The following is a 109103-nucleotide window of genomic DNA, read 5'->3' as shown; positions in this document are numbered from 1 at the left end:
GGTGCAGGGGACGGTGACGGTGACCGTCGCGGTCCTGGCCGTCCTGTCGATCGCGTCGACGCGCAGCGACATGCCGGTGTTGAGCGGCACCGTCTCGCCCGCGAGGGCGAACTCGTTCCCGTTCGATCCGTCGCCGGGTCGCTGCAGGAGCTCGGGGCTGCCGCCGGTGCTGCGCAGGATCTGCACGCCCGAGACCTCGCGCGGGGTCTGCCACGGGCTGACGTAGCTGCCCCCGTCGACTGACGGATCCGCCGCGTCGTTGTACTGCGCCCAGTAGCGGATGCCCGCATCCTGCGGATCCGTCCAGGTGAGCGCGCGCGGTGCTCCGGGGCCCGCCCCGAGCGTGTCGAGGACGGCGGTCCGCGGGGCTCCGCAGACCGGCTGGCGCGTGCCGGTGAGGAGGCCGAGCTGCGCGAGCGTCGGAGCCGAGAGCGGGGTGAAGTACCAGGAGTCGCCCATCAGGTCGGTCTTGTTGCCGTACTCCTCGCGCGCGCAGGACGCTCCGGCCGGGACGTCCCAGGTGGTGTCGCACGAGACGCTCGCCGCGTGGCGGAGCGAGAGGGTGTGGCCCAGCTCGTGGGCCAGGAGGATCGCGTCGGGGCCGCCCTGGAAGGTGCGGCCGCCGTCGTCCGGGTCGCCGGGCTGCTCGCCGTTGGCCCAGATCGGGCACGGGTCTCCCGGCGGCACCATCGCGACCAGGTGGCGCGCGGGTCCGGGCTGCCAGCCGGTCTTCCGGGCGATCCAGTCGTGCAGTCCGCCCGTGTTGCTGCAGCCGATGGGCTCGTCCACGACCTGCCAGTCGATCAGGCGCTCGAGCTCGAAGCGCACCGCGCCTCCCGTCTCGCGGTCGTAGAAGCGGTCGACCAGCTCCAGCGAGCGGCGCGCCTCCTCCGCGGCGAAGGACGGGGTCGTGCCCTGCGGTGCGACGAGGGCGATGGTCACCTGGTGCACGACGATGTCGGCGCGCGAGGGGATGTCCACGTCGGTGAAGTCCGCGGCCGCCGCGCTCAGGGTCCGCAGCGACGCGGAGGGAGCGGAGGTCGAGGCGGCGGCGGAGGTGTCGACGGAGGCGACGGGATCGGCGAGCGGAGCGGCCTCCGTCTCGACTCCGCCGTCGCGGGCCGGTGGCGACGAGGACACCGGGGCGGTGCTCGGCGCGGCCGAGGCCGGTGGAGCGGTGGCGACGGATCCTGTCGCCAGGAGCAGTCCGCAGAGGACTGCGGAGAGGACGGTCGAGCGGCGCATGGTTCTCCTCAGGTGACGAGGCCGGAAGCGGCCCAGCGGAGCGGCCGGGAGCGGCCGTTCCGATGTTCACGGGCGGGGTCGTGCTGGTACTCGTCCGGAGGATGTTCACGTCACCATCACCTGCCGGAAGGACTCCGCGGAGCCCCCCGTCCGGGTCGGGCGGAGACGTCCCCCCGGTGGCGGCTCCCGCGCCCCACCCGACGGGGCGCGGAAGCCGACGGCCGTCCCTTCGACCCGAACGAAGGGCGTGGCCGTGTCCCGGCCGGTCTCGACGGGCAGGTCGATCGGCGCGGGCGCCCGCGCTGCGCCCGTCGTGGTCCTCGCAGCTCAGGAAGCGGCGACCGTGGCGGATCCAGCACAGTGAGCAAGGTCCGAAACCGGTTTTTGTTAACGCGAACAATTGCTGTACTGATGACAGTAAACAGGTCGAGGAGACGCTGTCAACGACGCTCGGGGGAGACGATGCACCTTGCTCACATCGCGGCCGAAGCGGGTCCTCCGGACGTCGCCGACGGCTCGCCGAGGGGCAGCGCGTGACCGCCGTGCTCGTCGTCGACGACGAGGCGCTCGTGCGCTCCGGCCTCTCGCTGATCCTCGACGCCGACCCCGAGCTCGAGGTCGTCGGCGCGGTCGACGGCGTCCAGGCGCTCGACGCGGCGAGGGAGAGCCGTCCCGATCTCGTCCTGCTGGAGGTGCGCCTGCGCCGCGCCGACGGGCTGCGACTGCTCCGCGCCCTCCAGGAGCTGCCCGCCCCTCCGCGCGTCGCGATCCTCACGGACCAGGACGGCGACGACCTCGTCGAGGCCGCGCTGCGGACGGGCGCCGCCGGCTTCCTCCTCAAGAACACCAGCCCGACGGCTCTGCGCCGGATGGTGCACGCGCTGGCCCTCGGAGCGATGGTCCTCGCGCCGGAGGTGGCTCGGCGCCGGCGGCCGTCCTGGCCGATCGAGGACGCGGCCCGCGCGCAGGTGCAGGCGCTCGACCCGCGCGGTCGGGCGGTGCTCCGGCTCGTCGCCCAGGGGGCGACCAACGCGCAGATCGCGCTGACGCTGGACATCACCCTCGGCACCGCGAAGGAGGCGGTCAGCGCCGTCCTCGACGCCCTCGGCGTGCGCAACCGCGTCCTCGCGGCCCTCGTGGCCGCGCGCGCCGGCCTCGTGACCTGAGCGCGGCCGCCCCGGTGGCGCCGCAGCACCTCCGGGGCGTCCGCGTCGCTCAGCGGGTGAGCGTGATGCTGTCGAGCTCCGCGAAGCCGGAGCCGCCGGCGAAGAAGGGGGACCCCTTCGCGAGGCGGATCACGTTGAAGCCGGCCTTCAGATCCACCTGGCGCGAGACGGAGGAGCCGAAGGCGCCCCAGCCCCCGGTCGGCGGGTAGGAGACGGTGCTGAAGGCGCTGCCGTTCACGGCGAAGCCCTGGGTCGACGTGGTCGCACCGCCGTTGGCGTAGCGGATCCCGAGGGCGTAGCTGCCGGCCGTCGGCACCTCGACGACGAAGTCGACGAAGCTGTCCGAGCGGGCGTCGGTCGAGCCGTCGATCCGGCCGACGTAGCCGCCGTTCGACGCCGAGCCGGAGGAGAGCAGCTGGGCGTTCACGACCGTCGCGTTCTCCGCCTCGTAGACCTGCTGGTAGCTGGTCGTCGGCCCCGCGGCCGGGGTGACGACGAGCTGGTAGGCGCCCAGGTAGTCCTGGCTCGCGACGGGCACGGTGATCGTGCCGTTCGTGATCGGGAGGGTCTGGGTCGAGACGCGGGTCGGAGCGTCGACGTTCGTCATGCGGCCCGAGCGCGGCGTGTAGTTGAGGACCACCTGGGCCGAGGTGCCGAAGCCCGTGAGGCCCTTCACCTGCACCTGGTTGTCGCCGAAGGTCCCGCCGAAGGCCGCGTTCACGATCTTGCGGCTCGCATCGTAGGAGGCGAAGCCGTCGAGATCGCCGGAGGGCGTGACCGCCAGCATGTTGCCGGCCATCTCGCCGTACCACTTGTACAGCCAGTACGAGCCGGTCGGGCGGTTGTTCCAGACCAGGCCGCCGACGGTGCCGGACTCGTACCAGTAGGCGCGCTCGGCGTCGTGGATCCCGGTGCGCTCGAACTGGGCGATGTAGTGCGCCGCCACGCTGGGCGTGTCGATCTGGCTGGGGGAGCCGTACTCGTTGATGGAGATCGGCCGCGGGCTGATGCCGAGGGAGCGCTCGATCGAGCGGTAGTCGGCGACGTGCTCGTCGATGCTGTTGTAGGTCTCGTCCTCGAGCTCGTGCCAGACGACGACGTCCGGCAGGGTGCCGTCGGCCTTCGCGCGGGCCATGAAGTCGCGCATCAGGTCGGGGTAGTACCGGCTGTAGCTGGGCCCGACGATCGGCGTGACGGTGTCCTGCAGCTTCACCTGGCGGTAGGTGCGCGTCCAGCCGTCGAGGAAGGGCCCGGCCTTCGCCGTGTCCCAGGTGCCGTCCGGCTCGTTCCAGAGCTCCCAGCCGTTGATGTTGGTCGTGTTCGTGGCGTCGAGTCGCGCCTTGACCATCGTGTCGATCTTCTGCGTCCAGTCCTCCCAGCTGATCCAGCGGTACGGGAAGTCCGGGTAGACGTCGGGCATCCGCGCGTACGACTGCGCTCCGTCTCGGGTGAACGTGTCCGCCACCTTCAGGACGTCGCCGGTCGGCGTCGTCGCGCCGTTGCCGAGCTGACCGACGCCGGGGGCCGGCTGGGTGTGCGGCTTGAGCCGCAGCGGGGTCAGCAGACCGGGCGCGGGGTCGGTGGGCGTCGCCAGCGCGTAGAGACCGCCGGCGCCGACCCGGGTGACGGGGCGGATGGTCGACGAGGCGTCGATCACGAGGGTGTTGCCCGCGGCGACGGCGGGCAGGGAGGGGGCGAGGATCGACGCCGCCAGAGCGGCGGCCGCCACGAGACCGAAAACTTTACGGGATGAACTCACAGAAGGCTCCTTTGCGATGTGAATCGAGCCGAGAGGCCCCGGAAATGCCGGGACTTCTCGGGCGAGATCGACCGTAGCGAGCGAGGAGCGTTAATGAAAGTAGTTTCGGTGTTTCGGTCCGAGCGGGGCCAGGGCGAGCTCTGCCGAGCACGGCTGACATGGCAGTCGGCGTGCCGGGATGGCGGACCGTGTGAGCCGAACGTCAGGATTCCGGGCCCGAGGCCATGGATGCGGTGAGAATGACCGCACGCTCCTGCCCACCCGGCGCCCACGCCGCCGGCGGTCCGGCGCGTGCGGCCTCCGCAGACCCCGACACTCCTGACGAACGGACCCCGATGTCGACGACGACGAAGATCCCCAGCAGCCTCCGCCGCTCCCTCTCCAACACGCTGAAGGGCTCGGCGGGCAATCTCGTCGAGTGGTACGACGTGTACGTCTACTCCGTCTTCGCCTTCGCCTTCGAATCGCAGTTCTTCGCGGCGGGCGAGAAGAACTCGACGCTCTACATCTGGGCGATCTTCGCGGTCACCTTCCTCATGCGCCCGATCGGCTCCTGGTTCTTCGGCCGCTTCGCCGACCGGCACGGCCGCCGCCTCGCGCTGACCGTCTCCGTCTCGCTGATGGCCGCCTGCTCCCTGATCGTGGCGTTCGCGCCGACGGCCGAGTCGATCGGCGGGGGAGCGGTGGTGATCCTCGTGCTCGCGCGCCTGCTGCAGGGCTTCGCGACCGGCGGGGAGTACGGAACGAGCGCCACCTACATGTCGGAGGCGGCCCTCCCCGGCCGGCGCGGCTTCCTGTCGTCCTTCCACTACGTCACCCTCGTCGGCGGACACGTCCTCGCCCAGCTGACGCTGCTCGTCATGGTGGTCACTCTGCCCGACGAGGCGATCTCCGCCTGGGGCTGGCGGGTGGCCTTCGGCATCGGAGGCGTCGCCGCGGTCGTCGTGTTCTGGCTCCGCCGCACGATGGACGAGTCGCTCGAGACCACGCAGATCCAGGCCGTCACAGCGGGGGAGTCGCGCCGGAGCGGCTCGATGCGCGAGCTCCTCGTCCACCAGTGGCGGCCCCTGCTCCTGTGCTTCGCGGTGACGATGGGCGGCACGGTCGCCTTCTACACCTACTCGGTGACCGGGCCGAACATCATCAAGAGCGCCTTCGCCGGCGACGACGTCGTCACGGGCATCGTCATCAACCTGATCGCCCTGCTGACGCTGATGCTCCTGCAGCCGCTCGGCGGCTGGCTCTCGGACATCATCGGCCGGAAGACCCTGCTGGTGTTCTTCGGCGTCGGGGGAGTGCTCTACACCTGGTTCCTGCTCACCGCGCTCCCCGAGCAGACCGATCCACTCGCCGCCTTCGCCATCCTCGCCGTCGGCTTCGTGATCCTCACCGGCTACACCTCGATCAACGCCGTGGTGAAGGCGCAGCTGTTCCCGACCCACATCCGCGCCCTCGGGCTCGGCTTCGGCTACGCGCTCGCGAACTCGGTCTTCGGCGGCACCGCGCCGCTGCTCTACGCCGGTGCCCTCGGCGCCGACCAGGTGCCGGTCTTCATCGGCTACGTCACCGCCGTGATCGTCGCCTCCCTCGTGGTCTACGTCGTCCTCCTCCGCAACACCGGCCCGAACTGGCTCGACGACGAGCCCGCCATGCGCCTGCGCGAGGAGTCCCGGCGGGGCCGGCCATCGCGCTGAGGAGCCATACCCCCCCCTCCCTGCTGGTCACGAGGAAGCGCGCCCCCTCCCTGCTGGTCACGAGGAAGCGCGCCCCCCTCCCTGCCGGTCGAGTAGCGCGCAGCGCGTATCGAGACCGACGCTGAACGCGGCCGCCCGCCTCCGACCCGAAGGATCCGAGGGCACCCCTACTCCTGCTGCCGGACTTGTCAACACCTCGCAGCCTGAGGAGACACTCAGATACAGTCCGGAGGAGCCGATCGGGAGCCGCCCGACGGCTCGGCGAGGAATCCGATGACGACGCTCCTGCACCTCCGCCCGCCCGCCGATCGACGCAGCACCGGCGGACCGCGATGACCACGGCCTGCACGGACGGGGCCCGCACCCCTCTGCGCGAGAGCGCGCACGAGCTGGTGCTGACCGCCTGCCGCGCCGGCGACGCCGCCCGGGAGTCCCGGATCGACGCCCTCTGGGCGGCCAAGACCGACCCCGACGAGATGCGCCGGCTGCTCGCCCGTCACCGGCGCGAGGTCGACGCCGCGCGCCGCCTCCTCGCCGCGGCCGGCGACCCCGGCTGGTGGCACCAGGCGACCGCGGAGCAGATCGCGGACTGCTGCACGGCCGCGAGGATCTGGGCGGAGGGCGACCCGGTCTGCGCCGACCTCGAGCACGCCTTCGCCTCCCGCCTGAAGAGCGCCCTCGGCGTCGACCTGACGCGCCTCCCGCGAGCCTCCTGAGACAGACCCACGCACTGCACGACGGTGGATCTCGATACGCCCGCTCCGCGGGCTACTCGATCACCATGAGCCGCTTCATGCTGGTCGAGTAGCGCGCAGCGCGTATCGAGACCCACGCTGCCGATGCGTCACCGACGGGCGGCGACCGGGAGGCCCGGCCGAGGCCCGAGGGATCACGGCACCCTCAGCTCATGCAGCGGATCCCTGCTCGCGGCCCTCTGCGCGGGGAGCAGCGCGGCGAGAACGGCGACCACGATCGCGAGGGTCCCCGTGGCGACCAGGAACTCGACGCTCGGGAGCGGATCGCCACCGATCACCAGGAGCACCGCGGACCCCACCGTGCCGAGAAGAGCGCCGATCGTCGCGACGAGGAGGACCTGGCACACGACGAGCAGGACGATCAGGCCGCGCGTGGCACCGAGAGCCCGTCGACGTCCGAAGTCCTTCCGTCGCATCTGGACGAGACCGTACTGCGTGGCGCCGACCAGGATCGCGCCCGCGCCGGCGATGAGGATCACGAGCCCGCGCCCGAACCCGCCGAGAGTGCCCTCGAGAACCGCGCGCAGGTCCGCGTACCGAGCGCTCCTGGTCACGGTGATCCCCTCGGGATCCGTCGGAGCCAGAAGCGGCCCGATCGATCGCGTCAGCGGACGGACGGTCTCGGGTTCCGAGGCGATGACGATCACGTACCCGACACTCCCGATCGTCGACGGAGGCATCGGGACCAGCACCGACTCGCCGATGACGGAGAGGTACTCGGACGACGCGGAGGTGCCGACGACATCGACCTCCGCCCCACCGTCCGTCGAGACCGAACCGGTTCCGCCCGGGAGGCCGAGGGACGCCAGAGCGCCCTCGGACGCCCACGCCGACCCGGCCGGGAACCGCGCCGCGTCGATTCCCAGCTCTCCGAGATCCGACGACCACACTGATCGAAGAGCCACCTTCTCGCCGTCCGCGATCCGGGAGTTGTCGACGTCACTGGCATCCGAGAACGCTGCCGCCCACTGCACCCCGGACAGTCGGGAGATCCTCTCCAGCACGTCCGACGTCAGGCCCGCCTGCGCCTCTGCCCGGACCACGACAGAACGCGTCCCGACCGAATCCACCGTCGCGAGGACACTCTGCTCCGTCCCCACGGTCCGCCCCGTCGTCAGGACGACCCCGGCGCACATCGCCACCACCATCACCAGGGTGAGGAGGGAGGCCACCGGCTGCGCGAGCGAGGAGGCGAGCGCTTCCCGGATCACGGGGACGACGAATCTCCGCTTCACAGGCTGATCCTCCGATCGCACGCCTCGACGACCCTGTCGTCGTGGGTGACCACGATCACGGACGACCCCGATCGCGCGCGCTCCCGCAGTGCGTCGACGACCACCGCCGCGGAGTCCGGATCGAGGTTCCCCGTCGGCTCGTCCGCGAGGACGATCGTCGGATCGTTCATGAGCGCCCGGCACAGCGCTATCCGCTGCGCCTGGCCCCCGGAGACCTGATGGGGTCTCGCCGAGGCGCGCAGGGCGACCCCGAAGCGCTCCATCAGGCCGTGCGCCGCCAGGTCCACCGCCCTGCTCCTGCGCCCTCGATACAGGGAGGTCTCGACGATGTTCTCGAGGACTGTTCTCGTGGGATCCAGAGCGGCGTCCTGGAAGACGAACCCGATGTTCTCCGCTCGGAACTCCGCCCGCCACCGATCGCTCATGCCGCTGACGTCGACACCGTCGATCCGGACCCGTCCCGATCGCGGCCTCGCGATGAGGCCCAGGATGTAGAGGAGGGTGGACTTGCCCCTCCCCGACGCGCCGGTCATCGCGACCATCTCGGAGGGCATCACGGCCGCACTGACGCCGGACAGCACCCGGGGACCGCGGCGATAGCTGAAGTCGATGCTCTCGGCGGTGATCATCGAGTCGCATCCTCGTCGCCGTGCACGCGCACGTCCGCTCCCTCGACGAGGCCGGTCACGACCGAGACGCCCTTCGCCGCAGCGACGACGTCGACGCGATGTCGCCCGCCGGCCGAGTCGGTCACGACGAGGTCTCCGTTCACGTCGGTCTGGATGCTCGCGGTCGGAACGGTCAGCCCCGTCGTCTCGGGAGTCGTCGTGAGGACGACGGGGAGAAGGGTGTCCTGCGTCACGTCGAGATCGGCGCACTCCTCGCCGCAGACGGATCCGCCGTCCACGCCGGTGAGCGCTATCGACACACCGACCTCGGGCTCCACCCGCTGAACCGCCGTGACCGCCCGCCAGGGTCCGTGCGGTCCGGTGATCTCCGCGGCGACTCCCACGCCGACCTGAGCGGCTTGTGCCGCGGTCGCCGTGACGGAGAAGGTCGGCTGGTCCGGGAGCGTCCTGGCGACGACCTCGCCGCCGGAGACGACTGCTCCTCGACTGATGAGGGCCTCGTCGACGACCAGTCGGGTCGGCACCTCGGGCACGAAGATCAGGTCGCCGCGCCGGACGACGCCGTCCGCCGGGAATCCGGCAGCCTCCTGCCACTCCTTGATCGCGGCCGCGGTGCGCGGTCCCGGCGCACCGTCCGCGGCACCGCGGTAGAACCCGAGGTCGCCCAGCAGCTCCTGGAGCTGCGCCGCGTCCTCGCCCTCACTCGTCGCGTCGATGTCGCGGAACGCGGGGATCACGCCGCGCGCGAGGACCACGGGACGCAGGTCCACGGTGTACAGCTCCGCGCCCTGATCGGCGGGCTCCCCGGGCGCGTGATTCACCGTCGTCACCGTGCCGCTGGCCGAGTTGGTTCCCGCAGGGGACTGGGTCCAGTGGGCGGTCGCCACCAGGTTCACCGACGCGCTGACAGCACCGGCGCGAACGACCGCGGTCGTGTAGTCGGACGCCGGCACGGCCTGCTCCGCGGGCCTGAAGATGACCGCTCCGGCCCAGAGACCCGCTGCACCGGCTGCCACCACCAGGCAGAAGGCGAGCGCCGCGACAGGGGAGAGGCGTCTCCGAGACGATCGATCTGCCTTCACCAGCACAGTCCTTTCCTACGGAGATCGGTCGGAGGGCGGCTGTCGCCCTCCGACCGACCGCCCCTGATCAGCCGTAGCTGATCGAGAAGGAGACTTCTCCTACTGGTGACAGCTCGCGGTCGAGCTGTCCAATCTCGCCGTGCCGTTCGTTCCCACACTCCAGCTCGACACGCCGCGGAAGCCCGACTGGGAGAACGTTCTGTGCGCGCCGGAATCGTTCTTGGAGGCACTGAAATCCTGGCCGTACGTCCGGCCGTCGGTCGCTACGTACCCGTGCAGGATTCCACCGTCCCCGTCGTTCGACGTCGAATAGACCGCCGTGATACTGACCGTCCGGATGCCGCCGCACGAGTAGGACGCAGCGTTCGCCGACGTCGGGACCATCAGCGCTGCCGCGATTCCTCCCACCAGAGCCAGTGCTGCTGCTGGAAGTGATTTCTTCATTGTCTTCTCCATCTTTTCGGGTCACGAGATTCGCGACGGGGGTGGAGGCGGTCGCAGTGATGAGGCATGTGGGGCGGCGAGGCGCTCATCACTCGCCGAAATAGCCCGGCGGCGTCTGAGGGCAGTCCGTGTTCACGGTGAGCCACTGCGACATCCCGGTGGGTTCGTAAGTGAGGTAGGGACTCCATGCCTCTCGCGAATTGATGGTGTCGCGGAAGGTCTCATAGGTGGGCGCCTCCGGCACGTCGATGCCGTGACTCTCCAGGCACTCGGTGAGGTCGTGCGCGAAGTAGTGGTACTTGTACTCGTACTGCGCCTCGGTCGGTGCCGTGTCGAACTTCGGATCCAACGGATACTGCGATTCGCAGACGAACAGGCTGATGTCGTGGGTCTGCGTCTGCTCCGTGGGGAAGGTGCCGTAGTCGAGGCCGCCGTCCGGAGTCGCCCTGGTGTCCGGGAAGCCGGCGGACACCATGCAGGCCGCCATCGCTGACGTCGACTCCACCGGGTTCACGGTGCGGATCACGTCGACGTCGGGTCGGACCGCGTTCGGATACATGGTCGCCAGCCGGGCCCACTCGGCGTCCTGCTTCTCGGCCAGGGCGCGCTCGGCCTCAGCGGCCGGTACCGCCGGCAGAGTGGGCTTCGGCGGCGGGGCGTCTCCCGCTGAGCAGCCGGAGAGCGAACCGGCGATGACGACGAGCGAGACGACGGCGAGGGCCCTCGTCGTCGACGGCCGCAGCGACTCTGCACGATGGATGCCCATGATCTACCTCCGCCGAAGACCATACGCGTATGCTTTCACCTGCGCCCGTTTGGCGCGAGACGAAGCCGCCCTCATCGCGGCATGCTGGTCAAGTAGCGCGCAGCGCGTACCGAGCCCACGCTCGGCACGACGGCGGATCTCGATACGCCCGCTGCGCGGCCTACTCGATCACCATGAGCCGCTCCATGCTGGTCGAGCAGCGCGCAGCGAGACCGACCGCTACGGGGACGTCGTGCTCGGGAAGAAGTGGCGCTCGGTGGGCGCGCCCTGCGCGTGGGCCAGCGCTGCGGCGCGGATCTCGCGGTCGCGGCCGGTGAGACGCTGGGTCTCCTGCCGCGTGAACTCGCCCCAGGACGGCACCAGGAACGTCTCGAGCTGCACGTCGGCCTCCTCGCCGCTGCGGTAGAGGGCCCACCTCGTGGCGCCGGTCCGGCGGCGCGAGCTCCCCACGAGGCGCATCGCGCTCCGGAACGCGCCGAGGGAGTCGGCGTCGACCGTGTACGAGATCTGCACGAGCACCGGCCCGTCCGCGGGCTGCGGCTCGAACACGAGCGTGGGTGTCGGCCATGACATCGAGATGCTGCGATCGACGGTGCCCGTTCCCGGGAGCAGGGGGAGCACCCGCACACTGGCCGCCACGACGAGCAGCAGGACGGCCGCCACCGCGTAGGCGAGCGGGACGCCGAGCGCCTGCGCCGCCAGACCCCAGCCGATCGAGCCGAGGGCCATCACCCCCATGAAGACGAAGATGTAGATCGAGGCTCCGCGGGAGCGCACCCACTGCGGCAGGGTGAGCTGCAGTGCCGCGTTCAGCACGGTGAGGGTGCCGATCCAGGCCAGCCCCGCGAGCACGAGCAGCAGCAGCGTCGGCGCGAAGGGGAGGAACGCCGCCGCGAGCGAGCCCGCCGCGAAGAGCACCGAGCTCGTCGCGATGACGAGGTCGTCGGAGAACCGCCGCCGAGCGAGCGGCAGAGCGAAGACGCCCAGCACGGCCCCGGCGCCGAGCGCACCGAGGAGCACTCCGTATCCGCTCGAGTCGAGCTGGAGTCGCTTCGCGGTGAGGGGCAGGAGAGCCCAGAGAGCACTGGCCGGCAGCGCGAAGAGCGCGGCTCGGAGCAGGATCCGGCGGACGAGGTGCGCCGAGGCGACGTACCGGATCCCCGCCCTCAGCGCCGCTCCGAACTGCTCGCGATCGTCGAGGCCGGTCTGCGCGGGCCGCTTCCACCACAGGAGGGCCGCCACGGCCCCGACGAAGCTCAGCGCGTTGATGCCGAAGACGACGGGAGCCCCGAAGACCGAGAGGACGACTCCCGCCAGCGCGGGGCCCACCGCTCGGGCGCCGTTCACCGTCACGCCGCCGAGGGCGGAGGACGCGGCGATCAGGTCGCGGGGCACGAGCTCCGGCTGGATCGCCTGCCAGGCCGGCGAGGTCAGGGTGGCCGTGATGCCGAGCAGGAAGGTGAAGGCCAGGATCGTCCACGGGGTCAGCGCGCCGACGGCCGCCACGACGGTCAGGACGGCCGCCAGCAGCGCGCTGGCCGAGGACCCCCAGATGAGCAGCCGGCGTCGGTCTAGGGAGTCGGCCAGCACTCCCGCGGGCAGGGCGACCAGGATCGAGGGCGCCAGGCTCGCCGTCTGCACGAGGGTGATCACCGCCGCACCCGCCGCGGCCTCGACCAGGTACCACTGTGCTCCGACGGTCTGCATCCACGTGCCGATGTTGCTGCCGAGCTGGGCGAACCACAGCACCCTGAACGCGGTGATCGCCAGGGGCGCCCAGGCCGAGGTCTGCACGGGCGGAGGCGCCAACGGCTTCACGGGCGCAGGCCCCGGCGGTCCCGACGGTCCCGACTTCCCCGACGGCACCTGCCCGCTCGGCACCGCGTCGTCAGTCACCGGGCGGTCCCTGCCGCACCGAGAAGAGGTTGCCGAACGGATCCAGCAGCTGGCAGAGCCGCTCCCCGGTGAACACCGTCTTCGGACCGCGGTGCGCCGTGGCACCGTGCGCGAACGTGTCGCCGATCCTGGCGAACTCCGCCGTCGTCATGCTCGGACCAGCTCGTCGGACACGGGGACCCCTCTCAGAGGAACTGGCGGAAGTTGGTGGCGGCCAGGTCGAGCAGCTCGTCTCCGCGCCCGCTCACCACGGTGCGGATGGCCCAGAGCGTGAAGCCCTTCGCCTGCTCCAGCGTCACGTTCGGCGGCATCGAGAGCTCCTGCCGATCCGAGCGCACGGAGATCAGGGCCGGGCCGTCGTGCGCGAGTGCCTTCGCCATCGCCTCCTCGAGCTCATCGGAGTCGTCCACCCGGAACCCGGCGATTCCGATCGCCTCGGCGACCGCCGCGAAATCGGGGTTCTTCAGCTCGGTGCCGAAGTTGACGAATCCGGCTGCCTTCATCTCCAGCTCGACGAAGTTCAGCGACGAGTTGTCGAACACCACGATCTTCACCGGCAGGTCGTTCTGCACGATGGTGATCAGCTCGCCGAGCAGCATGGCCAGGCCGCCGTCGCCGGCCATCGCGATGACCTGCCGGTCGGGGAAGGCCGTCTGGGCGCCGATGGCGTGCGAGACCGCGTTCGCCATGGATCCGTGGACGAAGGACCCGATCACGCGCCGCTTCCCGTTCGTCCTGATGTAGCGCGCCGCCCAGATCACGGGGGAGCCGACATCGGGGATGAAGACGGCGTCCTCGGCGGCGAGACGATCGAGCACCCGGGCGATGTACTGCGGGTGCAGGGGCTTCCCGTGCCCGGCCGGCACGGCCAGGTCGTCCAGCTTCTCGCGGGTCCTCGCGTAGTGCTTGCGCGCCTCGTCGAGGTGGTGGCTGTGCCGTGAGCCGGTCAGGAGGGGGAGGAGGGCGAGGGCCGTGTCTCTCACGGTGCCGACCAGTCCGATGTCGACCGGGTGCCGCTTGCCGAGCTGCTCGCCGCGGATGTCCACCTGGATGTGCTTCGTCCCCTCGGGATAGAACTGCTCGTAGGGGAAGTCCGTCCCGAGCATGAGGACGACGTCCGCGTCCTCCATCGCCCGATAGCCGGAGGTGAAACCGAGGAGCCCGGTCATGCCGACGTCGTACGGGTTGTCCCACTCGATGTGCTCCTTGCCGCGGAGAGCGTGCACGATCGGCGCCTGCAGACGTTCGGCGAGGGCGATCACCTCGTCGTGGGCTCCCTGCACGCCGGCGCCCGCGAGGATCGTCACCCTGCTCGCCCGGTCGAGCATGTCCGCGGTGCGCCGGAGCTCCTCGTCCGACGGGATGACGCGCGGCCTGGCCTGCTCGATCCGGATCGCGCGGTGGTGCCAGGCCTCGGCGACCAGGACGTCGCCCGGGACGACGAGCACCGCGACACCGCGCTTCTCCACCGCCGCCCGCATCGCGATCTCGAGCATCCGCGGCATCTGCTTCGCGTCGGCGACGTACTCGACGTAGACGGAGCACTCGCGGAAGATCTCCTGCGGGTGGGTCTCCTGGAAGTAGCCGGTGCCGATCTCCTTGGTCGGGATGTGAGCGGCGATGGCGAGGACCGGGACGCGCGACCTGTTCGCGTCGTAGAGGCCGTTGATGAGATGCAGGTTGCCCGGGCCGCAGCTTCCCGCGCACACGGCCAGGTCGCCGGTGAGCTCGGCGGCGGCGGACGCGGCGAAGGCGGCGGCCTCCTCGTGACGGACGTGCACCCAGCCGATGGTGCCGTCCTTCCGCAGGGCATCGGTGAACCCGTTCAAGGTGTCACCGGGGAGACCGTAGATCCGCTGGATCCCGTTCTCGCGAAGAGTGGCGACGATGACGTCGGCGACGGTCGGCATAGGAGAGCGTGTCCTTTCCTCGCAGCATGACGGTCTCGTCACCGCCTGCTCGCCATGGTGCTCCGGACGGCGACGGAGACGTTCAGACGAATGTTGGAACTCACCCGCTCGGGGGAGTGGACCTGCGTTCCGCACGACGGTGGATCTCGATGCGCCCGCTGCGCGGGCTGCTCGATCACCATGAGGCGCAGGCGCAGGACCGCAGGCGGAAGGCAGCGCGCTCCATGCTGGTCGAGTAGCGCGCAGCGCGTATCGAGACCCACGCTGCACGACGGTGGATCTCGATACGCCCCTGACGACCGTGACGGCCGGACGACGTCGCGCCGCTACTCCAGCCCGAGAGCCTCCGCGAGCGCGTCGATGATCGCGGTTCCGCGGGTGTCCCCGAGCCCGTCCATCCGGTTGGTGAGGAACGCGAAGCCGACGCCCGCTTCCGGGTCGGCGAACGCCACCTGGCCGCCCGCGCCGTCGTGGCCGAACCCCGACGGCGTGAGATAGCGCCGCACCTCCGTGCCGAGCTGGAACCCCATGCCCCACGCAGGCCACGGGCCGGGGACGTCCCACACCGGCGCCCCGCTGCTCTGCGGCACGGTCGCCGCGGCGATCGTCTCGTCGCGGAGGAGCCGCACCCCGTCGGTCTCGACGACCGCGGCCGACCAGATCGCGGCGAGCGCGCGGGCGGAGGCGACGCCTCCCGCACCCGGGATCTCGGCCTCGCGGACGGCCGGGTCGTTGAAGCCGGTGCCGGAGCCGACGAGCTCGTGCGGCAGCGCGCCGCCGAGGGTCATCGCCTGCTCGGCCCAGTCGGTCGCGCCCGCTGTGCGGGCGCGCGCCTGCGCCGCGGTCAGCTCCGCGAGCGACGGGCCGACGCGCATCCTGGCGACGCGGTGCTGCTCGTTCGCGGGCAGGCCGATCCACGCCTCGGCGCCGAGCGGGCCGGCGATGAGGCGTCGGAAGCACTCGCCGACGCTCTGCCCGGTGATCCGGCGGATCACCTCGCCGATCAGCCAGCCGTGCGTGATCGCGTGGTACGCGTGCCCGGTCCCCGGCTCCCAGAGCGGCTCCTGCGCGGCGAGCCTGGCGATCACGGTCTCCCAGTCGCGGATGTCGTCGGTCGTCAGCGGCTCACGCGGGGCCGAGACTCCCGAGCGGTGCGCGAGCAGGTCCGAGACGAGGGTGCGCTCCTTGCCTGCGACGGCGAACTCGGGCCAGTAGCGGCCGACGGGCGCGTCGTAGTCGAGCAGCCCGTCCTGCACGAGGCGGGCGGCGACGAGCGACACGAGACCCTTCGTGCACGAGAAGATCACGCTGAGCGTGTCCTCGCTCCAGGCCGTGCCGTCGGAAGCGTCGCCGCCCCAGAGGTCGACGACCGGCCGGCCGTCGACGCGGATCGCGAGCGAGGCTCCCATCGCCGGGTCCCCCTCGAAGGCCGAGGCGAACGCCGAGCGGACGCCTTCGAAGCCGTCGGCGGCGACTCCGTGCACGGTGACGGTCATGACACTCCTGTCGTGCCGCGGTGATCGCGGCGGTTCGTCGTCTGATGCTGCGCACGCAGCGGTGGACCGCGGCGGCGCCTCCCCTGCGAGGTCACCGCCGCGGAACCGGTGTCGCGGTCAGCCCTTGACCGCGCCCTGCAGCAGCGCCTGGATGAACTGCCGCTGGAAGATCACGAAGACGAGGATCGTCGGGATGATGATCAGCAGCGCTCCGGCGTTGAGCAGCGGGATCGAGTTGCTGTACTGCCCCTGGAAGAAGGTCAGCGCTCCGGCGACCGTGCGGTTCAGCGGGTCGGAGACGAGCACCACCGGCAGCAGGAACTGGTTCCACGTCCAGAGGAACAGCAGGATCGCGAGCGCCGAGAGAGCGGGCCGCGCGAGCGGGATCTGGATGCGGCGGAACTCCTGCCACGTCGTCGCGCCGTCCACGCGCGCCGCCTCCGAGAGCTCGGCCGGGATCCGCACGAAGTGGGCGCGCATCCAGACCACGCTGAAGGGCATGTAGAGGCCGATGAGCGGGAGGATGATCGCCCACTGGGTGTTCAGCAGCCCCATCGCCTGGATCTCGTAGTAGAGCGGGATGATCAGCGACTCGAACGGGATCGTGAGCCCGAGGATCAGGAACACGAAGACGACGCCGCCGCCGCGGATCCGCAGATTGCCGAGCGCGTAGCCGGCGAGGGTCGCGAACAGGAGGCTGATCGGCACGACGCCGAGCACGATCAGCGCGCTCGAGCCCATCAGCCGCAGCACGTTGCCGGTCTCGAAGGCGGTGACGAAGTTCCCCCACTGCGGGTCCGAGGGCCAGGTGAGGCCGGTCGGGTTGGTGTCGGCGGGCTGCAGCGCGGCCGAGAGCATGTTGACCAGCGGGATGACCGTCAGCACGAGCACGACGATCAGGACGATGCGGCCGATGACGACCTCGGACTTGGTGACGATCATCGGTCGCTCACTCTCGACAGGCGCTGGAGGGGGAGGACGCAGGCGAGCACGAGCACCATCAGCACGATCCCGAAGGCGGACGCGAGACCCACGTCGCTCTGCGTGAAGCCGATCCGGTAGATGGAGATGCCCGGCACGAGCGTCGAGCGGCCGGGGCCGCCGAGCGTGGTCGTGTAGATGATGTCGAAGCTGCTGAGGGCGGCGATCACGGTGATCGTGGCGAGGACGGAGATCTCCTGGCGCAGCCCCGGGACCGTGATGGTGAAGAACTCGCGCAGCCACGTGCCTCCGTCGAGGCGGATGGCCTCGTAGAGCGACACGTCGATCTTGCCGATGCCGGTGAGGAAGAGGACCGTGCAGAGGCCCGTGAGCACCCACGACCCGATCAGGCCCACGGCCGGCAGCGCGGTCTGGAAGTCGCCGAGCCACGGCCGAGCCAGGCCGCCCAGGCCGACGGCCGTGAGGATCTGGTTGACCGCGCCGGTCTGCGCGTACATCCACGACCAGGCGATGCCCGCCGCGGCGAGCGGGATGATCTGCGGGAGGAACAGGATCGTCTGCGACACGCTCGAGAAGACACCGGGGCGCATCGAGCGGAGCAGGCTCGCCAGGACGAGACCCGCCGATACGGGGATGACGGTGAAGAAGACGATCAGGACGAACGCGTTGCCGATCGAGCCGAGGAGGTCGGGATCGGTGAACACCCGCAGGTAGTTGGCGACGCCGACCCACTCCGAGGGCCCCACGCCGTTCCACTTGTAGAACGAGTACTGGACCCCGGTGATCAGCGGGTAAATGACGAACGCGATGTAGACGGCGAGGGCGGGGAGGACGAAGAGCCAGCCCACCAGCAGCGCCCGCCGCGCCGCGGTGCTCCCGCGGCGTCGGCGGACGGGCGGCGTCCCGCTGTCGGAGGCGCTCGTCGGGGGAGTGCCGACGACGGAGGGGGCGCTCATGCTCAGCCGGCCAGTTCCTGCGCGTAGAAGTCCTGCACGGCGGTGACGAAGTCCTGGCCCGAGATCTGGCTGGTGACCAGCAGCTGCGACTCCGGGATGATCGCGCCCGCGTAGATGCCGGCGGTCGCGTTCGACATGAAGTCGACCTGGCCGTTCTCGGCGCCGACCTGGGCCGACATCGCGAGCGCCTGCTCGAGCAGCGATCCGGACTCGACGGTCGGGAGCGCCTGGCTCGGGTCGCCGCCGGGAGCGGCACCCGTGACGTCGACGATGATCTGCCGGGCGGCGTCGTCGGTGTGGATCCAGTTCAGGAAGTAGACGATCTCGTTGAGGTGCTTCGACTTGGCGGCGACGGAGAACGAGTTGGCCGCTCCCATCGCGACGTGGTCGCCGCCCTCCTCGACCGGGGGCACGAGGAAGAAGTCGACGTTCTCGCCCATCTTGCTCTGGGTGTCGGCGGCGGCCCAGTTGCCGTTGAAGGTGAACAGGCCCTCCCCGCCCTGGAAGCGGCTGACGAACGACGAGTAGTCGATCGCGTTGATGTCGGAGGGGAAGTAGCCCGCGTCGGCCCAGGTGCGGACGAGCTCGGCGCCCTGGACGTTGCCGGGGGTGTCGTAGGTGGCGCCGGGGATCGTGAAGATCCAGTCGGCCATCTCCTGCTTGTCGGCGTACTGGTTCATCGCCGCCTGGACGACGAAGTTCACGACGCCGTCCTTGTCGCCGGCCATGATCGGCAGCACCCCGCCGGCCTTGGCGATGGCGAGGTCCTCCTCAAGCTCGGCGAGCGTGGTGGGAGGCGCGTCGATCCCGAGCTGCTTCGCGAGCTCGAGGTTCATGTAGATGCCGGTGATGCTGTAGCCGAGGCCGAGCTGGTAGAGCGAGCCCTGGCCGCGGACGCCGTCCGAGTCGACGCGGAGCGGGGCGAGCTGCGACTCGGACCAGGTGCTCCAGCCGTAGGCGTCGAAGTACGGGTCGAGGTTGGCGAGCAGGCCGTCCTTGACGGTGTCGCCGATGGTGGGCAGGCGGATCAGGTCGGGAGGCGTGTCGCTCGCGAGCAGCTTGGGGGAGTTGGCGGTGAGGTTCGCGAAGGTGTCGCGGTTGATGGTGAAGGTGATGTTCGGGTGCTGCTTGGTGAACTCCTCCGCCAGCTTGTCCGTGACGGGGAAGCCGGTCTCATCGGCGATGACCAGCTGCACCTCGTCCGAGGTCAGCTCGGTGCTGACGTCGACCGAGCTCGTGGTGGCGGGTGCGCTGCTGCCGGGCGCGCAGGCCGCGAGCGTGAAGAGGGCGGCGACCGAGCCGGCGCCGACCAGCACGCTCCTGCGGCCGATCGGGGTTCCAGGGGCGGAGAAGGACATGGGCGGTGACTCCTTTGTCGTCGGTGCTGTGCTGTGGTGCTGGCGGGGGGCGGGTGTCCCGGGGGGAGCTGTTCGCCCGCCGCCCCGGGACACCTCCTGAATCCTTTGAGTAGGGGACTAAAAGGTTTCAGGTGTGGCTATAGTCTGTGCAGACGGCAGGATTGTCAAGAGCGGTCGATCGATGACGAGGAGGCGCGGTGGCGAAGCAGCGAGTGACCCTGGCCGACGTCGCCCGCGAGGCCGGCCTGTCCATCTCGGCCGCCTCGATGATCCTCAACGGCAAGCCCGAGACCGGCCTCTCGAAGGACGCGCACGAGCGGGTCTTCGCCGCCGCGGAGGCGCTGCGCTACCGCCCGAACGTCGCCGCGCGGGGCCTGCGCACCGACAAGACCCGCACGATCGGCTTCATCTCGGACGCGATCGCGACCACCCGCTTCGCCGGCGGCCTGGTCAAGGGGGCGCTGACCGCCGCCGAGAAGGCGGGTCACGTGATCCTGCTCCTCGAGACCGGAGGCGACCCCGCCCGCGAGGCCGAGGCGGTCGACGCCGTGCTCGACCGGCAGGTCGACGGCATCATCTTCGCGTCGGTGCGCTCGCGCGAGTTCTACGTCCCCGACCTGCCCGCCACCACCTCCGTCGTGATGCTCAACGCGACCAACTCGCACCACCCCGTCTCGGTGCTGCCCGACGAGTACGCCGGAGGCCGCGCGGCGGTCGAGCTGCTCGCCGACGCCGGGCACCGCGAGGGCATCGTGCTGATCGGGCAGAACGACGAGGTCGAGCGCGACCGCTTCCGCTCGGCGACGATCGCGCAGCGGGTCGCGGGCATCCGCGACGCGATGGCCGAGCGCGGCCTGACCTTCGTGTCGGAGGAGTCGATCGCCGAGTGGGAGCCGGAGTTCGGGTTCCGCGCGGTCACCGCGCTCCTCGAGCGGAACCCCGAGGTCCGCGCGCTGCTCTGCCTCAACGACCGTCTCGCCTTCGGCGCGCACCAGGCGCTGACGGAGGCGGGGCTGTCAGTGCCCGGCGACGTCTCGATCGTCTCGTTCGACAACGACGAGCTGGCCGCCTACCTCCGCCCGGGACTCACGACGATCGCGCTGCCCCACGAGGAGATGGGCCGCCGCGCCGTCGAGCTGCTGCTCGCCGCACCGGCCGGTGCCGCGGAGCTCGTGCCGATGCCGGTCGTCGTCCGCGCCTCGATCGCGGGGGCCCGCCGGCGCTGACTCGCAGCGGGCGGCTCAGCCCGGCTGATGCACGTGGATGTCGCTGCTCGACGTCACGCCGTTGAACTCGAGATACAGCTGCCCCTCGACGACCGACACGGTCAGCGTGTTGCGGCGCTCGAGTACCGCGACCGCGGCATCCAGGAATCCCTGGTCGAAGCTCTGCACGGTGATCTGCTCGAGCTGGTGGACGCGCTTGCCGGACCACGCCGCGATCACCTTCTCCGGGTCGCGATGCGTGTAGACCGTCGTGCGGTCGGCCAGCCTGCTCCCGAAGTGCAGTCGCTCCGCATCCGGCGCGCCCACCTCGATCCACGTGATCAGCCTGCCGGTGAGATCGCGGACCAGCACCGCCGGCTCGTTCGCCGTCGACGAGATCCCCTCGCTGAAGGTGATCCCCTCCACGTATTCGAGGCAGTACGCGAGCACGCGCGTCATCATGTAGGCGTCGGTCTCGGAGGGGTGCCGAGCGGCCCGCAGCGTGATGTCCTCGTAGACGCCGCGGTCCACATCGGCCAGCTGTATCGCGAAGGTGTACATCACTGCGCCGGCTGCCATGTGTGGGAGCTTATGTCCTCTCGCTCATCGAGGAGCGCGAGGCTTCTCCGGCGCCGATGGGGGCATCATGCTCGCACGCCTGCCCGCAGGAACGGCCCGGCAGGAGGCATTCACTCCGTGGAGACCGTCTCACTCGCCGACTCGTAGCAGGGGAGCCCGTTCGTGCATCTGGCGCAGAGCAAACTGACAGCATCGCGATTATCGGCCGGGTGGGGGTATTGATTCCATCTGGGCGCGAGCCCGTGGCTCCATCTTCGCCTGCCGCTCAATCACGTACCTCTACGAGTGGACGGCGAAACCGGGGGATGAGAGGCCGGAGACATCCGGGCCCCGAGCGATTTTCCGCTGATGGCCAAGAGCTTGCAAGGGGCGACACGGTTGGAGCGTCGAAAGCGCGGATCGATGTACTCCACCGCCCGACGCATGGCGTCCTGCTTGAAGGACTCCGGCACTCGCCAGCGAGCGAACCGCACCGGCCCGGAATGCGATCCGGCCGCATTCGTCCGCTCCACCGGGACGCTCTACAGCCTGTCCAAAGAGGGGCACCGGCAGCGCTGGCTCCGTCGTCCTCGCACTCACCGCCTGTGGACACTTCGTGCGCAGCCCCACTAACGTCCCTGAGCCGCAGTTCACCCGCATCCGCGGCACCGGCGCGGGCTGGGCCGCCGGCTTCGGCCGACCGTCATCGATCATCGCGCCCCAGTGCCTGCCTGCGATGCTCGCCACCGGGGGAGTCATCCTGCCGTTTGCCGTGTTCGCCGTAGCGGCGGCCGCGGCGCTCACACTCCCGGACCTCCGCGGGACAGCACTGGACGACTGAGTCGTCGGGCTCTTGGTTCTTTGCGGAGGCGCAGCCGGAATCAAGAAGGACGGCTAGGCCCGTCATTGAGCTACTCCGACAGAGTTTGCTATGAGCAAGTCCAGGCACTAGCCAATCATCAAGAGCCGGCGAACCTCGGCGACTCTCTCTAACGGCTCACCAGGTCTGTTGTGTCATCTGCGCCTACTCCGGAGAGGTCGACGGCGCCCTCCCAGTCGCCCGAGGATCGACAGGCGGCCGCCCCCGAGACCGCAGCAGAGTGAAGGCGTGACACCATGGGCTCACCTCGGAGCCAACTGGAGAGATAGCCGCCCACGAAGGCATCTCCGGCGCCGACGGAATCCACGACGCCTGTCGGCAGCGCGGGCTGAGCGCAAGCGGTGCCATTCTCGCGCGCCGCTGATCCTGCGGCCCCTGCCGTGACCACGACGTGGGAGTACCCGGCTTCGGCCAGCGCTGCGGCAGCAGCACCCATCTGCTCTGTGGAACCGAGCCCGGCTCTGGGCAGTGCCATCAGCAGCGGCACCTCGTCGAGGCTGGCGAAAACCACATCGGCTCGGGAGGCCAGTGCGGTGTAGTGCTCGATCGGCGATACCGTTCCCCACAGGCGCGGTCGGTGGTTCACGTCGAAGGAGACGAGGGAGCCCGCCTCCCGGGCGGCGTCGATGAGATGGACGATTGCCTCGGCCGCTCCGGCGGAGAGTGCGGCCGTGATGCCGGTGACGTGGACGAGGACGTCAGGGCCCAGCTCGACGCCGGCGAGGTCGCCGACCGCGAGGGCGCTTCCGGCGCTGTTCGCGCGGTAGTACGAGATCGTCGTCCGCCCTCCGGGGTGCAGATCCTTGACCAGCAGACCCGTCGGGCGCTCGGAATCCACGGTGGCGAGGACATGGACACCCTCGGCGCGCAACTCCCTGATGACGCGGCGCCCGAGCGCATCGTCGCCGACTCGCCCCGCCCACGTCACGGGGATCCCTCGATGCGCGAGAGTCATCGCGACGTTCGCCTCGGCTCCTCCCGTGCCCAGGGCGACACGATCGGCGCGCCAGAGCGGTTCCTCGACGCTCGACCGGAAGACGGCCAGCGCCTCGCCGACAGTGACGACGCGCATCACGGCGCCACGGCGTCACGGAAGGCCCGGGCACGCTCCGCGATGTCGTCGAATCGGCCGGAGGCGATGTCGGATCGCGGTGCGATCCAGCTGGTGCTGACCGTCTGGACTCCGCCGATCCGGTACGAGGGTGCCTCCACGAGCGAGACTCCGCCGCTCGGGACGAAGGCCACATCGGGGAACGGGCCTCGCAGAGCGGCAATGGTCGCGGCGCCGCCCAGCGACGAGGCCGGGAAGAGCTTCAGGACCCGGAGACCGGTCGACCTCGCGCGCATGACTTCGGTGGCGGAGGCGACACCGGGGATGAGGACGACGCCGCGGCGCTCTGCCCGCTCTGCGATCTCCTCGGAGAAGCCGGGACTGACGAGGAAGGCGGCGCCGGCGTCGCACGCGGCGTCCACCTGCGCTGCTGAGAGCACCGTGCCGCACCCGGCCATGAAGCCCGGCATCGCCACCATCGCGGCGAGGCAGCGATCCGCGTCCGGGGTCCGGAGCGTCACCTCGGCACAGGGCACTCCGCCCTCCACGAGCGCACGTGCGAGCGGAGCAGCGTCGGCGGGATCGTCGATCACGACTACGGGCAGCACGCGGATCGTCGCGAGAGCGTCTAGCACCTCCTGCCCGCTCATCGACCGAGCCATCCGCCGTCGACAGGGATGATCGCGCCGCTGACGTAGTCGGAGGCCGAGGAGGCGAGGAAAACCGTCACGCCGCCGAGATCGGAGGCGGCACCCCAGCGACCGGCGGGGATGCGCTCGAGGATGGCCGCGGAGCGGGAGTCGTCGGCACGCAGCGCGCTCGTGTTGTCGGTCGCGATGTAGCCCGGCGCGACCGCGTTGACCTGCACTCCGCGCGACGCCCATTCGTTCGAGAGTGCTCGCGTCAGCCCCGCGATCCCAGATTTTGCTGCCGCGTACCCGGGCACGTTGATGCCTCCCTGGAAACTCAGCAGGCTCGCGGTGAAGAGGACCTTGCCGCTGCCGCGCTCCAGCATGGGCCGGGCGACGAGCTGGGTGAGGGCGAAGGCGCTGCTGAGGTCGACCTCGAGGACGCGGTCCCATAGGGACAGGTCGTGCTCGGCCGCCGGCGCTCGCTCGATGGTGCCCGCGTTGTTCACGAGGATGTCGGGCGCGAGCTCGGCGAGCTCTGCGCCGAGCGCGAGCACCGCGCGGCGATCGGCGAAGTCGGTCGCGAACGACCGGTAGGTGCGCCCGAGCGCTCTCACCTCGAGGGCGACGTCGTCGTCGTCGGCTGACCGTGTGCTAACGCCGATGACGTCGGCTCCTGCGGTGGCGAGGGCTACCGCCATCGCACGGCCGATGCCGCGGCGTGCTCCGGTGACGACCGCAGTCCTCCCCGTCAGATCGAAGGGACCGGTCACGATTCGCCCCCCTCGGTGCCGCCGACATCGACCAGCACCTTCATCGAGGAGCCCGCGGTGAGCCGCTCGACGGCGGCCGCCGTGTCGGCGAGCGGGACCACGTCGGTGATGAGGGCCTCGGCGGGGAGTGCGCCCTCGGAGAGCAGGGTGATCGCCCGCTCGATGTCGCTGCGCTGGTAGACCCGAGCGCCGAGCAGCCTCAGTTCACGCCAGAAGACGCGTTGCAGGTCGATTTCACGCGGTGCCGCATGGATGGCGACGACGACGATGGTGCCGCGCACCTTCGCGAGCGCCGTGGTCTGCCGGACCGCCGCTGCGGCTCCGGAGACCTCGAACACGACATCGGCACCCTCGCCGCCCGTCCAGCGGTCGACCTCGAGCGGTACATCGGCGTTCAGTGCGTCGAGGACCTCGAAGCCGAGAGCCGCGATGCGTGCACGCCGACCTTCGTCGACCTCGGACAGCAGCACCGAAGCGCCGGCGTGCCGGGCGACGCTCGCGATGAGAAGGCCGATGGGCCCGCCTCCGAGAATCACGACCTTGTCGCCCACCGCAAGACCCGAGCGCCGGACGTCGTGCACGGCGACGGCGGTCGGCTCGACCAGCGCTGCCGTCCGGAGGTCGAGTCCGTCGGGAAGGCGCACGAGCGTCTTCGCCGGGACGATCCAGTGCTGCTGCAGCGCGCCGGGGGAGTCGACTCCGAGGAAGGTCAGATTGCGGCAGATGTGCTGATGGCCGTCGAGGCACGCGGAGCAGATGCCGTCCCAGAGCAGCGGCATCACGCTGACGCGGTCACCGGAGGCCCACTCGGTGACGCCCGCGCCGACGCGGCTCACCACACCCGACATCTCGTGGCCGAACACGTGCGGCTTGCTCACTCGCGCGTCCATGTCGCCGTGCACGATGTGCAGGTCGGTGCCGCAGAGACCGCAGAAGGCGATGGCGATCTCGACTTCTCCGTCCGCTGGGGCACGCCTCGGTGTCTGAATCAGCTCGATCGTCGCCTTGCCCGTGTAGGCGGCTCCTGTCATTGGATCGTCTCGTCTCTCGAGGCGGCGGACCGCCTCGGTTGGGTGTTGGGTCGTCATTTAACCGCTCCGCCTGTGGCGCCCGCGGCGATGTACCGCTGGGCGACGAGTAGGAGGATCACGGCGGGGAGCGATGCCAGGACTGACGTCGCCATCACGGCGGACCAGTCCGTCTGGTCGGCGCCGAGGTAGGTGTAGATACCCAGGGTCACCGGACGGAGGTCGTCGGTCGTCGTCAGGGTGAGGGCGAAGATGAAGTCGCTCCACGTGAACAGGAACGAGAACAGAGACGCCGTGATGATCCCGTTGCGTGCGATCGGCACAGCGATGGACCAGAACGTCCTCAGAAGCCCTGCTCCGTCGAGGCGGGCCGCCTCGAGGACCGCTGTGGGGACGGCCTGCATCGTGGTGCGGATGAGCAGTATCGCGAAGGGAATCGAGTGGGACGCATCGGCCAGAACGAGCCCGACCGTCGTGTTCAGGAGCCCGAGGTCGTTGTAAGCGCTGTAGAGACTGTTCGCGACCACGATCCCCGGGATCATCTGGGTCACCGCGAGGACGAGCAGGATCACGTTGAGACCGCGGAGCCGGAATTGCGCGAGAGCGTAGGCCGCCGGCATCGCGATGACCAGAGTCAGTGCGACGCTCGAGAGCGACACGATGAGGCTGGTCAGCAGGTTGCGCGACTGATCGGCGATCGCCGCCGCGTAGCCGTCCAGATGAATCTCGGTAGGGAAGAGGCTGGAGGCGAGGTTGCTCCCCGACGCTTGCACGGAGAGGTTGACCATCCAGTAGACGGGGAAGAGCAGGACGACCAGAAGGAGGACCCCGAGGACGGAGTCGCGGGTAGAGCGGACGCGCTGTGAGCGCAGAGCGATTGTCACGAGCGGCTCCTAGTCGGTGATGGATCGACGGCTCGACCGCAGGTACAGCAGCGCGAACGCGAACGCGATGAGGATGAGCACATTGCTGGTCGCCGCTCCGAGACCGAACTGGAACTGCTGGAACGACTGGAAGTACGACGCGGTCGGCAGCGTCTGCGTCGAGTTCGCCGGCCCGCCACGGGTCAGTCCGAGGACGATGTCGATCGAGCGGAGCGTGTAGATCACTCCCAGCAGGATGACGACCGTCACCGTGGGACGCAGTAAAGGCCAGGTGATCGACCAGAACGTGCGCCACGGCGAGGCCCCGTCGACGGAAGCCGCCTCATAGAGCTCCTCCGGGATGTCCTGCAGACCGCCGTAGAGGATGGCGACGTTGAACGGGATCCCGACCCAGATATTGACGATGATCACCGAGAGGAGGGCGATGCTCGGACTCGAGAGCCACGGGATCCCGGTATCGATGAAGCCGAGCGACTTCAGGACGACGTTGATCGCCCCGGAGTCCTGGTCCATGAGTGAGCGCCAGAGAGCAGTCGAGACGATCACCGGTAGCAACCAGGGCAGCAGCAGGAGCGAGCGCAGGACCGAGCTCAGGGGGAACCGGCGCCGGAAGAAGACCGCGATCGCCAGCCCGAGCGAGAACTGCCCGAGGATGGATCCTCCCGTGAACAGGAAGGTGTGCAGCACGCTCGAGCCGAAGGTCGAGTCGGCGAAGATCGTGCGGTAATTCTCCCAACCCACGAAGGGAGCCTCTCCGGTGTAGAAGCTCGCCGTCGTGTAGTCCTGGAAGCCCATCACGATGTTCTTGACGACGGGAAAGGCGAAGAACAGAGCGATGTAGATCAGGGCCGGGACGACGAAGGCCCAACGGTAGAGCGACTCCCGAGTACGGCTGGCTCGACCGAGCCGCTCGGGGAGCGGGCGGTCGGTCGAGCCGGTCGTCCGGGTGAGGGTGGGTGCCGCGGTCACTTCGCGCTCGCGGCCGAAGCGGCCGCGTCGCTCAGGGCCTGATCGACGGACGACTGCCCGGTGACCGCCGACTGCACGGCGGTCCAGATGGCGGTGTTGGTCTGCGGCCAGGCGCCCTCGAGGATCGCAGTGCGCGAGCGGCCGTCGCGGACGATGTCGACGTAGGAGCCGAGTGTCGGCAGAGCGGTCAGGTACTGCTCGTCGAGGTCGGGGTTCGCCGGCACGACGCGACGCTGCTCGGCGAGAGACAGCTGGGTGTCGTCCGACATCATGCACGAGAGCAGCTCGCCCGCTGCGGCCTCGCGTGCGTCGTCACCCGACAGCGGAAGAGTCCAGACCTCGCCGCCCAGTGGGGCGATCGCCGTGTCGCCCACCTCCGGAACGGGGATGGCCGAGATCGTGTAGTTCACGTCGGGATCGGCGTCGAGCTTCGACATCTGGGTGGCACTCGTGATCGCCATCGCCGCCTTGCCGGTCAGGAACTGGTCTCCAACGTCGCTGTTGCCCCACTGCACGGAGGACTGCGAGGCGGACCCGGAGGAGACAAGGTCGACTTCTAGCTGCAGGGCCGCCTTCGCCGCATCACTGTCGAGCTCGTCCTCTGAGCCGCCCGCCGACCACAGGAGGGGCAGGTAGGCGTAGGTGCCCTGGCCATCGTTCTTCGCGCTGAACGCGAGCCCGTACTGGTCCCCCGAGGTGAGGGCTGCTGCGGTCGACTTCAGCTCCTCCCAGGTGGTAGGTGCCGACAGGCCCGCTTCCGCAAGCAGGTCGTCGTTGGTGAAGAGGACGATGGTGCCGACGGTGGGCGCGAGCCCGTAGACCTCGTTGTCGACGGTGCCGAGGCTGAGGACGCTTTCTCCGACATTGTCGATGGGAACGTCGCGATCGGCGACAGGGCTGAGCGCGCCGCTGTCCGCAATCGCCGGAAGATCCTGAGCGTCGATCATCTGCACATCGGGAAGCGTGCGCGAGCTCGACTGTTGCAGGATCTTGCTCAGGTAATCGCTCGAGGGCACCGCCTCCCGTTCGATCGTCACGCCGATCGACGCGCCGCAGGAATCGAGGGCGTCACCGATGATCGAGCGAGCCGGTTCATCGGTGTAGTAGTCGGCGACACGGAGGCTTGTAACGGCGCCGCTGGACGAAGCCGGCGAACCTCCTCCGCTCGAGCAGGCGGACAGTGCGGCGACCGTCGTGAGGGCGGTGGCGAGGACGATGATGCGCCGACCGTTGCTTCGGGCTGTGTAGGTCATGACTTCTCTCCATCGAGACGCAGGTGGAGCAACCCCGATCGGGCGGCTCACTGACGCATTCACGCTAATGGGTGAGACGTATGACGTCAAACGTCAGCGCACGGTCATGACAGCGCAGCTCTTCACCGAGGACGGCGCCTCGCCCAGGCAGCCTCGATGTGGGACCGCATTGCCTCCTCAGCTGCTGCCGCGTCCCTGGCGACCACCGCGTCGAAAACGCTGCGGTGCTCGTCAAGGGTGATGGGGAGGTTGCCACCGGGGGAGGTCCCCCTGAAGAGCCGGCTGTCCCGTGCGCGCTGGAAGAGGATGCGCGTGATGCTGTCGGCAAGAGTGTTCCGGGACGCCGCCATGACGATCAGGTGAAACTCGGCGTCAGCGTTATTGAATGCAGTCTCGTTGTCGAGAGCCGATTCCATGCGTCCGAGGGCGACACCAAGCGCAGCGAGCTCGTCGTCGGTACGCAGACGCGCCGTCAGCCCGGCCATCGACGCCTCAAGGGAGGCTCGAACGACGGCGAGATCGTCGAGGACGCTGAGGGACTCGTCGTTCTCGACCATCGCCGAAAGGACGATCGGGTCGAGGACGTTCCAGGAGCTCGCCGGCCGGACGAGAGTGCCGCGTCCCTGCTCGATCGCAACGAGCCCCTTTTCCTCGATGCGCTTCACCGACTCCCGAATCACGGTGCGACTGACACCAAAAGTTCGGCTCAGGACGGATTCAGGAGGCAGCGGCGATCCGGGCTCGACCTCTCCCGTGACGATCGCGGTGACGAGATCGCGGACGACCGCAACCCCGAGCCGGGACGCGGGCAGTCGAGTCGCGTTCGCAGCCAGAAGCCCCGGGGAGCCGTCGTTCGCCAGGTTTGTCATCTCACCATTTTAGGGATCGAAACGTAGCGTTCGCCGGTAGCAGGGCCCGAACCCTCAAGACATATGATGTATGTTGTTTATTACTCAGGGGCCGCATCGGCGCTGATGACCGTGAGGGAAGATATGAAGATCACCGGCTACCGCCTTCTGACGACCTACCACGACTGGGGCCGCCCGATCGGGGACGTGAACGGCTTCATCGCCTCGGGCATCACGAGCGTGCCGCTGGTCCTCGTCGAGACCGATGTCGGCGTCACCGGTATCGGGATGGGCTCGCACCAGGACATCGACAAGCTCTTTCCTGCGCTCGAGGGTCAAGATCCTCGCGCCGTCTCGAGCCTCTACGACCGCATGCTCGCTCGCGTGTTCAAGGCCGGCCACGCGGGCGCAACCTTCGGCGGCATCGGCACCCTCGACACGGCACTGTGGGACATCAAGGCCAAGCTTGCGGGCGAGCCGCTCTGGCGGTTGCTCGGCGGCTCCGACCGCTTCGTGGCGGGCTACGCGTCGGCTCTCGACATCGCTCTCAGCGACGACCAGCTCGCGTCGTTCTACTGCGACGCCGTCGACCGCGGCTACGCCAGCGGCAAGCTCAAGGGCGGTCGCGACTTCGACGCGGACCTGCGCCGCCTGCGCATCATGGAGGATGCGCTTCAGCGCAACTCTCCGGAGCCCGGCCTCATGCTCGATGCGAACGAGTCGTGGAACGTGAAGCAGGCGGTGAGGTACGTCTCACGATTGGAGGAGCAGCTCGATCTCACCTGGATCGAGGAGCCGATCCGCCGCTGGGATGCCGTGGGGCATGCCCGACTGTCGTCCTCCGTCCGCGCCGCTGTCGCCACGGGCGAGAACCTCACTGGACTCGAGCAGTACCGCCCTCTTCTTGACGCGAAGGGCGTGGACATCGTGCAAGCGGCGAGCGTCTGGGGCGTCACCCACTTCCTCCGAGTCGCGGTCGCCGCACACAGCCGTGACCTGCCGGTCAGTCCTATCGGGCTCAGCGCGAACGCCATCGTGGCGAACGCCGCCGCCGCCGTGCCCAACCACCTCACCGCTGAAGTGCAAGACTTCGGCCAGCCGTTCGGCGTCTCCATCGACCAGCAGTTCATCGACGGAGGCATCGTGCTCGGCGACCGACCCGGTGCCGGCCTCGAGATCGACGAAGCCGCGATCGTCGCAGACCAGCGCTCCGCGACCTGGCTGACGGCGGCGGGTCCTCATGTGCGGTCGCCCAGGGCCGGACTCCAGCTCGCTCCCTGAACCCCCGACCTGCGTGGAAGTGGCACAACGAGGAGGGGCTTGCGGCCGCCGAGCTGACATAATGTGCATTATCGGATATCGCCCGCAAGCGCAGTAGCGGTCAGACCGACGGCCCGAGCCCTGCCTGCAGCCGCAGTCCGTCGAGCAGCAGGTCGAGCCCCGAGCGGAAGACGTCGAGGTCGTCGTGCGTCGCCATCTCGTCCGCGACCTGGTGCGCGAACGGGAACTCCTCGGGGTCGAGCGCACGCCAGCGGTCGGCGAACTGCGCCAGGAACTCCATGCGATCGAGTCCGCTGTCGAGGAACTCCTTGGGCGGCGGCTGCGCGAGGTCGATCGCGACACCGACCACGTAGCTCACGATCGACGACGCCGCGTGGAAGCGCTGCCGCGGCGTCAGCTCCAGCCGCATCAGCTGCTGGCCGATCCGCTCGTGCATCGCCATCGAGTTCGGCTGCAGGCCGTTGTTGCGGAGCATGAACTGGCCGAACCACGGCCGTCGGACGAACTCGTCGAACAGCGCCAGGGCCAGGGCGCGCAGATTCGCCACCGGATCGGGTCCGTGCGTGAGCGGCTCGCTCTCCTCGAGGACCCGGCCCATCACCTCCTCGGTCGCCAGGTCGAGCAGCTCGTCGCGGCTCGAGACGTACCAGTAGATGCTCGCGACTCCCCCGCCGAGCCGCGCCGCCAGCGCCCGGAAGGTCAGCGCCGGCTCCCCCGAATCGTCGAGGATCGCGATCGCCTCGGCCAGCACCGCGTCGAGCGAGTGCGACGCCCGCTGGCGACCCCGCGGCCGGGCGGTCGCCGCGGCGGTGCGCGCGGGCTTCTCGGATCGATCTGCAGGCATGTGTTGCATCTTATCGAACATGGTTCTATGTTGTCGAACGCCGTCCGATACTCGTACGGCGTTCGATTGAGAGGTCCGCCATGAGCACGATCGCCGTCACCCCCGCCACGCCCCCCGCCCACACCTCGCTGCGCTCCGCCGCACTCCCCCTGGCCGCGCTCTGCCTGGCCTTCTTCGTCGAGATGGTCGACAACACGCTGCTCTCCATCGCCCTGCCCACCATCGGCCGATCGCTCGACAGCGGCACGGCCGGGCTGCAGTGGGTGACGGGCGCCTACTCCCTCACCTTCGGCGGACTGCTGCTGATCGCCGGCTCGGCCGCCGACCGCTTCGGCCGCCGCCGCGTGCTGCTGAGCGGCCTCGCGGCCTTCGGCCTGATCAGCCTCGCCGTCGTCCTCGTGAGCGACATCGGCCAGCTCATCGTCCTGCGGGCGCTGCTCGGAGGCGCCGCGGCGGCCATGGCGCCGGTCACGATGTCGCTGATCTTCCGCCTCTTCGACGACGCGAAGCTGCGCATGCGCTCGATCACGATCGTGATGATCGTCGGCATGTCCGGATTCGTCCTCGGCCCGATCCTGGGCGGCTCGGTCCTCAGCCACCTCAGCTGGCAGTGGCTCCTGATCGTCAACGCGCCGATCGCGCTCCTCGCCTGGATCGGCGTCCGGTTCGGCGTGCAGGCCGACCGGCGCGCCGACCTCACCTCCGAGCGGCTCGACCTCCCCGGCGCCGCCCTCACCGTCGCGGCCATCGGGCTCGGCTGCTACACCCTCACCAGCGGCGTGCAGGAGGGCTGGCTCTCGCTCGCCACCCTCGCCTGCGCCGTCGGCACGGTCGCCGCGATCGTCGGCTTCGTCCTCCGGGAGCGGCGCGCGGCCTCGCCGATGATCGACCTCGCGCTCTTCCGCACCGGCCCCGTGCGAGGCGCGGCCCTCACGCAGCTGGCCGCCTCGATCGCCTTCGCCAGCGTCCTCTTCGGCCTGATCCTGCACTTCCAGTACGCGTACGGCTGGAGCCCGATGCAGGCCGGGATCGCGAACCTGCCGATCATCGTCACCATGATCGCCGCGACGCCGATCGCCGAGCGGCTCGCCTCCCGGCTCGGCCACCGCCTCGCCTGCCTCGTCGGCACCGGGCTGCTCGTCGGCTCGCTGCTCGGCATGACCTGGGCCGTCGACCACGGCTACCTCGCGATCGCCGCGATGATGGTGCTCCTCACGATCGGCCTGCGGACGATCATGACCATCTGCGCGGTCGCCCTCATCGAGGCGATGGACGAGAACCGCACCTCGATCGGCGCCGCCCTCAACGACACCTCGCAGGAGGTCGGCACCAGCATCGGCACGGCCGTCGTCGGCACCCTGATCGCCGCCCTGGTCACGAAGACGCTGCCGTCGGGCGCGTGGAGCTCCGACCTCGTGCAGTCCTTCTTCGCCGGCGAGCGGATCGTCTACCTCGCCGTCGCGGTCCTCGTCGGCGCGATCGCGACGATCGGCTCGCTCTCCCTCACCGACTCGCGGGTCACGGAGGAGCCGGCGCCGGACGAGGGCGCCCGCGCCGCGCAGTGACGCCGGCGGCCGGGACCGCGCCCGGTCGTTCCTCCGACCACGGCCGGCCGCCACTCCCCCATCCGCCATCCCGCTCGCTCCTCGGCGGTCGAGACGATCATGCGCCGCCGGGTCCCGCGGCGATACCCTCGCGGCATGACCTTCGCGAACGTCGGCACCCTGGGGGCCGCACCCGGCAAGCGCGACGAGCTCGTCGCCGTCCTGACCGAGCACAACGCGGGCCTGGTCGACGCCGGCTGTCTGCTCTACGAGGTCGGGGTCGACGACGAGCAGCCCGACACCGTCTTCGTCGTCGAGCTGTGGGAGAGCGCCGAGGCGCACAGGGCCTCCCTCGCACTCCCGCAGGTCCAGGCCGCGATCGCCACAGCGCGCCCGCTGCTCAGCGGCGCCTTCGGCGGCTTCCGCTTCGACGTCGCAGGCTCTCCGCTCCGGAGCTGACCTGCGATCCCCTGCGGGAACCCTCGCGAGGAGACTCGGACCCTGCGCCGCCACGGCCTCAACGCGTTCGGGTCGATGAACGTTCGACTGCCGGGACGGCGGCGGAGTTCCTCGTGTCGGACCCAGGGAACCGACCGAACCGCTCCCCGCCCTCGGCGCCCCGGCCACCCGTGCGCTCGAGGACGCGGGCGTGCGCGACCTCGACGACGTGCGGCGTGTGGGACTCGACCACCTCGCCACCCGCCACGGAGTGGGAACCAAGGCGCTCCGGGCCGGCTCCCCCGGCGCACCCGTCGTCGCCACCGGCACCCGCCTGAGACGGCGATCGCGCGGCACTCCGCGATCGCCGCCCGGAGGCCGACGGCGCCGAGGCCGAGCGGCGAGACGGCCTGCGCGAGGGTCTCGCGACCTTCCCGCCTCAGGGTCGACGGCGCGAGCCGAATCGACACCCGGCCCGAAGAATTTTCGGCCGGCCCTCGAGCGGTGCGGATTCTCGAGGGTCAGCGGCCGCCCCGCATGCCGCCACCTCCGGCGGCAGCCGTGCCCGCGGTGACGGTGGCGAGGGTCGTGCCGTCGGCGGTCAGGGTGTAGCTCTCGCCCGAGGTGATCTCCGAGCCGGCGGAGACGACGCCCGCGATCGTCTTCGACGTCGTGAACGTCGTGACGGTGGTGCCGGCCGCGTCGGTGATCGTCACCTCGGAGCCCGCCGGGAGGGTGCTGCTGAGGGCGGCGGAGATCCAGCCCTGGGTCGAGGACGCGTCGGGCGAGACCATCATCCCGGCGCTGCCGGTGGCGAGCACCTCTCCGCCGGTGACGACGAGGGTGCCGTTGACGTCGAGAGCGCCGTTGCCGCTCTGCTCGGGGCCGTTCACGACGAGGCTGCCGCCGCTGATCGTCGCACTGCCGTTGGAGTCGAAGCCGTCTCCCTCGGCGTCGATGGTGACGGTGCCGCCGCTGAGAGTGATCACGGAGCCGTCGTCGCCCTCGCCGCCGCCCATGCCGCCGCCGGTGGTTCCGGTCGCGACGCCGTCGGAATCGGTGCCCGTTCCGCCGGAGGCGTTCAGGCCGTCGTCGCTGGAGACGACGGAGACGTCGCCGTCGGTGATCCGGATGTCGGCGCTCTCGATCCCCTCGACCGAGTCGGTCACGACGATGTCCGCGCCGTCGAGGAGCAGGGCCGAGTCGGCGTGGACGCCGTCGTCGCCCGTGGCGAGCGTCAGGGTCCCCGCGGTGGTGTGCACCCAGGTGTCGGAGTGCACGGCGTCGTCGGCGGAGTCGATGGTCACGTCGCCGCCCTCGAGGTCGACGACGATCCCGGCCTTGAGCCCCTTGGCGGAGGCGTCGGTCGCGAGCTGCGCGCCGCTCCCCCCGCCCGCGGTGAGGTCGAGGTCTCCCCCGGTGACGACGATGTCCGTGACCGCGACCACGGCGTCGCCCTGCGCGTCGACGGTGATGTCGCCGCCGGTGATCGAGACGAAGCCCGCGGTGGCGTCCTCCTCGTTGTCGGAGGTGAGTCCGTCGCCGCCGGCGGTGACGGCGAGGGTGCCGCCCCGGACGACGAGGTAGTCCTTGCCGCGGATGCCGTCGTCGGCGGCGTCGACGGTGATGGTGCCGGAGAGGATGACGAGGCCGTCCTTGCCGGTGATGCCGTCGTTGCCGTTGCCGTGCACCTCGAGCGAGCCCTCGCCCGTGAGGGTGAGATCGGCGGCGCTGTAGAGCGCGGCGTTCGACTCCGCGTCCTCGGCGTAGGAGGCGGTGTCGCTGAGGGTGCTCGTCGACCCGGTGGCGAGGTCGACGACGACGTCGGAGGCGGCGGTGACCGTGATCGCGGAACCGGTGGAGCTCGTGATGTCGACGCCGTCGAGCACGAGCCGCACCGTTCCCTCGGCGGTGGTGTCCACCACGACCTGCCCGTCGGCGAGGGTGCCGCTGAGGACGTAGGTGCCGGCGTCGGTGATGGTGACGGTGGAGCCGTCCACGCGCACGGCGTCCCCGTCCGCCGCGGCGCTGTCGCCGGAGAGGGTGATGCTCGTCGAGGCGGCGTCGGCGGCCTGGTCGGTGGCGTGCACCGCGGTGTTCGCCGCGAGGATCTGCGTGGCGGTGGAGTCGAGGGTGGTGCCGACGGCCTCGACGGTGGTGCCCGCGTCCGCGTCGTCGGTGCTCGTGTCGTCGGTGCTCGTGTCGGCGGTGCTCGTGTCGGCCGGGGCGGTGGAGCTCGAGTCGGTCGTGGTGCCGAAGGCGGAGCCGGCGACCTCGGCGGCGGTGCAGCCGGTGAGGAGAGCGCCGGTGAGACTCAGGACGGCGAGGACGGACAGCGGGCGGGAGCGGTTGTGCATGGTGGTCCTATCGGGGAGAGACGACTCGGGCGGGGGCCCGGTCGAAATGACGGTCGAGGGTGCGGGTCCACTTGTTGGCGGGGAGCTCGGAGCGGAACGCGGCCATCCCGGTCCCGTACTTCGAGAGAGAGACGGGGCGGTGGCCTTCGGCCCAGAGCGCGCGGTCGACCTCGGACGGGCGGGAGGCCGACTTGGTCTCGACGACGACCACGGCCGGTCGGTCCAGCACTCGGGCCGGCGCACTGCGCAGCCGCCAGACGAGGCGGGTGTCGATCGTGGCTCGGGTGGCGGATCCGGGGAGGAGGAGCGTCGTCCGGGCGTACTCGGTGGACAGCACCGGGGCGAGTTCTCGGGAGTCCAGGGCGATGCCGGTCGCAGCGAGGGTCTCGTCGATGTAGGCGAGACCCTCCGCGGTGAGCTCGTCACGCCGGCCTGCCGGGTGGTCGATCCGCTCCTTGACGGTGCTGCTGCGGGATCCGCGCGTCTTCACCTCGAGGTAGCTGGTCGCGGAGTCGAGGTAGGTGCGGGTGCGGATCTTGAAGCGCCGCCTCCGGCCGCGCACGGCGAGGTGGTAGCTGTCCAGCTGCGGAGTGTCGAAGTAGACCGACTCGTAGTCGCAGTCGCGGCGTCCGTCGATCTCGAGCACCCGCGTGCGGTCGTCCAGTCGGGAGAGCACGGCGTCCAGGCCGCCCGCGGGGATGAGGTACTTGCGGTCGATGCGGGTCTGGAGGGACGCCTGGTCGACGAGCTCGGGGAGGCTGATCGGGGCGAACGACTGCAGACGCGACGTCGTCACGGCGGTCATCGCGAGGCCGGGACGCCGACGGCGGAGGTGACCGGGGCGAGCACGTCGTGCTGCCCGCCGCGGGAGCGTCGCTCCGCGACGTCGAAGCGGACGTCGGCCTGCGTGGTGTCGTTGACGAGATCCAGCTGACGGACCTGCACCGACCGGATGCGGCCGCCGAGCAGCGCGGCCAGGTGCTCGGTCAGGGCGACCTCGTCGGTGAAGGCGCTGTCCAGGGTGATCGTCTGCTGACGAGTGCGCGGGAACAGCCGCGGGTGGTCGGCGATGAACAGGACCGCGATGATCAGCGCGATCAGACCGACCGTCAGCGCGGACGGCGCGGTGCCCAGGCCGCTGATGAGGCCGATGGCGAGAGCGGAGAAGTAGTAGGCGACCTCGTGCTGCTCGATCTCGTCCGAGCGCAGCCGGATGATCGAGAGGACTCCGAACAGTCCCAGCCCGAGTCCCGCGCCGACGGTGCTGGAGGCGAGGACGAGCGAGACCGCGAGGACGCCGACGTTCACGCCGAGGAACGCGGCGACGAGGTCCCTCCGGCGGTGGCGCGGGAAGTAGATCCCGAAGGTCAGCAGGGCGATGGCGACGATGTCGATGGCGATGGTGGCGAGGGCGAGCACAGGAACTCCAGTGGACGGGGCCGACAGGTGGCCGACGAGCGAAGGAGTCCAGTCAGCCGGTCGTCCCTATGCGCCTCCGATGCGCTGCCTATGACGCGCAGATGGGTCCCGGATCGGCGTCCGGACGTCGCTCTCCTCCAGCTCTCCCGGACGCCCACGCGGCACCATCGCCATCGCCGCGACTCACGCCGGCCCGGCCCGCCCTCGAGCTGTGCCGCTTCGAAGCCGGCACGCCCAGCGCCTAGGCTCACGGAGCGGCGAGTATCGAGGGTGCCCAGGCGTCCCTCCTCGCCCGGGATGTTCGAGAGGGGATCGCGACACGATGGGACTGTTCTCCCGGCGCCGGCCCATGAGCGGCGCGGCGGATGCGGTGGCCGTGATCGCCGACCCGGCCACGGGGCGGGCGCGGGTCGGTGCCGACGCCGTGCCGATCCTCCCGCTGGTGCTGGACGACCGCGCCGTGGCGGCGGTGCTCGCCCGGTCGGTCCTCTCCGACGCTCCGATCCTGGTGCCGCATGCGTCCGGGCTGACCGTCGCCCCTGTCCTCGACCGGGACGGGGCGTGGGAGTACGTGACGGCGTCGACGGCGGCACGACTCGGACACACCTCGGAGTCGCTCGCCGAGGAGGCGCTCGCCTGGCTGGCGCGCATCGACCCGATCGTGTCCGGCGGCGACGGGCGATTCCTCCTCGAGACACCGCCCGGCAGCGAGGAGCTCGCGGCATCCTTCATCCTGAGGGCGGGGTTCCTGCACGCGCTGTTCGACGAGTTCGTCCCCGGCGAACCGGTGGTCGCGATCGGTCAGCGGGTGTCGATGCACGTCTGCGGCACGGAGGACTCCGACGCGGTGGCGGGCCTGCACGAGCTCGCCCGAGCCCTCTACGACGGCGGCGATGCGGCCCCGGTCAGTCCCACCCTCTACCGCCTCGGTGCTGACGGGTCGGCCACCCCCCTCTGACGCCTCATCGCCCGCCCTGCTGAAACGGACGGGTGCCGGCGCTCTCGAGCGCGGCATGCTCTCCACGGCCACAACCGGGCGCACGAACCCGCCTCCGCACGATGAGCGAGGAGCCGAAGCGAGCCGACCCGAACACGGCAGCAACGCTCTGGGACGCCGAGGCCGAAGACGACGTCGCCGACCTCGGTGCCGGTCACGTCGGCGCCGACCTCGTCGACGACGCCGACGGCGTCGCGGCCCGGGACGGCGGGCAGGTCGAGCGGCAGGAACTCGGGCGGCTCGACGTCAGCGCAGCACGGCGCTCTCTGCGTTGTAGAGGGCCTTCACCTCGCCGGCGGTCAGCGCCCGATTCCAGACGCGCACCTTCGCGACGGTGCCGCGGGCGAAATTGCCGGCCTTGCCCGTGAGCTGGACGCCTCCGACCGTGAAGTCGCCCGCGATCGGATTCAGCCCGTGCGGAAACAGATAGGGGTTCTTCGCGTACGTGTTCCCGAGCGAGTCCGTGTACCTCGGGTACGCGGTCGCGACGCCGTCGAGGTACGAGATCGCCTGCGCGCCGTCGTAGGTGCCGACATGCAGCTGCCAGACGGAGCGCGTCATCTTCGCGCCCGAGGCGGAGTAATCGCGGGAGTAGGGGTACCCGGGGGTCGGGCCGCCCGAGCGCGAGACGTGGAAGTTCGCCCGGTCGGCACCGCCGTAGGTCCCGAGGTCGTAGAACAGGCCGTAGGAGCGGCGTGGCTGATTCGCGTCCTCGGTCCACGAGCCGGCGACGAATCCGGTGTCGGTGTCGGTGGCGCGCACCCAGGCGGCCACGGTGACCGTGTTCTTCGACGCGCCGACCGCGAGCCGGCCGGTCGAGGCGGCCGGGAGGCGCAGGTAGCTCGATCCTGTGAGCGAGAGGCCGGTGCCCCACGGAGTCGCGACACGGGTCGCGGCCGTCCGGCCGGCCTGCGCGAGCGGCAGATCGCCGGAGGTGGTGCGGAACGGGGCGGCCGACTCGGTGAAGTCCCACTGGGCGATCGGCGCGGGCACCCCGGCCGGAACGCCGGACGGAGCGGGAGTGGGAGTGGGCACTGTCGTGGGCGTCGGAGTGGGCGCGGTCGTCGGCGTCGCAGTCGGCGTGGCAGTGGCAGTCGCAGTCGGAGTGGGCGTCGGCGTGACCGTGGTCGCGGGCGTCGGGGTCGCCGTCGGAGTCGGCGTCGGAGTCGGCGTTGCGACTCCGGCGTTGCGCACGACGAGGCGCACCCCCGCGCTCGTGCCGGTGTTGCCGGCCGCGTCCCCGGCGCGGGCGGTCACCGTGTAGGTCGCGTCACGCCACGCGCGGGTGTCCGCGGTGAGGGACCAGCGGCCGTCCGAGCGCTGCGCACCGTCGCCGACGCGGGTGCTGCCGGACCAGAACGAGATGGAGGCGACTCCGACGTCGTCCGTCGCCGTCGCGACGAGGGTCGCCGGACCCGACACTGTGCTTCCCGAGGTGGGGGACGTGATCCTGACGACCGGCGTGGTGGCGTCGGCGGCGGCCGCGGGTGGGGCCGCGAGAGGCGCGGCGACGAGGAGGAGGGCGAGGAGTCCGATGCCGAGCAGACGCCCCGGTCGGCGCGCGGTCGACTCGGACGTCGAGGGCCTGCGTCCCGCGGGGTCGGACGTCGCGGTGTCGGGAGGTGTGCTGCTGGGGCTGGTTCGGTGCGTGGTTCGGGGCATGGCGAAGCGGTCCTTCCGTCGTCGAGTGCGAGGACGGAGAGAGAGACGTGCGCGGTCCCTCCGTGGCGCCTCGTCTCCGGTGCTCGCACCCTAGAAGGGCTGCCGAGAGGGACTCCAGCGCCTTGACCTCTCCCGGCGTGGGGCGCTAGCTGTACTGAGCCATGAGGTCGGTCGGTGGCGACGTCCACTGTCGATCAGTGGAGATCTTCCTCGACATCGGCCGAGACGCCGGAAGAACGCACTTCATCAGCGACCGTCGACTTCCGTCCCCTACTCGGGGTGCAGCGCAGAATGCCGATCGACCCGGGGAACTGTCAAGCGGCCTCCCGAACTCACGCGGCGCTCGTACTGTCAGCGCTGAGCACGGCACCGCGAGCCCGCGGTCGAGCGTCTCCGCTCCTCCGGTCCTCCCGGTCGTTCTCGATGACCCCGACACTCTCGAGAGGAAGGAAGTCCCATGATCGACAGCACCAGCATCGACAGCATCCACGGCTCGACCGTCTACGGATCCGACGGAGACAAGATCGGCTCCGTCGAGCAGGTCTACGTCTCCGACGAGAGCGGCGCCCCCGTGTGGGCGACCGTCCGCACCGGCCTCTTCGGTACCTCGGAGTCCTTCGTCCCGCTCGAGGGTGCGGACCTCGCGGGCGACCGCGTCACGGTCGCCTACGACAAGAGCTTCGTGAAGGACGCGCCGCGCATCGACGCCGACGGCTCCCTCACCGAAGACGAGGAGGCCGAGCTGTACCGCTACTACAACCTGACCGGCGCCGCCTCGGCGCCCGGGACCGACAACGTCGACAGCGCCGCCGGCTTCAGCGATGTCACCTCCGGCAGAGGCGACACGGGTGTCGACACCGCAGTCGGCCACGACACCTCCGGCCCGACCACCGACGACGCGATGACCCGCTCCGAGGAGCAGCTGCGCGTCGGCACCGAGCGCGTCGAGGCCGGCCGCGCACGCCTGCGCAAGCACATCGTCACCGAGCAGCAGACGGTCACCGTGCCCGTCACCCACGACGAGGTCCGTGTCGTCCGCGAGCCGATCACCGACGCCACCATCGGCGACGCGACCGCGGGCCCCGACCTCAGCGAGGAGGAGCACGAGGTGATCCTCGGCGAGGACCGCGTCGTCGCCGCCAAGGAGACCGTCCCCGTCGAGCGCGTGTCGCTGGGCACCGAGACGGTCACCGAGCAGAAGCAGGTCACCGAGGACGTCCGCCACGAGGAGATCGAGGTCGAGGACGACGGCGTCACCCCGCGCCGCGACCGCGACGGCCTCTGACCCACCCCCGCCGGCAGCAGGAGGCTCAGTGTCTCCTGCTGCCGGCGCACCCGTTTCCCCCCAGCGCTCTCCGCGCGAGCAGATCGAGGACGACCATGGCCCAGACCAGCACCGAGCGCGACCGCACCGCATCGGACCCTGACGACTCCCGCAAGCCCGACGACCCCACCGACGTCACCAAGCGCTCCTGGGGCTACGTCCTGAAGAAGACGCTCCGCGAGTTCGGCGCCGACCAGTGCACGGACATCGCGGCAGGCCTCACCTACTACGCCGTCCTGGCGCTGTTCCCCGGGCTGCTCGCGATCGTCTCGATCCTCGGCCTGTTCGGTCAGGCCGAGACGACGACCTCGACGGTCCTCGACCTGCTCGGCGGCTTCGTCTCCGCCGACGTGCTCGAGACGATCCGCGGACCCCTGCAGGAGCTGACCTCCACCCCCGCCGCCGGACTGGCGTTCATCACCGGTGTCCTCGGCGCGCTCTGGTCCGCCTCCGGCTACGTCGGCGCGTTCGGCCGCGGGATGAACCGCGTCTACGAGATCGACGAGGGTCGCCCGATCTGGAAGCTGCGCCCCACGATGCTCGGCGTCACCCTGCTGACCGTCGTCCTCCTCGTGATCGCCGGACTGATCCTCGTGCTCAGCGGACCGATCGCACAGACGATCGGCGACGCCGTCGGCCTCGGCGACGTCGCGCTGACCGTGTGGAGCATCGCCAAGTGGCCGGTGCTGATCGCGATCATGGTCGTCATCGTCGCCGTCCTCTACCACTGGTCACCCAACGTGCGGCAGCCGAAGTTCCGCTGGACCAGCCTCGGCTCGATCCTCGCCCTCGTCGTCTGGGCCCTCGCCTCCGTCGGCTTCGCCTTCTACGTCGCCAACTTCAGCAACTACAACAAGACCTACGGCGCGCTCGGCGGCGTCATCGTCTTCCTGTTGTGGCTCTGGATCACGAACCTCGCCCTGCTCTTCGGCGCCGAGTTCGACGCCGAGCTCGAGCGCGGCCGCCAGCTCCAGGCCGGCATCGAGGCGGAGGAGCACATCCAGCTCCCGCCGCGCGACACCCGCCAGAGCGAGAAGAAGGCGAAGAAGCACGCCGCGGACGTCGAAGACGGCCGCGAGCTCCGCGAGACAGCCGGACATCCGGATCGATGAGCGACCCCGGAACCCGGCCCGCCGGGGAGGAGCAGATCACCGTCATCCGCTCCGAGGAGCGCCTCGACGTCACGACCGCCTGGACCCCGACGGAGCTCTTCCGCGTCCGCAAGATCGTCGTCACCGAGGAGCGGACCGTCACCGTCACTCTCCGCCGCGAGGAGCTCGTGATCGAACGAGAACCGCTCGACCCCGAGCACCTCGACGGTGCGGAGGGTCCGTCCTCGGGCGCGACTCCGAGATCGATCACGCTCGTCCTCCACGCCGAGGAGCCGGTCCTCACCACGCGGGTCGTCCCGGTCGAGCGTGTGCACGTCATGATCGACCGCATCATCGCCATGGAGTCGACGACCGAGACGATGCGGAAGGAGCGCGTCGACGTCCGCACGGTGCCGCAACTGCTCGACGACAACGCCGAGTAGATCAGGCGCTCCGTCTCGGAGGCTGTAGTCACGCTGCGACGGCCTCGACCTGTCCCTGTGTGCCAGGTGGATACCGCGTCTCCGTGTCCTCCAACGTCTTTGAGGGCTCTGCATGAGTGGCGACGTGGAAGGTGTTCAGGGGAAGCAAGAAGAGACGAAGGAGTACACCCCAACGCAACACCGGGGAGACCCGACGACGCGCGTAGCAGTAGGGTCATTTCTCCGCTTTTCGCTACACATTTGTGTGAGGGTCTAGGAGTGGCGCAATGAACGAAGACCGTCGGCTACGTCCGAGTAAGTACGACCGACCAGAACCTCGATAGGGAGATCGAGGCGATCGGCGCAGTCGACCGGATCTTCGAAGAGAAGGTCCCCGGCGCCACCCGCACCGATTGACCCGCCCTAGCCGACTGCATCCGCGACGTCCGAGACGGCGACCTCGTCCGAGACGCGTCAATGGACCGCCTCGCGCGCTCGCTGCGAGATCTTCGCGATGTCGTCGATGAGATCGTCGCGAAAGGCGCCTCCGCCGAGTTCATCAAGGAGCAGCAGACCTACGGACCCGGCGGCGACGACGCACTCGGACAGTTGATGCTGCACCTGCTCGGCGCGTTCGCCGAATTCGAGCGCTCCCTCATCCGCGAGCGGCAAGCCGAGGGCATTCGCATCACGAAAGCTGCAGGGAACTGCACGGGCCGGCAACGCCGGCTCGACGACGACCAGGTCGCTGCAGCTCGAGCGGACATCGTCGCCGGCATCCCGAAGTCAGCAGTCGCACGCGAGCTCGGCATCGACCGCACGACCCTCTACCGAGCGCTGGCACTCCCCCAACCCGACGAGCTCACCAGGACTGAGATCTACAGCGGCGTCAGAAGGCCTATCGCCTTCTGATGCACCGCCCCAGTGTCTCGATAGCCGCCCCGTCACCGGGCATTTCATCGGGCGGGTCTTACGGGACACTGCCGCCCGTACCGACGCGCGGCTCATCCCGCTCGGCGAACTGGCGCAGTGAACCACCGGCTGTCGGACGCTCGCTTCGCCGAATGACGCCTCTGCATCGCGGCTTCATGGAGCGTGAGGGAGAGTCCTGGTGGAAGGCGCGGGACGATAGCCACTTGCGGCAGGCTCACCGACCGCAACGGTGCAGCCTGGTTCATCGACGTCATCGTCCTCTGGGGCTGACCGAGCAAGACACCGAGTTGCTCAGTGCCCGAGCAGCATGCTGTTGCGGACCCGGATCTGCTCTTCGGTCGCGGGGAAGTAGCTGCTGACGCCGACGTGCTCGGCGTCGTGCTGGATCTCGTCGACGACCGGCCGGAGTGCGTGCTCGTAGGCGGCGAACGCCTGCTCGACATCGCCACCTGCGGCCTGGAAGGCGTCGAAGAGTGCCGTGGCGCCGATGATGGCGAGCGACCCTCCCATGCCCGCGGCGGGCGATGCGCAGTAGCCGGCGTCGCCGACGAGCGCGATGCGTCCTGACGTCCACGCCGGCATCTTGATCTGGCTGAGCTTGTCGAAGTAGAAGGTCTCGCCGTCGAGCGCCTGGTCGACGTGATCCGAGAACGGCGGGCCTGCCTGCAGAAGGTGCTCGCGGAGGATGCTCTTCTGCTCCTCCTCGTCGTGGTGGTCGTACGAGATCTCCTTCTCGGAGTGGAAGCCGAGAACGAGTTCGGTGGTGGAGTCGTACGAGTTCACCAGCATCGCCACGCCCGGCGCGTTGGTGATCCGGGTCGTCTGAGGGGCGATGAGGAGGGTGTCGAGGGTGGCGATGGAGAAGTACGTCTGGAGGAAGTGGCTGTAGAGCGCTTCCTGACCGAAGTGCAGTCGACGCACCGTGGAGTGGTTGCCGTCGCAGCCGAACACCAGGGAGAAGTTCCTCTCGGTGCCGTCACGGAAAGTGACGCGAATGCTCTCCTCGTCGAGCTCGTTCAGCGACGCGATGGAGTTGCTCCACAGCATCTCCACCTCGCCCTCCGTCGCCGCGGCGAGGATGTCGAGCAGATCATCACGGTGGATCTCGTAGCCGTCGCCCACCGCGTCCTCTGTGGGCGGCTCGGGGTCGATCCGTGCGATGAGATCCCCCTTTGGCGTCGTGAACTCCGTCACGCGAGGAGCAAGTGCTCTCGCCGAGATCTGCTCGAGCAGGCCCATCCGCTCGACGATCGCGATGGTGTCATCGCGGATATCGACCGGGGTGCCTCCTCGCTTCAGACCCGGTCCGATCTCGACGATCGTGACCTCATAGCCCAGCCGGCGCATCCACAGCGCCGTCGCGAGCCCGGCGAAGCTCGCTCCCGAGATGAGCACTCGCCTCTGCCTGTGCGCGTTCATCGGACATCCTCGTTCCCCGGCTCCCGCCGAATGTGTAGTGACTCGAACTTCGTCACCGTAACAGAAACTTTGAGTCACTCAACTCTTCGTGGCAGACTGGCGGAATGGGGGAAGCAGGCACGGTCGTCGCGTCGGGACTTCGAGAGCGCAGGAAGCGAGAGACCCGCGCGCGCTTGGGCGACGTCGCAGCGCGGCTCTTCGCTGAGCACGGGTACGACGAGGTGTCCATCTCGGACGTCGCGCGTGCCGCTGCCGTCTCGGATCAGACGGTCTACAACTACTTCCCGACCAAGCCCGATCTCGTCTTCGATCGAGCGGACGAGGTGCTCGAGAGGATCCGAGCCGCGGTCGCCGAGCGAGGCGCCCAGCAGTCCCCGGCCGAGGCGATGCGCGCCATCGTCCTCGAGGACATCGATCGGTACGTCGAGGAGGATCCGGCCCTGGCACGAGGGGAGTTCCCCGCTCAGTGCAGACTCAGCACGGTGCTCCGGCGCCGGGCCCTGGAGTTCTACAGCGACGTCACGACCGCGGTTGCAGCGGAATTGGCCGGCACGGGGATGGACTCGATGACTCGGCGTGCTCAAGCAGCCGCACTCGTCGCGGTCGTGCAGCAGACCACCGAAGACATCGGCGACGCAGTCCTCACCGGCGCTGATCGGGAAGCGACCCGCACGCGTTTGAAGGATGCGAGCACGGTGGCGCTGGACCACCTGTCCGCTTGGTGGCGCACCGGGCTCACCAGCCCATCGCCGCCCCGGTGATCCATCCCCATTCGGGACGCAGTAAAGCGGTCTAAGAGTGGATCACGAGGCGGTGGGGGGGATCGAGTCCGGCTCCATCGAGTGAGAGCCCACGTCAACCGACGCGCACAGGATCCTTGGTGTCGATCTGCGCGAGAGGGTGCTGCTTGTCGGAAGACGTCGCGTCGTCTTCGGCCTGCGGGCGGCTCTTTGGAAAGGCAGGCCAGGCGGGGCGGTGCGAGGCGAAGCGGACGGTGAGAGCAGCGATCCACAAGGCGGCGACGAGCAGCAGGGCGATCGTCCCGATGCTGTCGGCGGTGTCCGCTATCGCGTTCGCGACTCCGAGCCGTGCGCCGAGCCAGCCGAGCGCCGCGACGGCGGTGAGGGTCGCGGCGCTGATCCGCAGGGCGGTGTAGCGGTGGGCTCGCGCGAGGATCACGAGGGGCGGGAGGACCGCGGCGACGATGAGCAGCTGCATCGCCTCGATGCCGAGGTTGAAGCCGAGCAGGGCGAGCACGAGACGGCTGCCGGTGAGGTCGAGCTCGCGCAGCGTCTCGGAGAACGCGAGGCCATGGACGAGGCCGAAAGCTCCGGCGATCGCGACCTCGCGGCCGGGGAAGATCGGCCGGATCGCGTGGATCGCGGCGACGAGGATGCTGACCGCGATCAGCGCCTCGATCAGGCCGGTGGGCACGGGCAGGCCGAGGGCACCGAGCGCGAGGGTCACAGAGTGGCCGAGGGTGAACGCGAGGGTGATGCCGGCGATGCGGCGCACCGCCTGGCGCAGCGGCACCGTGTCCCGCCAGCGGCGACGGACGGCGAGCAGTGGCGCGGGCAGGAGCAGGGTGAGCAGGAACAGTTGATGGTCGGTGCCGTTGGCGATGTGCTGCATGCCGAGCACGAGCATGCTGACGAAGCCGCTGGCCTCGCTACCGCTGCCGAGGTCCACGTGCAGGGAGCCGACGGTGTTGGTGACGGTGTCGAGGCGGATCGTTCCGAGCTCGTACGCACCGGCGAAGTCGGCGGCCGTGTCGGCGGCGACTGTGACGAGGACTACGTGGGTGATCTCCTTCTCCACCACCGCGTCGTAGCCGAGGTCGAACGAGCGCACGTCTCCGCCGGCGGGTGGGGTGAGCTCGAACGTGGTGGTGAGCTGCTGGTAGATCCCGGTGGTGGCGGTGTCGCCGGCGTCGGAGACGGTGAGGTCGCCCGCGTCGACGGTCCAGGCGGTCCCGTCGTCGCTGGTGGGAGCGAAGTGCGCGAGGAGGTAGGCGGTGATCGCGGCCGCGTTCTCGTCGACGGCGCTCTGCGTCTGCTCGGCCAGCTGGATGCCGCTGGCGTTCTCGAGGTCCTCGAGCGGGATGGTGACCGTCGCCGCGATCGAGCTCTCCGCGACGTCGAGCTGCACGCTCGAGGACGGGAGCACGTGCGCGGATGCTGCCGGAGCGACCGCGAGCACGCTCGCGACGACGGCGAGCAGCACGAACAGGAGCCGGACAGCGACGCTCCGCCGACCCGAACGGTGGGCGATCGCGGCCGTCATCGAGCGTCCAGCAGGGCACGGGTGAGGGAGGGCATGATCGAGACGGTAGGTCCGCGAACGTGACGGCCGCTATGCGGACCCTATGAGAGGTCAATGAAAGATCGAGCTTTTCTGTTCGTATAGGCGACTCATAGACAACTCATCGGATCGCCCTAGGCGTGCACTGTTTCGTCGTCGTCATGGTCAGCACCTCTCCCCTCACCCAGTCCATCTCCCGGCGCGGGATTCTCGCCGGCATCCCGGTCGTCGCTCTGGTGCTCGCGGGCTGCACTGCCACCGGATCCACCTCCACCGCTACCGGCACCGCGACGACCGCGCCGACGGGAACCCCGGCAGCGGCCGGGTCCGTCGCCGCGCTCGCGCAGGCGTTCCAGGCGTCGCTCTCCGCCGAGCAGCAGGCGACGCTCGTGCAGAGCTACACCCTCACCAACGCTAAACTCTGGTCGAACTTCCCCCAGGCCCTGCTCAGCGGAATGGGCGGCGGCGGCGCCGGCGGCGGCGGTGGCACTCGTCCGTCCGGGGCGTCCGGGATGCCCACCGACGGCGCCCGACCCAGCGGCACTGCGGGCGGCGCGGGCGGTGGCGGCATGCCTTCCGGTCTCGGCGGCGGTGCGCGGCTGGGGCTGAGCATCGGAGACCTCTCCGACGCGCAGCTCGCCCTGTTCGAGTCGCTGCTGAAGGCGACCACCGGCACGGCGACCGGCCTCGGCTACGACGAGATCCAGCAGCACCTCAACGCGGACGACTACCTCGCGGACAACGGCGGCGCCGACGACTACGGCCGCTCCCAGTTCTTCGTCGCCTTCCTCGGAGTCCCCCAGGACACCGGCACCTGGGAGTTCCAGTTCGGCGGCCACCACCTCGCCGTCGCGAACACCTACATCGACGGCTCCCTCGCCGGCGCGACCCCCTCCTTCCGCGGCATCGAACCCAACGGGGACTTCGAGTGGGACGGCGCGACGAACCACCCGATGGCCGCGAAGGAGGCCGTGTTCACGGCCGCGTTCTCCTCCCTCACGAGCGAGCAGCAGTCGACCGCGAAGCTCAGCGACGTCTACTCCGACCTCGTGCTCGGCCCCGGCAACGACTGGGCGTTCCCCGCGACCAAGGAAGGCCTCCAGGTCTCCTCGCTCTCCACGGACCAGAAGTCGCTCGTCCTCGCCGCGATCGCCAGCTACGTCAACGACATCGCCGACGCGGACGCCGCCACGATCCTCGCCACCTACACGGCTGAACTCGACGACACCTACCTCGCCTTCTCCGGATCGACCACCTTCACCCAGCTCAACGACTACTTCCGCATCGACGGCCCCTCCGTCTGGATCGAGCTGTCCCTGCAGAACGGCATCGTCCTCTCCGGCTACCACCCGCACACCGTCTGGCGCGACCACAACACCGACTACGGCGGCACCAAGTCCTGACCCGCCTCACCCAGCCGGACGGCAGCCGGCCGCAGTGACATCGCTATCGTCAACGCATGCCTGAGCTGCCGTCCGTGCGAGAGCGGGCGCGGGGCGAGCTGCGCGAGCTGCTCGCCCTGCGGCCCGCGCCGGGCGCCTGGTGGACCGCCGGCCGCGCCGCGATCGCGACGCTCATCGTGTTCGCGGCCCTGGCCGGCCTCGACCTGTTCTCGTACGCGATGTACGCCTCGTTCGGTCTGTTCGCCGCCGTCTACTCCGGCACCCGCCACCAGCCCGTCCGATGGCGATCCCAGACCCTGCACGCCGCGCTCCTCGTCATCGCCGTCACACTCGGCGTGTGCGCCGCCATCAGCGACGCACGGACCGTCATCGCGATCCCCCTCGCCGCGGCCTGCGCCGCAGCAGCCGCACACCTCTCCGACCGGCAGCACTGGGCCCCGCCGGGACCCATGTTCATCGTGTTCGCCGTCACCTCGTGCGCCTCGATCCCCCGGACCTGGCCGGAAGCCGGCCTGGCTGTCCTGATCACAGGCGCGAGCGCAACCGTCGCCGTCGCCGTCGGCCTGCTCGAGCAGAGCATCCCCCGCTCCCCCATCCACCCCGACGGACGCGAAACGCCGGGACCACCACCGATCCAGCGGACCGTCCACCGCATGCGCGTGCATGCCGCGCGCTGCGCTGCCGCCGTGATCCTCGCCGGCGGCATCGCCGTCACCCTCGACCTCGACCGCCCCTACTGGGCGATGGTCGCCGCCGTCGCCCCACTCGCAGGCAACGACTCCACCGACCAGATCCGACGCGCCGTCTTCCGCGTCCTCGGCACCCTCATCGGCGTCGGCGTCGCCGCAGGCCTCCTCGCACTACACCCCAACACTGGCGCCGCAATCCTCATCGCGACCGTGCTGCAACTCCTGATCAACGCGGTCGTCCGCCGCAACTACGGCCTCGCCCTCATCTTCATCACACCCCTCGCACTCCTGCTCGGAGAACTCGGCTCCGACGCAGCAACCAGCGACCTGATTGCCTCCCGCCTCCTCGAAACACTCATCGGCGCGAGCATCGCCGTCGTTCTCGTGACCTTCACCCGATCCCGGTTCTCGACACCGGCCAACCCGCCCGCTTAGCCATCCCCGAACGGGACACCGTCGAGTTGATCTAGAGAAGCGCAGTTGTGCCTGCGTAGGGTCAGCGCATGGGGCAGATTATCGTGGAGCAGATCATCACCGCCGACGGCTTCGTGCAGGACACCGACGGCGGCATGAAGTTCATGAATGCGGCACCGATCGACAGCACCGACTCCGACCAGCTCAACATGCTCAGTCGCGTCGGCGCGATCGTCCTAGGACGTCACACCTACGAGATGTTCGCCGGCTACTGGCCGAGCGTCGACCCCGACGACGAACCGGTCGCGAGCTCGATCAATTCACTCCCTAAGCACATCGTCAGCAACACTCTCGATTCCGCCCCGTGGGGCGATCACGCCCCGGCCGTCATCGAGCACGGGGACCCGGTGGAGAGCGTGGCGCGACTCCGAGCCGCCGTACAGGGCGATCTGCTCGTATGGGGCAGCTTGCAGCTCACTGACGCGCTGTTCCGCGCCGAGCTCGTTGACGTGCTGCGCCTGCGCGTCATTCCCAGCCTGATCGGAGACGGTCGCGGTCCCACGCCGACGGACATCGACCAAGCCGTGATAACCCAAGTTGCGAGCCACGCCGGGTCTGGCTGGGTGACCCTCGAGTATGAGGTCAAGAAGCGTAAGTGACCCGCTGAACGATCCCTAATCGGGACGAGACGAACGACTCGATAGAACGCTCGTTCCTTCGATGTGTCAGGCGGAGGGGCCGTCGACGTCATCGGCGCCGACGGCCCCTCGGTGTTCAGTAGCCGACGGAGATCGCGCCGAACAGGCGCGGTCGGGGGACGCTGCATCGCTCCCCGACTTGGGTGTACCGGCCGGTGATGATATGTAGACCGCGCGTGGCTATGTAGCTCCCGGCATCCTGGGCCGGAGCTCCTGTATAGGTTCCGACGGTACCGATCACGGGGAGCGTGGAGGAGACGTAGGCGCCGGTTCGGCGGCATACGGTAGTCATGACGGTCTGCTCCTAGATCTCGGGGTGCTGGTCGCGGACGGGGCTGACGGATTCGAGCAGGGAGGCGACGGCGGAGACGGTCGATTCGGCGTGCCAGGAGGCGGCGATCTGCACGCCGATGGGGAGGCCGTCGGTGCTGGTGCCGAACCTCATCGAGAGAGCGGGCAGGCCGGTGATGTTGAACTGCACGGTGAACGTCTGAATGTGGGCGGCATGGACGGTCTGCCCGTCGATGACGAACTCGGTCGCGTCGTGCTCGTGCGCGGGGATCGGCAGGACCGGGAGCAGGAGCGCGTCGAAGCGGGCGAAGTACTCCGCGTAGGCGTCGCGGAGGCGTTCGAACCCCTGCTCGGCGGCGATGTAGTCCTCGATCGACGTGTCGGGAGTGGCGAGCATGGCCCGGGACATCGTGAACCGCTCGTCCTCGTGTCCGGCGGTGGCCTCGGCCATCGCGGGCTTGAGCTCCATGACGTGCTGCTTGTCGAACAGCGCCAGCGGATTGTCCCGGTGCAGGGCGGGGATGTCGACCTCTTCGACGTGCACGCCGGCGGCTGCGAGCGCTTCGGCGGCGGCGCGGACGGTGCTGGCGACCTCCGGGTCGACCGGGCCGAGGCCGGAGTCGGTGAACCAGCCCACGCGCAGCTGCTCGGGAGCAGCGTCGCGCCGGCCGGCGTCGAAGCCGGCCGGGGTGACGGCGAAGCCGTCTTCGCCGTCCGGGCCGCGGAGGATCGAGTAGCCGAGCTCGAGGTCGCGGACGGTGCGGGCCATGGGGCCGACATGCCAGTCGCGGCGGGGGACGCGCGGCCAGACGCCGGTCATCGGGATCCGGCCGTGGGTGGGCTTGATGGCGGCGATTCCGGTCTGCGCTGCCGGGCCGCGGACCGAGATCGCCAGGTCGGTGCCGAGCCCGATGGGGCTGAGTCCCGCGGCGATGGCCGCGGATTCGCCGCCACTGGAGCCTCCGGGGGTGCGGTCGAGATTCCACGGGTTGCTCGTGCGTCCGGAGAGCAGATTCACGCTCTCGGTCGAGTAGGAGAACTCGGGCAGGTTCGTCTTCGCGAGGAGGATGCCGCCGGCCGCCTTCATCCGGGCCGCGCTCACCGCGTCCTTCTGCGGGGTGCGGCCCCGGAAGATCGGCGAGCCGCGCTGCGTGAGGACGCCCGCGGTGTCGATGGAGTCCTTCACGGTGAAGGGGACGCCGTGCAGCGGTCCGACGTCCTCCCCCGCGGCGAGCGCGTCGTCGGCAGCCTTCGCGTCAGCGAGGGCGTTCTCGTTGATCGTGACGATCGCGTTGATCATCGGATCGACCGACGCTATGCGCTCCAGGTGTGCCTGGACGACCTCGACGGAGGTGAGCTCCCCCGAGCGGATGCGGGCGGCCAGCGCGGTCGCGTCCTGGTAGAAGATGTCATGGCTCATGGTTCGTTCCGGTCTAGTAGACCAGTCGTCTACCATGGAGATGAGAAGCCGAAGCGGATGCGCCCGCGGAAAAGGGAGTGGGGCGCGGGGCCCGAGGTTCAGATCCGCAGTCGAGCGCGGGTGAGTTCGAGCGCACGTCCGAGCGGTTCCGGCGTGCGCCGGACCTTGGCCATGATGCTCGCGCCGAGCCAGGCCTCGTAGAGCTCCTGGGCCAACTGTCGCGGGTCCTCGTCCGCGGCGACCGACCCGTCCTGCCGCCCGGTGCCGATCATCCGCTCGAGGTGATCGACGATCCCGGCCGTCCCGTCGACGAGCTGCAGCCGCATGGGCTCGGACAGGTCGGAGACCTCGGCGGCGAGCTTCACCACCAGGCACTTTCCCTGCCCGTCGTCGAAGGACTGCAGATCGTGGAACCGCTGCCAGTACTCGGCCAGCTGCTCGGCGCCCGTCTTCGAGGCGTCGCTCGCGATGCGGTCCATCGTGGCGAGGTAGCCGGTGAAGTAGCTCTTCATCAGCGCCTCACCGAACCCCTCCTTCGAGGAGAAGTAGTAGTAGAAGGATCCCTTCGGCACACCGGCCTCCGACAGCACCTCGGTCAGGCCGACGGCGGTGTAGCCCTTGCGGGCCATCAGCGCCTCCGCCGTGTCGAGGATGTGCTGCCGGGTGTCGGTCTCCGAAGTGGGCATGCGACCACCGTAGCTACTATTAGACCAGTCGTCTAGTCCGGGGAGCGTCGAGACGGCCGTGCGGACCGCTCGGCCTCACCACAGCCACTCGACGGCCGTGCCCTGGACCACTGAGCGGTCAATTGCCACCAGAGCGCGTGGTGCTCGCCCTCCTCGACATCGAACCGGCTGCCGCAGACCGTGCATTCGCACTCATAGGTCGCCGGCCATCCGGAGCGGTCCTGGCGGAGCACTCGCGCATGGCCGCGCTCCTGCTCCCGGGTGGGGTCATAGGCGAGCAGTCGTGGGTAGTCGTCGCACCAGCACCGCCACCGGCGGAAGCTCTGCACCTTGGCGAGGGCGTGGTCGAGGGCGTCACGATTCGACCGGACCATCCCACCGAGCTCGACATCCGCCGTCGCCCGACGGATCTCCGGAAGCGCCGCCCTGAGGAGGTCGAGCAGCGCGATGTCGCGCGTGCCGATGACCTCCCACGAGGCCTGCCAGACCCGGTGCGGATCCGCCGACAGCAGATCATCGAGCGTCCCCGTCACCCGGCCAGAGTAAGACATCCGAAAGAGCCGTGGAGGAGACAGGCGGCGCGGCTAGGCCTCATCGGGGTCCTCAAGCAGCGCGCGCTGACGATGAGGAGCGACCTGGTCTCGCTCCGCGCCAGCACCCTCGGGGACGCACTATCGGCGGCGACCACAAGTGCTGCGTCACAACGCGACACCTCCGGAGCCAGGACCCATCCGTCTCACCCGACGCTCCGAGGATCGACCGCAAGTCCTGATGCCGACAGGGCGATGTTGGACCCGATCGGACACCGCCCTGCATGCAGAGATCGGCATCCCCCTGGTCATGCCCTCCCGCAGGCGTGACGCCGGCCCGCACCGGCAGCTGCAAGAACTCGCCGACGCCCCGATGACCGATCGGCCGACGGGACTCCGAGTCAGCAGGTGGATGTGCGCCGCGTCCCTCACCGGATCCGTCCCGCGGCCAGTTCGCGGCAGAGCTGCAGCGCCACGTCCTCGATCCCGGAGTGGCGGGCCACGCGGCGCTGCCAGTGGGCGCCGGAGCCTCGGAAGAGGATCCGGTGCACCCCGTCGACGACCAGCTCCCCGTCGCCGTTCGCCTCGAGGGCCGGGAGCACCTCGGCCAGCAGCGCGTCGACGACGTGGACGGCGTCGGCCGGCTGCCCCGTCCGCGGGTGCACGAGCTGCTCATCGATGCCCGAGCGGCGAGCCCGCCAGGTCGCCAGGCGCAGCACGGCGACGGAGCATCCCGGCGCCTCCTCACCGCGCCGCCACTGCTCGGCCGCGGTGTCGACGAGCGCACGCACCAGGGCCGCGAGGACGGCCGTGTCCTCGGCCCGGAGGCACACGTCCGCGACGCGGACCTCGATCGTCGGGTAGCTGCGCGAGAGCCTCGCATCGAGGTAGAGCATCCCGGCGTCCATCAGCGTGCCGGTGCGCAGCAGGTCGTCCTCGAAGGCCGCGTACGCCGCCGCGGTCCCGAAAGCGTCGGTCGGGCCCGCCGAGGGCCACTGCGCCAGCGTCTGGGAGCGATGGCTGGCGTACCCCGTGTCGACTCCGTCGGCGAAGGGCGAGTTCGCGCTCAGGGCCAGCAGCACGGGGAGCCAGACCCGGATGCGGTCCAGGACCGCGACTCCCTCCGCCGCATCGGCGATGCCCACGTGCACGTGGAGGCCGCATGCGAGGGCGCTGCGGGCCGTCGATCCGTAGCGCACCAGCATCTCGAGGTAGCGGGGCCGGAGACTCGGATGCGGCGTCGTCGAGGTGGGACTCGTCGCGAGCGGCAGCGCGCGGGCACCGTGCCGGGCGGCGGCGGCGTCAGCCGCTCGCCGCGCCTGCAGGACCTCATCGGCGAGCTGCGCCGCGGTGAAGCAGGGCGCGGTGACCGCCTCGATCATCTCCTGCTGCAGCTCCCGCTGCAGGGGCGACGAGGAGCGCTGCGTCTCGCGCAGCATCTCCTCGGCCACGGGAACGGGCTCCCCCGTCTGCACCGAGACCAGGAGCAGCTCCTCCTCGACCCCGAACGTGCGCAGGCCGGGGCGCACAGGAGGGGCGGCGCCGTTCAGGGCGGGTGCGATCGTGGTCGCCGGGGCGCTGCTCACCGTGGTCATGCGATCAGAGTCGGCAGTCGCCGACAGACACTCGAGAGGGTTTACTTCTCGACGGAGCGCGGGGTACACACGCCGTCACCGCTCCAGGTGCGGGCGCGCGTCAACCCTCCTGCGCCGCCCGCCCGGCGCGCGGTGTCATGACGCATGAGCAGAACCGCCCTCGCTCCCGACGCCCTCGCCCAGGTCCTCCGCGATCAGCACGCCGACTTCCGCGCACGGCTGACGGAGTGGGTGTCGATCCCCTCGGTCGCGGGCATGCCCGAGCACGCGGACGACCTGCGGCGGTCGGCCCAGTGGCTGGTGCGCGCGTGCCGCGAGGCGGGCTTCCCCGAGGCGGAGATTCTGCCGACCGGCGAGTCGTTCGCGGTGCGGGCGCGGTGGGAGTGCCCCGATCCCGAGGCGCCGACCGTCCTCGTCTACAGCCACCACGACGTGCGGGCGGCGAAGGCCGAGCAGTGGAGCGTCACCTCGCCGTTCCAGCCGGTCCTGCGCGACGGCCGCCTCTACGGCCGCGGCGCGTCCGATGCGAAGGGGCAGGCGCTCGCGCACGTGCGGTCGGTGGCGGCGCTGCTGGCCGCGTCGGGCCTCGAGGCGCCGCCGGTGACCCTGGTGCTGCTCATCGAGGGCGAGGAGGAGCTGGGCTCCCCGGGCTTGAGCGACCTGCTCGCCGAGCACTGCTCGGACGTGCGGCCCGACGTCGTCGTCTTCTCCGACACCCTGCAGTGGCGGGCCGGGGAGCCCGCGATGTGCACGAGCGTGCGCGGCATGGTGTCGGCGCACGTCGAGGTGCGGGGGACCCTGCGCGACGTGCACAGCGGCGCCGTCTCCGGCGCGGCGCCCGACGCTGCACTCGCCCTGGCCGCCGTCCTCGCGCGGCTCCACGACACCGACGGCCGCATCGCCCTGCCCGGCTTCTCCGACACGATCCCGGAGATCACCGAGCAGCGGCGGGCCGAACTCGCCGCCCTGACCTACTCCGACGCCGACTGGCTGCACCGGTCCCGCACCCGGATCGTCGCCGGCGAACCGGGGTTCACCGTCCTCGAACGACTCTGGGAGCGGCCCGCTCTCGAGGTCGTCGGCCTGCTCGCGGGCGACCCGACCGGCATGCCGCGCGCCGTCATCCCGTCGGCGGCGACCGCGGAGATCAGCATCCGCACCGTGCCGGGGCAGTCGGTGCACGAGGCGGGCGAGCAGCTGCGCGCCTTCGTCCGCGACGCCCTCCCGCCCGGGCTGCACGTCGAGGTGAGCGTCTCGGACAGCACCGCGCAGGAGGGCTATCGGACGCCGTGGACCTGGTGCAGCGACGCTCTGGAGCGGGCGATGCGCCGCGGCTACAGCGTGACGGAGGTGAAGCGGATGGGGAACGCGGGCGGCGGCCCCGCCGAGCTGCTCGCCCGCCGGTTCGAGGCGCCCGTCGTCTTCTTCGGCACCGGTCTGCCCGAGGACAACTGGCACGACAGCGACGAGAGCGCCGACCTCGACGAGCTCCTGCTCGCCGTCGGCGTCCTCGCCCACCTCTGGGTGGAGCTGGCCGACGGACCCGCCGCCGAGGAGACGCCGTGACCAGCCGCGTCCGGACGTTCGGTGTCGAGGAGGAGTACCTCCTCGTCGACTCCTCGACGTTCGTTCCCGCGCCGATCGCTCCCGCGCTGCTGCGCGCCGCGCGCGTCTCGTGGAGCGGAACGCTCACGGCAGAGCTCAAGGCCGAGCAGATCGAGGCGGTCGGCCGGCCGCAGCGCTCACACGCCGACCTCCTCGCCGGCGTCCTCGAGGGACGCTGCGCCGCCGACGACGCGGCGCGGTCCGCCGGAGGCCGCGCCGTCGCGCTGGCGACGAGTCCGGCCGCCTTCACCCCGCACCTCTCCGAGGACGAGCGCTACGGCCGCATCGCGGAGCACTTCGGCCTCACCTCCCGGCAGCACTTCACCTGCGGGCTCCACGTGCACGTCGGCATCGACTCGCCCGAGGAGGGCATCGCCGTCCTGGACCGCATCCGCGGCTGGCTCCCGGCGCTGCTGGCGCTCAGCGCGAACTCCCCGCTCGAGCACGGCACCGACACCGGCTACCAGAGCTGGCGCTACCAGTCCTGGGGACGGCCCACCGCCGGACCCGCGGACCTCTGGCAGGACCTGGCGCACTACCGCCGCGTCGTCACCGCGGTCACCTCCTCCGGCGCCCTTCTGGACGAGGGGATGCTCTACTTCGACGCGCGGCTCTCCCACACCCACCCGACCGTCGAGGTGAGGATCTCCGACGTCCCGCTCCACGCGCAGGACGCGGCGCTCATCGCCGTCCTCGTCCGAGCGCTCGTCGGAACCGCCGCCCGCGACGCCCGAGCAGGAACGCCGCCGCTGCCGATCCCCACCCCGGTCCTCGCCGCGTCGTCCTGGCTCGCGAGCCGCTTCGGCATCACCGGAGACCTGATCGACCCGGTCAGCGGCTGCCCCGTCCCCGCACGCACGATGCTGGCCCGCCTGCTCCATCACGTCAGAGACGCCCTCGAAGACGCCGGCGACAGCGACACGGCGTCCTCCGCCGCCGAGCGGATCCTCCACCGCGGTACCGGAGCCCAGCGGCAGCGGGAGATCTGGTGCAGCAGCGGCGACCCAGGTGCTGTGATCGCCGACGCCGCGCGACTCACCCAGCGCAAAGGCATCGTGCCCCTGGCCAGAACCGGATCGTGAGCCAGTGATCGCCCCATCGTCGTCTGCCCGAGACGAGCGTTCGCCGCAACCCTCTTGAGCGTCTCGACCCGCTCGAGGAAATCTGGTGGCATGAGAAAGCTGCACTACTCGAGCGGGCATCTGCTCGTCGGAGACCTCACCTGCAAGGCGGTCCTGCGCTACGCCAGAGCCCTCGCAGACGTCGGGAAATCAGACGTGATCTCCGTCCCCGTCCTCACGGAGGGCGGTGGCCGCGCCTACGCGCACCTGCTGATCGGTCCCGCGAGCCAGCTGTGGTCCGTGCCGATCGACAGCAGCGAGGTCGAGGAGCCCGACGACGCGGAGGCGATCGCGCACATCGAGCAGGAGACGCGCCGCATGCAGCCCGCACGGCCCTCCTGGAACGACGAGATGACCGACATCCCGCCCCTCGAATTCCTGGACTACGCCGACACCGCGGACCTGGAATCAGCACAGCAGGACCACCTCGGCTGACACGCCGAACGATCTCCAGCGCTGAGGACCGTTCGGAGTCGAAAGAGCTCTGCTTCAGAGGCGCCGGCGTTCCTGCACCGCAACCACGTCGCCGGCTCGAGGGATCCCTGAGTCGGGGTTACTCGACGTCGGCGCGGTCCAGGTTCTGGTCGTCGAAGTCGTTGGTGATGATGGTCAGCGCGGTGAAGGGTGTGATCAGGATGAGGGCTGTGTTCGCGCGGCCCTCGCCGTGATTGACCGTGAGCCATTGCGGTGCGGGAGCCGCGAGCGCAGCGTCCACCTCGGCCTGGAACTCCTCCGCGGTGCGGTTGCTCACCGTGAAGACGGTGCCGTCGCAGAGGATGTCGACGCGCTTCACAGGAGCGCCTCCCCACCGGCGTGACGGACGGACTCGTCCGGCTCGGGGGTGATGTAAAGACCGCCTGCGGAGTTGGCAAGAGTGGTCAGTTCGCCGATCCAGGTGGGATTGATGCGAGGCATGCGTCCGCCGAAGTACTTGTAGCGCAGGGCGTGCGAGGGATGGAGCCAAATCGCGCTGCGACCGTCGCCCATGCTGTGATCATCGCGCCAGCTCAGCAGGAACGACTCGTTGCGCCGCAGCTTCGCGGTGATCACGATCTGCAGATGGGCGAGAACGCGGTCCTCGAAGTCGATCTCGACCGTTCCGTCGTAGTGCAGCTTCCCCATCGGCGTCTCCAGCCCAGTCATCAGGCTGGCAGGCGCGCCACCCCACCGCATTCTCTCTCCCCGTCCAGTCACCATTTCGGGGGAAAGAAACCGACTCGGACTGCTGATATCCACCCCCGCGCTATCAGAGGTGATGTCGCGCAGACCATCGGCGAGCTGTATGGCCGAACGATGATCGAATAGCCGGGCCGGACAGGGCTCTACGCCGGGGAAAGGCTTCGACCGCGCTGCACGCCATCCGTCCGCAAGAGGCTTCTCGCCGCCTAGGAGGTATCGGCAGTAGCGGGAGGACCTCGACGCGACCAGAGGTCGACGAAGGCACGATCCACTTCGCGCCGCGAGTCGACGTCCGGGCAACCGACTACCAGGACGGTCGTGCGGTTCGTAGGCTCGGACTCATGGAACCGCGACCGCTTCCCGACATCGGCGCCCCAGCCACCCGCGCGCTTCAAGAAGCAGGCGTACACGATGTGAACGACCTGCGGCGGGTAGGCCTCGACCACCTCGCGACCCTCCACGGAGTAGGACCCAAAGCGCTTCGACTCCTCCAGCAGACCCTCGACTCCGCCGACGACGCCGTCCTCTGAAAGATCATCATCGGCGGGGACCACAAGTGCTGCGTCACAACGCGACACCTCCGGAGCCAGAACCCATCCGTCACACCCGACGCTCCGAAGATCGACCGCAGGTCCTGATGCCGACAGGGCGGTGTTCGACCCGATCGGACACCGCCCTGCATGCAGAGATCGGCATCGCCCTGGTCATGCCCTCCTTCACGCATGGCGCCGGCCCGCACCGGCAGCTGCAAGAACTCGCCGACGTCCCGATGACCGCCCGTGAGGGATCCCCATACGGACGCAGGCCGCGCGACGAGCAGGCATACTCTTTCCGGGATGTCATCCCCATCCATGCCCCACGAAACCGTCGATGCTGCTGAAGATCGATTGCTGGAGGCGATGCGCGCAAGTGCCGTCGATGCGCTTGGTCGACTGCTCGCACCCGAGCTGATCTTCACGACACCCGAAGGCTCGATCATCAGCCGGGACGAAGATCTCAGAGCACATTCGTCGGGCACGACGAAGTTCGAGTCGATCGCCGAGATCGGTCGCAGCACGCTGGCCGTTGCCGGCGGCGCCCAGACCAGGTCCGTCGTAGACGTCGTTGTGATCGACCACGGCGAACGGATTGAGGCTCGGCTTCACTACGTCCGCGCATGGCAACGAATCGCCGGGCGCTGGATGGTCGTCTCCGGAAGCGCAACACTCGCACCCGCACCGAACGCCTGATCGTTCCGCTGAAGGATCCCCCTACGGAACGCCGGCGCCACGGTCCGATCGTGGCGCCCTCTCAGACGATCGACTGCTCCCATGGTGGCTGCGTGGAAGTGGTGTACCTTCGTCGCCTGACCGATTCTCATCGGAGTGGTCGACCTGTCTCACCGGCGGCGTCGATCCGGGGCTGAAGACCTCCGGCGTCCTCGAAGCCCGGAGGTCCTCCCCTGTCAGTGTCCCCGCGAAGCACCACCGTCGATGTCGACGAGTCCCCCTTCGTCGTCGTGGTCAGCGCAGAAGTGCACCCGAGCGGCGCGGGGTCGGAGCGGTCCGATCCGGTCACATCGCCGCAAGCGCTCGCGCGTCCGAGGACGGGGTACGGCGGAGCGATCCTGTTGGCGCACGGCCGCGTGCTCGGTCCGCCCTCCTCCCCTGGCATCGAGCTCCTCCTGGGGCTGCTCTTCTGGCGCAGCCGCCGCGAGGCCGAGGACTTCGTGGCGGAAGTGAGCGGCACGCGGTCGACGTGGGTCGTGGACGAGGGGATCTACCGGTTCTCCGCCTCGGTGACGGCGGGCCCGGACGACGCGACCCCCGTCGATCCGTTGCGCGCTGCCTCGACGGCGGCCCACGAGATCATCCGACTGGCGCCCGTCAGGGGCAAGCAGGCGTGGATGGCCGAGTACAACGAGAGCGAGACGCGGGACCACATCAGGAACCTCGACGGCTTCGTCTCGACGAGCTTCCTCCGCGATCTCCGGAGCGATCGGATCATCGAGTACGTGCAGTGGCGCTCGGCCGACGATCTGACAGCGGCGTTCGGGGACGAGCGGTTCGCCGAGCACATGAGCGTGAACAGCCACTGCTCCGACGGCGAGGCCTTCCTCTTCGGAGAACGATCGACCGATGCGGCACCCGCCGACGGACCGTCCGACGGCTCGTCCATCCCCTCCGAAACCGACGGCCCTGCCGTCGCCCGGAGCACCGAGGCCCGACCGTGACTCGACTCGAGACCGTGCACGAGATCCTCGGGCCCTGGTCGCTCGCCACCACCCAGCGGTTCTGGGAGGGCTTCGCTCCCAACCGGCTCGCGTCGCAGCCGCAGGCCACGGGCATCCGCACCGCCCTCCTCTGCGATGCCGACTGGCAGCGGGTGGACGTCGTCCTCACCCAGGACGGCTCGTCCGCTCGCATCGCGGTCGAGGGCCCGGGCGATCTGGACGCCGCGATCGAGCAGGTCCGTCGGCTGCTGTCCATCGACATCGACGGGAGAGGCTGGCCCGACGTCGCGGCGCGCGACCAGGTCATCGCGGACGCGCAGGCTCGGCTCCCCGGGTTCCGGCCGTGCGGCTTCTTCTCGCCCTACGAAGCGGCCGTCTGGACGGTCCTGTCGCGCCGGCTGCAGATCCGGCAGGCGGCGGCGGTCAGGACGCGTCTCGCGCAGCAGCTCGGTGACGACGGAGCCTTCCCGTCTCCGGCCGTCCTGCGTGCGGCGTCCCTCGACCTGCCCGACCGCAAGGCGGAGTACCTGCACGCGATCGCCGAGGCCGCCCTCGACGGACAGCTCTCCGGCTCCCACCTGCGCTCACTCCAGCCGGCCGAGGCGTTCGTCCAGGTGCAGAGCATCCTGGGGATGGGGCCGTTCTCGGCCGAGCTCGTCGTGATCCGCGGCGCGAACTTCCCCGACGTGCTTCCGCGGAATGAGGGCAAGCTGAGCGACGAAGTCGCGAAGCGCTACGGCGACGACCGCTCGATCGACGAGATCTCCGAGACGTGGAAGCCGTTCCGCTCCTGGGCAGCGGTGCACCTGCGCGCACTGCGGGCACTCGCGGAAGAGACGAGCGACTCCCGCCCTTCACCGCGGCGCAGTCGAGGGCAGCACCTACCGTCTCAGCGTCCCGCTGACCGATCCTCTAGCTGGACGCTTCACCAGTGACGGCGGGCGGCTGAGCCGAAGCTCCTGCTCGGATCTGCACGAGGGTGAGGTCGAGGAGCGGCGTCGGGACGCTCAGCTCCCGCGCTCGGCGAGCGAGGTCGCCGAGCAGGTGCTCGGCCTCGGTGGGCAGGCCTGCGACGAGGTCGCGGTAGAGCGAGGTCGTGAAGGCGGACCCTGCCTCGGTGAGGATCGCGAGGGACTGCTCGTGCGCCGCGGCGGACACCGGCAGGCCGGCCGCGTCGGCGACGGTCTCCGCCTCCTCGATCGCGTCGAGGATCCACGGGAGGGCCCCCGCCTCGAGGGCCGGGCCGATCGCGCTGCGGAAGAGGCAGGTGACGACGCCCGCTGCGGCGATGAAGACCCACTTCTCCCACAGCGCGGAGAGCACGTCATCCGACACCCGCAGGTCGATACCGGGGACGTCGAGCGCTTCGGCCACGTGAGCCGGCACCGGTGCGTCCGTCAGCGAGCCGATCGTGAGGACCGAGAGCCCGGTCATCTGGCGGACCGCGCCGCCGTCGAGAGTCGCGACGATCTTGGCCGAGCCGCCGAGCACTCGCCCGGGGAACTCGGTCTCCAGCAGGTCGATGTGCGCCATGCCGTTGAGGATCGGCAGCACGAGCGTCTTCTCGGTGACCCAGGCGCGAACATCGGCGACGGCGCCCTGCAGCGCCGACGCCTTGACCGTCACGAGCACCAGATCGAAGGCTGGCGCCTCCTCCCCCACGACCAGTGTCGTCACGTCGAGGGTGCGGTCCTCCGAAGGCGAGACGAAGCGGAGTCCGTCTTTCCGCAGCGACTCGGCCCTGCCGGCACGCACCAGGTAGGTGACGTCGCGGCCGGCTTCCTGCAGACGGCTCCCGAACGCACCACCGGTCGCGCCCGCTCCGAGGATGAGGATCCGCATGGTGATGCCCTTCTGTCGCGACCACGATTCCTCCGAGAGTAGGACGTGGGCGGCACCCTCACGACCAGCCGCAGCGCAATGCCTCTCCGTCCTCTCCGCCGCCGCCCTGGACCTCGCCGAGGTGCCCGCCGACGCCCGGAGCAGGATCCCCCTACGCGACGGCTGCAGACGCGCGGAGATCAGCACTCAGCTACGGCGCCACCGAGCTGACCCCCGCTGCGCGCCGTCGCTGACCCGACCGGCCCCCGACACGATGCCGAGCAGGATCGACCTCACCGCCGCACTCGAAGAGCCGGCGGCTAGGAGCCGGGGAGGACGACGACGTTGGTGAAGCCGCCGGGGCGGTCCCCGACGAACGCGAACGCCTCGTTCACCTGGTCCAGCGGGAACGTCCTGTGGGTGAGCGCGGTCAGGTCGATCACGCCGGTCGCGATCATGCGGATCATCTCGTCGATCTCGGCGGAGGTGAACCACTGGGAGCCGAGCACGGCCTTGTCCTGGACGAGGATGTTCCAGTACTCCTGGCCGACGCGGCCGTCGACGCCGCCGGCGAGGAGGACGGCTCGGCCGCCGATCTTCACGGCGTCCAGGAGCGTGTCGGTGCTGCCGGCGTCGCCGCCGTTGCCGAGGCAGTCGAGCAGCACATCGGCGCCGAGGCCGCCGGTGGCGTCGGTGGCCCAGCCGACGAGGTCGGACTCGTCCTCGGAGGAGACGACCCGCACCCGTTCGGGGTCGAGCCGGCCGACCTGCTCGAGGATGTCGGGGTTCCGGCCGATGCCGAGGACGCGACTGGCGCCCATCCCGAGCGCGATCGCGACGGCGGCGACGCCGAGGGTGCCGGTGACGCCGTTGACGAGCACCGTTCCGCCCTGCGGGAGGTTCCCCTTCTTCAGGCCGGCGAAGGCGGTGCCGATGTAGCCGAAGCGGGCGGCGGTCAGCAGGTCGATGCTCTCGGGGAGCACGGCGATGCTCCGGTCGGCGGCGACGACGTACTCGGACAGGCCGCCGAGCGGGTGCTGGTTGAGCAGCTCGCCGCCGTCGGGCGTGAGGGCGGCGTAGCCGCGGAGGCTGTTGTACTTGCAGAGGTCGGCGCGGCCTCGGCGGCACTGGTGGCAGGTGCCGCAGGTGAGGTGCGGGTCGACGTAGACGCGGTCACCGACCGCGAGCTCGAGCACATGCGCGCCGATCGCCTCGATGACGCCGGACACGTCCAGGCCGAACACGGCGGGCAGGTCGGGAAGGGCGGGGCCGCCGTCCTGGATGATCTTCGCGGCGTTGGGGACGAGGCCGCAGGCTTCGACGCGGACGAGGACGTCGTTCGGGCCGAGGTCGGGCTTGTCGGCGGTGCCGACGTCGAGGGGCTCGCCGGGCTCGACGAGGCGGGCGACGCGGATCGCGGTCATGGTGGTTCCTTCGGGTGAGGCGGGGTCAGGCGGAGACGTTGATGAAGTCGACGAGCGGGCGCACGGTGCGGAAGACGTCGACGATCTCGTCGCGGGCGTCCTCGCTCTGGGCGCGGGTCATCGTGAGGGGGTGGTTGGCGCAGAAGCCCTTCATCCGCAGGTACTCGATCGCGGGGTCCTCGGGGTCGTAGCCGCGAGGGGCGATCTTGAGCGTCTCGGGTGAGGTCAGGCCGTCCGGGAAGGTGCTCGTCATCTCGTCCGATTCGACGACGGCGAGCCACCGGTCGTAGCGGTCGGAGATGCGTCTGCGGACGTCATCGAGCAGGGGCGGATCGGTGGTGAACACTCCTCCGCCGGCGTAGGTGTTGCCGCGCTCGATGTGGAAGTAGTAGCCGGCGGAGCTGGTCGCGCCGCCGACGCTGTTCAGGGAGATGAACGCGTCGGTCTTGTAGGGCGGCTTGCCGCTCTTGTTGAAGCGCATGTCGCGGTGGGTGCGGCTGACGCAGCGCGCCGGGTCCGGGTTCGCGTCGCGCACGCGCGGGTCGAAGTCGCTCGCGGCGGCGATCAGCTCCTGGGCGACGTCGACGAGGTTCTCGCGCATCGCGTCGTACGCGTCGCGGTGCGCCTCGAACCAGTCCTTCGAGTTGTTCTTCTCGAGCTGGGCGAAGTAGTCGTAGGTGGAGCGGTCGATCATCAGGCGTCCTCTCCGATGCTGTCGAGGGGTCCGTTGGGCAGGACGGAGACGGTGACGTGTCCGCCGGGGCGGTCGCCGACGAACGCGAGGGCGTCGTTGACCTCGTCGAGCGCGAAGGTGCGGTGCTGGAGGAAGGAGAGGTCGATCACCCGCACCTCCTTCGGTCCGGGCGCCGGCACGTCGGCGGTGCCCACCTCCAGCGGCTCGCCGATCGCGACCATCCGGGCGACGTTCATGGCGGTCATGTCTCTCCAAGAGGGGTGCAGCTCGACGCAGCGAGCCGGGTGGAAGGGGAACGGTACGAGGCGTACTGATTATTTGTATCGGGCCCGCCATGAAACAAGACAGTGGCGTACCGTTTCTCCCAGCCGGTTCGCAGCAGACCAGGGACTCCCGAGTCCGCGGATCGGTACGATTGAGTACGATTCACGAGGAGGTCCTATGGAGGACACCGATGCCACCCGACCGCGCCGAGGACGCCCTCGCGCCGAGGACGCCGGCGAGGTCGACCGCCGCATCCTCGACGCGGCGACCGCCGTGATCCTGGAGAACGGCTACGGACGCGCAACGATGGAGCAGATTGCCGACGCCGCCCGCGCCGGCAAGACGACCCTCTACAGCCGGTATCCCACCAAGGCCGACCTCTTCGCCGCGGTCGTGACCCGCTCCAACGAGAGCTTCGCGCTCGAGGACCGCTCCCCCGCCTCCGGAGTCGCGCTGAGGGAGCGCGTCATCACCGCCGGCAACGAGGTCGCCGACCTCACCCTGACCCCCGAGAGCATCGCCCTGATGCGGGCGACGTCGGCCGAGAGCGAGACGTTCCCGGACGTCGCCCGCGAGGGCTTCCGTCTAGGGTTCGAGAACTGCGCCCGCCACGTCGCCCGCGCCCTGGCCGACGACGCGACCGAGGGAGCCGTCGACGCGGCCATGCCCCTCGCGAAGCGCTTCGTCGAACTCGCACTGCACCCCCTCTACATGCACGCGTTCTTCGGCACCGACCTGGCCGAGCTGCGCGAGCGCTCCCGCGCCTGCGTGATCGAGGTCACCGACCACCTGCTCGCCACGGCAGCCCACTCGTGACCGTCGTCCTCGGGCTCGTCGGCGGCGAGAGCCGGCCCGACGCGCTGCTCCCGCAGGCCGCCGTCGAGGCGGTGCCGGCCGGCTTCCCCTCCCCCGCGCAGGGCTACTACTCCGGGCCGGTCGACCTCAACCGGCACCTGATGCGCGACCCGACCGCGACGTTCCTCATCCGCGTCAGCGGCGACAGCATGACCGGGATCGGCATCTACGACGGCGACGAGCTGATCGTGGACCGCGGACTCGACGCGCACGACGGTGACGTCGTGGTCGCCGTCGTCAACGCCGAGCTGACGGTGAAGCGACTCCTGCTGCGCGGCGACCTGATCGCCCTCGCTCCCGAGAACCCGGATTATCCGGTGATCACCCTGTCCGAGCTGGACGAGCTGAGCGTCTGGGGCGTCGTGACGCGGTGCCTGCACCGTGTCTGAGCGCCGGCACCTCGCGATCGTCGACGCGAACAACTTCTACGTCTCCTGCGAGCGCGTCTTCGACCCGCGCCTGGAGGGGCGGCCCGTCGTCGTGCTCTCCAACAACGACGGCTGCGTCGTCGCCCGATCGCAGGAGGCGAAGGCGCTGAGCATCGACATGGCCGCCCCGTGGCACAGCATCGCCGCCGAGGCGCGGGTGCACGGCGTCATCGCCCGCTCGAGCAACTACGAGCTCTACGGCGACATGTCCGCCCGCGCCGCCGAGATCCTCAGCCGGTACTCCCCCGAGCAGGAGGTGTACTCGATCGACGAGAGCTTCATCGCCCTCACCGGCACCGTCGCCGAGACCACCGCCCAGGCCCGCGACATCCGCCGCACCCTCAAGAAGCTCCTCGGACTGCCGATGAGCGTCGGCCTCGCCCCCACCAAGACCCTCGCGAAGCTCGCGAACCGCGGGTCGAAGTCGAGCCCGGCCCTCGGCGGCGTCTGCCACTTCAGCGCCTACGACCGCGAGCAGCAGACCGCGATCATGCGCACCGTCCCCAGCAAGGCCGTCTGGGGCATCGGCAGCCGCACCGCGAAGAAGCTCGCGGGCATGGGCGTCCACGACGCCGCCGATCTCCGCGACGCCGACGCCGCCCGCATCCGCAGCCGGTTCGGCGTCGTCCAGGCCCGCGTCGTCCAGGAGCTGCGCGGCATCGACTGCCTCCCGCTCGAGGAGCTGCAGACCGCCCGCGACACGATCCAGCACTCCCGCTCCTTCGCGATCCCCATCAGCACCGTCGCCGAGCTGGAAGAAGTGCTCTCCGTCTACACGCAGCGCGCCGCCGCCCGCCTGCGCAAGCAGGGGTCCCTCGCGCGGAGCATGCGCTGCTTCGCCGCGACCTCCCCCTTCGCCGAGACGAAGCACACCGCCCACCACGTCTCGCTCGCCTTCCCCGAGCCGATCGACGACGCCGGAACCCTCTACCGCGCCGCCGTCTCAGCGCTGGCTCCGCAGTTCGAGCCGGGGCTCAAGTACGTCCGCGTCGGCGTCACCCTCGGCGAGCTCACCCCCGCGGACGAGCACGCCTCCCTCGACATCTTCGGCACCCGCACCGACACGCCCGCGACCAGCGCCGTGGTCGACCTCATCGCCGAGCGCTTCGGCGAGGAGAGCGTCGGCCTCGGCCTCGGCGGCCTCCGGCAACGCCGCGCGTGGACGATGAAGCGCGACATGGTCTCCCCCCGCGCCACCACTCACTGGGAGGAACTCGCCGTCGCGACCGCGAAGTAGCGTCGCGGTGAACCGTCTCGGCCCAGGACGTCGAGCGTCGTCCGTCTGCGCCACCCCGAGACGCGCCAGTTCGCCAGCAGGAGCGGTCGCAGTGCTTCGACGCCGAGAGCGGACAGCGCATCGCTGACGAGCTCGGGGACGCCGTGCTCTTTGCGAAGCACGACGTCACCTCCCTCCAGGACTGGAAGCGCGTGGTCGCGGAGGTCGAGGAGCACTTCGGCGCATCGGTCACCGTCCTGGTGAACAACGCCGGAATCATCGGCCCGGTCGTCTCCACGGTCGATATCGAGGAAGAGGACTCTCTCGAGGTCGTCGCCGTGAACCAGCACTCGCAGTTCTCCGGCATGAAGAGCGTGATCCCCTCGATGCAGAAGGCGGGAGGCGGGACGATCGTCACCATCTCCTCGACAGCCGGAATGGTCTCGATCTCCAAGCTCGTCCTCTTCCTCGCCTCGGAGGACTCCTCTCCGTCAGCGGCATGGAACACGTCATCGACGGCGGCCTCACCGCCTCCTGACCGAGATGAGGTGAGCGGGGAGGGGGCCGGTGAGAACCGAGACCCTCCCTGCCACCATCGGTGACTGCTCGGCGGGCTGACCGCCGCGATGCTGTCGACGGCCCGGGGAGCGACCCCGACACGTGCGCGATCACGTCCACTCCCCGCGGAGACGTGCAGGTCGAGCTCACGTGCGCCTCTTCATCCACGGTGAGAGAGGAATGGACGTCACCTGGATGAGGTTCGGCGTCGACCCAGTGCCCAGACGAGCGCGCCGGCGAGGATCACCGCGCAGGTCAGGCCGGCGACGTGCAGGACGAGCGACGGCACGCCGTTCTCGGGGAGCAGGAAGCCGTACGGCACCCATCCGTCGGTCGCTCCGCGGACGAGCACGACGACGACCCACACGATCGGATAGGGCAGGACGACCCACAGGCGGCGCCACGAGAGCGGTCCGCGGTCGTCGACGGAGATCCAGTCGAGGAGGACGAGCGCGGGGAGCGCCACGTGCAGGACGGCGCTGACCCAGGGCGGGGCCGTCCCGGTTCCCGGAACGAGGGTGTTGTAGATCACGGCCACGACGATCAGGTAGGCCGTCGCCGCGCCGCGGACGTAGCTCAGCCACACCGGAGTCGGACGGCGGGCGAGCGCGACCGATCCAGCGACGATCAGCACCGCGCTCGCGAGAAGGCTGGTCTGGTTCGTGAAGTAGCCGAAGTAGTCGAACGGATTCGGGTCGCCGGCCGCGATGCTCAGCGCGTAGGTGTGGAGGATCACCGCGATCGCGGCTGCGCCGACGGCGAGGCGAGCAGCGCCCACGAACGGGCGGGTCGTTGCCGGGGAGCTCATCGGGTCAGCCTAGGAGCCGTCGGGCTTGAGGATCACGACGACCGACTGACGAGCTGACCCGACCGAGAGGGATGGCCTGCCATCGGCGTCCGGTGAACCACCGGCTATCGGACGCCCTGGGTGGCGCTCATGACCCGTCGACAGCCTGGGTCGATGGTCCTGCTGAGCCGCTCGTCGGACGGCGCTAGCGTGAGACCGGCGAGGAGGGCGTATGCACGCCGAATGGGACGAGTCGTACTTCGACGCACAGCGGGAGGACCCGTCGATCTACTGGGTCTGCTTCTGGACCGGCGACGACGTCGAGCAGTCGGCGCGTCACGACCCGCAGCGGATCACCGGTGCGGGGTCCGTCGCGGAGGTGCTCGAGTGGGTGCTCGAGGTGAAGGAGGAGCGCCGGTTCGAGCTCTTCGTCGAGACCACGGACCGCGCCGAGTCGAGAGCCCACGGTTGGATCGACCACCGCAAGCTCATCCGTCTCGCCGGCGACTTCACGCCGGGAGGCACGACGTCCACCATCTCCTTCCATGCACAAGAGCGACGGAGAAGCGGTCCGGCGATGCAGCGCGAGGTAGGCGGAGTCGTGATCGAGGTCACCTACGCGAGAACCGATGACGCGACTCCGACACCCGACGAGCCGGTCCATGCCTGGACGATCACCCTCTCCGGAGCAGGCATCGATCACACTGCGACCGTCGGCCTCGTCCGCACTCTCGAGGAGTCGGACGACGACGTGTTCGCCAGGGTTCTCGAGGTGGCCGTGACGGAGTACGTCTCCCTGTCGGAGGACACGGATCCGCTCGCGACCCCTGCGATCCGCGAGTGGAAGCGGGCCACCGCAGCCGAACTGCAGGAGCTCGTGGCGACGCTTCGAGCGACGGACAGCTAGCGCCCTCGCCGGTGCACTCGACTCCGGACGTCCGGCCTCAGCCTGCCACCGAGACGAACGGATCGCGACGATCGCGGAACGACCTCCTCGGCCGGTGAGACGGCCGGTGCTCCGTCCTCTGACGGAAACGGACGGTCCGTCATCCCCGAGATCCTCTCCCCAGCGGTGATCACGTCACCGCGCATCCCGAGCGCCTCGAGGTCGACACCCGTCGAGGAGACAGGTCGAGCGCCGGTTCGTCCGCTGCTGGACGTCGATCATCGGGCCCTCGGAGGCGGCGGCGGGGGTGCCCGGCGGGCTCTCCGTCGGGACGGTGGATGTCGGGGGCTGCGTCGGTTCGGCAGGCGTCTCGGCGGAGACGGGGGTCGTGCTCGCGGTGGCGTCGATGGTCACGGGGCCGGAGCGGATCCGCATCGTCGTGGTGGTCTGCGTGAGGCTGACGTCCTCGGCGCCCAGGACGTCCATCAGCCACTGCTCTCGTTCGCCGGCGGCGTCGAGGCAGCCGACGTAGGTCATCGCGGGACCCCCGGTGACGATCCACACGGAAGGCTGCAGACCGGCGTGCTGGATGTCGTAGGTGAGGGTGTTGCAGGGCGCGTCCACGATGAGCTCGTACCGGCCGTCGATTCCGATGATGTGAAGACTGACGGGGTGATCGAGCAGCCCTCCGCCCGATCCTCGATCGCCGGTGACGGCGGTGGTCTCGTAGACGAGCTCGGTCGCGTCGTCGGCGCTGAGGAGCTCACCCGGCACCTGCGACGTCGACGGGGAGCAGGGGCCGGCGGCGGTCGTCGCGCATCCGATGACGACGAGCGCCGCGGAGAGTCCGAGGACGCTGAGGGCGAGGGTTCTCGCGCGTCCGATGGTCACTCGTCGACCCCGGTCCGCGTCGTGGGCGGGTGGGTGCAGTCGACCTCGTCGGCCAGTCCCGTGAAGATCCGGGTCCGGCCGTCCTCCTGGCACACCTGGCTTCCTGCGAGGGAGTACCGGGCGGCGTCCATCCCGTCTCCGTCGGCCACGGCGAGTGCAGCGCACGCCGTGGCGAGTGCAGCGGTGGACCGCTCCCCGGGCGTCCGGATCTCGCCGGACAGGGCGACGCCCTGCCCGGCCTGCTCCCAGCAGGTGACGGGCGCCGCGACCGGAGTGCCGCGCTCCGTCGTCACCGCCGTGAGGACTCCCGCACTGAGGACCGCGCCGGCGATCCCGGCGAGCGTCGCCGCTGCGGCCTGGCCGAGACGTCGGCGGTGGCGGATCCGTTGGGCGAGGCGTGCGCTGATGCGCTCGAGCTGCTCGTCGCTCAGGTCACGACTGTCCATGGTCCTCTGTCCGTTCCGTCAAAGTGCTCGTCACCGATGCCCGCACCCGCGAGAGACGGTTGCGGACCGTCCCGTGGGACAGGCCGAGGGAGCGCGCGGCATCGCTGTAGCTGAGATCGTCCTCGATGCACGCCGTCCAGATCGCGCGGTCCGTCGCGCTCATCTGCTCGACCAGACGCCGCACGTCGAGCAGTCGGTCGCTCGTCTCCGCGTCGACTCCGCGAGAGGCGAGGTCGTCGGAGAGGGGCTGGTGGCGTCGGCGCTGCTCGCGGCGATTGGTCGAGTGGCTGCGATTCCGCGCCGTCACCAGCAGCCACGGCAGCACCGACTCCCCCGCGATCCGCACGCTTGAGCGGCGCTGCCACAGCAGGAAGAAGCTCTCCTGCACGACGTCCTCCGCATGGCCTGCGTCCAGGAGGAAGCCTCCCGCGGCCCGATGGACCGCGCGGCCGTGCATCCGGAAGAGAGCATCCAGCGCCGAAGGGTCGCCGCCGCGAAGACGATCCATCAGCGTCGCCTCGGCATCACCGACCATTCGCTATCACCCCCTCAGTAGTGAATGCCCTCAGAGCACGGATTCGTCTCAGACCCCGCGAGCGAATATCGCCGGTTTCGCGATGCGTCTGCGGACGATCGCAGCGGCAACGGCTCGAACATGCTTTGCTCAACCGAACGGAGCACGTCGCTCCACTCGCCGGGAGTCCGCATGCCTCGCTCCATCGCACTGCTCCTGCTCGCTGGGACGATCGCCTCCACCCTGGTCGGATGCACCCCCGGCAGCGAGCAATCGAGTTCGACCCCGACGCCGACCCCGACCCCGACCCCGACGCTGGTCGCCGAGGTGGAATCAGGCGAGTATCGAAGCATCTCCTTGTCCAGCGCCGCGTCCGGCGACTTCACGGCGCCGACGGACCGGATCGACCTCACGATCACCAGCGACGGCGCCGGCGCCGGTGCCGGTGCCGGTGCCGGTGCCGGCGACTTTGGGTTCGAGAACGGCTGCTTCTTGCAGACAGGTTCGTTCGCCTTCGAGAACGGCGTCCTGACCATCACCCGCATCATCACCTTGCTCAGTGGGTGCGTGGCTCCCGCCGGCGCCGCCGGATCCTTCTTCAGCGAACTTCTCGCCGAGCCCGTCACCATCACACGCTCGGGCGACACGATCATGTGGACGAATCCACTGGGCGAAGCCGTCTTCATGGAAGCTCCGTGACCCACGAACCGGTGCATCTTCGAGCGCCAAGGCTGTCTTCGTCACGAGCTCCTCGCGACGAGCGGGTGGCCCTCGATCGGTCGTCGTGAGTGGTCTACTGATCTCGATCCGGGGGGAAGATCGATGAACAGCACTGTGCAACGGTCGGGATGGGCGAGCTTCTGGGACCACGGGCGGTGGTGGAAGGCGCTGATCCTCGCGGTCGGGTATCTCGCGATCTACGAGCCGGCGTCACTGCTGATGGCACCGTTCGTGCCCTTCATCGGAGACGCGGCTTCCGCGAGCTACGTCGTCGTCCTCTTCGTCGTCCCGGTCCTCATCGGCAGCCTCGTCCTGGTCGGCTTCGGCGCGAGCGTCGGCTGGCTGAGGAGCACGTTCAAGCGGCAGACGCTTGGCGGAGGCGGCTGGATGTGGATCGCGATCGCCGTCGTTCTGCTGTTCAACCTGATGCGCTTCGCGAGCGTCGACTACGCCGCCGCCGGAGTCGACTGGGTGGCCGCCTGGCTGCTCGCCGGACTCGTCATCGGCTTCTCCGAGGAACTCCTCACCCGCGGATACGTCGTCCGGATCATGCGCTCGTCCGGTCGCTCCGAGATCGCCGTCGGCCTGGTGTCGGCTGCCCTGTTCGCCCTGCTGCACGCGACGAACCTCTTCGTCGGCCAGCCACTCCTGCCCACGCTGCTGCAGATGCTCTACACCTTCTTCTTCGGGTTATGCATGTACCTCGCACTGCGCGTGACTCGGACGATCGTCGCGCCGATCCTGCTGCACGCCAGCACCGATCCCAGCATCTTCATGCTGGGCACCTATCCGGCCACCGGCACCCTCACCTCCTTCGCCCAACTCGGGAACATCGTCGTGATCCTGGTCGGAGCGGTCCTCCTCGTCGTCTTCCTCCTCACCGAGCGCCGAGCCGGTCGTCGCGCCGGCCCGGCGCAGCACGACGCCGCGCAGATCTCCTGACGGCCGCCCACGGGGGAACCTCCGCCGGCCCCTCCCCGTACAGGACGGCCGACCGGCACTGGCGTGAGCCGGCGAGGGGGAAGAGGTCAGAAGGCCGGCGGCGGCAGCAGGCCCGCCTGCTGCTGGAAGGTGAGGGTGTCCTCGAGGTGCCAGTCCTCGACGATCCGCCCGCTCGCGCCGATGTGCTGGATGTCGATCGCGCCGAACTCGATGGGCCGGCCATCACCCTGGACTCCGCTGGAGACGCCCGTGAAGTGGCCGGTGAAGGTCAGGCGCGCGGTGAAGGTGTCGCCCGTGACGTAGAGGTCGTCGAGCGTGCACGCCAGGTCGGGCACCGCCGCGCGGAACTGCTCCGAGGCGGCGATCGGCCCCTCGGTCCCCTGGGGTCGCCCCTCCGGAAGGGTGCGGTCGAGGAAGGAGTCGTCGACGGCGAGCTCGAGCCAGGTCGCGTCGCCCGTGTTCCAGAAGGAGTAGAGCTGCTGCGCGCGGAGGACGACGGGGCGGCTCGCCTCGACGCTCGAGTCTCCCAGATGGACGGTTTCAGGCTGCACGAGGCCGTCGTCGCGGCTCACCGCCGCGACCGGGTCCTCGGTCGCGACCGTGCTCGCGCAGCCGGCGGTGGCGAGGAGCGCGGCGAGTCCGACGGCGAGGAGGGGTGCGCGGCGGTTCATGCGAGCCGCCCGCCGCCGTCGACGTGCAGCGTCGTCCCGGTCACGAACGTGTTGTCCATCGCGAAGCGCACGGCGGACACGATGTCGCCGACCGAGCCGATCCGGCGAGCAGGGTTCCCGGCCGCGGTCTCGGCGAACATCGCCGACTTCTCCTGCTCGCCCAGCGCGTCCCAGGCGCCGGAGTCGATGATCCCCGGCGAGATCGCGACCGCCCGGACCGGGGCGAGCTCGACCGCGAGCGCCTCGACGAGGAAGGAGACCGCTCCGTTGGTCGTCGCCATCACCGCGAGGCCCGCCGACGGCTTCCAGGCCGCGACACCGGAGAAGAAGAGGAAGCCGCCGCCCGGCCGGATCGAGGACGCGAGGTGCTTGGCGAGCAGGATCGGGCCGATGACCTTCGCGTCGAACGCGGTCACGACGGCGTCGCGCTCCAGCTCGCGGACAGGGCCGTTCGCGTGCGCCGCGGCGAACGAGACGACGAAGTCGAGGGGCCCGAGATCGACGGCCGCCGCGATGCTCCCCTCGTCGGCGAGATCGATCCGGACGGACCGGAGCCGGCCGCCCCACTCCCCCGCGTCGTCGCCGAGCGCCTCCGGGTGACGACCGCCGACGATCACGTCGTCACCTCTCGCGAGCAGCTCGCGCACGAGAGCGCGGGCGATGCCTGATCCCCCGCCGACGACGAGCACGCGGTTCTTCTTCTCGTTCATGGTGCCTCCCTGTCGAGGAGCCGGTGCGGCTCCCTCCCTCGAGACAACCAGGGGACGGACACCGTCAGTCCATAACCGACCGTCGCTCGTCGAAGGCCGGGCATAGGGTTCGTCTATGCCCAGTCTTCGAGCCCTCGAGGTGATGGTGACGCTGGCGCGGGTCGGATCGATCGGCGCGACCGCTCGCGCGCTGCACCTCTCGCAGCCCGCGGTCTCCCACCAGGTCGCGTCCCTCGAGCGCGAGGTCGGGGTGCCCCTCGTCGACCGGAATCCGGCCGGCGCGACTCTCACCCGATACGGGCGTGCGCTCGTCGATCACGCCCGCCTCGCCGTCGACGCCGCCGAGCGCGCCGTGGGGGCCGCGCGGACGGCGGACGCCGAGGAGCCGATCCGGCTCGCCGTCGCCGAGAGCTTCACCCTGCCCTTCCTCGTCCCCGTCGTCACCCGGTGGAACGCGGACGGACGCACGCCCCTGCAGCTCGTCGAGACGACCAGTGCCGCCGTCTCGATCGACGACCTGCGCGCCGGCCTCCTCGACCTCGTCGTCGTCCCCGGTCCGGCGACGGTGGACGGACTGCACGTCGAGCGCCTCGGGATCGAGGAGATCGTCGTCGTCGGCCGGACCACCGGGGACGTCCCGGCCGGCCGGCTTCCCGTGGCCGAGCTCGGCGCGGCGGGTGGCCTGATCGGCGTGGACGCGTCGAACGGGTACGGCGCCTGGCTGGCCGAGCAGCTCGCCGGCGCCGGAGTGCTCGTCTCCTTCGCCCTCCAGACGCGGTCCGTGCAGCAGGCCGCCGCCCTCGCCTCCGCGGGCTTCGGGGTCGCCCCCGTCCCGCGGAGCGCCCTCGGGAACGGGATGGTCGCCGTCGGACTGCACCCGCCGCTCGAGCGCTCCGTCCTGGCCATCACTCGCGCCTCTCCCGACGAATCCGTGACCGCCCTCGTCGAGGCCTTGCGCAGCAGGATCTCCTCCGCGACCCGTGCGTGACCCCACCGCCCCCTCGCTTCCGGACATTCATGCACACCGTCGATGCCGTGGTCGTCGGACCCGGCGCTCGCGGGCGGATGATGGTTGGGTGAACCGCACCGATCGTCTCTACGGGCTCGTCGAGGAGCTGCGCGCGGTCTCGCCCCGGCCGCGGAGTGCGCGTCGTCTCGCCGAGCGGTTCGAGGTGTCGGTGCGGACCATCGAGCGCGACCTGTCCGCGCTCCAGCAGGCGGGTCTGCCGATCTGGGCGGAACCCGGCCGCACGGGCGGCTACGTCATCGACGCGTCCGCGACCCTCGGTCCGGCGGGATTCACGCTGGAGGAGGCCGTCGCGGTGCTGGTCGGCCTCAGCGCGCTGCGGCGCAGTCCGTTCCGGCACGCAGCCCGGACCGCCGCCCGGAAGACGCTCGCGGTCCTGCCGGACGGTGAGGCCGCCCGAGTCGGCGCGGTCGCCTCGCGGGTGCACTTCCTCGAGAGCGAGGAGGAGGCGGTCGTTCCGGTCGAGTTCGCGGCAGCCCTCCGCGCGGATCGTGTCGTCCGCCTCCGCTACCGCGACAGCAGCGGCGCGGAGTCCGTCCGCGACGTCGAACCGCTGGGCTCGATCGGGAAGGAGGAGCACTGGTACCTGATCGCCTGGTGCCGGCTGCGCGAGGGGGTCCGGGCTTTCCGCGGCGACCGGATGCTGTCGCTCGAGGTGACCGACGAGCGGCCTCCGCCGCGCACGCTGCGAGCCGAGGACCTCGCGCTCCAGTACGGACGACTGCGGTCGGTCGTCGACGACTGATCCGGCGCCGAGGATCTCCCGAAAGAACCGACGATCTCCGGAAACACCGACAGGACGGTGTCGCGACGACCGACGAGCCTGGTGCAACAACCTCACCCCCTCCACTGAAGGAGCCCCATGTCGTTCACCTCCCTCCGCATCGTCACCGACGACCTCGAAGGCCTCGTCGCCTTCTACGAGCGGGTCATCGGCCGACCGGCCGAGCGCCCGGCGCCGGTCTTCGCCCAGTTCGCCGGAGCGGGCGCCACCCTCGCGATCGCCCACACCGCGACCGTCGCGATGCTCGGCGGCGCCGTCACCCCCGCGTCGAACCACTCCGTCCTGCTCGAGTTCGAGGTCGCCGACGTCGACCGTGCCTTCGCCGAGCTCGGTCCCCGGACCGAGGACGTGGTGCTCGCGCCGACCACCATGCCGTGGGGCAACCGCTCCGCCCTCGTCCGCGACCCCGACGGCAACGTCGTCAACCTGTTCAGCAGGCCCGCCTCCTGATCGGCCGCACGTCAGCGCCCGCTCCGATCCCTCACGGTCGTAGCGAGAACAGCTCCTGGGGAGTCGTGCCGAGAGCGTCGCAGACGAGGGTGAGCGTGGTGAAGCGGATCGCCTTGGCGCGGTTGTTCTTCAGGATCGACAGGTTCGCCATGGTGATGCCGGTGCGCGCGGACAGCTCGGTCAGGGTCACTCCGCGCTCGGCGAGGACCGCGTCGAGGTGGCAGACGACGCGGTGGGATCCGCCGTCCTCGTCCGGGGAGTCAGACGACGCCATCGACGTCCTCCTCGAGTCGCGCTCCCGCCCGGAACGCGATGGTGAGCGCGGCGGCGACCAGCCCGGCGACGACGACGGCGACCGGCCACTGCGGCAGGTTCGTCCCGATGCTCTGGTAGTCACCGCCCAGGAACGCGTCCCGCTCGTCCGGCGTCACCTGCCCGGCGCCGAACAGCAGCCCGATCCGCGTGTTGAGGTAGGTCGTCGCGGCCGTGTCGGCCAGCCCCTGGGCGATTCCTCCGGCCAGCAGGGCGATGCTGAGCCGACGCCAGCTCGTGAGCACGAACGCATCGAACGGACGCGCGAGTGCGACGCCGCGGAGCGCGCGGAGCAGGAAGACCGTCGCGAGCACGATCGTCACCGCGTGGAGGACCGCGGGCAGCGCGGAGAGCAGGCGGAGCGACAGGTCGGCGTCGGCGAGAGTGCCGGAGGCTCCCTCGCTCAGATCGGCCTGCAGGAGCTGCGGCAGGTGACTCAGCGGCAGCCGGCCGTCCGCGCCCCCCATGGCGAAGAGCACCCGGCCGGTCGTGATCGTGATGACCCGAGTCGCGTCGGAGACGACGGTGAGCGTGGCGACGATCAGCAGCACCGCCCGGACCAGCCGGAGCAGGAGCGGCCGGTCCCGAACCCGTCCACTGGCGATCGCTGTCGAGTTCCCCATGACGTCCCCTTATCGATGATCGATGTTATCGATTAACGATATGAAGCCTCAGCGGTCGGCGCAAGTGCGGTCGAGTCCCGACGGTCCACCGTCTCACGCTGCCGCCGACGAAGAGCTTCGTCCAGGTGCACAAGTCCGGCGGCGATTCTCGGTGACCCCGGTGTAGGCGCCGTCGCCGCCCGACCGAGAGACTGGAGCGGTGGATCAGGACAGCATCAGCATCTCCTCCGAGCTCGCCCAGGTGACGGCGCACTGGACGCCCCGCGTCGTCGGGCGCGTGAACGACCAGTACGTGAAGGTGGCGAAGCTGCTCGGCGAGCTCGTCTGGCACTCGCACGACGAGGAGGACGAGATGTTCCTCGTCGTGTCGGGCCGCCTGCGCATCCAGCTCGAGGACCGGCCCGACGTGCATCTCGCTCCGGGCGAGTTCTTCGTCGTCCCGCGGGGCGTGCGGCACAACCCCGTGGCCGAGGAGGAGGTCGAGATCGTGCTGATCGAGACCGTCACCACCGCGCACACCGGCGACGTCGTCGTCGCCGGCACCGTGCCGATCGACGCGCAGCTGAGCCGCTCCCCCGAGCAGTCGGGCTGAGGAGCGCCGACCACCTCGGTCGTTGCAGGAGCAGGAGCAGAAGCACAGCGAGCCCGGGCGGGCTAGCCTGCAGGGGGTGTGCCGGGAAGTCTGGTCGGCCGACAGCGGATCGCTGTCGTGATGCAAGCGAAGGACGCTCCGTGACCCGTGCCCGCACCACCCCCCGGACCGCTCCCCGCGCCCGGCCGTGCGCCCGGCCGCACCCCTGGACGAGCACGCGATGAGGGCCGCCGACCCGAAGCGGCCCACCGACAGCGCACTGGCGATCAGCCCGCTCGCCCACGTCTCCCCCGCGCTGCTGGCGCTCGGCATCTTCTTCGCCGTCGCCGTGCTCTTCACAGTGCTCCTCGCCCTGCCGTTCTCGGCCGCGGACGGGCGGTTCACCCCGCTGCACGACGCGCTCTTCACCGCCTTCTCCGCGGTGACGGTCACCGGCCTCGTCTCGGTGGAGACGGCCACGCACTGGTCCTTCGTCGGTCAGCTGATCATCCTGCTCGCGGTGCAGACCGGCGGACTGGGCATCGTGACCATCGCGCTGCTGCTGGCGCGCGCGGTCACCCGCAGCTTCGGCGTCCGCTCGCGGATCTTCGCCCAGCAGGGCATCGGCACCAGCAAGCTCGGCGAGGTCCAGTCGCTGCTGCGGATCGTCGTGGTGACGACGCTCGCGATCGAGGCGGCCCTCGCGGCCGTGCTGCTGCCCGCGTTCGTCCTGGCGGAGGACTCCGTGCCGCTCGGGATCTGGCACGCGGTCTTCTACTCGGTCTCGGCGTTCAACAACGCCGGCTTCGCGGCCAACGAGGGCGGCCTCGCGGCGTTCGACGGGAACCTGTTCATCCTGATCCCGATCATGCTCGGCGTCCTCGTCGGCAGCTTCGGGTTCCCCGTCTTCCTGGTGCTCATGATGAGCCGGCACCACTGGCGGCGCTGGTCGCTGCACGCGAAGCTCACGATCACCGTCACCACGGGACTCCTCGTCGTCGGCGCCGTGCTCTGGGGAGCGCTCGAGTGGAGCAACGCTGCGACGATCGGGAGCATGAGCCCGGGCGAGAAGATCCTGCACGCCCTGTTCTCCTCGGTGATGATGCGCTCGGGCGGGTTCTCGCTCCTCGACACCGGGGCGTCGGAGCCGATCACGCTGCTCGCGACGGACGCGCTGATGTTCGTCGGCGGCGGCTCGGCCTCGACCGCGGGCGGCATCAAGGTCACGACGATCGCGATCCTGTTCCTCGCGATCGTCGCCGAGGCCAAGGGCGACCGCGACGTGATGATCTTCGGCCGCACCCTCCCCCAGGGCGCCCTCCGGGTCGCGATCAGCGTGACCTTCCTCGGCGCGACCCTGGTCCTGGGCGGCACCGCGGCGATCATGCTCGTCAGCGACGAGCCCCTCGACCGGATCCTCTTCGAGGTCATCTCGGCCTTCGCGACCTGCGGGCTGAGCGTGGGGCTGAGCGAGCAGCTGCCGCCCGCCGGGCAGTACATCCTCGCCGCGCTGATGTTCGCCGGCCGCATCGGCCCGATCGGCCTCGCCTCGGCTCTGGCGATCCGGCGGAGGAACCTCCTCTACCGCTACCCGGAGGAGACTCCGGTCATCGGCTGAGCTCCGGCCCGTGGCGATCCCACGAGCGCGCCCGGCCGCCGCTCACCGGAGCTGACTGAACGCCTCGACCTCCGCGGGCTGGCCGCCGACCAGGATGGTGTCCGCGCTCTCGAGCACGGTGTCCGCGGTGGCGTACTCCCAGGGCGCCTCGCCGCGCTTGTAGGCGTTGACGGTCACGCCGAACTTCTCCCGCGCGCGGACCACGCCGAGCGGGCGGCCGATGATCGGCTGGCAGGCCGTCGTCTTGACGAGGGCGAAGTTGTCCCCGATCTCGACGTAGTCCTGCATCGCCCCGCGGACGAGGTGCGCGACGCGCTTGCCCATCTCCTTCTCGGGGTAGACCACATTCGGCACGCCGAGCTGCTCGAGGATCAGGCCGTGCTGGTCGCTGACCGCCTTCGCCCAGATGTTCGGCACGTCGAAGCGCAGGAGCAGCGACGTGGTGAGGATGCTCGACTGGATGTCCGAGCCGATCGCGACGACCACGCGGTCGAAGTCGGGCAGCGAGAGCTGGCGGAGGGTGTCCTCGTCGGTGGAGTCGGCGCGGACGACGTGCGTCAGGCGGGTGTTCAGCGACTGCACCACCTGCTCGTCGTCGTCGATGCCCAGCACCTCCGTTCCCGCCTTCATCAGCTCGAGGGCGAGGGCCTGACCGAAGCGGCCCAGGCCGATGACGGCGACCGAATCGGCCTCCGCGACGCGGTCGGTCCTCGTCGTGCCGGTGAGCAGTCGTCTCTTAGCCAATGACGGGCCTCTCTTTGGGGAGTTCGTAGCGGATCTTGCGGCGACGCAGCGCGAGCGCGGACGCGAACGTGATCGGACCGAGCCGTCCGACGAACATCAGGAACACGAGGATCAGCTGCCCCGCCACGGGGAGATCGGCGGTGATGCCGGTCGACAGCCCGACCGTCCCGAACGCCGACACGGCCTCGAACAGCACCTGCCGCGTCGGGAACGGGCTGATCAGCAGCAGCACCACCGTCGAGCCCAGGACCACGGCGACGGAGAGCAGCGCCACGCTGATCGCCTCGCGGTGGACGGCGCGGGAGAGCCGCTTGCCGAGCACGTTGACGGCGCCCTCTCCCCTGACCTCGGTCCAGATGATGAAGAGCAGCACGGCGAACGTCGTGATCTTGATCCCGCCGGCGGTTCCGGCCGGACCGCCGCCGATGAACATCAGGACGTCCATCCCGAGCAGCGTCGCCTCGTCGAGCGCGCCGATGTCGACGGTGTTGAAGCCCGCGGTCCGGGTCTGCACGGCCTGGAAGAACCCGGCGAGCACCCGGGCCGCAGGGTCCAGCGCGCCGAGCGTCGCGGGATTGCTCCACTCGATCGCGGTGATGTAGACGGTGCCGGTCCCCAGCAGGATCCCGGTCCCCCAGAGCACGAGGCGGGTGTTCATCGACCACAGCCGCGTCGTGCCGCCGTACTTGCGCAGCTGCGTGATCACGGGGAAGCCCAGTCCGCCGAGGATGATCGCTGCGCAGATCGGGAGGCAGACGATCGGATCCGAGGCGAAGGAGACGAGATTGTCGCTGAACAGCGAGAACCCGGCGTTGTTGAAGGAGGAGACGGCGTGGAAGACGCCCAGCCACAGCGCGCGCGGGAGGCTCTCGCCGTAGGTGAGGGAGAACTGCGCGGTGAGGATCAGAGCGACGACCCCCTCGATCACGAACGACACCCCGGCGACGCCCAGGACCAGCGCCCGCACGTCGGGCAGGCCGCTGGCGTGCGTCTCCGTCACGGTCGTCAGGCGGGAGCGGATCGAGAGCTTGCCGAGGACCAGCAGACCGATGATGCTCGCGAAGGTCATCACGCCGAAGCCGCCGAGCTGGATGAGCAGGAGGATGACGGTCTGCCCGAACGGAGTCCAGAACTGGGCCGTGTCCACCACGACGTGCCCCGTCACGCAGACCGCCGAGGTCGCGGTGAACAGGGCCTGCAGGAAGGAGGCGCCACCCGGCCCGGCGGTGGAGATCGGCAGGAGCAGCAGCCCCGTCCCCACGACGATCGCGCCGAGGAAGCCGATCGCGATGCTCTGGGTCGGGTGCAGCTGCAGGCGCGAGGGGGCAGCCGCGGATCTCCGACGAGCACGAGTCAGCACAGCCGTCACCCTATAGCGCCCCGGGCTCGACGCTTCGCGGCGATCGAGCACTACAGCGGTCCCCGCTCCATCGCCGCTCGTGCTGAGAGAGGGTTCCGGCGTCGGTGAGGCAGCCGCGAGTCCACGCGCGCTTGTCCTCGCAGCGCGTCGAAGCGGATCGATCTCGCCGCATGCTGACGCGGCCGGCACGGACAGGCGCGGTCGAAGACGTCGCGACCGCGCAGCCGGTGACCGGGCTTCAGGAACCGGTCACGCCCCGGATCCGCGCCCGAGAGGCCGGGTGCGGGCGACGGTCACCGCCCGCACCACGAGTCCGGTCAGCACCGAGAACAGCAGCACGTGCACGCCCGTCAGTGGCGGGCCCGCCGGCCCGTCGACGACCGTCCACTCGGCGACGAGGTCGCGGGCCGCGTCGGCGCTGCCGAGCGCCGCGCCGGTGAGGGGACCGGCGGGGTAGGCCGCGAAGGAGTCGAGCGCCCCCGTCTCGACGTCCAGCCAGGCGAACTCCGAGTCGTTGCTGCCGTCGACGGTCGAGAGGTGCAGCAGGGCGGTGCGCTCGTCGCGCCAGCCCAGCATGCTGCTCCAGCGGTCCTCCGGGAGGGGCAGGCTGCGCTGCGCGGCGGCCCCTCCTGCGAGGTCGATCACCCGCAGCCCGGCCGCGTCGACGGCCGCGAGACGATCGCCGCCGGGGGACCACGCGTCTCCGTCCAGGGCTCCGCTCAGGGGCGCCAGCTCGCGCAGGACCGCCCCGTCAGCGGCGTCGAGGATCACGAGGGCGTCCTCGGTCTCTGCGGCGACCTGGCGACCGTCCGGCGAGAGGGCGCCGGAACGCGCGTCGGGCGGGCGGTTCCCGGACCGGGGCTCGAGCTCGAGGGTGCGGGCCGCGCCGGAGGAGAGGTCGAGAGTGGTGAGGGTGCCGCTCAGCGCGAAGTCGGGACGGGAGTACCGGCTCATGTCGTCGTCGCTCGTGAGCAGCAGGGCGGTCCCGCCCGCGGAGTCGATGCTGAGCGCGACCGCGCTCCTCGCACCGGGGACGGGGACGGTGCGGCTCTCCAGCGTGCGCAGGTCGAGCACCTCGACGCTCCCCTCCTGCCCGGGTGCGCTGATCACGACGAAGGTCCCGTCCGCGGCGAGGACGCTGTCGGCGGGATCGCCCTGGTCCGCGGCGACGGAGCGCTCCTCAGCCGCCCCGAGTCGCCGGTAGGTCGTGCCGTCGGCTCCGAGGACCACCGCCTGCGGCACGTCGAGGAACTCGACGCCGACGCCGTTCTGATAGACCATCGCGGCCGCGTCGATCCGCGACGGCTCGAGCATCGGGGTGAACCAGGAGTAGGTCGCGATCCGCGACGGGAAGACGAGGGAGCCGCCCGAGATCGCGGCCGACGTCAGCGGCCACAGCAGCCCGGCCACCGCGAGGGCGGCCACGACCGCGGGCACGCGGCTCGGCCGCTCGCCGTCGATCGACCTGCCGCTCACACGCCCTCCCCGGACTCGGCACCGCCGGCGCCCGCCCGCCCAGGTGCCGCCCCTTCAGAGTACGGACGGCCCCGGAGCCGGTGGCGGCCGGCCGCGGATGTTCACCGGGCCGTCATCCGGACGCGCGGGAGCGTGCGGCGGGACGAACCTTCACGATGCACACTGGCGCCATGACTCCTGACCTCGATGTCGACCAGGTCGTCCGCGAAGCGACCGCCGCACTGCGGATCCGGTCGAGGCGTCGCCGCGTCGCAGCCGCCGCCGCGCTCGCCGTCACCGGCGCCGTTGGGCTCTCGTCCTGCGTCACCCACTGCAACGAAATGGGGTACCGGAACACCCTGCGAGTGACCGCGACAGGCGACGACGTAGCGGACGTCCGGCTCTGTTCCGGTGAGATCTGCGCCGAACCGTCTCTCGATGGAGCCCCTGCGACCCGGGGCGCCTTCGTGGTCACCCGCGACGTCCCCGGGCAGTGGACCTACGACTTCGGGGCCATCCTCCCGGACTCCGTCCACCTGACACTCCTCGATGAGGCGGGAACCACCCTCGACGAGCAGGACCACGCGATCGACTGGAGGCTCGTCGATGAACCGAACGGCGGCGGATGCGGCTGGCGCGCTGACACCTACGAACTGGCCGTCGTCCTCTGAGAACGTGGCGGGCCCGCGCTCGACACTCGATCCGCTTCCTCAGCCGAGCACCGGAAGCGACGAGCGCCGACGGCGCGGCTAGAGGACCGGTGCCGCCTGCTGGCGGAAGTCGCTGGGTGTCGTTCCGGAGTGCCGCTTGAAGGCGGTGCTGAAGGCGAAGGCGTTCTCGTAGCCGACCTGCCGGGAGACGGATGCGACGGTCCTGTCGGGATCGAGCAGGAGATCCGCGGCGACGGTCAGACGCCAGCGCGCGAGGTACTCCATCGGCGGCCGGCCGACACTCGCCCGGAACCGCTGGGCGAGCGAGGCCCGCGAGACGTTCACGCTGCGCGCGAGGGACTCGACCGTCCACGGCTCGCCGGGGCGCGAGTGGAGCCGGTCGAGAGCGGCGAGCACGACCGCGTCGTCGCAGGTGAGCCACGTCTCTCCCCGGTTCGCGGCCAGCTCGCTCCAGCGCCGCACCGTGGCGACGGTGAGGACGTCGAGGAGCCGGTCGATGACGACCCGACCGGCGGTCCCCTCCCGGGACAGCTCCGCGGCGAGCATCCCGATCACGGGATCGCCGGGCGTCCCGCTCCTCACGACCGCCACCCGCGGAAGTGCGCGCAGCACGAGTCCGCCCACCTCGTCGGAGCGGTCGTAGGAGCCGACGAGGAGAGCTGTCTCGCCACCCGAGGCCGTGCCCCAGTGGCGGACGCCGTTGCGCAGCTCGTCCGAGAGATCGCGGCCGTCGATGCTGACGCACCGATGCCCCGGATCGATGCGGATCGTCGGATCGCTGCCCGCCGCGTCGGACACGGTGTACGGCTCCGGCCCGCGCACCAGGGCCACATCGCCCTCTCCGAGCGGGACCCCGTCCAGGAGCGCCGACCCTCGGAGCACGGCGAGGACCGTGAGCGGTGCGCGGTCGCGGACGTCCAGCGCCCACGGTCCGTCCATGTCCACGAGCAGCGCGAACGCTCGAGTCGCGCGGGGACCGGAGAGGAAGTGCTCGAGCGGGTCCATGGCACCGATGCTAGACGCTGACGAAGGCGGAGTGGACTCCGACCCATTCGCAGTCCAGGAAGGAACCGGTGGAATCGAGGCATGACCTTCCTCCTCCTCGGCGGCGCCGGCCGCACCGGCTCCCGCATCCTCGAGCGGCTCGTCGCCCGCGACCGCCCCGTCCGCCTCGCCTCGCGCAGCACCGGCTTCGACTGGGACGACCGGAGCACCTGGCCCCAGCCACTCAGCGATGCTCGCGCCGTCTACGTCTGCTTCTCCCCCGACCTCGCCTTCCCGGGCGTGCCGGAGAGGATGGCCGAGCTCGGACGGCTCGCCGCCTCCACCGGAGTGGAGCGACTCGTCCTGCTCTCCGGGCGCGGGGAGGAGGGCGCGCGAGCCAGTGAAGCCGCCCTCCGCGAGGGCGGCTTGCCGGTCGCCGTCCTGCGCTGCTCGTGGTTCCAGCAGAACTTCTCGGAGCACTTCCTCACCGGACCGGTCCGACGCGGTCGACTGGCGCTGCCGGCACCCGACGTTCCGGAGGCGTTCGTCGACCTCGAGGACGTCGCCGACGCGGCAGTCGCCGCCCTCCTGCGCGCGGAGCCTGCGGCCGGGACCTGGGAGCTGTCGGGCCCGGAGCTGCTGACCTTCACCGACATCGCGCGGATCCTCCAGGAGGAGATCGGCGCGCCGGTCGAGTTCGCCCAGGTCGCAGTACCGGAGTTCGTGGACGACCTGGCCTCCGACGGCGTCCCACCCGAGGAGGCCGAGCCGCTCGCGCGCCTGTTCACGGAGATCCTCGACGGCCGGAACGCGAGCCTCGCGTCCGGGGTGGAGGCTCTGCTCGGGCGGGCGGCCTCGCCGTTCCGCGCCTACGCGCGCCGGACCGCGGCGACGGGGGTCTGGCGGTGATCGCGACGATCGTCGTCGTCGGCACCGGCATCCTGGCGGGGGTCTACACGGCCTTCTCGACGATGGTGCTGCCCGCACTGCGACAGGAGAGCGCCCGGGAGGCCACCGCGACGATGACCCGGATCAACAGCAGAGCGGAACGCGGTCCCTTCATCGTGCTCTTCGGCGGCACGGCCGTCGCCGCCCTCGTCCTGGGAGTCTCGGGCCTGCTGCGGGGCTCGGCCTCGGACGTGCTGATCGCCGGAGCGTCCCTCTCCGGCACGGCCGTCACCGTGCTCCGCAACGTGCCGCTCAACCGCGGTCTCGACCGCGGTGGTGCCGGCGAGTGGAGTCACTATCAGCGCTCGTGGACGCGCTGGAACAGCTGCCGTGCACTCCTGTCGATCGCGGCGGTCGTTCTCGCGACCCGATCGTGACCGGCGCGCGGTCGGCCGAAGGGTTCGCGCGCGATCGGGGATCACGCCACCGAACCGATCGCATTCGAGGGGAACCGCTGCGGCTGCCGACGGAAGGCACTCGATCGTTACCGATCTCGTGCTCAGGGGGACTGCGGTGCGCGAGGACCGTCGGTAGCGTGGCCGACATGAGGAACACCGTGGTCCCCGTTCTCGCCGTGATGGCACTCGTCCTGACCGGCTGCGCGACAGCCGAGTCGACGTCGGCGCAGCAGACGCCGTCGAGTGCGGCGTCAGCAGCACCGGCGGCGACGACCGCTCCGCCGACGCAGTCGCCTTCGGCGGTGCCGACAGCGACGCCGTCAGCGGCCCCGGCAGCGACTCCGACGGAGACGCCGGTGTCGGACGAGATGCAGACCGAGGCGACCTGCCTCACGGTGCTGACGGACGCCGAGTACGCCTCGTTCGAGGAGTCGGGGCTGGCTCTCACCCCCGAGATCTTCGTCCTCGACGACACGATGCAGTCGCTGATCGATGCCGGCGGGCTCCCCTGCTACTGGACCCGCTCCGGCGGCGACGTCCGCGTCTGGTACGCCCAGGCGGCCCGCACGAGCGACGAGTGGGACGCGCAGAAGCAGGGCCTCCTCGGCGAGGGATGGACGGCGCTCGACGGCGCCGTCGAGGGCACGATCCAGGCTCCGACCGACAGCGACGACGACTACATCCCCGCGATGACCTACCGCGACGGGACCGCCTACTACGTCAGCTACGCCGATCTGCTCGGCTCGGTGAGGGCGCTGCAGTAGCGGCCCCGATGCCGCTGCCGCCGGCCTAGGCCGGGTTCGACTTCAGCAGCCGGGTCACCGCGATCATCGCGCCGCCGACCACCGCCGGAATCCCGCCGCCGGGGTGCACCGAGGCGCCGACCCGCCAGAGCCAGGGCCGCAGGGGGTCGTGGTAGGCGGGCTGGTGGAACGGACCGCTCTGCCAAGAGGGGCGCGCCGCCCCGTAGAGGGCGCCGTGCGGCTCGCCGCCCTCGCCGTAGTACTGCGGGTCGAGCACGGTCACGTCGTCGAGGAGCTCGGTGAGGGGACGCTCGAGCCCGAGCGCGCGCGAGACGCGGTCGACCTCGCGGCGCACGAAGGGGTGCTCGACCGTGTAGCGACCGCCGTCGGCGGGGGTGGTGAGCAGGATGCCGAGGGTGCCGTGCGGATTCGGGTAGACCTCGCCCGCGCGGTACTGGTTGACGAAGACCATCGTGTCCGCCGGCTCGTCGCCCGCCTCGAGGCTGCGGTGCAGCGCCGCGGGCTTCGACGGCAGCACGACGCTGTGGGTCGCGATGTGCGGGGGCAGCTCCTCCCGCAGCACGCCGTAGACCGCGACGGCCGAGCAGGAGAGGATGCGGGGCCGCACGCGGGGAAGCGACGGGATCCGCGACGGACCGGTCAGCAGGGCGAGCCGGTCGGCGTCCACGGCGCTGACGACGAGGTCGGCGGGATAGCGCCCGGCGTCGGTGGTGACCGAGCCGCGCTCGATGCGGGTGACCCTCTCGCCGGTGCGCACCTCGCACCCGGCCGCCTCGGCCAGCCGGCCCAGCGCGAGCACGATCTCGTACACGCCGCCGCGCGGCACCCAGGCCCCGGTCTCGGCCATGATCGCCGGCATGCTCGCGTAGAGGGCGGGGGTCCGCGCGGGCGAGACGCCCGCGTTGAGGGTGTGGATCGCGATGATCTCGCGCAGCCCCTCCGGCAGCCACGGCAGGCCGTCGAGGTAGGCGCGCGTGGTGAGGCGCGAACCATAGACGGCCAGCAGGCGACGGAGCGCCGGCAGCGCGGCGCGGTCGAGCGGATCGGCGAGCAGCAGCTCGGTCACGTCGTCGGCGAGCGGCGCGTGCAGCTCGGAGAAGCGGCGCCAGGCGGGGTACCAGGGGTGATCCGGCGCCACCGGCAGGGTGGTCTCCTCGCCGTCGTAGTAGTAGCGGCCGACCTCGGGCATCCGCACCAGGTCGAGGCGGCCTGCCTCGCCGACGCGGTCGTCGGCACGGCCGTCGCCGAGGCGCCGCAGCAGCTCGTCCCACACCGCGGGGAAGGTCACCAGGGACGGCCCGGTGTCGATGCGGTCCTCCCCCAGCTGGATGCGGCGGCTCTTGCCGCCGAGCTCGGCGGAGGCCTCGAGCAGGGTGACCCGGTGACCGGCGTGCGCGAGGAGCGCGGCGGCGGTGAGCCCGCCGATCCCGCCGCCGACCACGACGACGCGGCTCATGACAGGTCCCCCAGCACGATCGAGACGAGCAGCAGCACCCCGGCGAACGACCCGGCGATGTAGGGGAAGGCGACCGACAGGCGGTAGAGGCGGTGCCCGGTCTCGGGCGTCGGGTCGCGCAGGAGGCTCAGCACGAGGACACCGGCGATGACGAGGTTGGCCGCGGCCACGGGCACGCTGACCACCGCGAACAGCGCCGTGGAGACGATCCACCAGGCCCCGCTCCAGAGCGCCGTCCCACGCGGACCGAGCCGCACGGCGGTGGTGGTGATGCCCGCGTCGCGGTCCTCCACGATGTCCTGCACCGCGTCGAAGGCGTGCTTGGCGACGCTCCAGGCCATCAGGCCGAGGGCGGCGGGCCACACCGGCGACACCTCGAGGGCCGCCGGCACGATGACCAGAGGCAGCGCGTACGCCGCGTTGCTCAGCGAGTCGAGGAAGGGCCGAGCCTTGAAGCGCAGCGGCGGTGCGGAGTAGAAGACGAAGACGCCCGCGTAGAGCAGGATCGCCGCGTTCGCGAGCAGCGGCAGCGTCACGAGGAAGTAGACGAGGAACGGGACGTTCGTCACCGCGACGGCCCAGGCGATGAGCCGCACCTCGGACTGCCGGATCCGCGCGCCCTCGATCGAGCCCTTGCGGGGGTTGGTCGCGTCCGTGTCCTGGTCGTAGATGTCGTTGACGCCGTAGATCAGCAGGTTGAAGGGCAGGGTGAGCCACAGGATGATCGGCAGGGCCCGCAGGTCGAACAGCGCGCCCGTCAGCCACACGGCGACGAGGCCGGAGCCGATGGTGTTGATCCAGAGCACCGGGCGCGAGATGTGCACGAGGCGGCGCACGGCCGCGATCGATCCCGACGGCGCGGTGCGCGACATCCGCTCACTGCTGTCCGTCACATCGTCCAGGCTACCCGGCGCATCTCGGCGCAGGGTGACGGGCATCCGGGCCAGACTGGGGGGATGCGCCTGATGCTCCTCACCGCCGGCACCCGCGGCGACGTGGAGCCCTTCGCGGCCCTCGCGCGGCTCGCCGCCTCGCGCGGTCACGAGGTGCGGCTGGCTCTGCCCGACGACGCGCACGCGCCGGACGGGGTGGACGCCGTGGCCCTCGGTCTGGACGCGCGGCGGGTGCTCTCCCCCGCCGGCCGCACGCCGTGGGCGCTCGCCCGGCATCTGCGCACCGAGGTGCGGCCCGCGATGCGGCGGATGCTCGCGACCGCGGTCCGCGAGACGCTCGCCTTCGAGCCCGACGTGGTGGTGCACCATCCGCTGATCCTCACCGCGCCGATGGCGGCGGACGCGCTCGGGGTGCCGCGCGTGCTGGTGGAGTTCGCGCCGGTGGCCACGCCCAGCGAGCGCTTCCCCGCCGCCGGGGGCCCCACGGCCACCCGCGATCTCGGCGAGTACAACCGCTTCACCTACGCCGTGCCGCGCAGCGCCGCGCGCCTCTTCGCCGCCGACGTCGCGCGCGCCGCGGTCGAGCTGCCGGGCGGTCGTGCCCCCGCTGAGCGATCGCCGTCGCGCGCCACGCTGATGGCGGTGAGTCCCGAGCTGCTGCCGCGGCCCGACGACTGGCCGGAGCGGGTGCACCAGACGGGCGCCTGGTACGAGGCGGAGCAGGCGGCGACCGCCGATCCCGCGCTCGCCGACTTCCTCGGCGCCGGGCCCGTCGTCGTCGCCTCGTTCGGGTCGATGGCGACCGGGGACGCGGCGGCCCGCGGGCGCGCGATCGTCACGGCCTCCCGCTCCCTGGGCCTCCGGGTGCTGCTCGTCACCGGCTGGGGCGGACTCGCCCTGCCCGCGGAGTGCCGCGGCCCCGACGTGCTGGCGGTGCGGTCGGCGCCGTTCGACGCGGTCCTGCCGGGGGCGGCCCTCGCCGTGCACCACGGCGGCGCCGGCACCTCCCACGCCGTCGCCCGGGCCGGTGTGCCCGCGGTCGTCGTCCCCGTCACCGCCGACCAGCCGTTCTGGGCCGACCGGCTGCACCGGCGGGGGCTGGCCGCCGCTCCGATCCCGCTGCGCCGCCTGTCGGCCGGGACCCTCGCGACCGCGATGAGCGACGCCCTGTCCCGCCGCGAGCGGGCCGCCGAGGTGGGGCGACTCATGCGCAGCGAGCACGGGGTGCAGCGGGCGCTCGACGCGCTCGAGGCGCTCTGAGGCGGGGCGACCGGTTCGAGGACCGCCCCTAGGATCGGCTCGTGCGCAGGCCTGTGATCGCCCTCCTGTCGGCCGTCGCCCTGCTGCTGACGCTGACCGGATGCGCGCGGAGCGACGGATCGGCCGAGGGCGCGCGGCTGGCCGACGCCCTCCGCGCACTGCCCACGGTGACCGGCGTCGAGGTCGAGACCATCGAGGCACCGGCGTTCGCCGCATCGGGGTCCAGCACGACCGTCACGGCCGCGATCGACGACGACGCGACCCTCGCCGACCTGATGACCGTGCAGGACGTGCTCGTCGAGGGCGAACACCCCGCCGTCAGCGGCGAGCTGCTGTACCGGGACTTCGCCGTCCACGGCGTCGTCGAGCCGCAGCAGCTGGAGACCCTCGTCGCCCTCACCGATCTCCACCCGTTCAGCGGCGAGGTCATCCAGGGCGCGGAGGCCCCGTTCGTCGACGTCGACGGGGGCCTGGACGGGCTGCGCGACGCACTCGCGGACACCGAGCCCCTCGCGGCGGAGCACCGCGACGTCTTCCTCCGTGTCGTGGCCCCCGCCGCCGAGCGGGAGGTCTCCGGCGTGCGGCTCGACGACGAGTTCCTGATCGGCCTCCTTCGTGACTACTCGACGGTGGCGGGCCTGGAACGGGTGGAGGACGACGACGACGAGTCCGAGGACGCGCTGATCGTCACCCTGAGCGACGACTCGCAGCGCGCCGCCATCGAGGCGTCCATCGCCGACGCCGACGAGCGGGGCGTCCTCGACTACGACGTCACCCTCGTCGTCTAGCCCGGCGGTCACCCGCTCCGCCGACCGGGCCGCTGGCGGCAGTAAAGCACAACAGTCATTGCGCAATAGTCGTTGTTCTTCTACCGTGAGGCCATGCCTCCTGTGGACTCCTCTCGCTCGACCCTCGTCACGGCCGCGTCGATGCGGGTCCTCGCGCACCCCACCCGCCTCCGCCTGCTCGGCCTGCTGCGCGAGCGGGGACCGCAGACCGCCGCCCTCCTGGGCGCTGTGGTCGGCGAGGCGCCGGGCACGGTGAGCTACCACCTCGCGAAGCTCGCGTCGATCGGGCTGATCGGGCCCGCGGAGGGGCAGGGCACCGACCGGCGGCAGCGGTGGTGGCGGGCGGAGGCCGCGGTGACGAGCTGGGAGCCGGCCGAGCTGCTCGAGGACCCCGACACCCTCGAGGCCTCGGCCGCACTGCAGAAGTCGATCGCGCAGGTGTACGCCGCCCGGTACTCGGAGTACATCGACGCGACGCCGGCGCTGCCGCGCGACTGGGTCGCCGCCGGAGCGAGCAGCGACCGCAGCCTCCGGCTCACCGTCGACGAGCTCGCCCGGATGGCCTCCGAGTTCGAGGCCCTCACCGCCCGATGGCTGGAGGCGAGTGCCGCGCACGATCCGGACTCCGCCGACGGAGCCCAGCCGGTGGTGGTCGTCTACCAGGCGTACCGGCGGCCCTAGGCCCTGCGCCGTGACAGGCCCCGCCGCACCCGCCGAACGCCCGGATCGACGGGCCCTCGGTTCGCTCGCCGCACTTTTGACCGCCCACGCGGTGTCGCAGACGGGCAACGTCGTCACCGCCTTCGCGATCCCCTTCTACGTCCTCGGCACCGGCGGATCCGGCACCGACGTCGGGCTGGCCGCGTTCTTCGCGACGGCCCCGATCGTCCTCGGCGGCACCCTCGGCGGGGTCGTCGTCGATCGCGTCGGTCCTCGACGAGCGGCGATCGTCGCCGACCTCGCGAGCGGGGTGACCGTCCTCGCGATCCCCGTCGCGGCTCAGACGGTGGGTCTGCCGTTCTGGGCGCTGCTCCTGCTGGTGTTCGCCGGCGGCCTGCTCGACACCCCGGGGCAGACCGCGCGGCGCGTGCTGCTCCCCCGCCTGAGCGCCCGAGCGGGGGTCCGCCTCGAGCAGAGCGTCGGACTGCTGGACGGCTCCGAGCGCCTCGCGCGACTCCTCGGCGCCTCCGCGGCGGGTCTCCTCGTCGCTCTCCTCGGTCCGGTCGCGTCCCTGTACGTCAACGCTGGGGCGTTCGCCCTCTCGGCACTCCTCACCCGGGCCCTCGTCGTCGTTCCTCCCGCGCCGGGCATCGAGGAGGGAGTGGATGCCGGGGATCGAGGGAGCGCCGGGGATCGCGCGCCGACCCGCGCCTCCTACTGGGCGGACCTGGCCGACGGCGTCCGGTTCCTGGTCCGCGACCGGCTCCTCCGGGCCGTCATCGCCCTCGTCCTCGTCACCAACCTGCTCGACGCGGCGCGCAGCTCGACCCTGCTCCCCCTCTACGCGGACGACCGGCTCGGCGGTGCCGCCGCCCTCGGCCTGCTCGTCGCGGTGCTCGGCGGCTCCGCGCTGATCGGGAACGTCGCCTTCGGCGCCGTCGCGCACCGCCTGCCCCGCCGGGTGACGTTCTCGACCTGCTTCGCACTCGCCGGCGCTCCCTCCAGCGCCGCCCTCGCGCTCGGCGCACCTCTGCCGCTCCTCGTCGCCGCGTTCGCCCTGTCGGGGCTGGCCGCGGGGTCGATCAACCCGATCCTCGGCGCCGTCCAGCTCGAGCGGATCCCCGAGCACCTGCGCGGCCGGGTCTTCGGGCTCGTCAACGCCGGCGCCTGGGCGGGCGTGCCGCTCGGAGCCCTGCTCGGCGGCGTCGCCGCGGACACCGTCGGGCTGGCCGTCGCGTTCGGCGCGATCGCCGTCCTCTACGCGCTGATCACCCTCAGCCCGCTCACCGGCGGCACCTGGCGGCAGATGGAGCGCGGGGCGTCCGACCCCCGGTAGACGATCCCGGCCACCCCGTCAGGCCCGCGGCTCGCTGTCCGCAGCGGAGCCGAGGGGGTGGGTCACGAGCAGGTAGCGCGCCGGGCCCTCGGCGTCCGCCGGGACCGACCAGCGGTGCGGTCGGGTCGTCTCGATGGTGATCGATCCGCCGGCGGACACCGCGTGGGACGCGCCATCGGCGTAGGTCAGCACGGCGGTGCCCTCGGTGACGAAGACGAACTCCTCGCCGGGGTGCGTGAAGTCGACGTCGTCGGACTCGCCCGGCTGCGCGGTGAAGAGGTAGGCCTCCATCCGGCGGCCCGGACCGCCCGCGACCAGCCGCGCGCGCGGGGCGTGCGGCGCGTTGCTCGCGCGCAGGTGCGCCTCCGGCGTCGTGTCGTCGGAGGAGGCGATCGCCGGCACCAGCTCGGCGGGCGGCACGTCGAACGCCGCGGCCAGCGCGTAGAGGGTCGAGAGGCTCGGCAGCAGCAGGCCGTTCTCGAGTTTCGAGAGGAAGGGCTGCGAGACCCCGGCCTCGGCCGCGAGCGCGCGCATGGAGAGTCCGCGCATGGTGCGCAGGGCGCGCACGAGCGCGCCGATCTCGGAGGCGAGGGCGGGTGCCTCCGCGGCGTCGTCGCTCATCGGTCCTCCGGGTGGTGCTCTTGCGGCGTGCGATTACTCCTGGTTATCATCACGACGTTGATAACGCCAGGTTATCAGCCCTCCGATCGGGAGCATCCGATCACCGTCGAAGGGCAGCACCGTGACCAAGCAGATCTTCCTCGGCGCGTTCGAGGAGTTCACGCCGAACTTCATCAGCAACGCCTGGCACCACCCTCGCGGCGACACCCGCGACTTCGCCACGCTCGAGTACTGGCAGGACCTCGCCCGGAAGCTCGAGGACGCCGGCTTCGACTTCCTCTTCCTCGCCGAGGCGCTGGGCTACCCGATGAGCGGCGACGATGTGCCGGAGGTGGTGATCCGCGAGGCCGTGCAGGTCCCCGTGCACGACCCGCTCGCCCTCGTCAGCGGCCTCGCGGCGACGGTCGACCGCCTCGGCTTCGTCGTCACCGCCTCCACCACCGCGCAGCAGCCCTACCTCAACGCCCGCACCTTCACCACGCTCGACCACCTGACCCGGGGCCGCATCGCCTGGAACATCGTCACCTCCGACAACCAGGTCGCCCTCACCCGGCTGCTGGGGCTCGACGGCGTCACCCCGCACGACGAGCGCTACCGCCGCGCGACCGAGTTCGTCGAGCTGTGCCTGAAGCTCTGGGAGGGCGCGTGGGAGGACGAGGCGGTGGTCTACGACAAGGCCACCCGGACCTACGCCGATCCGGCCAAGGTGCACCGCATCCGGCACGAGGGCGAGTACTTCCGCTACGACGGCTACTTCCCGGCGATCCCGTCGGTGCAGCGCACCCCGCTGCTGCTGCAGGCGGGCACCTCCTCCGCCGGCCGCGCCTTCGCCGGGCGCTACGGCGAGTGCGTCTTCATCCAGGACCGCGACCTCGACAAGGCCGCCGCCACCGTCGCCGACCTGCGGGCGCGGGCCGAGGCGAACGGCCGCGACCCCCGGCACATCACGGTCCTCCCCTCCGTCTCGATCATCGTCGGGGAGACGGAGGAGGAGGCCGCGCGCCTGCGGGCCGAGCTCGACGCGACCCCCTCGCGCGAGGCCGCCGCCGCGCTGTTCATGGGGTGGAGCGGCGTCGACCTGATGTCGTTCCCGCTCGACGCGACCCTGGCCGACGTGACGACCGAGGTCGGGCAGACGATGCTGGCGATGTTCCAGCAGCCCGAGTACAGCCCGACCGTCGCCGAGATCCTCGACGTCATCACGTCCTCGATCGGCGGCATGCGGGTCACCGGGACCGCGGAGTCCGTCGCCGACCGGCTGCAGGAGATCGTCGATCGGACGGACGTCGACGGCTTCCTGATCGAGTACACCTACGGCTCGTGGGAGACGTACCGGGACTTCGCCGAGCAGGTGATGCCGCTGCTGCGCGAGCGCGGCATGCTGCCCGAGACGCCCCGCTCCGGGTCGATGCGCGAGCGGATCCTCGGGCGCGAGGTGCCGACGCTGCCCGCCGGGCACCCGGGCTCCGCGTACCGGGTGGGCGAGCCGCGCTGACACTCCGGGACGCGGTCGGCCGGGAGTGGAGCACTCCGGCGCGTCTCGCCCCGCGCGGACGCCTCAGGTGCGCAGGTGGGCGCTCACCACGGCGTCCGCGACGCGCTCGGCCGCGCTCGATCCGGTGAGCGGCTCGCCGCGCAGGCGCATGGCGAGATCGCCGGTCACGACGAGGAGGAGCTCCTCCGCGAGTCGCGGCGCCTCCTCCCCCACGAGCGGCTCGGCGAGCTCGGTCAGCCGGTCGCGCAGCGAGCGGGTATCGGCGCGGACCGCCTCGGCGAGCTCCGCAGGAGGGTCGAGGTACTCCGCGGAGGACGCGAGGAACGCGCACCAGCGGGCTCCGTGCGGCCGGGCCCGGAAGCGCTCGAGCGCGGGGAGCACGGCGAGCAGGCGCTCCCGGTCCGAGCCCGCGTCCGCGATCGCGCCCTCCCAGGTCTCGAGCCACGCTGCGTGCCGGCGGGCGAGGGCGGCGGCGACCAGCGCCTCCTTGCTGGAGTAGCCGCGGTAGAGGGTGGCGGCCGAGACGCCCGCCAGGGCCAGCACCGCGTCGATCGGCGTCGCCGCGATGCCGCGGGAGAAGAAGAGCTCCTCGGCCGCATCGAGCAGCTTGGCCTCGGTGCGGGGCCTGATCGAGCCGGTCGGAGGTGACGTCGCCATGACTCCAGCTTAGACTCGCAATATGAAACGGTCGTTTTCGTTAGCGGTCTCCTCGCCCGTTCCGCTGATCGTCGCCGCGACCGGGCTCATCGCCGCCGCCTACGGTCTCGTGCGCTTCGCCTACGGTCTGCTGCTCCCCGAGATGCGCGCCGAGCTCGGCTTCGACGCGGCCACGGCGGGCGCGGTCTCGGCCGGGGCCTCCGTCGCCTACTGCCTCGGCGCGGTCGCGGGCTTCGTCCTCGCCTCCCGCGCGGCGCGGCTCCTCGTCCTGGCCGCCGGCGCGACCGCCGGCGCGGGCTCGCTCGGGATGGCGCTCAGCCACGAGTTCGCGCCGTTCGCGATCGCCGCCGTCGTCAGCTCGATCGGCGCCGGCCTGGCGTCCCCGGCTCTGGTCGACGTGCTCCGGAGGGGCGTCCGCCCCGGGCTGCAGAGCCGGGCGCAGACCATCGCGAACTCGGGGACCGGGCCCGGCCTGATCGGCGCCGGCGCCCTCGCGCTGACGCTGCTGCCGGACTGGCGCGCGGTCTGGGTCGTCGCCGCGATCGCCGCGGTCGCCACCGCCCTCGCGGTCACCGCCCTCGACGGCACGGCTGCTCGCCGCGAGACTCCCGCCGCCCTCTCGACCGCCTGGCTGCGCGCCCACCGGGGTCTGATCCTCGCGGCGGCGCTGCTCGGGGCGGGATCCGCCGGGGTCTGGAACTACGGCAGGACGCTGCTCGTCGACGAGGGGAGCAGCACCGCGGGATCGGTCGTCGCCTGGGTCGTCCTCGGCGTCGGCGGCACCGCCGCGATCGCCACCGCCCGCTGGACCAGCACCCTGTCGCCGCGCACCGCCTGGACGATCACCACGGCGACCGCCGCCGCCGGGACCCTCGGCCTGGCCCTCGCCGCCGGCACTCCGCTCGCCCTCGTGGCCTGCCTCCTCTTCGGCTGGGGCTACACGGCCGGCACCGGAGCCCTCATCGCGTGGACGGCCTCCCTCGACCCCGAGCGCGCGGCGACCGGCACGGCGCTGCTCTTCGTCGTGCTCATCGCCGGGCAGGCCGTGGGCGCGATCGCGATCGGCGCGCTGCTCGACGGACCCGGCGCGATGATCGCCTTCACCGTCGCGGCGGTCGCCACGCTCGCCGCCGGAGCCGCCCGCCGCGGGCGGAGGGTCGCCCCGACGGCGGCGACCGCCACGCGCTCCTGTCCGCAGGACGAACAGTTGGCACGGCCGCGCACCCGCGCGGGTGGGGGCGCCGCGTAGGGTCGATGCATGGCCGGTTCCGATCGCGAGGTGCGTCTCGCCGAGGTGTTCGTCTCTCTCGCGCGATCGCTCGAGCCCGATCACGACGTCATCGACACGATGGACGTCCTCGTCCAGGCCGCGACGCGGTTCACCTCCGCCGTCGACGCCGGCATCGTCCTCGCCGACGAGACCGGGACGCTGCACGTGCTGGCGTCCACGAGCGAGCGGGCGTCCGACGTCGAGGAGGATCAGCTGGGGACGCGCGAGGGACCGTGCCTGGAGTCCTTCCACACCGGCGAGCCCGTCGATCTCCCGGACCTCGCCGACACCGACCGGTGGCCGGACTTCACCCGGGTCGCCCTGGAGCGGGGCTTCCGCTCCGCGCACGCCACCCCGCTCCGCCTGGGCAGCCGCACGCTCGGCGCCCTGAACGTCTTCTGCGAGGGCAGCGGATCGCTCAGCGCCGGGGAGATCGCCCTCCTCCAGGCGTTCACCGACGTCGCGGCCCTCGCGCTCGTGCACAGCGAGAACCTGCAGCAGCAGAACGACCTCGCCGCGCAGCTGCGGCACGCCCTCGACTCGCGCGTGCTGATCGAGCAGGCCAAGGGCGTCATCGCCGAGCGCAACGGCGTCAGCATCGACCGCGCCTTCGCCCTCATCCGCACGCACGCCCGCTCGAACAGCACGCGCCTGCATGACGTCGCGCACCGCATCGTCACCACCACGACCGGCCTCTGACACCCGGTCCGATCGGCCCGCGCCGCTCTCGCGCCGTCATGGCCGTCGAGCGAGTCCTCGATCCGATTCTGCGCAACCCCCTCGATTCGCGACCGGGCACGACGTAGCGTTCACTCCACCGCATCCCGGTCCCTGGTGTCGGAACACTTCTCGTGCTCGGACCAGAGGATCTGATGAACACCTTCTTCTACGCCGGAACCGCCGCCCTCGTCGAGGACGCGACCGCCACCGCCGTGATCGACTACTCCAGCGCCCTCGCCCGGCAGGGCCGGGTCGATACCGTGACCCTGGTGGACCACGCCTCGCCTGCCGAGCAGGCCCACGTGCTCGTGACGCTCGGCGCGGGCGTGCCCCTCGCCGTGCGGGGCCCCGCGGGCTCCTCGGCGGCCACGACGGAGGAGGACCTCCGGCAGCGCCTCGAGGCCCTGCGCTCCCCACTCGTGGCGCCGTCGGACGCGGATCCCCGGATCATCGACGACCGGGACGTCGACTACACCTGGCTCGACATCGAGCCCGCTGTGACGAGCCACTCCGAGGAGTGACGGCGCCCGCCGGTCATGACAGCCGGAGGGATCCGACGGTCAGCCGGCGTCGCCGTCGGCGCGGTTCTCGGCGTCGAAGTCGTTCGTGATGATCGTGAGCGCCGCGTGCGGGGTGATCAGGATCCGGGCGGTGTTCGCCCGTCCCTCGCCGTAGTTGACGGTCAGCCACTGCGGCGTCGGGGCGGCGAGAGCAGCGTCGACCTCGGCCTGGAACTCCTCGAGGGTGCGATTGCTGACGGTGTGCACGACGCCGTTGTAGATCAGGTCGATGCGCTTCACAGGTGCTCCCCGTGCGCGGACGGACGGACGGACTCCGCGGGCTCGGCCGACACGTAGAGGCCGCCGGCGGAGTTGGCGAGATCGGTCAGCGCGCCGATCCACGTGGGGTTGATGCGGGGCATCCGCCCGCCGAAGTACTTGTAGCGCAGGGCGTGGGAGGGGTGCAGCCAGATCGCGCTGCGGCCGTCGCCCATGCTGTGGTCGTCGCGCCAGCTGAGCAGGAACGACTCGTTGCGGCGCAGCTTCGCCGTGATCACGATCTGCAGATGCGCGAGCACCCGGTCCTCGAAGTCGATCTCCACCGAACCGTCGTAGTGCAGCTTCCCCATGGCGTCTCCAGCCCGTGTCCAAGCCGACGGACGCCAACCGGCCTCGATGATGCCGAAGGGAGGCCCCCTGTGCCAACGGGCTTGCCAAGATCGCGATCGTCTGCCTGATCGGAGCTGCCCGATGCCACCGCGCACCCGATGCCGCGCGGGCGACCGACGGAGGCGATCGACCTCGCCCGACTTGTCATCGGCCCGGCGTCCTCTGCAGAATCGAAGCACCGCACCCTGGTCCCCGGTGTCGGTCGCCAGCCGTTCTGCGACCCCCGAGGACTGTGAGATGAAGACCGTTCCCTGCGCCGGCGGAGCCGTCGCCCTCGACGACGACGCAGCCGCCGCCCTCCTCGACTACTCCGAGGCCCTCGCGCACCTGCGACTGACGGGCACCGTCACGATCGTCGGCCACACCGCCGCGGACAGCACCGCCCCCGCTGTGCTCGCCGTGGGCCTCGGCGCCACGTTGACGATCGAAGACGACCCCGCCGGCAGCGACACCGACGACCACGGCTCCCCGGCCCCCTCGCGGTCCGCGCTCGATCCGGAGTGAGGCGCGGGCCGGGGAGCACCGCGCCTGGCCGAGGAGCGGTGCTCCCCTGCTCCTACGGCCCGATCGCCTTCCACCCGGTCGAGGTGCTGCACTCGCCCCTGGCGACGCACATCCGGTACGTGCGCTGAGGCGCGGAGCCGCCTCTGAGACGATCGGAGCTCGCGAACTCCACGGAAGGCCCTCCCATGCGAGCATCCCGTCCCTCTCCCGGCGACTCCTGGCCGTCGCAGATGCTGATCACGACCGAGCACGACCCGCTGGCGCTCCTGGAGCTGCTCTGGGTCCGCGAGGCGTGGGGCCTCGACCCCGAGGGGGACGCACCGCCTCCGCTCGAGATCGCTCCTGCGCGGCTCGGATCGGCGGATGCCGAGTGGGAGCGCGCCTGGCCCCGGCTGTGGCGGGAGTGCCTCGAGCATCGGGCCGTCGAGACCGGCCCACTGCTCCAGCGACTCCCGAGCACCGCCGACGGATCACCGGAGCGCGCCCGGCTCCTCGGACTCGTCCTCGGCCCGAGCTGGCACGCGAGCTTCGGTGACGACTCGCTCGGCGCGCCCTTCCTCGCCTGGCAGGAGGAGCGCCGGTCCGCGGAGCCGGACGAGCACGCCGTCCCGCTCGAGGAGACCCCGGAGCGGCGCTCACTCCACGCCCTCATCCCCGCCTGGGAGGCCGGCCTGACGACGATCGTCACCCTCCCCTGCCGGGGCGAGTACACCCGCACCGTCTCGGGGTCGACGCTGATCCTCACGGCCCGCGATCGCCGCGACCCCGGTCGCTACGAAGCGGCGCTCCGGCAGTTCACCGCCGACGCGTCGCGCTAGCCCGGGGCGCTCCGCTCTTGACCTGCGCCCCCTATCTTCCTATTCTTCGATCATGCCCAGACGGAAGCAGGGAACGGTCCTCCCCCTCGAGCTCGACCTCCTGGACGCGCTCCTTCAGGCGGGCGAGCCGACGCACGGGTTCGCGCTCGCGGCGTCCCTCGCCACCGGGGACGGGCGACCGCTCACCGCGCACGGCACCCTCTACAAGGCACTGGGGCGGATGCAGGAGCGCGGCCTCGTCTCGTCGTCCTGGGAGGACAAGGCCGAGGCGACCGCGCAGGGCCGCCCTCCGCGCCGCTGCTACGAGGTGACCGGCGAGGGGCGCGCCGTCGCTCACGCCGCCGCTGCCGCCCGCTCGACCGCCGGCGCGCGGGCCGCCTTCGTCGTGGGCGGAGCAGCGTGAGCGCCCGGTCGTCGGCGGCCGTCCGCCGCTCCACCGTCTCCGCGCTGCGATGGTGCCGCCTCTACACCCGCGGGCTGGATCCGCACGTCGCCGTCGAGCGCGCGGAGGAGATCGCCTCCGACCTCTTCGAGCACACCCGCTGGGCGGAGGAGCGGGAGCAGGCTCCCGGACGCACCGCGCGCCAGATCAGGTCGCGGACCGTCCGTGGCGCGGGAGCGGATCTGCTGTGGCGCCGCGCGCGACTGCACGAGGGCGGCGCGGAGATCCTCTTCAGCGCACGGGTCGGCTCGCTCTCCCTCGCGCTCTGGGCCGTCGTGCTCGTGATCGTCGCCGCCTCCGTCGTCATGGGCGGGTGGGCGAGCATCCGACTGGCCACCGAGAGCCCGGTGCCGCTCGCCGCGGTCGTCCCGGTCCACGCCGCGACCGGCGCCGCCTCGCTCGCTCTGCTGCTGCTGCTCCACCGCCGGACCCGGAGCGTCGGCGCCGTGCTGGGGGCGATCGCCGTCACGGTGCTCCCCACGGTCGCCGTCGACGCGCTCTGGTACATCAGCGCCACGGTTCCGGTGCTCGTGTCCTCGGTGCCCTCCCTCGACCTCGTGCTCCTGCTGCTGGGCAACGCGCAGGGACTCGTCCTGCTCGCCGCCGTCCTCTGCTGGTCGATCGCGCGACGGCCCGCCGCAGAGCAGGTGGCGGCATGACGGATCCGCGCCCTCGGGGCCGCACCCGGCTGCGCGCCGCGATCGCCCTCACTGCGGCGGGGCTGCTCCTCACCGCCGGCGTCGGCACCGTCCTCGTCGCCACGGTGACATCGGCCGTCCAGGACTACGACGACGCGTACCCGGCCGCACGGGCGGCGGATCCGGCCACCGGTCGCGAGGACGGGCCCTCGACGTCCCTTCCGTCCGACTCGCCTGCGGCGCGAGGGCCGATGACGCCGTCCGAGGTGCCGACCGAGGTGCCCGCCGAGCCGCCGACCCCGGTCGCCACCCCCGACGGGCACCGGTACGACGAGTGGGGCGTCCGCCTCTACGACGTCTCCGACACTCCGGATGACGTCACCTACCCGGCCTCCTTCATCGACGGCGAGCTCGACAACGCGGTCGGCTGGGTCGACATGCAGCTGCGCATCGCCGCCTGCATGCGCGACGAGGGCCACGACTACACCTTCAAGCTCTGGTGGGAGCGGTCGCCCGAGGATCCGGGCGGAGAGCCCCTCGCGGCGGACAGCGACGCCTGGGCCGCCCTGTACGGCACGAACCTCGCCTCCGCCGGCCCCTACGACTGGACCCGGGCCGGCTGCCACGGCCGGATCGTGCACGAAATGGGGAACGATGCCGCGCACTGATCACCCGGCGAGCCCGCCCCGGTCCGAGTGGACGGCCCGCGCGCGGGCGGGGATCCTCGAGACGGTCGTCGCCGGTGTCCGGCGGGCAGGGCTCACCGCGACGCTCATCGGAGCATTCTTCCTGCTCGCCGCCTGGACGCTGACGACCGTGATCCTCGACACCACTGCGCGAGACCTCCGCGAGCTGATCACCGGAGTCGTGAACTTCGACACGCACACCTCCACCGGTCCGGGGCTGGTCGCCGCCGGGCTGGTCGCACTCGCCTGGCTGGCGGCCGCCGGTGTCGCCCTGCGTCGGAGCAGGATGCCCACCGCGGGAGCGATCGCGCTCTGCGGGCTGACCTCGGCGGGCACGCTCGGGCGGTTCTGGTGGTCGGGGCCCTTCACCCCCGTCCAGTTCCGGGAGTACCCCGAGGAGCTGATCGTGCTGAGCGTCCTGGCGCTCGCGGCACCGGTCCTCGCCGCCGCCGCAGCTGCCCGCGCCGGTCTCCTGCATCGCCGTGCGACGCGGTTCATCGGGGCGGCCGCTGGGGCGCAGGTGGCCGGAGTCTGGGGTCTCGCCCTCATGGATCCGCCGACGACGATCGCGGGCGTCCTCGTCGCCGCCGTCCTCCTGGCACTCGCCCCGTTGGCCTCCGCGGTCACCGGCGCGACCTTCGCCCTCCCGAGCCCGGCGGGTACCCCACGCTCCACAGCTGATGAAGGCTGCGGAGAACCGTCGCGGTGACGAGCGCGCTAGGGCTCGGGGCGCTCTCCCCGCACAGGGTCAAGCACCGCCGGCCGGCGAGGTCAGAACGGCGCTCACCGTCGTGACGACGGCGAGCAGCAGGCCGGCCGGGACGGACCATCGCGGCCGGTACGCGCCGATGACAAGGGTGGAGAAGGTCAGGACCGCACCGGCCCCGACGAGAGTGAACCACCAGACCAGCGGCCACGCCGGTCCGGCCAGGCAGTCCAGCGGCGGGACGTTCGTCTCGAGGAAGAGACCGCGGTAGGTGGCGGCGCACCCGACGAGGAACAGAGAGCTCACAGCGACGCCGAGCCCGGCGAGGACAGCGCTCGCGAATCCGCCGATCACCCCGACGAGGACGAGGAGCGAGGCGATCGCGTCGGCGGCCGGCCCGGGGGTCGGACGCCCCCGATGCATCACCACGACCGGACCCCAGGGGAACCAGGGGTGATGATCCGAGGCGCCGGCCGACCGGCCGCCGACGCGCTCGTCCCCGGGGTCAGCGGCCGCCCCTGCCGAGGAGGCCGACGAGGGCGGTCGCGAGGGCGTGGTCGACGGTGTCGGGCACCGGGCCGGCGCCGTTCCAGGGGACCTCGCGGCGCGCGATGGCGGCGAGGCTGCGCGCCTGGAGGGAGAGGCCGAGGTCCATCGCCTGGATCGGGTTGCCGCCGGCGGCGGTGAGGTTGATCATCCGGGTGCCGTGCAGGACGACGACCTCCCTGCCGTCCGCCAGCTCGTAGAGGATGCGCGCGTCCGCGTCGCCGCCCGCGGGTGACAGGTCGACGCGGCGGACGGCGCTGCTCGCGAGCGCCTCGTGGTCGAGCTCGAGGCCCTCGTGCCCGACGCCGACGAGGATCACGCCGTTCTTGAGCCGCGCGAGCTGGTCCGCTCCGATGACGTTCCGGGCGCCGGTCGCGAGGAAGAGGACCTCGGTGCTCGGGAGGACCGCGTCGAGCGGCCCGACGAGGTGGCCGCGCATGATCGCCTCGAGGGCGCGGAAGGGGTCGCGGTCGACCACGCTGACGATCGCGCCGAGACTGCGCAGGACGTCGGCGACGCCCTTGCCGCAGGGGCCGTAGCCGACGACCGTGGCGCGGGCGCCGGGGAGCATCGAGTTGGTCGCGTTCATGAAGCCCTGGACGATGCTCTGCCCGACGCCGTGCTCGTTCTCGACGATGAGCTTCAGCCGGCTGTCGTTGATCACGACGACCGGGAAGTCGGGCGCGACGGGCAGGGCGCGGACGGCGGCGCCGCCGGTGGTCGTCTCCTCCGTCGCGCCGAGGAAGCCGGCCGAGCGGGGTGCGCCGCGCGTGAGCTTGGCGATCAGCTCGCCGCCGTTGTCCATGACGAGCTGAGGCTCGGCGGCGAGCACCCGGTCGAGGTTGCGGTCGTGCTCGGCCGCCCCGTCGGTCCGCCGGCCGATGACGTCGACGCCGAGGGCGCGGAGGGCTTCGGCCGTCTCGGGGACGGTGGTGCCGACGTTGCCGGTCAGAGTGACGCGGCTGCCCTGCTCCAGGAGCCAGCGGCAGAGGACGGCCGTCTTGGGTTCGATGTGAAGGCAGATGCCGACGTGGAGACCGTCGAGGACCGGCGAGTCGCGGTCGATGCTGTCGGCGAGCAGCGGCGTGTGCCGAGCCGCCCAGTCGAGCGAGGGGTCGCCGGAGGGCGTGAGGGTGCGTGAGGACATGGCAGAGCGGCCTTTCGGGAGATGAGGGGGTACGGGAGGCGCCGGGAGGGCGCGGGGGTCGGTCGGGGACCGACCGCCGTACTCGGATGCATCTCGCGTCGAGTGTCGTCGCTGCCGTAGAGGGGGATCCGTCGATCGGAGACGATCTCGGCGGGACCGGCGATCTCCGCGGCTCCGGAGTCGACGACGGGCTCGCTCATCGTCGGCACCTGCAGCTCACGCTGCGAACCCTACCCCCGCGCCTGGGCAGCGGGGAGCCTGTCGTCTCAGCGCCCCGCGCCGCGCTCCTGCTCGGCCCGGTGCGCCTCGCGCGCCGCCCGCCCGGCGACCGCCGCTCCGTGGAGGGTGAACGCCAGCACCGCGACAGACCCGACGAGCACCGAGATCAGCACCGCTTCGATCGGGACCGGCAGCGCCGCGGGAACCGCCGACGCGATCGCGCACCAGCCCGCCGCGAGGGTCGGCCCCTTCGCCCGCCGATGGGCGGCGAGCCACGCGGCGTCGCTCGCAAGCGTCGACGCCGTGCGGATGCCCGCGATCTGATTGCGCCTCAATCGCCCGCTCGCCGCGGCCCGCGCCATCCAGAGCACCAGCACCCCGGAGCCCGCCATGACCAGCCCCAGCACGATCCGTCCGATCACGTCCTCGTCCATCCATCGAGCCTAGGAAGGGCTCGCCCTGGCCGCGAATCGGGCGGTCGTGCTCGGTGCCCGACCTCCGGGGCGGCATGGGGTCGCGGCGGCCGCTCGGTCGCGCCCGCGACGGCCGACGGCCGAGGTCGACGACAGCCGTCGGACAACTCGTGATCCGCGTCCACCGCGCCGATTCCGCGGTCCGAGTCAAGGCCTGGGCGACCCTTCCGCTCCCCGGTAGGAAGTATGCGCACACATACTTCTCGACGATCGGAGCCCGCATGCTCGCCCCTGCACGAGCCCGCACGCGCGCCGGCAACCCCGCGCTGCTCGCTCCGTCAACCCTGCCCGCGCTGCCGATGGACTCGGACCGGGTGCTCGTCATCCGTGCCGCGTCGGGCGACGACCGGGCCTTCGCGGCGATCGTCGAGCGCTACTCCGGACTGCTGCGGGCGATCGCCGCGCGCACGCTCGGCTCCTCCGCCGATGTCGACGACGTCGTGCAGGAGACGTTCCTCGCCGCCTGGACGCACCTCGACAGCGTGATCGACGGCAAGACGATCGCCGGCTGGCTGGCGACCACGACCCGTCGGCGCAGCATCGACCGGCTGCGCGCACCCGCGGTCGCGCGCCGGACCGAGCTGGACGAGGAGCTGCCGGCGCTCGAGAAGGACGATCCGGAGGCCGCCGGCCGGTGCGCCGCCCTCGCCGCCGACGCGCAGCGGGTGCTCGAGCGGATGCCGGCGCTGCAGCGCCGGTGCTGGGAGCTGCGGCAGCTGCACGAGCTCAGCTACGACGAGATCGCCCTCGACCTCGACCTCACCCCGACCGCCGTCCGCGGACTGCTCTCCCGCGCGCGCCTGCTGATGGCGAGCGAGCTCGCCCACTGGCGCTGACTCCCCCGCCTCGGCAGGGGATGGGGCGGGAGCGCGATCCGCTCTACGCTTCCACGATGACCCGCACGGACCCGCCGACCCGTCCCCGCAACCTCGCCGGCCTGATCGGCTTCCTCCTCGCGATCCTGATGACGGTGACGCAGATCGTGCTCGCGGGCGCGACCACCGCGATCCCGCTGCTCGCCTACGACCGCGGCCTCGACGCCGCGGGCATCGGCGCGATCTTCACCGCCATCGCCCTCGGCCAGCTGCTCCTCGCCGCCGCGACCACCGGGCTCGGCGTCGTCGGCGTCGTCCAGCGCGACCGTCCGCGCCTGCTCGCCGCGATCGCGCTGGGCGTCGGCGCGCACGGCGTGCTGGTGGGCCTGGCGACCCTCGTCCTGCCGCCGCTGGTCGGACTCGCCCTGCAGTGAGCGCCTCCGATGGCAGGATCGGTGCCGTGGATGCGGAGCGGGTTCTCGGTGACGGACGGGCCGACGGAGTGTGGTGCCGGCTCGGCGAGCCGCGGACGGTGGCGCAGATCGCTCTCGGCGGGCCCGGCTGGCTGTGCCTGGACGCGCAGCACGGCGCGTTCGACGACGCGACGGTGCTCGCGAGCATGCTCGCGCTGGCCGCGGTCAGCGGCAGGCCGCCGGTCGCGGTGCGGGTCGCCGGGCTGTCGGATCCGCTGATCGGCCGGGCGCTCGACGCCGGGGCGGACATCGTCGTCGTCCCGATGATCGAGTCGGTCGAGGACGCGCTCGCGGCGGTCCGCGCCGCGCACTACCCGCCGCTCGGGCGTCGCAGCTGGGGCCCGATGAGCGATCTCTGGGGCGCGACTCCCCCGTCGGCCGCCGAGGCGCGGACGGCGCTCTGGCTGATGATCGAGACGCAGGCCGGTCTCGACGCCGTCGAGGCGATCCTCGCGGTGCCGGGGGTCGCCGGGGTGATCGTCGGCCCGTTCGACCTCGCGATCGGACTCGGGAGGGACGTCTCGGACCTGCTCGCCGCGGACGGACCCGAGGATCCGCTGCCGAGGATCGCGGCCGCCGCCCGGCGCGCCGGCAAGGGCGCGGGCGCCTATGCGGGCGACCCGGAGCGTGCCCGGCAGCTGCGGGCGCTCGGCTTCCCGAGGGTCGCCGTCGCGACCGACCAGTCGCTGATCGCGCTCGGGACGACCGTGGCCCTCGGCGCGGAGGCCTCCGACTCCGGCTACTGAGCCAGCCCTCGGGTTCATCACGAGCGGAGCCGGCCGGCGAGCTCGACTCGGGCGGAACCGTCTTTCGGCTCGTGTCAGGCCTGCGGGTCGGCCCAGGAACGGCGGCTGCCCCACGGCGCCGTCGGCGCCCCGGACTCCGGTGCCGTCGCGGGCACGTGCGCGAGCAGCCGGGAGCGCAGCCGCTCGACGCTCCGAGTCCCCGCCGGCCGGAGCCCGAGCAGGCCCGGCTCCTCGACGGGACGCAGCAGCACCGACCGCAGGCGCTTGCCGCGCGTGAAGGAGAGCACGAGCTCGCTCCGGCCGCGCGGGCCGACCGACCGCCGCTCGACGCGCCGGATCTCGTCCCACGGCACCTCGGCCTCGTCCGGGCCGACGAGCAACGTCAGGACCTCGTCGGACGGGACCAGGACCACGTACGGGCGGAGCCCCGGGTGGGCCAGCGTCGGATCGGCGAACACGAGCAGTCGCGCGAAGTCGGGCCCGCCGCGGACGACGACTCCGCCGGTCGCGCTCGCGGCGATCAGCGCCCGCGGCGCCGCCAGCTGGCGGGAGACGACCACGACGACTCCGAGCACCACGACCCCGATGAGGACGACCGGCACCGCGAACAGCAGCGGGAAGTCGAACCCCGCCTCGAGGAAGCGGTCGACGGCGGACGGCTCGGGCACGCGATCACGCTACCGGCCGGGCGCTCAGGCGGCGGGGGCGCGCGCCGGGGGCTCCGGCAGCACGCTCAGCCCGCG

General features: G+C 71.0%; 120 protein-coding genes and 3 pseudogenes (2 of these 123 only partly in view). 58 read left to right on the top strand and 65 right to left on the bottom strand.

What is annotated here, in order from left to right:
• Positions 1 to 1245, bottom strand: the 5' portion of a protein-coding gene (locus tag HQQ82_RS01080) for a hypothetical protein (protein WP_173231255.1). 1026 nt of this gene lie to the left of the window's left edge; only the first 1245 of its 2271 coding nucleotides appear in the window; its start codon is at positions 1243 to 1245; its stop codon lies beyond the left edge, outside the window.
• A gap of 533 nt (positions 1246 to 1778) precedes the next feature.
• Here HQQ82_RS01080 and HQQ82_RS20470 point away from each other — a divergent pair.
• Positions 1779 to 2411 (top strand): response regulator transcription factor, encoded by a 633-nt coding sequence (locus HQQ82_RS20470; RefSeq protein WP_216848128.1) that lies wholly within the window; start codon positions 1779 to 1781, stop codon positions 2409 to 2411.
• Positions 2412 to 2460: 49 nt separating this feature from the next.
• Here HQQ82_RS20470 and HQQ82_RS20465 read toward each other — a convergent pair whose 3' ends face one another.
• Complete coding sequence (locus tag HQQ82_RS20465; RefSeq protein WP_216848126.1) at positions 2461 to 4170, bottom strand: CBM35 domain-containing protein; 1710 nt, start codon at positions 4168 to 4170, stop codon at positions 2461 to 2463.
• A 335-nt stretch (positions 4171 to 4505) separates the two neighbouring features.
• Between HQQ82_RS20465 and HQQ82_RS01065 the strand changes: the two genes are divergently transcribed.
• Entirely contained in the window at positions 4506 to 5864 is a 1359-nt protein-coding gene (locus HQQ82_RS01065; RefSeq protein WP_173231253.1) for an MFS transporter, read from the top strand.
• A 332-nt stretch (positions 5865 to 6196) separates the two neighbouring features.
• Positions 6197 to 6580 (top strand): hypothetical protein, encoded by a 384-nt coding sequence (locus HQQ82_RS01060; protein WP_173231252.1) that lies wholly within the window; start codon positions 6197 to 6199, stop codon positions 6578 to 6580.
• A gap of 173 nt (positions 6581 to 6753) precedes the next feature.
• Here HQQ82_RS01060 and HQQ82_RS01055 read toward each other — a convergent pair whose 3' ends face one another.
• Positions 6754 to 7173 (bottom strand): FtsX-like permease family protein, encoded by a 420-nt coding sequence (locus HQQ82_RS01055; RefSeq protein WP_173231251.1) that lies wholly within the window; start codon positions 7171 to 7173, stop codon positions 6754 to 6756.
• Positions 7174 to 7255: 82 nt separating this feature from the next.
• On the opposite strand from HQQ82_RS01055, the gene HQQ82_RS01050 reads away from it, so the two are divergent.
• Positions 7256 to 7861 (top strand): hypothetical protein, encoded by a 606-nt coding sequence (locus tag HQQ82_RS01050; protein ID WP_173231250.1) that lies wholly within the window; start codon positions 7256 to 7258, stop codon positions 7859 to 7861.
• Here HQQ82_RS01050 and HQQ82_RS01045 read toward each other — a convergent pair.
• The 11 genes from HQQ82_RS01045 to HQQ82_RS00995 form a co-directional block, all read right to left on the bottom strand.
• The gene (locus HQQ82_RS01045) at positions 7851 to 8483 is read right to left on the bottom strand and encodes an ABC transporter ATP-binding protein (RefSeq protein WP_173231249.1); all 633 of its coding nucleotides are present in this window, start codon (positions 8481 to 8483) and stop codon (positions 7851 to 7853) included. The genes HQQ82_RS01050 and HQQ82_RS01045 overlap by 11 nt on opposite strands.
• Positions 8480 to 9436: a peptidoglycan-binding domain-containing protein gene (locus HQQ82_RS01040; RefSeq protein WP_173231248.1), complete on the bottom strand. Its 957-nt coding sequence runs from the start codon at positions 9434 to 9436 to the stop codon at positions 8480 to 8482. The genes HQQ82_RS01045 and HQQ82_RS01040 overlap by 4 nt, the downstream gene beginning before the upstream one ends.
• Positions 9437 to 9664: 228 nt before the next feature.
• Positions 9665 to 10009: a hypothetical protein gene (locus tag HQQ82_RS01035; protein WP_173231247.1), complete on the bottom strand. Its 345-nt coding sequence runs from the start codon at positions 10007 to 10009 to the stop codon at positions 9665 to 9667.
• Positions 10010 to 10097: 88 nt separating this feature from the next.
• A complete protein-coding gene (locus HQQ82_RS01030) occupies positions 10098 to 10775 on the bottom strand; it encodes a hypothetical protein (protein ID WP_173231246.1) in 678 nt (225 codons plus the stop codon).
• A gap of 219 nt (positions 10776 to 10994) precedes the next feature.
• Positions 10995 to 12569 (bottom strand): MFS transporter, encoded by a 1575-nt coding sequence (locus HQQ82_RS01025; protein WP_367947757.1) that lies wholly within the window; start codon positions 12567 to 12569, stop codon positions 10995 to 10997.
• A gap of 94 nt (positions 12570 to 12663) precedes the next feature.
• Positions 12664 to 12822 carry a VOC family protein gene (locus HQQ82_RS01020; protein WP_173231244.1) on the bottom strand — a complete coding sequence of 53 codons (159 nt, stop codon included), beginning with the start codon at positions 12820 to 12822 and terminating at the stop codon, positions 12664 to 12666.
• Between the two features lie 34 nt (positions 12823 to 12856).
• Positions 12857 to 14581: a ubiquinone-dependent pyruvate dehydrogenase gene (gene poxB / locus HQQ82_RS01015; RefSeq protein ID WP_173231243.1), complete on the bottom strand. Its 1725-nt coding sequence runs from the start codon at positions 14579 to 14581 to the stop codon at positions 12857 to 12859.
• Between the two features lie 326 nt (positions 14582 to 14907).
• The gene (locus HQQ82_RS01010; protein WP_173231242.1) at positions 14908 to 16077 is read right to left on the bottom strand and encodes a serine hydrolase domain-containing protein; all 1170 of its coding nucleotides are present in this window, start codon (positions 16075 to 16077) and stop codon (positions 14908 to 14910) included.
• Positions 16078 to 16194: 117 nt separating this feature from the next.
• The gene (locus HQQ82_RS01005; protein WP_173231241.1) at positions 16195 to 17019 is read right to left on the bottom strand and encodes a carbohydrate ABC transporter permease; all 825 of its coding nucleotides are present in this window, start codon (positions 17017 to 17019) and stop codon (positions 16195 to 16197) included.
• Positions 17016 to 17975, bottom strand: a complete 960-nt coding sequence (locus HQQ82_RS01000) for a carbohydrate ABC transporter permease (RefSeq protein ID WP_173231240.1) — start codon at positions 17973 to 17975, stop codon at positions 17016 to 17018. Before HQQ82_RS01000 ends, HQQ82_RS01005 begins: the two co-directional genes overlap by 4 nt.
• A gap of 2 nt (positions 17976 to 17977) precedes the next feature.
• Positions 17978 to 19333: an ABC transporter substrate-binding protein gene (locus HQQ82_RS00995; protein WP_173231239.1), complete on the bottom strand. Its 1356-nt coding sequence runs from the start codon at positions 19331 to 19333 to the stop codon at positions 17978 to 17980.
• Between the two features lie 197 nt (positions 19334 to 19530).
• Between HQQ82_RS00995 and HQQ82_RS00990 the strand changes: the two genes are divergently transcribed.
• A complete protein-coding gene (locus HQQ82_RS00990) occupies positions 19531 to 20559 on the top strand; it encodes a LacI family DNA-binding transcriptional regulator (protein WP_173231238.1) in 1029 nt (342 codons plus the stop codon).
• A gap of 15 nt (positions 20560 to 20574) precedes the next feature.
• Here the strand turns inward: HQQ82_RS00990 and HQQ82_RS00985 are convergent, their stop codons facing one another.
• Positions 20575 to 21117 (bottom strand): YaeQ family protein, encoded by a 543-nt coding sequence (locus HQQ82_RS00985; RefSeq protein ID WP_173231237.1) that lies wholly within the window; start codon positions 21115 to 21117, stop codon positions 20575 to 20577.
• A gap of 595 nt (positions 21118 to 21712) precedes the next feature.
• Between HQQ82_RS00985 and HQQ82_RS00980 the strand changes: the two genes are divergently transcribed.
• Entirely contained in the window at positions 21713 to 21937 is a 225-nt protein-coding gene (locus HQQ82_RS00980) for a hypothetical protein (protein WP_367947756.1), read from the top strand.
• Positions 21938 to 22085: 148 nt separating this feature from the next.
• Here the strand turns inward: HQQ82_RS00980 and HQQ82_RS00975 are convergent, their stop codons facing one another.
• From HQQ82_RS00975 to HQQ82_RS00940, 8 genes are all read right to left on the bottom strand, one after another.
• Positions 22086 to 23048 (bottom strand): sugar kinase, encoded by a 963-nt coding sequence (locus HQQ82_RS00975; protein WP_173231236.1) that lies wholly within the window; start codon positions 23046 to 23048, stop codon positions 22086 to 22088.
• Positions 23048 to 23677: a bifunctional 4-hydroxy-2-oxoglutarate aldolase/2-dehydro-3-deoxy-phosphogluconate aldolase gene (locus tag HQQ82_RS00970; RefSeq protein WP_254071156.1), complete on the bottom strand. Its 630-nt coding sequence runs from the start codon at positions 23675 to 23677 to the stop codon at positions 23048 to 23050. Before HQQ82_RS00970 ends, HQQ82_RS00975 begins: the two co-directional genes overlap by 1 nt.
• Positions 23674 to 24429 (bottom strand): SDR family oxidoreductase, encoded by a 756-nt coding sequence (locus tag HQQ82_RS00965; RefSeq protein ID WP_173231234.1) that lies wholly within the window; start codon positions 24427 to 24429, stop codon positions 23674 to 23676. Before HQQ82_RS00965 ends, HQQ82_RS00970 begins: the two co-directional genes overlap by 4 nt.
• Positions 24426 to 25517, bottom strand: a complete 1092-nt coding sequence (locus HQQ82_RS00960) for a zinc-binding dehydrogenase (RefSeq protein WP_254071155.1) — start codon at positions 25515 to 25517, stop codon at positions 24426 to 24428. Before HQQ82_RS00960 ends, HQQ82_RS00965 begins: the two co-directional genes overlap by 4 nt.
• Positions 25514 to 26335 carry a carbohydrate ABC transporter permease gene (locus tag HQQ82_RS00955; RefSeq protein WP_367947848.1) on the bottom strand — a complete coding sequence of 274 codons (822 nt, stop codon included), beginning with the start codon at positions 26333 to 26335 and terminating at the stop codon, positions 25514 to 25516. The genes HQQ82_RS00960 and HQQ82_RS00955 overlap by 4 nt, the downstream gene beginning before the upstream one ends.
• 15 nt (positions 26336 to 26350) lie before the next feature.
• On the bottom strand, positions 26351 to 27310 hold the full coding sequence (locus tag HQQ82_RS00950; RefSeq protein ID WP_367947753.1) for a carbohydrate ABC transporter permease: 960 nt from the start codon (positions 27308 to 27310) through the stop codon (positions 26351 to 26353).
• Positions 27307 to 28614, bottom strand: a complete 1308-nt coding sequence (locus HQQ82_RS00945) for an extracellular solute-binding protein (protein ID WP_173231233.1) — start codon at positions 28612 to 28614, stop codon at positions 27307 to 27309. The genes HQQ82_RS00950 and HQQ82_RS00945 overlap by 4 nt, the downstream gene beginning before the upstream one ends.
• Positions 28615 to 28685: 71 nt before the next feature.
• The gene (locus tag HQQ82_RS00940) at positions 28686 to 29432 is read right to left on the bottom strand and encodes a FadR/GntR family transcriptional regulator (RefSeq protein WP_173231232.1); all 747 of its coding nucleotides are present in this window, start codon (positions 29430 to 29432) and stop codon (positions 28686 to 28688) included.
• Positions 29433 to 29555: 123 nt separating this feature from the next.
• Here HQQ82_RS00940 and HQQ82_RS00935 point away from each other — a divergent pair, with 123 nt between their 5' ends.
• Positions 29556 to 30692 (top strand): mandelate racemase/muconate lactonizing enzyme family protein, encoded by a 1137-nt coding sequence (locus HQQ82_RS00935; protein WP_173231231.1) that lies wholly within the window; start codon positions 29556 to 29558, stop codon positions 30690 to 30692.
• Positions 30693 to 30792: 100 nt separating this feature from the next.
• Here the strand turns inward: HQQ82_RS00935 and HQQ82_RS00930 are convergent, their stop codons facing one another.
• Positions 30793 to 31536, bottom strand: a complete 744-nt coding sequence (locus HQQ82_RS00930; protein ID WP_173231230.1) for a TetR/AcrR family transcriptional regulator — start codon at positions 31534 to 31536, stop codon at positions 30793 to 30795.
• Between the two features lie 80 nt (positions 31537 to 31616).
• Here HQQ82_RS00930 and HQQ82_RS00925 point away from each other — a divergent pair, with 80 nt between their 5' ends.
• Entirely contained in the window at positions 31617 to 33101 is a 1485-nt protein-coding gene (locus HQQ82_RS00925; RefSeq protein ID WP_173231229.1) for an MFS transporter, read from the top strand.
• 135 nt (positions 33102 to 33236) lie between these two features.
• Positions 33237 to 33539 carry a putative quinol monooxygenase gene (locus HQQ82_RS00920; protein ID WP_173231228.1) on the top strand — a complete coding sequence of 101 codons (303 nt, stop codon included), beginning with the start codon at positions 33237 to 33239 and terminating at the stop codon, positions 33537 to 33539.
• 500 nt (positions 33540 to 34039) lie between these two features.
• On the opposite strand, the gene HQQ82_RS00915 is transcribed toward HQQ82_RS00920, so the two are convergent.
• Genes HQQ82_RS00915 through HQQ82_RS00905 form a run of 3 tightly spaced genes read right to left on the bottom strand, consistent with a single transcriptional unit; the run spans position 34040 to position 37294 of the window.
• Entirely contained in the window at positions 34040 to 35875 is a 1836-nt protein-coding gene (locus HQQ82_RS00915; protein ID WP_173231227.1) for a carbohydrate-binding domain-containing protein, read from the bottom strand.
• A 7-nt stretch (positions 35876 to 35882) separates the two neighbouring features.
• The gene (locus HQQ82_RS00910) at positions 35883 to 36680 is read right to left on the bottom strand and encodes a polyphosphate polymerase domain-containing protein (RefSeq protein ID WP_173231226.1); all 798 of its coding nucleotides are present in this window, start codon (positions 36678 to 36680) and stop codon (positions 35883 to 35885) included.
• Positions 36677 to 37294: a DUF4956 domain-containing protein gene (locus tag HQQ82_RS00905; RefSeq protein WP_173231225.1), complete on the bottom strand. Its 618-nt coding sequence runs from the start codon at positions 37292 to 37294 to the stop codon at positions 36677 to 36679. Before HQQ82_RS00905 ends, HQQ82_RS00910 begins: the two co-directional genes overlap by 4 nt.
• 322 nt (positions 37295 to 37616) lie before the next feature.
• Between HQQ82_RS00905 and HQQ82_RS00900 the strand changes: the two genes are divergently transcribed.
• Complete coding sequence (locus HQQ82_RS00900; RefSeq protein ID WP_173231224.1) at positions 37617 to 38252, top strand: hypothetical protein; 636 nt, start codon at positions 37617 to 37619, stop codon at positions 38250 to 38252.
• A 155-nt stretch (positions 38253 to 38407) separates the two neighbouring features.
• On the opposite strand, the pseudogene HQQ82_RS20460 reads toward HQQ82_RS00900, so the two are convergent.
• Together HQQ82_RS20460 and HQQ82_RS00890 are read right to left on the bottom strand one after the other, a co-directional pair.
• Positions 38408 to 38524: pseudogene (locus HQQ82_RS20460) on the bottom strand (alcohol dehydrogenase catalytic domain-containing protein); the annotation flags it as partial.
• A 13-nt stretch (positions 38525 to 38537) separates the two neighbouring features.
• Positions 38538 to 39953, bottom strand: a complete 1416-nt coding sequence (locus HQQ82_RS00890; RefSeq protein WP_173231223.1) for an Ig-like domain-containing protein — start codon at positions 39951 to 39953, stop codon at positions 38538 to 38540.
• Between the two features lie 457 nt (positions 39954 to 40410).
• On the opposite strand from HQQ82_RS00890, the gene HQQ82_RS00885 reads away from it, so the two are divergent.
• The 5 genes and pseudogenes from HQQ82_RS00885 to HQQ82_RS20450 all read left to right on the top strand — a co-directional run bounded on the left by HQQ82_RS00885 (position 40411) and on the right by HQQ82_RS20450 (position 43702).
• Complete coding sequence (locus HQQ82_RS00885) at positions 40411 to 41238, top strand: DUF2382 domain-containing protein (RefSeq protein WP_173231222.1); 828 nt, start codon at positions 40411 to 40413, stop codon at positions 41236 to 41238.
• A gap of 95 nt (positions 41239 to 41333) precedes the next feature.
• The gene (locus HQQ82_RS00880; protein WP_173231221.1) at positions 41334 to 42389 is read left to right on the top strand and encodes a YihY/virulence factor BrkB family protein; all 1056 of its coding nucleotides are present in this window, start codon (positions 41334 to 41336) and stop codon (positions 42387 to 42389) included.
• Entirely contained in the window at positions 42386 to 42811 is a 426-nt protein-coding gene (locus tag HQQ82_RS00875) for a YsnF/AvaK domain-containing protein (RefSeq protein ID WP_173231220.1), read from the top strand. The genes HQQ82_RS00880 and HQQ82_RS00875 overlap by 4 nt, the downstream gene beginning before the upstream one ends.
• Positions 42812 to 43219: 408 nt before the next feature.
• Positions 43220 to 43483: pseudogene (locus HQQ82_RS20455) on the top strand (recombinase family protein); the annotation flags it as partial.
• Positions 43472 to 43702 (top strand): helix-turn-helix domain-containing protein, encoded by a 231-nt coding sequence (locus HQQ82_RS20450; protein WP_367947847.1) that lies wholly within the window; start codon positions 43472 to 43474, stop codon positions 43700 to 43702. The pseudogene HQQ82_RS20455 and the gene HQQ82_RS20450, both read left to right, overlap by 12 nt.
• A gap of 312 nt (positions 43703 to 44014) precedes the next feature.
• Here the strand turns inward: HQQ82_RS20450 and HQQ82_RS00865 are convergent, their stop codons facing one another.
• A complete protein-coding gene (locus tag HQQ82_RS00865; RefSeq protein ID WP_173231219.1) occupies positions 44015 to 45142 on the bottom strand; it encodes an FAD-dependent monooxygenase in 1128 nt (375 codons plus the stop codon).
• Between the two features lie 173 nt (positions 45143 to 45315).
• Between HQQ82_RS00865 and HQQ82_RS00860 the strand changes: the two genes are divergently transcribed.
• Positions 45316 to 45903, top strand: coding sequence for a TetR/AcrR family transcriptional regulator (locus HQQ82_RS00860; RefSeq protein WP_216848122.1), 588 nt, complete (start codon positions 45316 to 45318; stop codon positions 45901 to 45903).
• Between the two features lie 94 nt (positions 45904 to 45997).
• Here the strand turns inward: HQQ82_RS00860 and HQQ82_RS00855 are convergent, their stop codons facing one another.
• Positions 45998 to 47425 (bottom strand): HupE/UreJ family protein, encoded by a 1428-nt coding sequence (locus tag HQQ82_RS00855; protein WP_173231217.1) that lies wholly within the window; start codon positions 47423 to 47425, stop codon positions 45998 to 46000.
• A 179-nt stretch (positions 47426 to 47604) separates the two neighbouring features.
• Between HQQ82_RS00855 and HQQ82_RS00850 the strand changes: the two genes are divergently transcribed.
• The 3 genes from HQQ82_RS00850 (at position 47605) to HQQ82_RS00840 (ending at position 50608) form a co-directional block, all read left to right on the top strand.
• A complete protein-coding gene (locus HQQ82_RS00850) occupies positions 47605 to 48846 on the top strand; it encodes a DUF3500 domain-containing protein (protein ID WP_216848121.1) in 1242 nt (413 codons plus the stop codon).
• A gap of 56 nt (positions 48847 to 48902) precedes the next feature.
• Positions 48903 to 49970 carry an FUSC family protein gene (locus tag HQQ82_RS00845; RefSeq protein WP_173231216.1) on the top strand — a complete coding sequence of 356 codons (1068 nt, stop codon included), beginning with the start codon at positions 48903 to 48905 and terminating at the stop codon, positions 49968 to 49970.
• Positions 49971 to 50038: 68 nt separating this feature from the next.
• Positions 50039 to 50608, top strand: coding sequence for a dihydrofolate reductase family protein (locus HQQ82_RS00840; RefSeq protein WP_173231215.1), 570 nt, complete (start codon positions 50039 to 50041; stop codon positions 50606 to 50608).
• A gap of 343 nt (positions 50609 to 50951) precedes the next feature.
• Here HQQ82_RS00840 and HQQ82_RS00835 read toward each other — a convergent pair whose 3' ends face one another.
• The 4 genes from HQQ82_RS00835 to HQQ82_RS00820 all read right to left on the bottom strand — a co-directional run bounded on the left by HQQ82_RS00835 (position 50952) and on the right by HQQ82_RS00820 (position 55169).
• Positions 50952 to 52358 carry an amidase gene (locus tag HQQ82_RS00835; RefSeq protein ID WP_173231214.1) on the bottom strand — a complete coding sequence of 469 codons (1407 nt, stop codon included), beginning with the start codon at positions 52356 to 52358 and terminating at the stop codon, positions 50952 to 50954.
• Between the two features lie 98 nt (positions 52359 to 52456).
• The gene (locus HQQ82_RS00830; RefSeq protein WP_173231213.1) at positions 52457 to 53044 is read right to left on the bottom strand and encodes a TetR/AcrR family transcriptional regulator; all 588 of its coding nucleotides are present in this window, start codon (positions 53042 to 53044) and stop codon (positions 52457 to 52459) included.
• Between the two features lie 32 nt (positions 53045 to 53076).
• Complete coding sequence (locus HQQ82_RS00825; RefSeq protein WP_173231212.1) at positions 53077 to 53577, bottom strand: hypothetical protein; 501 nt, start codon at positions 53575 to 53577, stop codon at positions 53077 to 53079.
• 425 nt (positions 53578 to 54002) lie between these two features.
• On the bottom strand, positions 54003 to 55169 hold the full coding sequence (locus HQQ82_RS00820; RefSeq protein WP_216848119.1) for a glutamate--cysteine ligase: 1167 nt from the start codon (positions 55167 to 55169) through the stop codon (positions 54003 to 54005).
• A 144-nt stretch (positions 55170 to 55313) separates the two neighbouring features.
• On the opposite strand from HQQ82_RS00820, the gene HQQ82_RS00815 reads away from it, so the two are divergent.
• From HQQ82_RS00815 to HQQ82_RS00805, 3 genes are all read left to right on the top strand, one after another.
• Positions 55314 to 56735: a M20/M25/M40 family metallo-hydrolase gene (locus HQQ82_RS00815; protein WP_173231211.1), complete on the top strand. Its 1422-nt coding sequence runs from the start codon at positions 55314 to 55316 to the stop codon at positions 56733 to 56735.
• Positions 56732 to 57856 carry a glutamate--cysteine ligase gene (locus HQQ82_RS00810; protein ID WP_173231210.1) on the top strand — a complete coding sequence of 375 codons (1125 nt, stop codon included), beginning with the start codon at positions 56732 to 56734 and terminating at the stop codon, positions 57854 to 57856. Before HQQ82_RS00815 ends, HQQ82_RS00810 begins: the two co-directional genes overlap by 4 nt.
• A 90-nt stretch (positions 57857 to 57946) precedes the next feature.
• Positions 57947 to 58330: a hypothetical protein gene (locus tag HQQ82_RS00805; RefSeq protein WP_173231209.1), complete on the top strand. Its 384-nt coding sequence runs from the start codon at positions 57947 to 57949 to the stop codon at positions 58328 to 58330.
• 118 nt (positions 58331 to 58448) lie between these two features.
• Here the strand turns inward: HQQ82_RS00805 and HQQ82_RS00800 are convergent, their stop codons facing one another.
• From HQQ82_RS00800 to HQQ82_RS00790, 3 genes are all read right to left on the bottom strand, one after another.
• The gene (locus HQQ82_RS00800; RefSeq protein WP_173231208.1) at positions 58449 to 58688 is read right to left on the bottom strand and encodes a hypothetical protein; all 240 of its coding nucleotides are present in this window, start codon (positions 58686 to 58688) and stop codon (positions 58449 to 58451) included.
• The gene (locus HQQ82_RS00795) at positions 58685 to 59017 is read right to left on the bottom strand and encodes an ATP-dependent DNA ligase (protein WP_173231207.1); all 333 of its coding nucleotides are present in this window, start codon (positions 59015 to 59017) and stop codon (positions 58685 to 58687) included. Before HQQ82_RS00795 ends, HQQ82_RS00800 begins: the two co-directional genes overlap by 4 nt.
• Positions 59018 to 59280: 263 nt before the next feature.
• Positions 59281 to 59628, bottom strand: coding sequence for a hypothetical protein (locus HQQ82_RS00790; protein WP_173231206.1), 348 nt, complete (start codon positions 59626 to 59628; stop codon positions 59281 to 59283).
• Between the two features lie 297 nt (positions 59629 to 59925).
• On the opposite strand from HQQ82_RS00790, the gene HQQ82_RS00785 reads away from it, so the two are divergent.
• The 3 genes from HQQ82_RS00785 to HQQ82_RS00775 all read left to right on the top strand — a co-directional run bounded on the left by HQQ82_RS00785 (position 59926) and on the right by HQQ82_RS00775 (position 62221).
• Positions 59926 to 60303, top strand: a complete 378-nt coding sequence (locus tag HQQ82_RS00785) for a nuclear transport factor 2 family protein (RefSeq protein WP_173231205.1) — start codon at positions 59926 to 59928, stop codon at positions 60301 to 60303.
• Positions 60304 to 60683: 380 nt separating this feature from the next.
• A complete protein-coding gene (locus HQQ82_RS00780) occupies positions 60684 to 61286 on the top strand; it encodes a hypothetical protein (protein WP_173231204.1) in 603 nt (200 codons plus the stop codon).
• Complete coding sequence (locus HQQ82_RS00775; RefSeq protein WP_216848118.1) at positions 61283 to 62221, top strand: DNA-3-methyladenine glycosylase; 939 nt, start codon at positions 61283 to 61285, stop codon at positions 62219 to 62221. The genes HQQ82_RS00780 and HQQ82_RS00775 overlap by 4 nt, the downstream gene beginning before the upstream one ends.
• Here the strand turns inward: HQQ82_RS00775 and HQQ82_RS00770 are convergent.
• The 4 genes from HQQ82_RS00770 to HQQ82_RS00755 all read right to left on the bottom strand — a co-directional run bounded on the left by HQQ82_RS00770 (position 62199) and on the right by HQQ82_RS00755 (position 65470).
• Entirely contained in the window at positions 62199 to 63128 is a 930-nt protein-coding gene (locus HQQ82_RS00770) for a 2-dehydropantoate 2-reductase (protein ID WP_173231203.1), read from the bottom strand. The two genes, HQQ82_RS00775 and HQQ82_RS00770, sit on opposite strands and share 23 nt — an antisense overlap.
• Positions 63129 to 63427: 299 nt before the next feature.
• On the bottom strand, positions 63428 to 64531 hold the full coding sequence (locus tag HQQ82_RS00765) for an alcohol dehydrogenase catalytic domain-containing protein (protein WP_173231202.1): 1104 nt from the start codon (positions 64529 to 64531) through the stop codon (positions 63428 to 63430).
• 25 nt (positions 64532 to 64556) lie between these two features.
• On the bottom strand, positions 64557 to 65225 hold the full coding sequence (locus tag HQQ82_RS00760; RefSeq protein ID WP_173231201.1) for a DUF2461 domain-containing protein: 669 nt from the start codon (positions 65223 to 65225) through the stop codon (positions 64557 to 64559).
• Positions 65225 to 65470 carry a hypothetical protein gene (locus HQQ82_RS00755; protein ID WP_173231200.1) on the bottom strand — a complete coding sequence of 82 codons (246 nt, stop codon included), beginning with the start codon at positions 65468 to 65470 and terminating at the stop codon, positions 65225 to 65227. Before HQQ82_RS00755 ends, HQQ82_RS00760 begins: the two co-directional genes overlap by 1 nt.
• A gap of 196 nt (positions 65471 to 65666) precedes the next feature.
• Here HQQ82_RS00755 and HQQ82_RS00750 point away from each other — a divergent pair, with 196 nt between their 5' ends.
• The 4 genes and pseudogenes from HQQ82_RS00750 to HQQ82_RS00735 form a co-directional block, all read left to right on the top strand.
• The gene (locus HQQ82_RS00750; protein ID WP_173231199.1) at positions 65667 to 66305 is read left to right on the top strand and encodes a TetR/AcrR family transcriptional regulator; all 639 of its coding nucleotides are present in this window, start codon (positions 65667 to 65669) and stop codon (positions 66303 to 66305) included.
• A 44-nt stretch (positions 66306 to 66349) separates the two neighbouring features.
• On the top strand, positions 66350 to 66733 hold the full coding sequence (locus HQQ82_RS00745; RefSeq protein ID WP_216848252.1) for a LexA family transcriptional regulator: 384 nt from the start codon (positions 66350 to 66352) through the stop codon (positions 66731 to 66733).
• The gene (locus tag HQQ82_RS20445; protein WP_173231197.1) at positions 66726 to 68009 is read left to right on the top strand and encodes a Y-family DNA polymerase; all 1284 of its coding nucleotides are present in this window, start codon (positions 66726 to 66728) and stop codon (positions 68007 to 68009) included. The genes HQQ82_RS00745 and HQQ82_RS20445 overlap by 8 nt, the downstream gene beginning before the upstream one ends.
• A 116-nt stretch (positions 68010 to 68125) precedes the next feature.
• Positions 68126 to 68590, top strand: a pseudogene (locus tag HQQ82_RS00735) (SDR family NAD(P)-dependent oxidoreductase); the annotation flags it as partial.
• Between the two features lie 143 nt (positions 68591 to 68733).
• Here the strand turns inward: HQQ82_RS00735 and HQQ82_RS00730 are convergent.
• The gene (locus HQQ82_RS00730; protein ID WP_173231196.1) at positions 68734 to 69354 is read right to left on the bottom strand and encodes a Pr6Pr family membrane protein; all 621 of its coding nucleotides are present in this window, start codon (positions 69352 to 69354) and stop codon (positions 68734 to 68736) included.
• A gap of 211 nt (positions 69355 to 69565) precedes the next feature.
• On the opposite strand from HQQ82_RS00730, the gene HQQ82_RS00725 reads away from it, so the two are divergent.
• Positions 69566 to 70240 carry a hypothetical protein gene (locus HQQ82_RS00725; protein ID WP_173231195.1) on the top strand — a complete coding sequence of 225 codons (675 nt, stop codon included), beginning with the start codon at positions 69566 to 69568 and terminating at the stop codon, positions 70238 to 70240.
• Between the two features lie 174 nt (positions 70241 to 70414).
• Here the strand turns inward: HQQ82_RS00725 and HQQ82_RS00720 are convergent, their stop codons facing one another.
• The 3 genes from HQQ82_RS00720 to HQQ82_RS00710 are packed head-to-tail and all read right to left on the bottom strand — an operon-like array spanning position 70415 to position 72064.
• Positions 70415 to 71110, bottom strand: coding sequence for a hypothetical protein (locus HQQ82_RS00720; protein ID WP_173231194.1), 696 nt, complete (start codon positions 71108 to 71110; stop codon positions 70415 to 70417).
• Complete coding sequence (locus HQQ82_RS00715) at positions 71107 to 71556, bottom strand: hypothetical protein (protein WP_173231193.1); 450 nt, start codon at positions 71554 to 71556, stop codon at positions 71107 to 71109. The genes HQQ82_RS00720 and HQQ82_RS00715 overlap by 4 nt, the downstream gene beginning before the upstream one ends.
• Complete coding sequence (locus HQQ82_RS00710) at positions 71543 to 72064, bottom strand: RNA polymerase sigma factor (protein WP_173231192.1); 522 nt, start codon at positions 72062 to 72064, stop codon at positions 71543 to 71545. The genes HQQ82_RS00715 and HQQ82_RS00710 overlap by 14 nt, the downstream gene beginning before the upstream one ends.
• A gap of 198 nt (positions 72065 to 72262) precedes the next feature.
• On the opposite strand from HQQ82_RS00710, the gene HQQ82_RS00705 reads away from it, so the two are divergent.
• Positions 72263 to 72769, top strand: coding sequence for a hypothetical protein (locus HQQ82_RS00705; protein WP_173231191.1), 507 nt, complete (start codon positions 72263 to 72265; stop codon positions 72767 to 72769).
• 123 nt (positions 72770 to 72892) lie between these two features.
• Positions 72893 to 73732 carry a CPBP family intramembrane glutamic endopeptidase gene (locus tag HQQ82_RS00700; RefSeq protein WP_173231190.1) on the top strand — a complete coding sequence of 280 codons (840 nt, stop codon included), beginning with the start codon at positions 72893 to 72895 and terminating at the stop codon, positions 73730 to 73732.
• 86 nt (positions 73733 to 73818) lie between these two features.
• On the opposite strand, the gene HQQ82_RS00695 is transcribed toward HQQ82_RS00700, so the two are convergent.
• Both HQQ82_RS00695 and HQQ82_RS00690 read right to left on the bottom strand, forming a co-directional pair.
• Complete coding sequence (locus HQQ82_RS00695; protein ID WP_173231189.1) at positions 73819 to 74403, bottom strand: ester cyclase; 585 nt, start codon at positions 74401 to 74403, stop codon at positions 73819 to 73821.
• Complete coding sequence (locus HQQ82_RS00690) at positions 74400 to 75113, bottom strand: SDR family oxidoreductase (RefSeq protein ID WP_173231188.1); 714 nt, start codon at positions 75111 to 75113, stop codon at positions 74400 to 74402. The genes HQQ82_RS00695 and HQQ82_RS00690 overlap by 4 nt, the downstream gene beginning before the upstream one ends.
• 115 nt (positions 75114 to 75228) lie before the next feature.
• Here HQQ82_RS00690 and HQQ82_RS00685 point away from each other — a divergent pair, with 115 nt between their 5' ends.
• From HQQ82_RS00685 to HQQ82_RS00675, 3 genes are all read left to right on the top strand, one after another.
• Positions 75229 to 76101 (top strand): LysR family transcriptional regulator, encoded by an 873-nt coding sequence (locus HQQ82_RS00685; RefSeq protein WP_173231187.1) that lies wholly within the window; start codon positions 75229 to 75231, stop codon positions 76099 to 76101.
• An 88-nt stretch (positions 76102 to 76189) separates the two neighbouring features.
• Positions 76190 to 76885: a YafY family protein gene (locus HQQ82_RS00680; protein ID WP_173231186.1), complete on the top strand. Its 696-nt coding sequence runs from the start codon at positions 76190 to 76192 to the stop codon at positions 76883 to 76885.
• 117 nt (positions 76886 to 77002) lie between these two features.
• Entirely contained in the window at positions 77003 to 77374 is a 372-nt protein-coding gene (locus HQQ82_RS00675; protein WP_173231185.1) for a VOC family protein, read from the top strand.
• A gap of 31 nt (positions 77375 to 77405) precedes the next feature.
• Here the strand turns inward: HQQ82_RS00675 and HQQ82_RS00670 are convergent, their stop codons facing one another.
• Both HQQ82_RS00670 and HQQ82_RS00665 read right to left on the bottom strand, forming a co-directional pair.
• Positions 77406 to 77648 carry a helix-turn-helix transcriptional regulator gene (locus HQQ82_RS00670; RefSeq protein WP_173231184.1) on the bottom strand — a complete coding sequence of 81 codons (243 nt, stop codon included), beginning with the start codon at positions 77646 to 77648 and terminating at the stop codon, positions 77406 to 77408.
• A complete protein-coding gene (locus tag HQQ82_RS00665; RefSeq protein WP_173231183.1) occupies positions 77635 to 78309 on the bottom strand; it encodes a hypothetical protein in 675 nt (224 codons plus the stop codon). The genes HQQ82_RS00670 and HQQ82_RS00665 overlap by 14 nt, the downstream gene beginning before the upstream one ends.
• Positions 78310 to 78508: 199 nt before the next feature.
• Between HQQ82_RS00665 and HQQ82_RS19655 the strand changes: the two genes are divergently transcribed.
• Entirely contained in the window at positions 78509 to 78901 is a 393-nt protein-coding gene (locus HQQ82_RS19655; protein WP_173231182.1) for a cupin domain-containing protein, read from the top strand.
• A 220-nt stretch (positions 78902 to 79121) separates the two neighbouring features.
• Positions 79122 to 80498, top strand: coding sequence for a TrkH family potassium uptake protein (locus tag HQQ82_RS00655; RefSeq protein WP_173231181.1), 1377 nt, complete (start codon positions 79122 to 79124; stop codon positions 80496 to 80498).
• A gap of 42 nt (positions 80499 to 80540) precedes the next feature.
• On the opposite strand, the gene HQQ82_RS00650 is transcribed toward HQQ82_RS00655, so the two are convergent.
• From HQQ82_RS00650 to HQQ82_RS00640, 3 genes are all read right to left on the bottom strand, one after another.
• Positions 80541 to 81242 carry a TrkA family potassium uptake protein gene (locus tag HQQ82_RS00650; protein ID WP_173231180.1) on the bottom strand — a complete coding sequence of 234 codons (702 nt, stop codon included), beginning with the start codon at positions 81240 to 81242 and terminating at the stop codon, positions 80541 to 80543.
• The gene (locus tag HQQ82_RS00645) at positions 81235 to 82602 is read right to left on the bottom strand and encodes a potassium transporter TrkG (RefSeq protein ID WP_173231179.1); all 1368 of its coding nucleotides are present in this window, start codon (positions 82600 to 82602) and stop codon (positions 81235 to 81237) included. Before HQQ82_RS00645 ends, HQQ82_RS00650 begins: the two co-directional genes overlap by 8 nt.
• 249 nt (positions 82603 to 82851) lie before the next feature.
• Positions 82852 to 84078 (bottom strand): hypothetical protein, encoded by a 1227-nt coding sequence (locus HQQ82_RS00640; protein ID WP_173231178.1) that lies wholly within the window; start codon positions 84076 to 84078, stop codon positions 82852 to 82854.
• 170 nt (positions 84079 to 84248) lie between these two features.
• On the opposite strand from HQQ82_RS00640, the gene HQQ82_RS00635 reads away from it, so the two are divergent.
• Positions 84249 to 84728, top strand: coding sequence for a hypothetical protein (locus HQQ82_RS00635; RefSeq protein WP_173231177.1), 480 nt, complete (start codon positions 84249 to 84251; stop codon positions 84726 to 84728).
• A gap of 78 nt (positions 84729 to 84806) precedes the next feature.
• Here HQQ82_RS00635 and HQQ82_RS00630 read toward each other — a convergent pair whose 3' ends face one another.
• Positions 84807 to 85733 (bottom strand): AraC family transcriptional regulator, encoded by a 927-nt coding sequence (locus tag HQQ82_RS00630; RefSeq protein ID WP_173231176.1) that lies wholly within the window; start codon positions 85731 to 85733, stop codon positions 84807 to 84809.
• Positions 85734 to 85814: 81 nt separating this feature from the next.
• Between HQQ82_RS00630 and HQQ82_RS00625 the strand changes: the two genes are divergently transcribed.
• The 3 genes from HQQ82_RS00625 to HQQ82_RS00615 all read left to right on the top strand — a co-directional run bounded on the left by HQQ82_RS00625 (position 85815) and on the right by HQQ82_RS00615 (position 87822).
• Positions 85815 to 86621 (top strand): SDR family oxidoreductase, encoded by an 807-nt coding sequence (locus HQQ82_RS00625; protein ID WP_173231175.1) that lies wholly within the window; start codon positions 85815 to 85817, stop codon positions 86619 to 86621.
• A complete protein-coding gene (locus HQQ82_RS00620) occupies positions 86618 to 87037 on the top strand; it encodes an anthrone oxygenase family protein (RefSeq protein WP_173231174.1) in 420 nt (139 codons plus the stop codon). The genes HQQ82_RS00625 and HQQ82_RS00620 overlap by 4 nt, the downstream gene beginning before the upstream one ends.
• Positions 87038 to 87204: 167 nt before the next feature.
• Complete coding sequence (locus tag HQQ82_RS00615) at positions 87205 to 87822, top strand: hypothetical protein (RefSeq protein WP_173231173.1); 618 nt, start codon at positions 87205 to 87207, stop codon at positions 87820 to 87822.
• Between the two features lie 25 nt (positions 87823 to 87847).
• Here the strand turns inward: HQQ82_RS00615 and HQQ82_RS00610 are convergent, their stop codons facing one another.
• Positions 87848 to 89278 (bottom strand): NAD(P)/FAD-dependent oxidoreductase, encoded by a 1431-nt coding sequence (locus HQQ82_RS00610; protein ID WP_173231172.1) that lies wholly within the window; start codon positions 89276 to 89278, stop codon positions 87848 to 87850.
• A complete protein-coding gene (locus tag HQQ82_RS00605) occupies positions 89275 to 90171 on the bottom strand; it encodes a UbiA family prenyltransferase (RefSeq protein ID WP_367947750.1) in 897 nt (298 codons plus the stop codon). The genes HQQ82_RS00610 and HQQ82_RS00605 overlap by 4 nt, the downstream gene beginning before the upstream one ends.
• Before the next feature lie 63 nt (positions 90172 to 90234).
• Between HQQ82_RS00605 and HQQ82_RS00600 the strand changes: the two genes are divergently transcribed.
• The 4 genes from HQQ82_RS00600 (at position 90235) to HQQ82_RS00585 (ending at position 94215) form a co-directional block, all read left to right on the top strand.
• A complete protein-coding gene (locus HQQ82_RS00600; RefSeq protein ID WP_173231171.1) occupies positions 90235 to 91431 on the top strand; it encodes a glycosyltransferase in 1197 nt (398 codons plus the stop codon).
• A gap of 41 nt (positions 91432 to 91472) precedes the next feature.
• Complete coding sequence (locus tag HQQ82_RS00595; RefSeq protein ID WP_173231170.1) at positions 91473 to 92219, top strand: hypothetical protein; 747 nt, start codon at positions 91473 to 91475, stop codon at positions 92217 to 92219.
• A gap of 93 nt (positions 92220 to 92312) precedes the next feature.
• Entirely contained in the window at positions 92313 to 92900 is a 588-nt protein-coding gene (locus HQQ82_RS00590; RefSeq protein ID WP_173231169.1) for a helix-turn-helix domain-containing protein, read from the top strand.
• 76 nt (positions 92901 to 92976) lie between these two features.
• On the top strand, positions 92977 to 94215 hold the full coding sequence (locus HQQ82_RS00585; protein ID WP_216848112.1) for an MFS transporter: 1239 nt from the start codon (positions 92977 to 92979) through the stop codon (positions 94213 to 94215).
• A gap of 18 nt (positions 94216 to 94233) precedes the next feature.
• On the opposite strand, the gene HQQ82_RS00580 is transcribed toward HQQ82_RS00585, so the two are convergent.
• Positions 94234 to 94836 (bottom strand): helix-turn-helix domain-containing protein, encoded by a 603-nt coding sequence (locus tag HQQ82_RS00580; RefSeq protein ID WP_173231167.1) that lies wholly within the window; start codon positions 94834 to 94836, stop codon positions 94234 to 94236.
• A gap of 121 nt (positions 94837 to 94957) precedes the next feature.
• On the opposite strand from HQQ82_RS00580, the gene HQQ82_RS00575 reads away from it, so the two are divergent.
• The gene (locus HQQ82_RS00575) at positions 94958 to 96331 is read left to right on the top strand and encodes an NtaA/DmoA family FMN-dependent monooxygenase (RefSeq protein WP_173231166.1); all 1374 of its coding nucleotides are present in this window, start codon (positions 94958 to 94960) and stop codon (positions 96329 to 96331) included.
• A gap of 63 nt (positions 96332 to 96394) precedes the next feature.
• Here the strand turns inward: HQQ82_RS00575 and HQQ82_RS00570 are convergent, their stop codons facing one another.
• Positions 96395 to 96988, bottom strand: a complete 594-nt coding sequence (locus HQQ82_RS00570; protein WP_173231165.1) for a TetR/AcrR family transcriptional regulator — start codon at positions 96986 to 96988, stop codon at positions 96395 to 96397.
• A 22-nt stretch (positions 96989 to 97010) separates the two neighbouring features.
• Between HQQ82_RS00570 and HQQ82_RS00565 the strand changes: the two genes are divergently transcribed.
• From HQQ82_RS00565 to HQQ82_RS00555, 3 genes are all read left to right on the top strand, one after another.
• Entirely contained in the window at positions 97011 to 98237 is a 1227-nt protein-coding gene (locus HQQ82_RS00565; RefSeq protein WP_173231164.1) for an MFS transporter, read from the top strand.
• Positions 98238 to 98246: 9 nt separating this feature from the next.
• The gene (locus tag HQQ82_RS00560) at positions 98247 to 98957 is read left to right on the top strand and encodes a GAF and ANTAR domain-containing protein (protein ID WP_173231163.1); all 711 of its coding nucleotides are present in this window, start codon (positions 98247 to 98249) and stop codon (positions 98955 to 98957) included.
• A gap of 173 nt (positions 98958 to 99130) precedes the next feature.
• Positions 99131 to 99499 carry a hypothetical protein gene (locus HQQ82_RS00555; protein WP_173231162.1) on the top strand — a complete coding sequence of 123 codons (369 nt, stop codon included), beginning with the start codon at positions 99131 to 99133 and terminating at the stop codon, positions 99497 to 99499.
• Between the two features lie 39 nt (positions 99500 to 99538).
• Here the strand turns inward: HQQ82_RS00555 and HQQ82_RS00550 are convergent, their stop codons facing one another.
• Together HQQ82_RS00550 and HQQ82_RS00545 are read right to left on the bottom strand one after the other, a co-directional pair.
• The gene (locus HQQ82_RS00550; protein WP_173231161.1) at positions 99539 to 99778 is read right to left on the bottom strand and encodes a hypothetical protein; all 240 of its coding nucleotides are present in this window, start codon (positions 99776 to 99778) and stop codon (positions 99539 to 99541) included.
• The gene (locus tag HQQ82_RS00545) at positions 99775 to 100107 is read right to left on the bottom strand and encodes an ATP-dependent DNA ligase (protein WP_173231160.1); all 333 of its coding nucleotides are present in this window, start codon (positions 100105 to 100107) and stop codon (positions 99775 to 99777) included. Before HQQ82_RS00545 ends, HQQ82_RS00550 begins: the two co-directional genes overlap by 4 nt.
• A 277-nt stretch (positions 100108 to 100384) precedes the next feature.
• On the opposite strand from HQQ82_RS00545, the gene HQQ82_RS00540 reads away from it, so the two are divergent.
• From HQQ82_RS00540 to HQQ82_RS00515, 6 genes are all read left to right on the top strand, one after another.
• A complete protein-coding gene (locus HQQ82_RS00540) occupies positions 100385 to 100651 on the top strand; it encodes a hypothetical protein (RefSeq protein WP_173231159.1) in 267 nt (88 codons plus the stop codon).
• 185 nt (positions 100652 to 100836) lie between these two features.
• The gene (locus HQQ82_RS00535; protein WP_173231158.1) at positions 100837 to 101469 is read left to right on the top strand and encodes a hypothetical protein; all 633 of its coding nucleotides are present in this window, start codon (positions 100837 to 100839) and stop codon (positions 101467 to 101469) included.
• A gap of 52 nt (positions 101470 to 101521) precedes the next feature.
• A complete protein-coding gene (locus HQQ82_RS00530) occupies positions 101522 to 101872 on the top strand; it encodes a PadR family transcriptional regulator (protein WP_173231157.1) in 351 nt (116 codons plus the stop codon).
• The gene (locus HQQ82_RS00525) at positions 101869 to 102570 is read left to right on the top strand and encodes a hypothetical protein (protein ID WP_173231156.1); all 702 of its coding nucleotides are present in this window, start codon (positions 101869 to 101871) and stop codon (positions 102568 to 102570) included. Before HQQ82_RS00530 ends, HQQ82_RS00525 begins: the two co-directional genes overlap by 4 nt.
• Positions 102567 to 103217, top strand: coding sequence for a hypothetical protein (locus HQQ82_RS00520; RefSeq protein ID WP_173231155.1), 651 nt, complete (start codon positions 102567 to 102569; stop codon positions 103215 to 103217). The genes HQQ82_RS00525 and HQQ82_RS00520 overlap by 4 nt, the downstream gene beginning before the upstream one ends.
• Positions 103204 to 103944: a hypothetical protein gene (locus HQQ82_RS00515; RefSeq protein WP_173231154.1), complete on the top strand. Its 741-nt coding sequence runs from the start codon at positions 103204 to 103206 to the stop codon at positions 103942 to 103944. The genes HQQ82_RS00520 and HQQ82_RS00515 overlap by 14 nt, the downstream gene beginning before the upstream one ends.
• A gap of 39 nt (positions 103945 to 103983) precedes the next feature.
• Here HQQ82_RS00515 and HQQ82_RS00510 read toward each other — a convergent pair whose 3' ends face one another.
• The 3 genes from HQQ82_RS00510 to HQQ82_RS00500 all read right to left on the bottom strand — a co-directional run bounded on the left by HQQ82_RS00510 (position 103984) and on the right by HQQ82_RS00500 (position 106287).
• Entirely contained in the window at positions 103984 to 104364 is a 381-nt protein-coding gene (locus HQQ82_RS00510) for a hypothetical protein (RefSeq protein ID WP_173231153.1), read from the bottom strand.
• Positions 104365 to 104446: 82 nt separating this feature from the next.
• Positions 104447 to 105634: an adenosylhomocysteinase gene (locus HQQ82_RS00505; protein WP_173231152.1), complete on the bottom strand. Its 1188-nt coding sequence runs from the start codon at positions 105632 to 105634 to the stop codon at positions 104447 to 104449.
• 266 nt (positions 105635 to 105900) lie between these two features.
• Positions 105901 to 106287, bottom strand: coding sequence for an SdpI family protein (locus HQQ82_RS00500; RefSeq protein ID WP_173231151.1), 387 nt, complete (start codon positions 106285 to 106287; stop codon positions 105901 to 105903).
• Positions 106288 to 106547: 260 nt separating this feature from the next.
• On the opposite strand from HQQ82_RS00500, the gene HQQ82_RS00495 reads away from it, so the two are divergent.
• The 3 genes from HQQ82_RS00495 to HQQ82_RS00485 are packed head-to-tail and all read left to right on the top strand — an operon-like array spanning position 106548 to position 108360.
• Positions 106548 to 107162, top strand: a complete 615-nt coding sequence (locus tag HQQ82_RS00495) for an RNA polymerase sigma factor (RefSeq protein ID WP_173231150.1) — start codon at positions 106548 to 106550, stop codon at positions 107160 to 107162.
• 56 nt (positions 107163 to 107218) lie between these two features.
• Positions 107219 to 107575, top strand: a complete 357-nt coding sequence (locus tag HQQ82_RS00490; RefSeq protein ID WP_173231149.1) for a hypothetical protein — start codon at positions 107219 to 107221, stop codon at positions 107573 to 107575.
• A 26-nt stretch (positions 107576 to 107601) separates the two neighbouring features.
• On the top strand, positions 107602 to 108360 hold the full coding sequence (locus HQQ82_RS00485; protein WP_216848109.1) for an aldolase/citrate lyase family protein: 759 nt from the start codon (positions 107602 to 107604) through the stop codon (positions 108358 to 108360).
• Positions 108361 to 108434: 74 nt separating this feature from the next.
• Here HQQ82_RS00485 and HQQ82_RS00480 read toward each other — a convergent pair whose 3' ends face one another.
• Entirely contained in the window at positions 108435 to 109028 is a 594-nt protein-coding gene (locus tag HQQ82_RS00480; protein ID WP_173231147.1) for a hypothetical protein, read from the bottom strand.
• Positions 109029 to 109052: 24 nt separating this feature from the next.
• Positions 109053 to 109103 carry the 3' portion of an ATP-dependent DNA ligase gene (locus HQQ82_RS00475; RefSeq protein WP_173231146.1) on the bottom strand. Its footprint extends 267 nt past the window's final position, so the window shows 51 of its 318 coding nt (coding positions 268-318); its start codon lies off the right edge, out of view; its stop codon occupies positions 109053 to 109055.

The organism is Rathayibacter sp. VKM Ac-2856, from assembly GCF_013205055.1.
Taxonomy (GTDB): Bacteria; Actinomycetota; Actinomycetes; order Actinomycetales; family Microbacteriaceae; genus Rathayibacter.
The sequence above is the reverse complement of the archived record's forward strand: the minus strand, read 5'-3'. Positions and strand labels throughout refer to the sequence as shown.

Coding starts and splice junctions, on each gene's coding strand:
- HQQ82_RS00850 (WP_216848121.1), top strand. CDS start 47,605: ATGGTCAGCACCTCTCCCCTCACCCAGTCCATCTCCCGGCGCGGGATT.
- HQQ82_RS00970 (WP_254071156.1), bottom strand. CDS start 23,677: ATGAGCGGGCAGGAGGTGCTAGACGCTCTCGCGACGATCCGCGTGCTG.
- HQQ82_RS00885 (WP_173231222.1), top strand. CDS start 40,411: ATGATCGACAGCACCAGCATCGACAGCATCCACGGCTCGACCGTCTAC.
- HQQ82_RS00805 (WP_173231209.1), top strand. CDS start 57,947: ATGAGAAAGCTGCACTACTCGAGCGGGCATCTGCTCGTCGGAGACCTC.
- poxB (WP_173231243.1), bottom strand. CDS start 14,581: ATGCCGACCGTCGCCGACGTCATCGTCGCCACTCTTCGCGAGAACGGG.
- HQQ82_RS01020 (WP_173231244.1), bottom strand. CDS start 12,822: ATGACGACGGCGGAGTTCGCCAGGATCGGCGACACGTTCGCGCACGGT.
- HQQ82_RS00855 (WP_173231217.1), bottom strand. CDS start 47,425: ATGACGGCCGCGATCGCCCACCGTTCGGGTCGGCGGAGCGTCGCTGTC.
- HQQ82_RS00765 (WP_173231202.1), bottom strand. CDS start 64,531: ATGACCGCGATCCGCGTCGCCCGCCTCGTCGAGCCCGGCGAGCCCCTC.
- HQQ82_RS00560 (WP_173231163.1), top strand. CDS start 98,247: ATGGCCGGTTCCGATCGCGAGGTGCGTCTCGCCGAGGTGTTCGTCTCT.
- HQQ82_RS00985 (WP_173231237.1), bottom strand. CDS start 21,117: ATGGCAGCCGGCGCAGTGATGTACACCTTCGCGATACAGCTGGCCGAT.
- HQQ82_RS00975 (WP_173231236.1), bottom strand. CDS start 23,048: ATGCGCGTCGTCACTGTCGGCGAGGCGCTGGCCGTCTTCCGGTCGAGC.
- HQQ82_RS00730 (WP_173231196.1), bottom strand. CDS start 69,354: ATGAGCTCCCCGGCAACGACCCGCCCGTTCGTGGGCGCTGCTCGCCTC.
- HQQ82_RS00695 (WP_173231189.1), bottom strand. CDS start 74,403: ATGAACCGCCGCGCACCCCTCCTCGCCGTCGGACTCGCCGCGCTCCTC.
- HQQ82_RS01035 (WP_173231247.1), bottom strand. CDS start 10,009: ATGAAGAAATCACTTCCAGCAGCAGCACTGGCTCTGGTGGGAGGAATC.
- HQQ82_RS00685 (WP_173231187.1), top strand. CDS start 75,229: ATGCCCAGTCTTCGAGCCCTCGAGGTGATGGTGACGCTGGCGCGGGTC.
- HQQ82_RS00960 (WP_254071155.1), bottom strand. CDS start 25,517: ATGACGACCCAACACCCAACCGAGGCGGTCCGCCGCCTCGAGAGACGA.
- HQQ82_RS00675 (WP_173231185.1), top strand. CDS start 77,003: ATGTCGTTCACCTCCCTCCGCATCGTCACCGACGACCTCGAAGGCCTC.
- HQQ82_RS00700 (WP_173231190.1), top strand. CDS start 72,893: ATGAACAGCACTGTGCAACGGTCGGGATGGGCGAGCTTCTGGGACCAC.
- HQQ82_RS00840 (WP_173231215.1), top strand. CDS start 50,039: ATGGGGCAGATTATCGTGGAGCAGATCATCACCGCCGACGGCTTCGTG.
- HQQ82_RS00590 (WP_173231169.1), top strand. CDS start 92,313: ATGCCTCCTGTGGACTCCTCTCGCTCGACCCTCGTCACGGCCGCGTCG.
- HQQ82_RS01050 (WP_173231250.1), top strand. CDS start 7,256: ATGACGATCACGTACCCGACACTCCCGATCGTCGACGGAGGCATCGGG.
- HQQ82_RS00820 (WP_216848119.1), bottom strand. CDS start 55,169: ATGACCACGGTGAGCAGCGCCCCGGCGACCACGATCGCACCCGCCCTG.
- HQQ82_RS00795 (WP_173231207.1), bottom strand. CDS start 59,017: ATGGGGAAGCTGCACTACGACGGAACGGTCGAGATCGACTTCGAGGAC.
- HQQ82_RS00835 (WP_173231214.1), bottom strand. CDS start 52,358: ATGAGCCATGACATCTTCTACCAGGACGCGACCGCGCTGGCCGCCCGC.
- HQQ82_RS00670 (WP_173231184.1), bottom strand. CDS start 77,648: ATGGCGTCGTCTGACTCCCCGGACGAGGACGGCGGATCCCACCGCGTC.
- HQQ82_RS00830 (WP_173231213.1), bottom strand. CDS start 53,044: ATGCCCACTTCGGAGACCGACACCCGGCAGCACATCCTCGACACGGCG.
- HQQ82_RS00715 (WP_173231193.1), bottom strand. CDS start 71,556: ATGGACAGTCGTGACCTGAGCGACGAGCAGCTCGAGCGCATCAGCGCA.
- HQQ82_RS00520 (WP_173231155.1), top strand. CDS start 102,567: ATGACGGATCCGCGCCCTCGGGGCCGCACCCGGCTGCGCGCCGCGATC.
- HQQ82_RS00925 (WP_173231229.1), top strand. CDS start 31,617: ATGAGCACGATCGCCGTCACCCCCGCCACGCCCCCCGCCCACACCTCG.
- HQQ82_RS00495 (WP_173231150.1), top strand. CDS start 106,548: ATGCTCGCCCCTGCACGAGCCCGCACGCGCGCCGGCAACCCCGCGCTG.
- HQQ82_RS00930 (WP_173231230.1), bottom strand. CDS start 31,536: ATGCCTGCAGATCGATCCGAGAAGCCCGCGCGCACCGCCGCGGCGACC.
- HQQ82_RS00750 (WP_173231199.1), top strand. CDS start 65,667: ATGGAGGACACCGATGCCACCCGACCGCGCCGAGGACGCCCTCGCGCC.
- HQQ82_RS00530 (WP_173231157.1), top strand. CDS start 101,522: ATGCCCAGACGGAAGCAGGGAACGGTCCTCCCCCTCGAGCTCGACCTC.
- HQQ82_RS00865 (WP_173231219.1), bottom strand. CDS start 45,142: ATGAACGCGCACAGGCAGAGGCGAGTGCTCATCTCGGGAGCGAGCTTC.
- HQQ82_RS01060 (WP_173231252.1), top strand. CDS start 6,197: ATGACCACGGCCTGCACGGACGGGGCCCGCACCCCTCTGCGCGAGAGC.
- HQQ82_RS01030 (WP_173231246.1), bottom strand. CDS start 10,775: ATGGGCATCCATCGTGCAGAGTCGCTGCGGCCGTCGACGACGAGGGCC.
- HQQ82_RS01000 (WP_173231240.1), bottom strand. CDS start 17,975: ATGAGCGCCCCCTCCGTCGTCGGCACTCCCCCGACGAGCGCCTCCGAC.
- HQQ82_RS00600 (WP_173231171.1), top strand. CDS start 90,235: ATGCGCCTGATGCTCCTCACCGCCGGCACCCGCGGCGACGTGGAGCCC.
- HQQ82_RS00655 (WP_173231181.1), top strand. CDS start 79,122: ATGAGGGCCGCCGACCCGAAGCGGCCCACCGACAGCGCACTGGCGATC.
- HQQ82_RS01065 (WP_173231253.1), top strand. CDS start 4,506: ATGTCGACGACGACGAAGATCCCCAGCAGCCTCCGCCGCTCCCTCTCC.
- HQQ82_RS00760 (WP_173231201.1), bottom strand. CDS start 65,225: ATGATCGACCGCTCCACCTACGACTACTTCGCCCAGCTCGAGAAGAAC.
- HQQ82_RS00815 (WP_173231211.1), top strand. CDS start 55,314: ATGAGCAGAACCGCCCTCGCTCCCGACGCCCTCGCCCAGGTCCTCCGC.
- HQQ82_RS00580 (WP_173231167.1), bottom strand. CDS start 94,836: ATGAGCGACGACGCCGCGGAGGCACCCGCCCTCGCCTCCGAGATCGGC.
- HQQ82_RS00705 (WP_173231191.1), top strand. CDS start 72,263: ATGCCTCGCTCCATCGCACTGCTCCTGCTCGCTGGGACGATCGCCTCC.
- HQQ82_RS00890 (WP_173231223.1), bottom strand. CDS start 39,953: ATGCCCCGAACCACGCACCGAACCAGCCCCAGCAGCACACCTCCCGAC.
- HQQ82_RS00875 (WP_173231220.1), top strand. CDS start 42,386: ATGAGCGACCCCGGAACCCGGCCCGCCGGGGAGGAGCAGATCACCGTC.
- HQQ82_RS01010 (WP_173231242.1), bottom strand. CDS start 16,077: ATGACCGTCACCGTGCACGGAGTCGCCGCCGACGGCTTCGAAGGCGTC.
- HQQ82_RS00785 (WP_173231205.1), top strand. CDS start 59,926: ATGCCCCACGAAACCGTCGATGCTGCTGAAGATCGATTGCTGGAGGCG.
- HQQ82_RS00610 (WP_173231172.1), bottom strand. CDS start 89,278: ATGAGCCGCGTCGTCGTGGTCGGCGGCGGGATCGGCGGGCTCACCGCC.
- HQQ82_RS00920 (WP_173231228.1), top strand. CDS start 33,237: ATGACCTTCGCGAACGTCGGCACCCTGGGGGCCGCACCCGGCAAGCGC.
- HQQ82_RS00510 (WP_173231153.1), bottom strand. CDS start 104,364: ATGCATCGGGGGCGTCCGACCCCCGGGCCGGCCGCCGACGCGATCGCC.
- HQQ82_RS00500 (WP_173231151.1), bottom strand. CDS start 106,287: ATGGACGAGGACGTGATCGGACGGATCGTGCTGGGGCTGGTCATGGCG.
- HQQ82_RS00910 (WP_173231226.1), bottom strand. CDS start 36,680: ATGACCGCCGTGACGACGTCGCGTCTGCAGTCGTTCGCCCCGATCAGC.
- HQQ82_RS00690 (WP_173231188.1), bottom strand. CDS start 75,113: ATGAACGAGAAGAAGAACCGCGTGCTCGTCGTCGGCGGGGGATCAGGC.
- HQQ82_RS00515 (WP_173231154.1), top strand. CDS start 103,204: ATGCCGCGCACTGATCACCCGGCGAGCCCGCCCCGGTCCGAGTGGACG.
- HQQ82_RS00900 (WP_173231224.1), top strand. CDS start 37,617: ATGGGACTGTTCTCCCGGCGCCGGCCCATGAGCGGCGCGGCGGATGCG.
- HQQ82_RS00615 (WP_173231173.1), top strand. CDS start 87,205: ATGAGGAACACCGTGGTCCCCGTTCTCGCCGTGATGGCACTCGTCCTG.
- HQQ82_RS00995 (WP_173231239.1), bottom strand. CDS start 19,333: ATGTCCTTCTCCGCCCCTGGAACCCCGATCGGCCGCAGGAGCGTGCTG.
- HQQ82_RS01045 (WP_173231249.1), bottom strand. CDS start 8,483: ATGATCACCGCCGAGAGCATCGACTTCAGCTATCGCCGCGGTCCCCGG.
- HQQ82_RS00555 (WP_173231162.1), top strand. CDS start 99,131: ATGAACACCTTCTTCTACGCCGGAACCGCCGCCCTCGTCGAGGACGCG.
- HQQ82_RS00540 (WP_173231159.1), top strand. CDS start 100,385: ATGAAGACCGTTCCCTGCGCCGGCGGAGCCGTCGCCCTCGACGACGAC.
- HQQ82_RS00570 (WP_173231165.1), bottom strand. CDS start 96,988: ATGGCGACGTCACCTCCGACCGGCTCGATCAGGCCCCGCACCGAGGCC.
- HQQ82_RS00535 (WP_173231158.1), top strand. CDS start 100,837: ATGCGAGCATCCCGTCCCTCTCCCGGCGACTCCTGGCCGTCGCAGATG.
- HQQ82_RS00625 (WP_173231175.1), top strand. CDS start 85,815: ATGACCTTCCTCCTCCTCGGCGGCGCCGGCCGCACCGGCTCCCGCATC.
- HQQ82_RS00915 (WP_173231227.1), bottom strand. CDS start 35,875: ATGCACAACCGCTCCCGCCCGCTGTCCGTCCTCGCCGTCCTGAGTCTC.
- HQQ82_RS00880 (WP_173231221.1), top strand. CDS start 41,334: ATGGCCCAGACCAGCACCGAGCGCGACCGCACCGCATCGGACCCTGAC.
- HQQ82_RS00940 (WP_173231232.1), bottom strand. CDS start 29,432: ATGACAAACCTGGCGAACGACGGCTCCCCGGGGCTTCTGGCTGCGAAC.
- HQQ82_RS00935 (WP_173231231.1), top strand. CDS start 29,556: ATGAAGATCACCGGCTACCGCCTTCTGACGACCTACCACGACTGGGGC.
- HQQ82_RS00545 (WP_173231160.1), bottom strand. CDS start 100,107: ATGGGGAAGCTGCACTACGACGGTTCGGTGGAGATCGACTTCGAGGAC.
- HQQ82_RS00635 (WP_173231177.1), top strand. CDS start 84,249: ATGACTCCTGACCTCGATGTCGACCAGGTCGTCCGCGAAGCGACCGCC.
- HQQ82_RS00710 (WP_173231192.1), bottom strand. CDS start 72,064: ATGGATCGTCTTCGCGGCGGCGACCCTTCGGCGCTGGATGCTCTCTTC.
- HQQ82_RS00755 (WP_173231200.1), bottom strand. CDS start 65,470: ATGACCGCCATGAACGTCGCCCGGATGGTCGCGATCGGCGAGCCGCTG.
- HQQ82_RS00725 (WP_173231195.1), top strand. CDS start 69,566: ATGCACGCCGAATGGGACGAGTCGTACTTCGACGCACAGCGGGAGGAC.
- HQQ82_RS00490 (WP_173231149.1), top strand. CDS start 107,219: ATGACCCGCACGGACCCGCCGACCCGTCCCCGCAACCTCGCCGGCCTG.
- HQQ82_RS00770 (WP_173231203.1), bottom strand. CDS start 63,128: ATGCGGATCCTCATCCTCGGAGCGGGCGCGACCGGTGGTGCGTTCGGG.
- HQQ82_RS00505 (WP_173231152.1), bottom strand. CDS start 105,634: ATGTCCTCACGCACCCTCACGCCCTCCGGCGACCCCTCGCTCGACTGG.
- HQQ82_RS00630 (WP_173231176.1), bottom strand. CDS start 85,733: ATGGACCCGCTCGAGCACTTCCTCTCCGGTCCCCGCGCGACTCGAGCG.
- HQQ82_RS01005 (WP_173231241.1), bottom strand. CDS start 17,019: ATGATCGTCACCAAGTCCGAGGTCGTCATCGGCCGCATCGTCCTGATC.
- HQQ82_RS00565 (WP_173231164.1), top strand. CDS start 97,011: ATGAAACGGTCGTTTTCGTTAGCGGTCTCCTCGCCCGTTCCGCTGATC.
- HQQ82_RS00845 (WP_173231216.1), top strand. CDS start 48,903: ATGCCTGAGCTGCCGTCCGTGCGAGAGCGGGCGCGGGGCGAGCTGCGC.
- HQQ82_RS00665 (WP_173231183.1), bottom strand. CDS start 78,309: ATGGGGAACTCGACAGCGATCGCCAGTGGACGGGTTCGGGACCGGCCG.